This window comes from Paenibacillus sp. 4624 (assembly GCF_050435065.1).
GTDB classification, from domain to species: Bacteria; Bacillota; Bacilli; order Paenibacillales; family Paenibacillaceae; genus Paenibacillus; species Paenibacillus amylolyticus_D.
Genome location: NZ_JBNDJR010000005.1, coordinates 57,672 through 173,014, shown reverse-complemented (window position 1 = coordinate 173,014; position 115,343 = coordinate 57,672). Strand labels below are relative to the sequence as shown.

Here is a 115,343-nt window from a genome sequence, read left to right as displayed (position 1 = left end):
GTTCTTCCAAATACCATACCACCGAGGGTTCCGTTTCCGATTGGCAAGGCTTCTTCCCACCGCTCCGCAGCGTGATCAAACCATAGTTGTTTTGAATTCATCCTACACCTCCGACAAGAAATGCATCGCGTTCGATGCTACAATCGCAATATATCGAGCTGATTCGAATTTGACTTACCATAACAGGTTACATGTTTAGTTTAATCGGTGAGTCGGCCGAGCTAAATGAATAAAACTAACCTAAAGCTTCACAATGTTAACCCGAATTGTAAAGGAATATTTTTATTTATTTCGTTGAATTGACATCATCCCATAGGTCACCAACAAGGCCTTCAATGATAGACCCGCTGGCCCACGGCATTAGACAAAACCAGGTACTTGCCGGCGAACCATCGGCATAAGTCTCTGTGACGAGCCCTTGCGAGTGACAAAAACGCTCGGACATCCATCCTTTTTTGCCAAAGTCATATTCATTATCCATACGATTATAGGTTTGACAGCCCCAAGCGACCGTATCCTTCATTCGTTGATGGATGTAGTCATCCTTACGTTGCTTAACATAATATAAAAGCTCATCGATCAAATTGCTGGACATAGGATGAATGTGCGGATTGGCTACAGAAGTGACACTTCCTCCTGAGCTCGACCATTTCAATGTACTCAGCGGCGGGATCTGCACAGGCGAGTTATAACAAAATTTGAAGCTGAACTCGTATTTGATGGCGTCTTTCATATGATCAAGGAACGTCTCCTCCCCAGTTAGTGCATGCAGGAAACGGAGAGCTTTGATATATGCTAGAATGCCTTCGGAATCCACTGCTTTGTCTGCATCAAGTGGGGCACCGTAACATTCCATCTGTTTCACATAGACATTGTAATAATGTCTTTCACTCCGTCTCATTTCCTCCAAATCGGATGAATCATTGGTCAACCAGCTGTAATAAGCTTTCGCTGCAAGGCACCAGGCACCGCTGAAAGCGTCATATTCTAATCCCGCACCTGTGTGCTCGGACAAAATCGTCGGATACTCGCCATCCGCATTTTTACTATGCTCCAAACGAATTAATACTTGCTTCACATAATCCAACCATTCATTATGGGTGTTCTGTAGAATACGGTACTCATAGTCATAACATTTGAGGATATAAAACATGGCTTGTGCAACGAGATAGGATGAATGCCCCGGTGTACGCATACCGTCGAACCACCAGCCTTTAATACTCCAGATTCCATCCTGATAAGCATCATAAGGAAGTCCTGACTCGGGATTCATCGCATTTTCAATAATGTTTGTAATGCATGATAACGCTTGCTGACGCATAGGCTCATCGTTCTGACGTAATGCTGCAATAAGCATGGGGGCTGCAATAGTCATACCGTTCGTCCAGCTGATGGAAATAATCTTGTTATATCGGTAGCTCCCGCTTTCAGCGTCTTCATATACAAAAGTAGAATAGTGACGGTCTTCTGGAAGCCAGGCATAGTCACGAATGGCTGTGGACAAGTCGGATACGGCTTTCCGGATATCGCTTCCTCTCCGTGGATACTCATGGTATTTTTTATAGATTGACTCTATTGCAGAATTAATGCCCAACGGGGAAGATGATTCATAATCATATAATTCCATTATGAACTCCACCACTTCTCCTGCTGCCAGCTCGAAGACGTTCTCTGCCAAAGGTGCACGTTCATGCACAAGTCTTGACTTGATAAAAAGCAGCGGAGCGTTCTCATACCCTAAAGTGTAACCGACAGTACCTTTTTCTATTGAACAGGTGAAGCCAGCATACTGCAGAAAGTTTCCTTTCTGACCGGGATACCATGGTTTTTTCAGTCCAGTATGCTCGTTATTAAGCCAATATGGGCTTGCGCTAAGTCCGACAATTCGGCCTGTGTCATACACTAGGGCAGCCGGATGGGATAAACGATCACTTCGGACCATCCACCAAGGGGATGAAGGCCGGGAAGGGTGTCCTGTACGAATTCTTGGAAATTCGTTAGGTACATTTTGCGGCGCTTCTCCCCGATTATGTCCATACATAAAAGCAGGCAAGAAAAATCTGGGTTGATGTTTGTCAAAACCTAGTTCGATATGAATCACACCGCTCCATCGCTGATTGCCCTCATTCTCAATTGTAACCTGCACCTGTCTCGGATCTTCGGACTTGTCTTTATCAGCAATCACATTCACCTCAGCCCGAAGTCTGTGCGTATCCAATTCGGTGTACACTGTTCCCTCCTGCCAACTGCTGCGTGCGGTAAAAATCAGCTCCATAGAATCCTCCAATTCTGTTTTCCTTATTCATTTCGAAAACGCTTGCAAATATTAAACCAAAATGTTAGGATGATAACATTTTATAGGTTCAAGTTTGCAATTTCATTGCTTAGATTGTGATATTTATTGCGTGGAACGATAAGGAGGTTCTCTTGATATGGATGAATCACTGGAGTATCAATATGATCCCATTCAGACAGATCTGCTGTATTTGCATCGTGTTACAACCTATAATATGGGTACATTCTACCATCGACATAATGGATATGAACTGTTTATTTTCCTTCGCGGCAATGTGAACTTCTATATTGAGAATCGGTGTTACCATCTTCAACGCGGTGATCTTATTGTACTAAGTCCAGAGGAAATGCATCGATCATTTGCACTAGATCAAGATGAATATGAACGAATCACAATCAATCTTCAAAAATCATATCTTCATCGTTTGTCCACATCATCTACTAACCTGTCCACCTGTTTTCATTATCGTCATAAAGACAACGGCAATATCGCGCATTTGAATGAAAAGGAGCTATCGCAGTTTCTCCATCTTACATCTCAGTTAGAGCAAATCTTGGTCTCCTCAGACTATGGTGCTGATATCATGAGAAATATGCTGGTAACCAAGATTCTTCTCATGACCAATCTGCTTTTTAAACATACGGATTTTGTGCCCACAGACATTATGCCTGATTTAGTTCGTAACACCATGGACTATATTGAAACACATCTGACAGATTCTCTCACACTGCAAGATTTATCAGAAAATCTATTCGCCAACAGCAGTTATATCAGTCGTCAATTCAAAAAGCACACCGGACTTACAATTCGAAACTATATTCTTACTCGCCGGATTGAGCTCGCCAAAAGTTGCCTGACTGAAGGCATGAGTATTACAGAGGTTTGTTATCAGTCTGGATTCGGCGATTATGCCAATTTTATTCGTACCTTTACCAAGCTGGTCGGAACATCGCCCGGTAAGTTTGCACGTAACCCTTCAGATCCAGAACTTAAATGATAGTTAAATAGCGAACATGAGTGTAGATTGAGCAGAGTATCCTAGATTGGAGGAAAGCGATGGATATTTTAAAAGGTACCTATGGTTTTCGATTTGCAGAAGATCGTGAACTTGACCTATGCAAGCTTTATGCAACGGGGAGCGATATCATTACTGATCCGTCGTATTATTGGGATGGCCTGGAGCGAACGGATGGTCCTCTTCTATTATTTCAGTACACCCTTGCAGGAGAAGGTATTTATGAAAGTAAAGACCGTACATACCGTGTGACCTCCGGACAGGCTTTTCTTGCAGAGATCCCGAGCGCTCATCGATATTATTATCATCCAGAGTGTGCTGAGCCATGGCATTTCATCTTCCTACTCTTCCGTCCTGATCTCATTCAAGCTCATTGGCAGAAGTTTGTGCGAGAAGCAGGCGAGGTTGCTACTCTCCCCATGGATTCGGCTCCGATCCGTCTGCTGCGCATGATTGTAACGGATGCCGCGGCTGGACGGATAACGGACCCTTTGATTGCCTCATCCAGTGTGTATCAGTTCATGACAGAGCTTGTTCGCTTACAGACGACTGCACGTCATAATCGGGAGAACTGGCCGGAACATATTCAGCAGGCCACGAAGTATATCGAGACCGATTACGCCAGTATGATCAGCGTGGATCAGCTTGCAGAACGTGTTACTCTATCCAAATATCACTTTATTCGCAGATTCTCGGCAAGCACAGGCCTCACTCCAGGTGCCTATCTTACCCGCGTTCGAATCGAGAAAGCGATGGAATTCCTTCGCGGCACGACACTAAGCATTGAACAGATCGCATTGCAGGTTGGATACTCCAGCGGAAGTTATTTTATCAAGGCTTTTCGAGGTTTAACCGGGCTTACCCCAGGGGAGTTCCGAAGCGGCGGCGAGAGCCTCGTATATCGCAGATTGTTTTTTGACTAACCGCAATAAATTGCTATTGTAGACTTAACATTACTGTAGATTATTGAATCCACCTTCATTATGATGAATGTAACTAGAGCAATAATTTAAACCAAGTTCATCATGTAAAGGAGCCTTTCAATGGATCATACTCTTGTTGCACCAACACCTCCTCTTGGCTGGAACAGCTGGGACTGCTACGGAGCTGCTGTCACTGAAAAGGAAATTCGCGGCAATGCGGAGTACATGGCTACACATCTAAAAGCATATGGCTGGAGCTACATTACCGTTGATATTCAATGGTATGAGCCTCTGGCAAACTCCTCACAATACCGCCCGTTCGCTCCACTGATTATGGATGAGTACTCTCGTCTGATGCCTGCAGAAAATCGCTTCCCTTCTGCTGCGGACGGTCAGGGATTCAAACCACTTGCTGATTATGTTCACAGTTTGGGACTAAAATTCGGCATTCATATAATGCGCGGAATTCCAAGGCAAGCAGTTCATGCGAATACAGCTCTATTGGGGACCAGCTCCACCGCCCGTGAGATCGCTCACACCAACTCCATCTGTCCGTGGAACACGGATATGTATGGCGTAGATCACAACAAAGAAGGCGCGCAAGCCTATTATGATTCACTGTTTGAATTGTATGCTTCATGGGGTGTTGATCTGGTCAAAGTGGATGATATCGCTGCCTCCAGATTATATGACACACATCAGCCTGAGATTGAGATGATCTCGAAGGCGATCAAACGTGCCGGACGTCCCATGGTATTAAGTCTTTCTCCCGGTCCTGCCCCCGTGGAATATGCTGATTTTTTCGCGGAACAGGCTAACATGTGGCGGGTCACCGATGATTTCTGGGATCAATGGCCGCTGCTGCTGGATATGTTCGACCGCTGCCGCACTTGGCAGGCCCTTCCTAAGGAGGGGTGCTGGCCGGATTGTGATATGCTGCCTCTGGGGCATATCGGTATTCGCTCTGTCGATGGAGGCGGAGCTGACCGCTGGACGAGATTCACTAAGGATGAGCAATTGACCATGATGTCTCTGTGGAGTATTTTCCGTTCTCCTCTCATCTTTGGCGGTGAGTTACGGGATAACGATGACTGGACACTGTCCTTGCTGACGAACCGTGAAGTTCTGCGTATGCATCGTGAAAGCCATAGTGCAAGAGAAGTGTTACGTCAAGGCGATCTGATCGTTTGGACGGCTGCTCATGTGGATGGCTCCACTTATGTAGCTGTGTTTAATGTTGGTGAGCAACAAGGGCTCCCGGTGGAACTTAATCTTACAACAGCTGGTTTATCCCCTTCCGTTGCAAGCCAAGGAATTGAATTATGGAGTGGCGATTTGATAGAAGTTAACGGGGATATATTACAAACAAATGTGCCTTCGCACGGTGTGCGCCTGTACCATTTTAAGTGAACCATTTCTCCTGAAACGTTCCACTAAGAAGAGGCCCTGTCGTTGAGGACAGACCTCTTCTTTTCAATTTTTTGAAAATCAACGGATAGTAACCGTTTGGCTTGAGTAAACACGTTCAGCTTTTATCAGAACAATGTAGATGATTCATTCATTTGTCCTTGAGACTTACGATCAAAATGCCATCTATACACAAAAGTCATTACCACAACCAACAAGGCAAGCACAATAAATAGATTACTATATACAAATGCAGACGATAGGCTGATAAAAGGGTTGAAATGCATCTGCTGCGCTCCCCCGTCGATGACCTTGCCAAGAACCGTTGTAGATACAGAAGCTGCGATGAAATTAAACATCGACAGTAATCCCATACCAATGCCAACCTGTTCTTTGGAAAGTGTCTGTGCAATCGTATTAGACAGCGCAATTTGCATATATGATTGACCAAGGACTGCCAAGACTAGACAAGATGAAACGAAAAACAATGACACACCGGCAACAAACGATAGACATATGAAGCCAATCGCGAGCATCGTTGAGGCTGTATAGATCAAATAGACATTGCCTTTCTCATCAGCTAACTTCCCTCCTCGTCTTCCCAGTAATGCTGCAATCAGAGCCGATGGTAACATAATTAGACCTGTCAGAGCCGGATAAGAATCATACACATGGGTCAACAGTTGCGGAATAATAAATGGAATGCTAAATCCGCATGCGACCAACACAAATGAAATAATCATTCCCCATGTGTAGGATCGGTTGCAAAAAACAGCTGGCTGCACAAACGGTGATGCTGCGTGAAGAATACGAAGGATAAACAAAGCTAAAACTACAAACCCCAGTAGCAAATACCACAAATTCATTTGAGTCAGCGCGAGCAAAATGGCTCCAATACTTACTGCGAGCAGTATCCCTCCGAGATAGTCCATCTTTTCATAGACTCTCTTCTCATCATTCAAACATTTTCTATAGAAAGGGAGCGTCAACAGCGAAAGCAGCGGAATGGAAAATAGAAACTTCCAGTTCAGTGCACTGGATACGAATCCGGCAACAATAGGACCTAACGCAGATCCCAAGGCGATTCCGATCGCAGAGGTACCGAGTGCCTGACCACGCTTGTTCGGCGGAAAATATCGAACCGGTATAATCATGGCAAGAGCTGGAATGACGGCAGCCCCTGCGGCCTGAATCAGTCGTGCCAAAATAATCATAAAGAAGGAAGTAGACAGAATCCCCATGGCAGAACCAGCAGCCAATAATAAGAGCCCAAAAGTGATTAAATGCTTAATGCTGTATCGGTCTGTTAGCTTCCCGTAGGTGACTGTACCGACGGCATATACAATTAAATATCCGGTAACGATCCAGCTTGTTTCGGAAGCTGACCGTTCGAATTGATCCCCAATGACGGGTAAAACAACATTAAACATCATTCCGTTCATTACAGAAATGATCAATGTGAAGACAAGCACGCGAAGTAGTACCGTTTCTTTACCGGTTGAAGATGTATCCTGGATTTCTAAACTCTCTGTGTCCTTCATCGTTTCCCTCTTTTCCATACGTTACTTAAAATACAAACAATTGACTGTCAGTACTTACTGTCATTTAACTGACTAAAAAACTAGGGCGTAAGAGCCCTAGTGAACGTCCATACACTTTCGGCAATCACATCTTCTAATGAAAGCCACGGAAAATGTACATGATCCTCCATATGATTAATAAACAAGCCGTAGTTTAATGCCATGAAGGAAAAAGCCTGTAATTCAGCATTGATCTGAATCACCTTACCTTGTTCGTACATCGTTTGTAAATAACGGGTTAACCGTTCAAGTAACTGCTGGGGGGGTCGTATCGTTTGTGTTCTTAAATCCGGCAAATGATTCATTTCCTTCAGACTGATCATAAACAATTTGCGGTTCTTATGCATGATTTCGTGATAGGTTCTGCTCACCAACAATAAATCTGAATGCAGATTCCATACCAGTTTTTCCTCAAAAAGTCGTGTCATTTCTGCGGCATAATGATATTCATCAAATGCGCTCTCAAGCAAATTTTGTTTCGTACCAAAATGGCGAAATAACGTCTTCTCACTTACGCCCGCGGTTAAAGCAATCTCCTGCGTTGTAACGCTTTTATATCCCTTTACCGAGATCAACTCGATCGCCGTTAACATTAACTTCTCTCTTGTGTTCCGTTTACTTGAATTGGACATTAAGCTCTCCTTCTACCCCAATGTCAGTGACCACTGTCATAAAAGAAGACTACCTTTTGAATCACTCTTTGTCAAGTACTTCAGGCTCATTTCTGTTCCATCGCCTGCACAGCAAGTTGAAAAGCTCGAATTCTTCTCTCCAGTAAGGTATATTGGGGTGTTCCAGCTGTAGACTTATCCATCATTTGTTTAAGAGAAGGAAGGAGATTGTTCATCACATGACGTGCCTCGGATATTTCCAAGCTACTATAATGTTGGTCATCTCTCCCATTCCAGGTGTGTTCCAATATATATAAACTGACAATGAGCGCACGAAGTCGTTTCTCTATAACAGTTGTATTTGCTTCTTTCCCCGCCATGTTCTTCAGAGCGTTCTCCGATTTACGAATCACAGACTGAAAGGCTTCAATCGATTGTCGTTGTATCAACTCCGTTACGGGTTCGGTCATAGGATAATACTCCTTTATAAGTATTTTTATTTAGGCAATTATATGGATATTAAAGCTAATATGCCCTGCATTTCACGAAGCTCATTATATCCCTTATGAAATAAATGTACAAAGCAAAAAAGCCGCATATCGCGACTTTTTTTATTGAACCATGATAAAACTGGGATTAGAGCACCTTTTCCAAAAAGCTGATTGTGCGTTCGTGCTGCGGTTTACCGAAGATCTGTTCAGGATTACCTTCCTCAACAATATATCCACCATCCATAAAAATAACCCGATCCGCAACTTCGCGGGCAAAGCCCATCTCATGCGTAACAATGATCATCGTCATACCTTCGCGCGCGAGGTCCTTCATCACACCAAGTACCTCTCCAACCATTTCCGGGTCAAGTGCCGAAGTAGGTTCATCGAATAACATGACGTCAGGATTCATCGCTAACGCACGGGCAATGGCTACACGCTGCTTCTGACCACCGGAGAGCTGGCTTGGGAAACTGCCTGCTTTATCTGACAGACCGACACGGTCAAGCAAGCGAAGAGCCGTTTCTCGTGCCTGTGCTTGATTTAATTTGCCAAGTTCCATAGGCGCGAACATTATATTTTTGAGCACACTGAAGTGTGGAAACAGATTAAAATGCTGGAATACCATACCGATGTTTTCACGGGCTTTATTGATATCGATATCTTTGCTGTTTAAGTCCTGATCATCGACAATAACACGGCCTGCGGTGATATCCTCCAAACAGTTAATACAACGCAGAAATGTACTTTTCCCCGAACCGGAGGGACCGATCACACATACAACCTCTCCTTCGTTCACAGTAACGTCTATTCCTTTCAACACCTGATTGGAACCAAAACTTTTCTTCAGACCTTCTATTCTAATTTTACCCACGACGGATTCTCACCTCCAGATAATCGGCAATTTTAGTCAGTATAATAATAACGATCAAGTACATTATCGCAACCGTTAACCAAATGTCAAACGAGGCCAAGGATCTGGCAATAATGATTTTACCCGACTGTGTAAGCTCAACCAGCCCGATAACGGACAAGATGGACGTATCCTTCAACGTAATAACCATCTGGTTGATAAATGAAGGAATCATCACACGGATCGCCTGAGGAATGACAATTTTCATCATTGCTTTGCGATACGGAAGTCCGAGTGAACGAGCCGCCTCCATCTGCCCCCGATCAATCGATTGAATACCCCCACGGATAATCTCAGTAACGTACGCTCCGGCATTTAAGCTCAGCGTCAGAATCGCTGCAAGGAACAGCGGCATCGTAAAGCCAAATGCCTGAGGAATACCAAAGTAAATGAAGAACGCGAGTACAAGCAACGGAATACCACGGAAAATATCAACGAAAATGGTGGCGATGCCGCGCAAAACTCTGTTACGCCCTACTTTCATAAAGGCGAAGATCAAACCAATAATAAACGCGAAGAACAGAGACATGATTGTGTATAACAGTGTATTCCCCAAACCTTTCAACAGGGCTGGAAGAGACTTGATCACAAGCTCCATTCGTCCCAGGCTTGCAACAGTCTCCGCATTGTCACCTATATACTTATCTACAATACGCTTGTATTCACCGCTTTCCTTGATGTTTGCAAGGCCTGCGTTAAACTTCTGCAGCAACTCCTGGTTTTTACCTTTACTTACAGCAAAGCCGTAAGGCGCACCCTTTTCTGGTTCTGTAACAACTTTCAGTCCGTTTTTTTGATTCTCCCCATATTTCAATACAGGGTAATCATCAAAACATGCTGCAGAATTTCCCGTTTTCACATCTTCATACATTAGCGCCGAATCATCAAAAGGTACAATGGTAAACCCATACTTCGATGCGTTCGCTTCAGCAAAACGATACCCTTCCGTCCCCGTTTTTACTGCTACCTTTTTACCGCGGAGATCTTCATAGCTTTTTATTGTATCATTGCTCGCTTTAATGCCCATAACAACGCCTGATTCAAAATACATATCAGAAAAATCAAATTGGGTTTTACGTTCATCCGTAATACTCATACCTGCAATGACACCATCTACCTGATTGGATTCCAGTGCCTGCACGGCTGCGTTAAAACCTAAGGCTTTGATCTCATATTTGAAATTCTGGTCCTTCGCAATCGCTGCAAGGATATCCATGTCAATGCCGACAAGCTCTCCGTTTATATCCTCAAATTCAAACGGTGCAAAGGTAATGTCGGTACCGATCACATAGCTTTTTACCGATTGCGATTGTGCCTGCACACTTCCCGTCCAACCTGTGAAGCCGGACACCAGAAGCAGCACCATGGTAAGTATAAGTATTGTAATCCTGTTATTCTTCATATGTCCTCCTCGTCTTGACGTCATGCCATACTTATGTTTCCAAACCTGCTTCCATTATTATTCTCAGCACTTGAACAATCAATGCTCTTTCTACCCACCTTCATCTTTTGTTTCCATGGCAATTCTTCATTCCACTTGTAAAACTCCTCTTATACTTACCCTGGAGGTCAGGTTAGCGAAACCCGAATTTAAAATTTGAAACATTAATTTGAAACATTAAAATGAAAAAAAGCCGCAAAGCGCGACTTTTTAGCGATCATATGGATAAGCATGAATTCTCCTTTAAAAAACATTAATGCTCAAGATCAATCAATCGTAATTAAGAAAACATGTCCCTCTCGTCCATAAACAGAGTTCTCCTTTATTTCAACGTAATCTCAAACACAGCTCCCGCTTCACCTGCAAAGACAATGCTGCCTTTCTCCGGGAGTATCATTGTCGTTTGACCGCTAACTACGCTATGATTCAGGCTAACTCCAGACGCATCATACACAACAAAAGAACCATCTGAAGGGACGTTCACTTTCATTTCTTTCCCTCCAGCCGAAGTCGGGATAGAGAACCATCTGGCATAACCATTCGCCTGAATTGTCGTTTTCGATTGGTGACCTGCATAAATCGGTTTCACAATATCCTGGCTGGCATATATATTGCCTCCTTGTGAAACAAACTCTATACCGTCCTGTTTGAAAAATGTAAATTCCATCGTGTCACGTCCGGCTACACCAGGAATTTGTAATCGATTCATAGCTTGATCCGCACCCGTAATCGCGTTGGTGTAAATATAGCCTGGCAGTTCACTCAACAACTGAATAGGGATAAGCGGCATTGCTGTATTATATAATGTCGAGGTATGCTTCTCATTCACGAGCACATATGCTTTATCGGCACGTGACTGCCACGTTGCTTTCGCCTCATCCGACAAAGGGTTCGCTTGAAGCTTCTGTGCCTTGTACTCCGAGGAAGCAAGCTGCCCGAGTCCAGGTGCGGATTGGTACGAACGTGTCCACAGATACGTATTTCCGTTATCTTCCTTAACAAACTTCACTTTCTCCGTACCCGCTTCATTTACAAAAGAGCCCTCAGCAATATATGTGTACTTCTGCTTCGGACTATTGGGAGCCGTTAACATCGAGATCGTGAGTTGGCCACTCTCCTGCACTTCCAGTTTCATTAACATGTTGGCGCCGCCGCCATAGATTCCCGAATGTTTCATCTCTTCTTTTGGCATCTCTGCCTTCACAGGAACCCCATGTGACTTCTCCGCTTTACGCTCCGGAATTAGTTGCTTTTCTTCCAGCGCACTGAGTAACAACTCCGTTGCAATTAATTGATTCGTTGAACTTGAACCTCCAGAAGATGTAACGGCTGCAGCCATGTTATGCTCAGGAAGTACAATCAGAGAGGCGTGATAGGCTATCGTATTACCACCTTTAGTCCATGCCTTGATCCCATATTGATTGAAAGGAAATAAGTTCACACTGTCCCATCCAAGCCCGTAAGCAATAGACGAATCGGCGTCCTCTGGCCACAGTCCCCTTTTGTACTCTTCCTGTCCCGTTGCATTCGCCGATTCTTTGGAAAGAACACCTCTCTTCTCGTTCGTGAACACTTGTGACAGCTTCACCAAATCTTCGGCTGTGGAATAGATGCCGCCTGAAGCAATCATATTGGTTGTCTCCAAAGGCTGCCTTTCCTTCTTGGCGGAGTACGTCGTTGCCATTTGTTTCAAATCGAGCGGATCTTGTGGCGTCTTGGTATGATTCATGCCAAGAGGTGTTGTGATATGACGGTGCATGAATTCCGTAAAACTCAAACCGCTGACTCGCTCCACCAGAATCTCGGCTAATGAAAACCCGTCATTACTATAAACCGAATAGGCACCAGGATCAGCCTTCAGATGCTGTGACGCCAACTGATGCAGTAACGTATCATGTGCATGTGTATCCGGATCTTCAAATAGGATTGCACTATTACTTGATGTGCCAAGAAGTCCTGATGAATGGTTTAACAACATACGTACTGTAATTTGAGTATAGCGCTCGTCCTTCATTCTAAAGTCAGAAATATACTTAACTACCGGATCATCCAGTTTAACTTTCCCCTGATCCACCAGCTTCATGACAGCAGTTGTGAGAAACATTTTACTTGTCGAGCCTATGCCATACATTGTGTCTGACGTGAGGGGCACATTCCCCGCAGGATCATTGATACCTGTCTGCCCGTAAAGAACAATCTGTCCTGCATCGATAAGTGCGTATTGAACACTGGCAACACCGTAACTTTCGGTCAGTGTTTTCGTTTTTGCAGTGACGGCTTTTTGAGTTAGTTCAAAATTTGATTCACTTGGAATCTCGGTTGCATATACAGCCGTGGGAGTTAACATCGCCAGCACCACGGTCATCGCGATTATAGACGTTCTTTTTCTTCTCATCTTCATCTTCTCCTATTCTGCTCTGTGATCATCGTGTTGTGCTGTTTCCTAACGCAGTATAAACGAAGAAAATGAACTGCCAACGTCTTGAATATGAACTGGAGATGAACAGTCAAATCATTATTATAATCTTGATTCATCATTGCAGCTTGAACCGTTGTCATGATAATATTCCATACAATGGAACGTCCGAATTTTCATTATGTTCAAGTAATATACAATCCATAAATTCAACAACAACGGAGTTGTTATGATGTTAAAAGTGAACCGAAATGATGACCGCCCGATCTGGCAGCAACTGCTTGACCAGGCTATTCACAACATTACAACCGGGAACTGGCCTCCAGGTGAGCTGCTGCTTCCGTCACGTGAGTTAGCCGCGCGGATCGGTGTTTCACGGTCTACAATTCAGATCGTTTACGAAGAATTATTCAGCCGGGGTTATACCGTAACCTCACGTCGCGGTGGAACAAGAGTCAGCCATTCGATCCAGGTGCTCCGTTCTTCAGAAGAGGAGCCACCGTCCGGGCCTGTACCTCCCGCACTGCCTTTAGTACACGAATCCATTGCCAAACTGCAGAGCTGGTTTGGAGATCAAGATGCACCGCAGGTGGACATTGATTTCAACCCGCACGAGCCTTATATCGATGAGACGTTCACCCAATCCTGGAGAAAATCATTTTTGCAGGTGTCTGCTGAACCCGACCTTGATATCTGGTCGTATGGCGATGCCAGAGGTTTCCTGCCGCTGCGAGAACAGATCCAGCGTTACCTGTCCCTAGAACGAGGAATTCATATTGAAGTTGATCAGATTTTGTTAACTTCAGGCGCACAACACAGCATTGATTTGATTACTCAGGCACTTCTGACTGAAGGAGACAGAGTGTCCGTGGAGGACCCCGGTTTTCCTGCTGCCTGGACCACCATGAAATACCGCGGTATGCAGATCGATGCCGTACCGGTTGATGAGCAGGGACTGTGTGTAGATCGCATCCACCCAGAATCGAGGCTCGTATTTGTCACACCTTCACACCAATGCGCCACCGGAATCATAATGTCAGAGCCGCGCAGACAGCAATTCATGCAATTGGCCGGAAAACGTGGGATGTGGATTATCGAGGACGATTACGATAGCGAATTCAGATATCGTGGAGACCCGATTCCCACCCTGTTCAGCCAACTGCCTCAGAATACGCTTTATATGATGAGTTTCTCCAAAATGATTGCGCCCGGTATACGTTTATCCGCAATTATAGGACCTCAAGCAGCGGTTGAGCGGCTTACCCAGATTCATGAACTGACTTATCGCCATCTCCCCATAATGGAGCAGCTAACGCTGAATCATTTTATTGAGCGGGGGCAATTTATGCGCCACATGAGAAGAGTTCGTAACATTTATCGCCGCAGACACGAGGTCATGACCAAAGCGATCCATTCTTCCGGCCTTAGTTCGCGTTTTAGGTTAAGTGGAGTAGAAACGGGATTACATATACTTCTTGAAGCAGAAGCGTCATGTGATGAAGCAACAATAACCTCTGCCGCCCGCAGGCAGGGTGTCTGTGTTTATCCGCTAAGCAGATACTGCCTGGAAAGTGACCGTAAGGGGTGGGTATTAGGTTTTGCAAAAGTAGATGAGGAACGTATCGAAGAAGGCATCTCCCGATTTGCCCGCACCGTTTTATAACAATGGAATAGAGCCCGCCAGCAATCCAAAATCGATAAGAAGATTGCAGACGGGCTGTATCTATTTATGAGGTGAACGATGCTCCTGCTTCGTACAGAGGAAATCGTGATGTGATCTCGCGCACACAACCTGATATGTGCTCTTTTACTTTAGTATTCGCTGGATTTTTAAAAGCAAGTGCGATAAGCTCGGCGATTTCTTTCATCTCCCCGGCACCAAGCCCTCTGGTTGTCATGGCAGGAGTTCCAAACCGAATACCGCTTGTAACTAACGGACTTGCTGTATCGTGAGGAATCGAATTTTTGTTTGCCGTGATGCCTGCTTCATCCAGCATCATTTGAGCGTCTTTACCCGTAAGGCCAACGCTGCGCAGATCAACGAGAATAAGATGATTATCGGTACCTCCAGAAACAAGAGAAAGTCCTTCATTTCTTAGCGTTTCCGCCATTACTTTGGCATTATTCAGAACGTTTCTCATATAAACAGTGAAATCAGATTGCATTGCTTCCCCAAAAGCGACTGCTTTTCCCGCAATAATATGCATAAATGGCCCGCCCTGCGTTCCTGGAAAAACAGCTTTATCGATGGCCCGTGCCCAGGATTCTTTACACAAAATAGCACCTCCACGCGGACCTCGCAGCGTCTTATGTGTCGTGGTTGAAACAATATGTGCATGCGGTATGGGGTTAGGGTGTAATCCTGCTGCAACAATGCCCGCGATGTGTGCCATATCTACAAACAGTAAAGCTCCCACTTCGGAAGCAATTTGAGCAAAAAGTTCAAAATCAATACGCCTCGGGTATGCACTTCCGCCTGCAACGATCATTCGCGGACGATGTTTGTGAGCCAGTTTTCGCACTTCGTCAAAGTCAATAAGACCCGTTTCCGGATCGACACCATAGGAAACAAAATGATAAAATCTTCCTGAAAAATTAACAAGACTTCCATGCGTCAGATGACCCCCATGAGCAAGATTCATTCCAAGAATCGTATCACCTATCTCAACTGAGGCAAGATATACAGCCATATTCGCCTGTGAACCGGAATGAGGCTGCACATTCGCATGTTCAGCACCAAATAGTTGTTTCAGGCGATCATTAGCAATATCCTCTACCGTATCAACATGCTCGCATCCACCATAATATCTTCTGCCCGAATAACCCTCTGCATATTTATTGGTTAATACGCTGGCCGTGGCCTCCATTACGGCTTGGCTCACAAAATTCTCTGAAGCAATCAGTTCTATCGTATCCCGCTGTCTTGCAAGCTCGTGACGGGCTGCTGTTGCCACAGTTTTATCTTGGCTCTCTATATGTTTTAACATCCTGATCATCATCCCTTTCTGGTTTCTTAAGCATTTGTCCCAAGTTGTTTTTTGGCAAATTTATGATGAATTAGAAGATGTGCCATGACTCCAGCCACAAGTCCCCAGAATGCACCGCCGATGCCAAACAAAGTTACATTAGCCGCTGTTGCTAAAAATGTAATTAATGCCGTTTCCCGTCCGTTCGGGTCCGCCAGAGCGTTAGCCAGGCTGCCGCCGATCGTTCCAAGTAAAGCGAGCCCTGCTAATGTGGCGATAAATGCCGCTGGAAGAATTAAAAATAATGCGGCTAAGGTCACGCCAAAAATTCCGACAGTTATGTAGAAGACTCCGCAGGCAATGCCCGCAATATAACGCTTGGACGCATCTTCATGCGCATCTTTCCCTGTGCATATAGCTGCGGTAATGGCTGCCACGTTAAATGCATGTGAGCCGAATGGTGCGGCGATAAGTGAACCCAAGCCGGTGACCGTTAATATAGGGTTAGCACTCGTTCGAAAACCATCATTGCGGAGAACCAGCATACCTGGCATGTACTGCCCTGTAAGCGTAATAATAAATAACGGCAGGGCCACACCTAGCAGTGCCTGAATTGAGAATTCGGGAGCTGTGAAAACAGGTAAAGCGACAGCCAGCTGAATGGAGCTGAAATCGGTTTTCCCCATAATTACCAGATAAATCAGGCCGAGAATCAATATACCAACGATTGCATAACGAGATGTAAACCGTTTTAACACGATATAGGCGGTAAACAGCAGAATAACCAGTACAGGTTCGACCTTGGCCCCTTCAAACGCGGAGATACCGAACTGGAGTAAAATTCCTGCAAGTAAACCAGAAGCGATCCCTGGCGGGATTAATCGGACGAACCGTTCAAACAAGCCAGACATGCCCAAAATGACAAAACCAACGGCTGAAATCATATAAGCACCTACGGCTTCTGAATAAGGAGTTACAGCCAGCATGGAGACAAGGAAGGCTGCAGCTGGAGTAGACCACGCAGTAATGATAGGTTCTTTGTAGCGGTAACTAAGCCATATCCCCGTGATCCCTACGCCAATCGAAATGGACCATATCCAGGAAGCGGTCATTTCCGGACTTAGCCCTGCTGCTTTGGCCGCTTGAAACACAAGAATGAAGGTCCCTCCATAATTGACAATTACAGAAATTAAAGCAGCGGTCACTGGCGATATCAAATCGCGTCCGCGAATCTTATTAGATGCTGTTTTCAATGTAAACCCCTGCCCCTCAACTAATCTTCTATCTTTGTATGTTCGTTCCAGTAGTATTCATCGGGTACATAACGTGGGCCAAACACATTCGTTCCCACACGAACGATGGTGGCCCCCTCTTCAATCGCCATACTGAAATCACCGGACATGCCCATGGATAACATTTCCATGTCGACGCGTGGGATGTTTCTCTCTCTGATCTGTATACTGAGCTGTTTCAACAACCGAAAACATTGACGGGTCTCATCCGTTGATGCATGCAGTTTCCCAATCGTCATTAATCCTTTTACATGCAGCGTATCAAATCGAGATAACTGTTCAACGAGTTCCACTGCATCCTCTGGAGAAGCTCCGAATTTACTTTCTTCATAGGACGTATTAATTTGTACAAGAATGTCCATTGTCCGCTGTTCTTTGACAAGCTGGTCATGTAAGACCTGCCCGAGCTTCAGACGATCCACCGAATGGATCATTGTCACATACTTAACAACCTCCTTTACTTTATTCGTCTGCAGATGTCCGATAAAATGCCATTCCACCGCTTTGGACTGCTCCATAAGAGGATATTTATCTCGCAGTTCCTGCACTTTGTTTTCTCCAAACAGCTTTTCACCTGCCTGCACAGCGACCTGTAACTTCTCAAGCGGTACCGTTTTCGTGGCTAAAAGCAACTTTACATCGGTAATATTTCGTCCAGAAGCCTTGCAAGCCAGTGCCATTTGTTTTCTAACCATTTTTAAATTTTCTTCAACAGGATGATCCAAGCTGGATGCCCCTTTCTACTCACCTTTTGAATGACAGTATAACAATCTATGGACTGAATATGTATATCCAAAGTTATTATTTTCGAGCAATCCAAAAGGTTATAATTTGCAATTGAAGTCAGGTATGAGCCTGATTTGAGTTTTTAACCATCTATAATTTCCACGATAAAAAATCCCGTTCCGGCTTTTTCAGCCAGAGCGGGATTCGTGTATTACCTTTTAAATATTGATTATTGATTTACGTTTTCCTTGGTAACCAGCTTTAACTCAGCCGGAATGGATTTCTCCACCTGCTTGCCGCTCAGCACATCGAGTGCGGCTTGCAGTGCAAGCTGTCCAATCAACTCGGGCTGCTGAGCTACGGTTGCAGTCAGTTTACCATCCTGAATCGATTTAATGGCATCATCGTTGCCGTCAAAACCGATCACCGGGATATCTTTACCCGAGCTTTGAATCGCTTCAATGGCACCCAGAGCCATCTCGTCATTGTGAGCAAATACGGCTTGCACTCCCGGATTACCTTGCAACAAGTTCTCCATGACATTCAGACCTTTGGATCGGTCAAAGTCAGCAGATTGTTTGGCAACCACATCCAGCTTCTGATCTGCGATCTCATGGAAACCTTTGCCGCGCTCCCTTGTAGCGGATGCACCTGGGACACCTTCAAGCTCGATCACTTTGGCTCCTTCACCTAATTGCTTAACGATGTATTCGGCAGCCATGCGCCCACCCTTCGCATTATCGGAAGCAACAAGTGCTGCAACTTCACCTTTATCCGCAGAACGATCCAGCGTAATTACTGGAATGCCGACACTATTAGCGGATTGAACCGCTGTAGAGATTGCAGCGGAATCTGCCGGGTTAATGAGCAAGGCATCTACGCCCTGCTGAATGAGATCGTCCACATCGTTCGTTTGCTTCGCAGAATCGTTCTGTGCATCAACTACAACAACTTGAATACCCTGTTTCTGTGCTTCTGCTACGACACCGTCTTTCAGCGAAACGAAGAACGGGTTGTTCAGTGTCGAGATCGACAAGCCGATTTTTTTCTGTTCCTTACCTCCGGCTGACTTTGGTTTCGCCCAGCCTGGCGGCTCCAGCGAACATCCGGCTAGAACAACGATCAGTATCATGCTAACAAGCGTTAGTGTCCATTTTTTCATGTTGTTTTCTCTCCCTTAAGCGGTTTTCTTGCGGTCCAGCAGGACTGCGATAGCAATAACGACACCCTTCACGACCATCTGGTAGAAAGAGTTCACACCGAGCAGGTTCAGACCGTTATTCAATACACCGATAATCAGCACACCAATCAATGTACCTACAATGCGTCCACGACCGCCAGAAAGACTTGTACCGCCCAGCACAACTGCAGCGATGGCATCCAGCTCATAGGATGTACCTGCTGTAGGTTGAGCGGAGTTCAGACGTGATGTCAGAATTGCACCAGCCAGCGCAGCAAGCATACCTGCAAGGGAGTAGATCATAATTTTGACACGGGATACCTTGATACCTGAGATAATCGAAGCTTTTTCATTACCGCCGATGGCGTACGTTTTGCGGCCGAAGGCCGTTTTATGCAAAATCGTCCACAGAATCACAAACGTAATCAGCATTGTAATCGCCGGTACCGGAATACCGAGCAGGTATCCCCGTCCAAACAACTGGAACAGCAGACTGTCGCCCAGGCCTGTGATTGGATTACCGTTGGTATATACCAGCGTCAAACCTCTGAAAATAGTCATCGTTGCAAGGGTTGCGATAAATGGAGCCATGTTACCCTTGGTAATCATCAGTCCATTGACCATACCCATGACGCCGCCAAGCGCAACCCCGATAATGATCGACAGAATCGGATCAAGACCGGATAACATCATGTTGGCTACGAACGCACTGGATAAGGCAAGTATAGAACCAACCGACAGGTCAATCCCGCCTGTGAGAATAACAAACGTCATCCCAAACGCAATCAAGGCATTAATGGAAACCTGGCGAAGCAAGTTCAGAATATTAAGCGGTTCCAAGAAGCTTGGATTGAGCACGGAAACGATAACAATCAGGATGATTAATCCGAGTAATGGACCGAGTTTTTGTGTTACGCTAGACAAGCGGAACCCGCTTTTGGCTGTTTTAGTGTCCTGCATTGTTGTCATGTTACTGTCCCCCTGTAGCTAGTGTCATAATGTGTTCCTGTGTCGCTTGTTCCTTCAGCAGCACGTCGGTGATGTGACCTTCATGCACAACGGCAATACGGTCACTCATTCCGAGCACTTCGGGTAGTTCGGACGAAACCATGATGATCGCTACTCCGCGATCCGTTAGTTCGTTCATGAGCTGATAGATCTCACGCTTCGCTCCAACGTCTACCCCACGTGTAGGCTCGTCAAGAATGAGCACGCTTGGGCCAATGCCCACCCATTTGGCGATAACCACTTTCTGCTGGTTCCCACCGGATAAATTCCGGGCCGCGGTTTCCGAAGATTGGGTTTTGATCTGCAACCGTTTGATCAGGGTGTCCACAAACTCCTGTTCTTTCACATTCGAGATGAAACCTCTGCTGGAAAAACTGAACAGGTTCGTCAGTGCCATATTTTCACGGATCGAAAAGTCGAGTACTAGCCCTTCATCCTTCCGGTCTTCTGTAATAAAACCGATGCCGTGCTTCACCGCATCCGCCGGTTTGCGAATGTTTACTTTTTTTCCGCGGATCTTGATCTCACCGCTATCCAGCCGATCCAGACCGAAGATGGCTCTCATGATCTCCGTACGCCCCGATCCCATCAGTCCAGAGAAACCAAGTATTTCGCCAGCTTTCACATCAAAACTAACATTTTCGAATAATCCTTTTCGGTTAGCTTCTTTCACCTCAAGTACGATTTCGCCATACTTCGGATTTCGAGACGGGTAACGCTCGGTGAGTTCGCGTCCGACCATTTTGCGCACAACCTCATCAAAATTTGTCTCAGGAATTGCTTTGGTATCCACAGTTCGCCCATCACGCATAATCGTAATGCGATCACAGATCGTAAAAATTTCCTCCATTCGGTGAGAGATGTAAACAACGGATACACCATTTTTTTGCACAGAACGAATGACCTCAAACAACTTCTGGATCTCACGTTCGGTCAAGGCCGCTGTAGGCTCGTCCATAATAATGACTTTGGCCTCGGTCATCAGCGCTTTGGCGATCTCAATCATCTGCTGCTGTCCGACAGAGCACTCTCCTGCAGGACGCTCAAGCGGGATATCCACCGATAGTTTGGCAAATTGTTCATTAGCAAGCGCTTTCATTTGTTTTGTGTTAAGCAACCCCATGGAGGACGATATCTCTTTACCGATAAACAGGTTATCCAGCACTGTCATCTCTGGCCAGACATTTAATTCTTGGTGAATAAACGTAAGCCCAAGCTGCTCAGCTTCTTTCGGACTACCGAAGTACGTCTCTTTGCCATCAATCTCAATCGTTCCCTGATCCCGTTGGTGCAGACCGATCAAAATATTCATGAGCGTTGATTTCCCGGCGCCATTCTCACCCATCAGGGCATGAACCTCGCCTTCTTTTAATTCAAAATCCACACCGCTTAACACTTGATTCGTGCCAAACGCTTTATGGATATTATGCATCTGAATGTGCATAGTGCTGCCTCCTTTTAACCGAAATGAACTCCCGATTGTAAAATACAATTGGCATACGGTGTAGCCTCGCCTGTACGAATAACGGCCTTCACTTGCCGGGTTAACGCTTTAAACCGTTCATGGTTCTGGCTATCATCAATGACCTGCGAATCAAATTTTTCATTCAAGTAGGCAAGTGTCTGCGGATTTCCTTCCTGGATTTCACGAGCTACGATCACCTTTTCAATGACCATGTCTTCCGCAATGACGTCCAGTACTTCACGAAAGCTTGGTGTACCGAGTTTGAGTGCCAGATCAATCTTGAGCACACCATCCGGAACGGGCAAGCCCGCATCCGCAATGGCAATCTGATCGGTGTGACCCAGATCAGACAAAATTTTAGAGATGTGACTGTTCAAGATGCCGTTTCTTTTCATATAAAGTTCCCCTTTATTTCATTTGCGGATGCTCATCTATTTCACTATATAAGTTGAACTTATATAGAAGTCTTTGCTCAGCTTCTTTTTATAGACTTTCCTCTACTTGGTCCCTAGTTGGCATGCCTCCCTGTGCACCAAACTTGGTTACGGATAACGATGCCGCCCGATTGGCAAAACGCACACTGTCCTGAATCGATTTACCCTCAGCCAGAGCGACTGCAAAAGCTGCATTAAACGTATCGCCAGCTCCGGTTGTATCTACAGCTTCAACTTTATAGGTTGGCACAAGGACCTCTTCATTACCGTCAAAATATCGAACACCCTTGCTGCCTTCCGTAATGAATAATTTGTTCGGATGTTGACGTAGAGCTTCCGCAGGCTTCATGCCTTTGAACAAAATTTCGGCCTCATGCTCATTCGGTGTAATATACGATGCATTGTCAATTACCTCTTGTGGAACCGCACGGGCAGGAGCCGGATTGAGCAGTAAAGGTGTTTTATATTCGGCACATAATTGGCTGACATGAATCACCGTCTCTTCTGGAATTTCCTGCTGAATCAGAACGATATCCGCGTTACGAATCGCTTCAGCAGCTTCATCCACATAAGCAGGAGTCACTTCGCGATTGGCCGCTTCGACCACTACAATGCTATTATCTCCCTCTGCCAAGATGATATGAGCTGTACCGCTCTCGGAATGTGTAACCGGTTTCACATTGCTTGTATTTACACGATTCGCTTTAAAGTTTTCTAAAATGTCTGTACCGAATGTATCATCTCCAACACGGCCGATCATGACCACTTCAGCTCCCAATCGTGCTGCCGCAACAGCTTGATTGGCCCCTTTCCCGCCGGGTACTGTCTTAAAGCTTTCACCAAGCACGGTTTCTCCCGCGCCCGGTCTTCTGGACGATGTCACAACCAAGTCCATTGAACTGCTTCCAATCACACAAATGTTAGCCATCGTTTCTCACCTTTCTCGTTGTTCCCCGTTCAATGAAGGACACGGGCAACTGTATGTTTTTATTATCCATCTTATTTTGCTCTACTAACTGAATAAGTAATCCTGCTGCTTCTCTGCCCATTTCATATGCCGGCTGACGAATCGTAGATAATGCCGGTGACAACAATCCGCTCATCGGAATATCATCAAACCCAATGACTTGTACATCCTGCGGAACATTCTTCCCGATGCGATAGGCTTCATGTAATACAGCCATTGCAGCGATGTCATTACTGGCAATAACACCATCCGTATCCGGATATTTTTTAAACAGTTCCTCAGCCCATACACCTGCTTCATTAAATGAAAACGAGGTGGTTTGAATGACCTCATGATCCATTCCCGCTTCCCGGATGAATTCAATCGCTCCTTCAAACCGATCTTGAGCCGGCCGAATGTGGGATGGTCCTTGCATAACGGTAATTCGTTTGCTGCCCCGTTTAATGATCTCCTTGGCAGCAAGCCTTCCGCCTTCTCTGCCATCGGCATAGACCGAAGGTCGATCCAGCGAAGTTCTGTCCAGGAAGACGACGGGAATCTTCAGCTTTTCATATATCGAAGAGTGAGGGTAATTGGTGGATGAGATCACACCCACTACGTTATTCTGGATAAACGTCTGGATGTAATCCTGCTCCTTCCGTTCATCCTCATCACTATTTCCAAATATTAAGCGGTAATCCTGCTCTTGCATCCGATCCTCCACACCCCGCGCAAGCTGAGGGAAATAAGGATTCGCAATGTCTGGGAGCAGTAGACCAATCAGTTTTGACTTGCGTGTGTATAGTGAGCGTGCCACTTCATTCGGTGAAAAGTGAAGTGCTTTGACAGCATCTTCAACTTTCTTGCGAGTATCTGCGTGCACATAGCCCCTGTCATTAATCACTCTGGATACCGTGGCTACCGATACACCAGCCAGATTTGCTACGTCTTTAATTGTTGTCATGGAATGTTCTCCTTATGTGTAACCGGTTACAGACATAAATTATCACATTATTTTTCATTTGGCAAGCGCTATCTTACTGGGAATAACATCCACATCCTCTTTTCTAACGTTCTTCTCTGTTATTTTTCTCATTCACAACATATCAAGGATGCCCGAATAACCCTTTTTTCTTCCAACACAAAACCCGGTTTTTATGATATGGTCTATAAGGCATGATTGTTTATTCATACATACAGATGTGCACATCAAGCGAGGAGAAGATTAAGCGTGATCGAAAGAGATTCAACACTCATTAGCCCAAAGTTAACAAAAGAACATAAGCTAAATGAAACTACAGCACAAGGAAACAAAAATCAAGACGCACAGGAACATCGGACCAAATTCAGCGATCCCTTCATTGTCATGCTCGTTGCAGGTCTATGCTGTTTGTTATGGGGGAGTGCCTATCCTTCCATCAAACTCGGATATGTTGCTTTTCATATTTTGCCCGAAGATATCGCATCAAAATACGTTTTTGCCGGGTATCGTTTCAGTTTGGCAGGTATATTGCTGCTACTTCTATATCGCGTTGGTTTTAGACGCAAGCTGAAGCTGAGCGGACGTGAGTGGGCAAGTTTGAGTATACTCGGCGTATTGCAGACAGGACTGCAATATATGTTTTTTTATGTGGGCGTAGCCAACACCACCGGTGTAAAAGGCTCCATCATGAATGCAACAACGACGTTTTTCAGTGTTGTATTGGCGCATTTTATCTATAAAAATGATAAGCTGAGCCGCAACAAAATCATGGGCTGTGTGCTCGGGTTCATTGGTGTCATTATCGTCAACTTTCATGCAGATTTACTTACCTTTTCATTCTCTTTCACAGGAGAAGGGTTTATCATTATGGCTGCCCTTGTATTCTCCATTACAGCCATTTATGCAAAGCGTCTAACTGCGGCTATTGATGTTATGATGATCACAGGCGTCAGTCTGCTGGTTGGCGGATTAGTGCTGACTTTACTCGGCGTGTCACTCGGAGGTCAAGTTACTCATTTTACATGGGAATCTTCCCTGAATCTGGTGTATCTGGCTTTGCTGTCATCCGTGGCCTTTTGCCTGTGGAATCTGCTTCTGAAGTACAACAAGGTGGGTAAAGTATCGGTTTACAACTTCCTGATCCCCATCTTTGGTGCCTTGTTATCTGCACTTTTTCTTGGAGAAACAATCTGGGAACTTAAGAATCTTATTGCGTTAATATTGGTATCTGTTGGCATTTATCTGGTCAACCGTGTAAGCTCACTTCGAATGACAAAAAGCCGCTAATTAGCGGCTTTTGTTTATACTATGACAACATGACCACGTCAGCTCAAATTAGGAAACAAACAAAAACCCTGCTGTTCTCCTCAGCAGGGTTCAAAATGAGTTAATAATATTTACACTAACTTACATGTAAAGAGCTGTTTTATAGGCAGGAATATACGGTATTGCGTAAACGACGATGCACATAATGCTCCTGACTGTTCAACAGATGCTGCGCATACATCACCGTTAGCCCCGAATCCGGGTCTATAATGGCCATACAGCCAGCCGCGCCAGCCCATCCAAATTCACCAACTGGACTCAGTGACCCACTACCTGCTGTGGAGATATGTGTACGAACGCCGAGACCATAGCCGTAACCATACATATGATCCCATGAAAAGTCTGGTCGTGTCATGTCATTCAGATGATCGGCTCTCATGAGCTCCACGGAAGCCCGGGATAAAATTCGCACGCCTTCAGGACTTGTACCGAATCCGGTCAGTGCATTCAAAAACTTGGCGTAATCGTTCACGGTGGATAACAATCCGGCACCGCCACTATCCAGTTCTGTACCTACACGGAAACCGTTGCCGTCCATTCGTACCGCCTTATCTTGCTCCTCATCAAAAAGATATTGCGGAATCAAGCGAGACTGTTGATCTTCGCTCAGATCAAAGGTGGTATCATTCATGCCAAGCGGCTTAATAATCTCATCTTGCAAATACGTGCCGAATCGTTTGCCACTTACGACTTCTACCAGTGCACCAAGCACATCATGACACATGCTGTAATTCCAGTGTGTGCCCGGCTCAAACATCAGCGGTTCTTTCGCCAAAGCTCTCGCAAACTCTCGCGTTGGCAGCGTTCCATTCGTGCGCTCTACCGCTTCCTTGATACTTGGTGCGTGGATATCATATGAAAAACCAGCAGTCATCGTAAATAGATCACGAACCGTAATGGGTCTTGTCGCTTTCTCGTAATACACCTCGCCATTCGGAAGTGCCTTTTTCACCTGCATTTCTGCAAATTCAGGTAAATACTGAGAAAGTGGGTCAAGTAAAAGGAGATCTCCTTTCTCGACCAACTGCAAAGCAGCCACACAAGTCATAATTTTGGTCATGGAGTAGAGATTAAAGATTGCGTTGTCGCGAATTGGGGTCTTCTCCTCCAAATTTTCGAATCCATTGCGATACTGGAAAACGGTTTCGTTTTGATGCATAATAAGCACTTCTGCCCATGGAACTCTCCATGAGGTTAAGCGATCAATTAATGAAGCAACCGGTTTAAAGTCCATTTTTCCCCATCCTTATATGTAAAATTGTTTTGTTCGTGCCACGAAGAGTACTTCGTGAAATATACTTCTCTTCCTTTTCACATATACTACTATACGACCTTTTGAACCTGTTGACTAGTTTGATGAAATGTTAATTTCGTTAGGTGAAGTATTGCAATTCAAATGGCAAAAAGCTGATCCATAACTGGACCAGCTTATAACCTTACCATCATATTTGCAGACTAATTTGGATAAGCTCGTCTATTCTCAACCGATTTCATGCGGTTCTGGTCATCCGTTACGTGATCCTGACTAAATTCCTGCCCTGCTTCCATCTCACCATGACCGGATACGTTGCGGGAGAAATTGGTGAATTGTCTTTTGTGTTCGTCCTGTTCATGCTTTTGCTTCAAAAGTTCCTGCGGGTCCTGCTTGGTCATCACACTAACCTCCATATTGAAATGTCTTGTATGTCTTCGCACTATATAAACCGAACTCAAGAGGGTTTGCAAACCAACCAAGTTCAACTTATATACAAAAGCTTTCCATACAGAGGCCCTACTTATGCAAGTAATCTTAAGTCCGTACAAAGGAAAGGAGATCACTCTAAATATGATGCGCCTTCTCTTGTCTTATCCGTTGGGTGTGAACACGCCGGTATACAAAGACAATCCTCCCGTTGTAATAAAGCAACAATCCAGTATCGCTCAAGGTGATGCATACAACCAGTTTATTGTCTCAAGCCTCAATCATAATGGAACACATATTGATGCCCCGTGGCATTTTAATCCTCAAGGCAAGAAAATCAGTGAAATTCGGATAGATGATTTCATTTTTACACATCCCGTGGTAATTGATATTCCCAAAAGTGATGATGAGTTGATTACCAAAGCTGATCTGGAGCCTTATGAGCATCAGATCGCTGGAGCCGACCTGCTGCTGATTCGCACGGGATTTGGCAAAATCCGATCATCTGATCCCGAGCGGTACGCCAATCATAACCCGGGTTTATCCGGCTCGGCAGCACAGTACTTGATGATTTTTGATTCCTTGCGTGCTATTGGTATCGATATGATATCCGCTGGTGCAGCGAATCATCCCGAGGAAGCCGTTGCTTTTCACCAGATTATACTAGGCAAAGGTCGGGTCGATGGCAAGTACATTCTCGTCATTGAAGATCTGAATCTGAATCAGGAACTTTCCCACATCTCTAGGGTTTACGCGATCCCTCTGTACATCGAAGGTGTCGACAGCAGCTTTGCTACTGTTTTTACGGAAGATTAACGCTGGAGTAAGAAAAAGCGCTGACAAGAGGAATGCTCTTATCAACGCTTGTTCTTAGTGAATGTCTTTCTTCTTGAAATTGCCGCCCTTCACTTCGGCTACATCGTAGACAACAACAAAGGCTGTAGGGTCAATCTCGTTAATAATTTCTTTGATTTTACTCTCTTCCATCCGGTTGATGACACAAGTGATTTCCTTGAACTGCTCGTTGGAGTATCCACCGTACGCATCGGTGTACGTTGCTCCGCGTCCCAATCGATCACGAATAGTTTCCACCATGACTTCCGGTTGTGTCGTAATAATTTTGAATGTTTTCGAACCGCTCAAACCTTCTTCAACAATATGTATCACTTTAGAGGCAATGAAATAAGCGAGTCCTGACAAAATAGCGCCTTGCAAACCAAATACAGTCGAAACAACGATAAATACAAACATATTCAGGAACAAAATCAGGTCACTTGTTCCGAACGGCAGTTTACGTGATAACAATACGGCCAGCATATCAATCCCATCAAGCGCTCCGCCATTACGCAGTGCAAGACCCATACCAAAACCGATGATGATACCACCCACAACCGTAACCAGCAACGTATCACCTTTAATTATCGTTGGCACATGATGCATCAGACTGGCACTGATCGCCAGTGAAGCAATTCCGATGACGGAGTACAGCGCAAAACTTTTACCAATCTGCTTGTAACCAAGCCATACAAACGGTACGTTTAACAGTCCGATCAATAGTCCCAGTGGCAATCCAAACAAATTTGAGCCGACGATACTGAGACCGGTAACCCCGCCATCGGATACCTGGTTTGGAATCAATATGGCCTCCAGACCATAGGCCGTAATGAATCCCCCGATAATGATGAGTAGCACTTTGGAAAGGATTTTGAGCTGGTTAGACTTGTGTGCTTTGTGTTGATGCATTCCATTTCCCCCTTGATAGACGATAAACATGATAAATTTTAACAAACATAAAAAATAGTCTATAACAAAAATCACACATTTGGCAATAGAAGGGCATTTCAAAAGGCAGTTCAGTCTGCCGATCGCATGCAATCTCCGTTACATTATTTCCCGATAAAGGATCGATATGCTGTAATTTTAAGCTCCAGCATTTCATTTGCCGCATGGAGTGTATTCATTTGCTGCTCCACTGACTTCTTGTGGTCCTCCAGCAGCTTCAGCCGCTCAGGGGCGGTATGTTCACCTTCCTGAAATAATGAAGCGTACTGCTTGATTACAGCAATCGGCATCTGTGTTTCCTTTAATTTGATGACAAACTGCAGCCATTTCAGATGGGATTCGTTGTATCGTCTGTCTCCACTGGCATCACGCAGCGGGATGATGATCTGTTCCTTCTCATAATAACGCAGCGTATGTGCGCTAATGCCTAACTTCTCGGCGACTTCTCCGATCGTATGCACTGTTATTTTCACCTCCTTCTCCAGAGTGCTTGACTTAGAGTAAACTCTAATCAGTATAATCAATCCGTGGTCATCCCACAATATAGATTGATTAGGGCGTGTCTGAAAACGCTGAAGAAAGCAGATTTTGCCGAATTTTCGTTCCAAGCAAGGAAGTTTCCCGCAGGCGTGCAGGGGCACGTCAAGGGGAAGTGACGTAGCAGGGGGCGAAAAGGGGGTGAAAGATGCACTTCAGTAGGTTTCAAGACACGCCCTTGATCCCAGGAGGAATTCACATGAAATATACCGTTATTACCGGTGCCAGCTCAGGTATTGGATATGAAGCCGCTTTGGCATTTGCAGCCAGAGGCAAACATCTCATTTTAGCAGCCCGCAGAACAGAAGCTTTGGATATGTTGAAAAATAAAATTGCCGAATTGAACCCGGAACTGGATGTTGTTGTTCGTACAGTGGATCTGTCCATTGCCGCAGATGTACATGCTTTCTATGAAAGCTTGAACGGTTACTCCATTGAAACATGGATCAACAATGCAGGATTTGGCAACTTTGCTTCGGTCGGTGAACAGCATCTGCCCAAAATCGAACAAATGCTTCATCTGAATATTGAAGCACTGACGATTCTCTCCACTCTTTATGTTCGGGATTATGCCAATACTCCGGGCACGCAGATTATCAACATCTCTTCAGGAGGCGGCTACACCATCGTTCCAGATGCGGTGACATATTGCGCCACGAAGTTTTATGTCAGCGCCTTTACCGAAGGGCTCGCACAAGAACTCCAGAGCAAAGGCGCTCCAATGCAATCCAAAGTACTGGCACCTGCTGCCACAGAAACTGAGTTTGCTGAACGTGCCTTTGATCTGGATCAGTTCCAATATGAAGGCCGTGTGCCCAAGTTCCATACAGCCGAGCAAATGGCAGGATTTTTACTCGATCTGTATGACAGCAAACATGTCGTGGGTATTGTGAATGGACTAACATATGAATTCGAACTAAAAGATCCAATCTTCCCCTATGCCGCGAGAGCTGCAAGCAAACCTGTTGATTCAAACGAATAATAGAAGTAGCAAAAAAAGGCTGTCCTCTAGTCACACGAAGTTGTGACCTTGGACAGCCTTTTTACTTGTACTGCACTATGATTATCGCTATTGTACTATCTCTATATTGCTCGGATATATAATAAAGTATTATGCCAAGCGCATTTTGAAATCTTGATATCCGAATTCACGCACAACTTCGCAATCGCCATCTTTGCGTTTAACCGCAATCGCAGGTAGCGGCATGCCGTTAAACGTATTTGTTTTAACCATGGAGTAGATCGCCATGTCTTCAAATACAAGACGGTCGCCCTCCTTCAAAGGCTCATCAAATGAATAGTCGCCAATCACATCACCAGACAGACATGTTTGGCCACCCAGGCGATACAAATGTGCTTTCTCGCCCACTTCACCTGATCCGATCAATGGCGGACGATAAGGCATCTCCAGCACATCGGGCATATGACAAGTTGCGGAAGTGTCCAAAATGGCAATATCCATGCCGTTCTTGTGGAAGTCCAGAACGGAAGTCACGAGATAACCTGCATTGAGGGCAACTGCTTCTCCCGGCTCCAGGTACACTTCCAGACCATAATCATTTTGCATCCGTTTGATGCATGCTTCCAGTCTTGGAATGTCGTAATCTTCACGGGTAATATGGTGTCCTCCACCGAAGTTAATCCATTCCATCTGCGGCAACCACTGTCCGAACTTCTCAACAACTGCATTCAGCGTTGTTTCCAAGTCGTCCGAGTTTTGCTGGCACAGCGTGTGGAAGTGCAGTCCAGATACACCTTCAAGCAACTCTGCACGGAAATCCTCCTGCTTCGCGCCGAAACGTGAACCTGGAGAACACGGATCGTAGATCTCGTGTCCTTCCTGAGTGGAGCATTCCGGATTCACACGCAAACCAACCTTACATCCTGCTTGCAGTGCTTTATCCTTGAATTTCGCCAGTTGTGAAAAGGAATTGAAAATGATGTGATCACAGATCGAAACAATCTCATCCATCTCTTCCTCACGAAAAGCCGGAGCAAAGACATGATTCTCTTTGCCCATCTCTTCGTGACCGAGACGCGCTTCATACAAACCGCTCGCAGTCGCACCGCTCAGATATTCTCCAATAAGCGGATACATCGCCGTCATGGAGAACGCCTTCTGCGCGAGTACAATCTTCGCTCCTGTACGCTGCATTACACCGTTCAGGATTTTCAAGTTTTTCTCAATCAGACCTTCGTCAACAACAAAACAGGGTGTCGGTAATTGCTCGAACCGCATGTTAGCGAACAAGCTCCGATTCTTTAGCTTTGGACTCTTCTGGCAGCTCATCCACGAGAACCGGATTGAAGTCTTCTACCCAAGGAAGTCCCCATTTGTTCAGTTCTTCCATGAATGGATCCGGGTTGAACTCTTCCACGTTGTATACGCCTGGTTTGTTCCATTTGCCTGTCATTACCATAGCTGCACCGATCATTGCTGGAACACCAGTTGTGTAAGAGATCGCTTGGGAACCTACTTCTTTATAACACTCTTGGTGGTCACAGATGTTGTATACATAATATGTTTTGTCTTGACCGTCTTTTTTACCTTTGAAGATACAACCGATGTTCGTTTTACCTACTGTACGAGGTCCAAGGGACGCCGGATCAGGCAGAACAGCTTTCAGGAATTGCAAAGGAATGATTTGTTTGCCTTCGAACTCGATCGGCTCGATGGAAGTCATGCCTACGTTTTCCAGAGCTTTCAGGTGAGTCAGATAGCTTTGACCAAATGTCATGAAGAAACGGATACGTTTCAAGCCAGGGATGTTTTTCGCCAGGGACTCCAGCTCTTCATGGTACAACAGGTACATATCTTTTTCGCCAACTTCTTTGAAGTCGTACACACGTTTGATTTCCATCGGTTTGGTTTCGATCCATTCACCATTCTCCCAGTATCTGCCGTTCGCAGAAACTTCACGGATGTTGATCTCTGGGTTGAAGTTGGTAGCAAATGGGTAACCATGGTCGCCGCCATTGCAGTCGAGAATATCGATATATTCGATTTCGTCAAAATAATGTTTCAATGCGTATGCAGAGAATACGCCAGTTACACCAGGGTCAAATCCGCTGCCCAGCAGTGCAGTGATGCCTGCTTTTTCGAAGCGCTCTTTGTAATCCCATTGCCAGCTATATTCGAATTTTGCCGTATCTTCCGGCTCATAGTTTGCTGTATCCATGTAGTTTGTTTTCGTTGCCAGGCAAGCATCCATGATCGTCAGATCCTGGTATGGCAACGCCAAGTTCATCACGATATCCGGTTGGAACTCGTTAATCAATGCAATCAGCTCTTCTACATTGTCCGCGTCTACTTGAGCTGTTGTAATTTTTGTTTTGCCGCCATCCAATTTTGCTTTCAGATCATCACATTTGGATTTCGTACGGCTTGCGATACAGATTTCTTCAAAAACCTCGCTGTTTTGAACGCATTTGTGTACTGCTACAGAAGCCACGCCGCCGGCTCCGATGATTAGTGCTTTTCCCATTTTCTCATTCTCCTATCCCCATAATTAGGATTTTTAGTTTTTGTTTTTTTCGTAAAATTCCAAGACGTTCGCAGTTGTATTGTTTCATTATGCAACGTCCACCCGCTCCTGATACAATAAAAAAAGCAAGGTGAAAAATGTCGCACTTTTGCGCACACCATCACACTTGCTTGTCGATATACATCATAAAAAAGACGTGAAGACTCCTTGACCAAAAAAGTCCATAAGAACCCCTTCAGCGGAAAGCTTCTTCATGTATATCAATATTGGATCAGAGTCTATATAGCAAATAATTCGCCTTTACCACTCTTATTGACCGTTTCACAAGTTGATGTGCAGATGCACTGGTTGTAAAGTAACCAACTTATAAAATTTGAGCTTTGAACTCAATCAATAAGGCAACATAAGTTGCCAATCGGCATTTGACCCGGCTGTCCGTATGGCCTTAACTCCTTGGTAGAAGTGGTCAAAAATTATCTGCTGGAAAGCTCTAATTCATATTGATAAATCAACTTTCCAAAATCACAGGTATTACACTATCAGACGTTTCCCGAAAAATCAAGCGATATTTCAAAATTTATTTTTTAGTTTTAATTAATCAAGTATGAACTGCTCGTCATAACCTCTAAAATCATCTTCAGCGTTCTTCATTTGAGATCAACGTTTCTGCATAAATATGCCCCCTCATTTATTCAAGTCCACTTCTCACGTAATTAAATTTAAAGTAATGACTGCTGATTTTTAACTTCAACCTCTATCCCACTGTATTGAATTAATCGATACATCTTTCCGTTGTAGCCATACTTTTTCGAAAAAGTGGTTTATCCATTTGTCTTTATAGTTCTCTGACGGTCATTTACGAATAATTTCAACAATTTGCTGGGAAGTAATCCATAGAGTAGCTGAGCCTGCACTGTATCCATAAAGCTCAAATTTTAAAAATGAAATAAGATGTATATTAATAAACTCATATTGGATATTCATTCATGTCAAAAACTTGCACAATGAGTAAATTTGCACAATGGGCAAAATGTTGCTATGATTATTTTCACAAATGAGATACTTGGTTATTTCCTTTAACTCATCTTAAGGAGGCGAACGCATAGGCGGTATAACATTATGAAACGAACGTTGCGACACTTAAAAAAAGAAGCCACGGAGAAAGCACTTGCCGGAGTTGCATTTAATCTGACGCTGGAGCATGGACTTGACGGATTCACGGTAGAAGATATCGTGCAACAGGTTGGATGCTCGCGTAGAACATTTGCCAACTACTTTACATGCAAGGAAGAAGCTGTTGCGCTTGGAGCCCTATCAGTGCCAAATACGGCTGAGCTTGAACATCTGATCACAGAGATTCCGGACCATGCCTCACTGCTGGAAATTATGTATGAACTGGTTAAAATGCAACTCACGTCCGAATTGATTGGCAGACTGCATCAACTTGTCATCTTGTCCCGCACCTATCCCGTACTTGAACCTCACTATTTGGCTGCGATGCACAGGCTGCAAACTCAGGCTCAGGAAACCCTGCTAGACCTGTCGAACGGCCAAAACGACGAGATCTATACGTACTTGCTGATTAGCGCCATTTATGGCACCGTGTTGCCCTTAATCGAAGGAAGACTAAATGTGTTGTTGCCTGGAAAGCAAATCCCTGCCGACTCAAGTTCAGATGCAGTCCCGTTTGAACAGTTTATGGAAACGGTGTTTGATCATTTGCGAAAAGGGTTTTAACCCCCTTCTTTTATCGTTTTTTAATAATAATCCACCATCGTAATCAACATACTTATAATAGAAGGAGTGCAAAAAAGAGCAATGTCTACCTTATTATATAAAATAGGAAAAACCGCTTTTCGCAAACCCGGATATTTTATCATTGGCTGGGTAATTCTTCTGGGGATCGTCATCTCCATGATCAGCATCAATGGCGTGCACATCAGCTCGGAAATGAAAATTGAAGGAACAGAATCACAGAAAGTTTTGGATCAGCTTGCAAAAGAACTGCCTGCCGCCTCCGGCGGTCAAGGAAGCGTTGTGTTCAAAGCGCCGGTCAACGAGCGGCTGGATACACCTGAACGTGCAGCTGCCATTATGAAAGGTGTCAGCGAAGTATATGGACTGGAGAAAGTGATTAATCCAGCCGACTACGCCGCTGCCCAAGCGAATAACTCAGGGGCATCTGCGGACGCAGCTCAAGCGATGAATATGGCTCAGTCGGCAACGGCCTCTCCGCCTCCATACGGGCCCTTCATGGTGAACAATGTTCCCGTGCCAGGTGTGTTGATCTCATCGGATGGCAGCACAGCGTTGTTTCAGTTCCAATTCACGATTGAACAGTCCGCTATTACACAAGATGTGTTTGATTCTGTCATTCAATCGGTCATGAAAGTTGAAGAAGGTACACAGATTAAGGTATTGCCTGGTGAAACGCTTAAATCGGTGTCCATCGGGGTTGGTTCCGCTGAAATTGTGGGGCTGGTTATCGCCGTAATCGTACTGCTCATTACTCTTGGTTCCGTTGTTGCAGCGGGTCTGCCACTGATCACAGCCCTTCTTGGTGTCGCTATTGGGGTTGGGGGAGCATTCTCGATCTCCAAATTTGTTGATATGCCGAGTGTGACATCCGTTCTAGCTCTGATGGTAGGTTTGGCTGTTGGCATCGACTATGCACTTTTCATCGTCAACCGTCAGCGCCGGATGATTATTGACCAACGCCTAAGCGCACAGGAAGCTACCGCACGGGCAATTGGCACATCAGGCAGTGCCGTATTTTTTGCTGGCTTAACCGTCATTATTGCCCTCTGCGGTATGCTCGTCATCGGACTCACTTTCTTGTCCACGATGGCACTCGTCGCAGCGGCCACGGTACTGATCAACGTATTCGTTGCATTAACCTTGCTACCAGCCTTGCTCGGCCTTGTTGGTGAACGAATCTGCTCGAAGAAAGCTCGTGCGAAAGCTACCAACTTATCAGATGCCTCAAGTCATGGCGTGGCCAACAGATGGGTCAAATTCGTCATTAAAAATCGCTGGGCGACCGTTATTGCGATTATTCTTGTTCTTGGTTTTGCTGCTACTCCGATTACAAAAATGGAAATGGGAATTCCAGGTGCTTCGTCAGCAAACCTGGATACGGATGCAAGACAGAGCTATGATGCCATCTCGAAAGGTTTCGGTGAAGGGTTTAACGGACCGCTGATCCTGGTGGCTGAACCACGTAATGCGTCTGCCAAAATGACACCAGAGCTTCTGGGCGGACTCGCCATGGAGCTGCAGGGTCAGAATAACGTAGCTCAAGTCTCACCTTTAGGGATGACGGAGGATCTGGCTATTTTCAGTCTGATTCCCAAGACAGGTCCTAATGATAATGCAACGAAAACGCTAGTCAACGACCTGCGGTCGGCAGACTCTGGCATGGCTAAAACGTATGACGTCAAACTTGGCGTGACCGGACTTACCGCTGTAAATATTGATATGTCTGCCAAGCTGGCTCAGGTTTTCCCGATCTATGTAGGAATCATCATTTTACTTTCATTGATTATCTTGTTGCTTGTGTTCCGTTCGATCATCGTTCCGATCAAAGCAACGATTGGTTTCCTGCTTAGCATTCTAGCTACGTTTGGTATGACAACCGCTGTGTTCCAATGGGGCTGGTTGTACTCCCTCTTTGGTTTCGATACAGGCGGTCCGCTACTTAGCTTCATGCCAATTATCGTAACAGGTATTCTCTATGGTCTTGCCATGGATTATCAGGTATTCTTGGTTAGCTCGATGCGCGAATCCTATGTCCATGGTCACCGCGGAACTGAATCCGTCGTACATGGTTATAATCAGGTTAGTCGTGTCGTTGTTGCCGCAGCGGTTATCATGGTTTCCGTATTCGCTGGTTTTATCTTTACTGATGATGTCATGATTAAACAGATTGGATTCACACTCGCGGTGGGCATTTTGGTTGATGCTTTTATCATTCGCATGGCTCTGGTGCCTGCCATTATGGCGATGTTTGGCGATAAAGCTTGGACTCTTCCGAAATGGCTGGATCGTATCTTGCCTAATCTGGATGTGGAAGGCGAAAAACTAATTGCTAGCCTTAATACCCAAAACGAAGTTAAGTCGAAGTCAGGTTCCGAATCATAACGGATTTTCAATAATATATATTCAACAAAAGACCTCCTCAGTTCACAGTTCATGAGGAGGTCTTTACATTAACCCTATTTTCTAACACAAACAACTCACACCCCTCAATACATGCTATAGCATGTATTGAGGCACTTTAAATTCCTATCTTAAATTCACCTAATCCTCTCGCACATTCATATACAATTTTTCTAATATGGCTTTGAGCTGTTCGAGTTCCTCGGGTTCTATCCCTCGTGTAACATAGTTATGAGCGTCTTTGACTGTTAACAACAAATTTTGTTTCACTTCTTCCCCTTTTGGAGACAAATACAAATGGTGTGAACGTTTATCTTGATCATTAACGATTCGTCGAACCATTCCTTTTCGTTCTAATGAATGAATCATTCGGACGACAGTCGTTTGATCCCGATCGATAGCCTCAGCCAGCTCTTTTTGAGTCGTAGCTTTATCGATATCCATATAAGAAATAATACTCCATTGTTCAGGCGTGACCTCGTAAGGTTTCAATTGTTTGATAAAATAATTCGTAAGCTTGAGATCCGTCCGGTGAATTAAAAAACCAGTCACATTGTATAAGTCCATTGTCGTACCCTCATTCATCATTTTCTTACACCAATTATAGGCGATCTGAACGAATGTTACAAACGACACTCATCAAGGAATGGGCGGCTTTAATGATTGTTATGCATATGCCTAGCTAGGGCGTGTCTTGAAACCTACTGAAGCGCATCTTTTACCCCCTTTTCGCCCCCTGCTTCGTCACTTCCCCTTGACGTGCCCCGGCACGCCTGCGGGAAACTTCCTTGCTTGGAACGAAAATTCGGCAAAATTTGCTTTCTTCAGCGTTTTCAGACACACCCTAATCGATTTCAGATTTATATCCTAAGCCCCATATCGTTTTGATCATTGAGGATGAACCCGCCGAAATGTCATCCAGCTTTTCCCGAATTCGTTTGATGTGGGTATCTACGGTACGATAATCCACACTATAATCGTAATTCCATACATTTTGAAGAATATTCTCTCTCGAAAATAGCTTATCTGGTGATGTGGCTAAATAAAATAACAATTCGTATTCTTTAGGAGTTAAATGAATCTCTTTCCCTTTGGAAGACAATTTGTGATCCTCTTCCACAATAAAATCACGCAATTTCAATCTTCGATGAGAAGTAATGTTCTCGTGATTCACCACTTGCTTTCTCCGAACCACACTTTTAATACGATGAACGACTTCACGAGGACTAAACGGTTTGGTGACATAATCATCCGCGCCTGACTCAAAACCTTGAATAACATCCTTTTCACTATCTTTTGCAGTTAAAATAAGGATAAGGGTTGTCTTTAGAAAAAATAATACTGTGATACAATCAAGCTAAGAACAAACAGAACAATTGCAGGAATGGCCTTTTGAATTGGATCTTTAGCTAGAACAATCAAAGTAAAGGCTCCAGCAAGCATTGTACCTCCCAATAGCAAACCGGCCCAAAATGCAACACCAGGTATCCATATGCCAGCAAGCATACCGATCGCCCCAACAATCTCGAACGATCCGGTCAAAACATTAAAAAATGAGGGCAATCCAAAACGTTTGAATTCATCGGCCATCTTACCCGAAAGAATTTTGCTTCCTGTAACCAGGAAAAAGAGGCCTAACACAACCTGTAAAACCGTAATAAAAATGAACATAACAAACCTTCTTTCAATTGAGTTATACATATAGATTGGATACATGCTATAACATGTATTGGGTTTGTGGATCTGCATATGAAATATCCTTCTTCAGCTCACTAGCATCTCTCACGTTTAACAACACCCCTCAATCTCATTCATCTATATGCTATAGCATATATTTTGTTTTAAATTTAATCTAATGTCAACTCTAAAGTGTAACTTTTAAGAAATATAATCATTCATACACTATCTGTATAAAAAAAGCCAAATCACTTTCAAATGCATGCTATAACATATACTTGAAAGTGATTTTTATGTTCTACCTCCCTATCCATCGAACAAGAATCAAGCCGTAATGTCCTGCACAGAACTGTTAAATCTTGCTGAACTGCAGGCACTGACAAAAGCAGCAAATAGCTTCTGACTGTACTCGTCCACGGCATAACTATACTCCGGATGCCACTGAACCGCGAGTACGAACGAATAGCCCGGCATGACGACAGATTCAACCAATCCATCCTCTGCAATCGCTACAGCCACTAATTGATCGGACAGCGTTTTGATGCCCTGATGGTGATAGCTGTTAACCTGAATCTGATCCGTCTGCAAGATATCATGAAACAGATTATCTTTTTCAATATGTACGGAATGCACGAGATTGGTATACGGAGGTTTTTGCTGATGAATAATCTTCCGATCTGCATTAAATTCTGTGGGGATGTCCTGGTATAACGTTCCCCCTAAGATTGCGTTAAATAGCTGTAATCCACGGCATATGCCGAAGGCTGGTTTACCGAGCGCTATCACTTTTTGAAAAAGAACAACCTCCATCCGGTCCCGCTCTATGCACAGCTCGCCACAGACGCTCTGCAACCTTTCATTGTAGAGTTCCGGATGAACATCATGTCCGCCGGTAAACAGGAATCCGTCAAAGGCGTTCGCCAGCGTTGTGATCATGTCCTCGTCTGTCGTTAATGGCAGCATTATCGGTATGCCCCCTGAATCTTCTATGGCCTTCATATAATCAGGAAGCATCCAGTAACTTTTTTTGTCCGTGTCATACAAAGGCAGTACCCCAATCATCGGTTTGTTCATCTCAAGCTACCTCCTGATTTATATTGGATTCAACGCTTCATTGGTTGTTTATGTCATGTATGTTGCTTTAGATTTATATTCATATGTTTGCTTTATTTTATCAGACTTCCGGTTGAACAAAATGCACAAAATCTTGCATTCCCCTACCCGTTACATCCGTTGTTAGCATTAGGAAAATTAGAGAATAACGCCAAAAAAGCCGCTATCGCAGCGACTTTCTTATGACGTTATTAAAAGCGAAACTCGTTGAATCAACTGTTGCATCTGGACAGCCGCATGTCAGCCGATTTAAATAAATTCGCAGTTGAGGCAGAGATTTATACTATGGAAAAGGTGAACTTAGACATTTTTTACATCATACAAATCTTCAGGTAATGCCTGCACAAAAGGTGACCAGCTTTTCAAAGTATAGAGATGCAACCGATGCATAGCGCGAGTACAAGCCGTGTAGAGCAGTTTACGGTCATATTCTTCCCCAAATCGAGCTGCGGAGGCATCATATACAAGTACTGCATCGAATTCCACACCTTTGGCAAGGTACACGGGAATGACCATCACGCCTTTTTCAAACTGCTCCGTGCCTTTCGTAATCAGCTTTAGTCCCTCTACGCCGATCTCTCGTAAACGTTCATATGCAAGGTAACTCTCGGCTGCCGTTTTGGTTATGATGGCAATCGAACGAAAACCCTCTGTCTGAAGCGCCTCAACGTCAGATTGGATGAACTCATCACGCTGATTCTCTCCTGCCTTTGCCCGGATTAAAGCCGGTTTTTGATCCCTTCTGTCAAAAGCCACAATTTCATCGCCGCCTAGCAGCATTGCTCGGGTAAACTCGACAATTTCGCGAGTCGAGCGATAGCTCTGTACCAGCCGGATAAGCGTCGTTTCTTTGTCTCCATATAGACGGATTAAAGGAGAATCGGTAGCAGCAAGTTCTGTAGCCTGCATATAGATCGCTTGCCCAAAATCACCTAGTACCGTCATGCGGGCACGAGGAAACAGCTTTTTGAGATATTCATATTGGAACGCCGAATAATCCTGACCCTCGTCGACGAACACATGACGGATATCCGTGTTGATTCGCACGCCTTCGATCATTTCTTTTACATATAAATACGGGGTAGCATCTTCATGAAACAGCATGTTCTGACGCAACATGTCTTTGGTTTGTTTGCAGATTTCATCCCAGTGAGGTGGAACTGCCGCTCCATTCGTACGTTCTTGATAAGCTACGGCATCTACAAATAGTTGTTCATAAGCTGACTGAACATTGACGAACTTGAACTTTCGTACACGCTGCCTCAACGGCTTGAACGTCTGTTTCACTATTTTTCGCCGTAGCAATTCTTCTTCTCGTTCCAGAAAATCAAATGAGCCTTCATCCAGATCAGGGTGTTTGCCAGCATTCTCCCGTGCTGCATACTGCTCCGCCACTTCGAACACAGCCTTTTCCTTGTGCAGCTTACCGTATGCATCCGCATAGTCGTCCGTGTCGAGGTAATTTAACTCTTCCTCCACCCAGTCCGCTTGTCGTTCCTGTTGCTCTAGAACAGTCAGCTGTTTCAGTAGCCATTCCTGTAATAACAATATACGGCTTGGTAACGAAAGGTGGATATCATACGTAGAGAATTGTGCCTTCATTTGAGCTGAAGTAATAAACTCCCGTTCACGGAACCGAATGCCGATAAAGTTTAACCCTTCCCGTCCAAGCCATTCCCCATAGTTCTTCAAAGCTTTCATAAATTCCGCGGATGCTTTATAGCGAATGCCTTCCATACGAGCAGCGTAACTTGGTTCCCCACCAGCAGTAAGCACATACTCCATTTGGTCAAGCGGATCTTCCGGTCTCAAACTAGATCCCAGCCAATAATTCAAATACTCCTGAAACGTCGTCTGTTGAATGTTCTCTTCACCTAGCTCAGGCAATACACTCGAGATGTAACTGGCAAACATCGGATTTGGCGAAAAAAGAACCATCTGATCCGCCTTGATCGTCTGGCGATGCTTATATAATAGATAGGCCACTCGCTGAAGCGCGGCGGATGTCTTCCCACTGCCTGCTGCTCCTTGCACAATCAGCATTCGGCTGTGATCATTACGGATAATCGCGTTTTGTTCCTTTTGAATCGTGGCCACGATGCTTTTCATCTGAGCATTCGCACCTTTGGAGAGCACTTCCTGGAGCATGGCATCTCCAATTGTTTCACTCGCATCAAACATACCCAGCAACTGACCATCCTGGATTTGAAACTGACGTTTCAGTTCAACCGTCCCCTCGATTTTTCCCATAGGTGTCTCATAATCTGCCGAACCGGAGCCATAGTCATAATAAAGACTTGCTATCGGCGTACGCCAATCATAGATTAGAAAATCCAAGCCTTCTTTGTCCGTAAAAGAAGACACACCAATGTAAATTTGCTCCGTAAAACCAAGACCCTTTTCCTTAAAATCTATACGTCCGAAGTAAGGTAAAGGCAACAAACGGTTTACATTTTTCCACTGCTGCACTAACAACTTATGTCCACGTTCACGCTCAGCAAGTACTCTCGCTTGCTGATTAATTGTATAAAAGGCTTCTTCAAAATCCGTGTATGAACTCGTATTGATCGTGACTTCTTCCCAGAAACGTTTGCGAATTTCCGTAGCCTGATCTGCAAGACCTTCAACTTGGGGTTCAAGTTCATCAAGTCTCGCCTTCAGTTCATTTCGCACGTAAGCCAATCTTTCTTTTTCCAATTGCCACTCGTTCGTTTCTGCCATATCCGTTAACCACACTCCTCAACCCATTTTTGTGGAGAAAAAAAGCGCGTTGACAAATCGAAGAATTCGATGTATGATTATTTTAGGAGAAATAATGATATACCAATTACATATTCCACGAATTTCAACTGCGCTCATGATTATATCACAGCGTATTTTTGCATTCAATCTTTTTTTATTACGCTCATGAGACCTTTTCCTTTCAAAGGCCCAACATTTTAAATTATAATTCCACTCTCATTAAAGCCTTTTGGTCTATTCCAAGGGGCTTTATTTCATTTGATGCGCTACGTTTCCATACGTAAAGGACTCCTACTTCCCATTTTGATCGGATCAGGCAAACCTTTGATTGAAATATACTACAGTTTCATTAGAGAACCATGACATAATAGAACAGAAAACAGCCATCCTATTAGATATGTGAGATACGTGGCAACTTTGCTTTGAAAGGAAATGTGATCACGATGGAATACGTTAAGCTTGGTAATACAGGACTCGATGTCTCTCGCTTTTGTCTCGGATGTATGGGCTTTGGTGATGCCAGTAAATGGGTTCACGAGTGGGTGCTGAACGAAGAAGACTCCCGATCCGTGATTCGCAAGGCGCTGGATCTAGGTATTAATTTTTTTGATACGGCCAATATCTACTCACTCGGCACAAGTGAAGAATATTTAGGACGAGCTTTAAAGGACTATGCGAGCCGGGATGAAGTTGTGATTGCGACCAAGGTTCATGGGCGAATGCATGAAGGCCCAAACGGCTCCGGGTTGTCCAGGAAAGCCATTTTGAGTGAAATTGACAAAAGTCTGAAACGACTCGAAACCGATTATGTAGATTTGTATATCATTCATCGATGGGACTACAACACGCCTATCGAAGAAACGATGGAAGCACTCCATGATGTGGTGAAGTCCGGTAAAGCCAGATATATCGGTGCTTCGGCTATGTTTGCGTGGCAGTTCCAGAAAGCATTATATACAGCGGAGAAAAATGGCTGGACCAAATTTGTTTCGATGCAAAACCATTTGAACCTGATTTACCGTGAAGAGGAACGGGAGATGCTTCCGCTGTGCAAAGAGGAAAAAATCGGCGTTACGCCATACAGCCCACTCGCATCCGGCAGATTGACAAGAGATTGGTCTGTGACCACACATCGTTCAGAGACGGATGTGATACAGAAAACAAAGTACAATGCCACAAGTGACGCGGATCGCATTGTTGTCGAACGGGTGGCGGCTATTGCCGAGAAGTATGATGTGCCTCGTACACACATTGCTCTGGCATGGCTGTTACAGAAAGAGACTGTGACTGCTCCGATTATCGGCGCAACGAAACATTCACATCTCGATGTTGCGATTGCTGCATTGTCCGTAAAGCTGAATTCAGAGGATGTCGCTTTTCTAGAAGAGCCTTATATACCACATCCTGTCGTGGGCGCACAATAAACATTATAGATGGAGCATCATAAAACATACTTATGATCCGTCAACGATATGACCGTAAGGTGTTAGGGTCTTCAAAATGTTATCGTAAAAACAAATAGCCCCTCCTTTCCTTATGCGGAAATAGGGGCTATTTACTGATGCTCAGTTTTATTTATTCAAAGGCGAAGGCGTTAACTAAACTCTCTTCCCATCTGCTCTTTTAAATGGTGCTTGTATCAATTACAAAGCGATATTTAACATCTGAAGCGAGTACACGCTTGTATGCTTCGTCAATCTGATCTGCCGAAATAACCTCAATGCTAGGTGCAATATCATGCTCGGCGCAGAAATCAAGCATTTCTTGTGTCTCACGTATGCCACCAATCATCGAACCGGCGAATGAACGACGATGTCCGATCAGCGAGAATGCATTGACGGCGAGTGGCTCAGGCGGAGCCCCTACATTAACGAGTGTGCCGTCCAACTTGAGCAGCGAGAAATAAGCATTGATATCAATGCTGGCACTTACTGTATTGATGATCAGGTCTAATGAGCCTGCCAGTTTTTCGAATGTTTCCGGTTCGCTCGTTGCGTAGTAGTGGTCTGCCCCAAACTGCAATCCGTCTTGCTTTTTACTCAGGGATTGAGAAAGAACGGTAACCTCAGCTCCCATCGCATGTGCGATTTTAACCGCCATATGACCGAGGCCACCCATCCCTACGACTGCAACCTTCTTACCCGGACCAGCGCCCCAGTGATGCAACGGAGAATAGGTGGTAATTCCGGCACATAGCAGAGGTGCAGCAGCATCCAGCTCAATATTGTCAGGAATGCGCACTACAAAATCCTCGGTTACCACGATATGTGTGGAATAACCGCCTTGGGTTGGCTCACCGTATTTGTCTACTCCTGCATATGTTGGAATGTTACCTTTCAGGCAGTACTGCTCTTCTCCTTTACGGCAATTCTCACATTCGCCGCAAGAGTCGACCATACATCCAACGCCTACTCGGTCGCCTACTTTATATTTTGTTACACCACTTCCTACTTCGGTCACAATCCCGGCAATTTCGTGACCCGGTACGAGTGGATAATTGACGGGTCCCCACTCCCCATGGGCTGTATGAATATCCGAGTGGCAGATACCAGCAAACTTAATTTCAATTAATACATCCGTGGTATCCAGATCACGGCGGTTAATTTCTGCGGAACGGAAGGCTTGATCGGGTCCATCCACGGCTCTGGCTTTAGCTGTAATCAATATGATAACCTCCTCATGATTTTGGAATCTTCTTTATCTTACGCCCTATAGTTAACTCTAGGTCAAATGTTTTGCTCTACTTTTTTAAAAAAAGTGTTCGTTTTGACATCACTCCTGACCGCATGATAGAATTCACTCGCATCAGCGAAAGCCATGCAGCCTACCGGCTTTAATCTCGATCTGATCTAGAACTGAAAGGAACAACCCTATATGACATATTCCATTAGTGAAGTCGCTAAAAAATTGGATCTGACTGTGTATACATTACGCTATTATGACAAAGAGGGGCTCATGCCCTTCGTCGAACGCAATTCGACCGGAACGAGACAATTCAAGGAGTCCGATATTGATTTTCTGAAAATAATCCAATGTTTGAAAGCTACAGGAATGCCTATCAAGGATATCCGGGAATTCATAGCCTGGTGCTCTGAAGGTGATGCAACCTTGCATCAGAGGTATGACATGTTTACCGAGCGCAAAGCCAGCGTCGAGGCTCAGATGGAGGAACTCCGGAGAACAATGGAAGTTATTGAGCATAAGCGCAGTTATTATCAGCAGGCCATTGAAGCTGGAACGGAGAACATTCATAAAACTGCACTGGCTCCTAACCCTGAGCACGCAGCAAGCTCCTAGAGTAAATGAAAGGATCTTATCCTATGTCTAAGCCATATCAGCAGCAGTTAGTTGAACTTGCCAGACTTATTCATCCGTACACGGTCAATGAAGGTGTCAATTCAACCGAGCTTCCCTCCCTTTCTCTGATTCGTGAATCTGACATCACTGAGCCGATTTTCAGGTTGAACGAAGCTTCTTTTTGTATCGTCGTTCAGGGTCAAAAGGAAATGCTGCTCGGACAAGAACGTTTCCAGTACGGATCTGGCAGCTATATTGTAGCTACGATGGATTTGCCTGTAAGCGGCCAAGTCATAGAGGCTTCGCCCGCCACTCCTTATCTCGCATTAAAGCTTGAATTCACATGCAGTGAAATTCTGGAGATAGTTCAGCATACCCGTCTCTCTCCTATGTCGAACGATGCTACCAGACGAGCCATGTATGTGAGCAAAACCTCTCCAGAACTGCTGAATGCCGTGATCCGATTAGCTCAGTTGCTTGAAGGGGACGCGGAGGATATCTTCATGCTCTTCCCGTTGTTTAAAAAGGAGATTTTGTACAGAATACTAAAAGGACCTCAGGGCAGTGCACTGAAGCAGATGGCACAAGAAGGATCACACACGTATCGTATTCGTAACGTGATCGAACACATGGTGACACATATTAGTCAGCCAGTCCGGATTGAAGAACTGGCGGAGCTGGCGAATATGAGCCAGGCTTCCTTCCATCGACATTTCAAAGCAGTTACTGCGATGAGCCCGCTTCAGTTCATCAAACAACTGCGTTTACAAGAAGCTCGTCGTCTGTTAATGTCTCAAGCTGTGGACGCATCAGAGGCTGCTTATCAGGTTGGATACGAGAGTCCGTCACAATTCAGCCGTGAGTATTCCCGCTTGTTTGGTTGTCCTCCAATGGAGGATATTAAACGATTGAGAGGGAGTATGTACTAACATCTTCCCTTAACATTATCTCGATCCACGCAAAGAGGCTTCCACCTAAACGGTGAGAGCCTCTTCTTTTCCTTGGTTCAATTTGCTCTAAATACAGTCTGCCTGCTGAAACTACTTGGATGCCGAAAGTAAGCTATCCGTAATAAATTTAAGCTGTCCTTCCAACGATACCGGATCATTATAGGTGTCAGACGATGGATCTAGCTGAAATACATGATTGGCTTTCACAGCCGGGAGGTTTTTCCATAACGTATTTTCATATACCTTCTTGGCATCACTTTGATCTCCAGACCACGGGCTGGTGAAAATAATGTCCCCTGCATACTCCGGCACCACCTCCATCGAGATAGAAGCCCAGCCCGTTCCGCTATCAATCGCTTCCGCTTGGGCCTTGGTTGGTGCTTTAAGTCCAAACTCGCCGTAGATGATCTCTCCCCCGCGACCATAGTTATGACCGAACACAAATAACCCTTTTTCATATGGATTCAAAATGGATACGGTACGATTGCCTACAGCAGCTAAGACTTTTGGTTTCAGCTCGTTAATCTGAGCACTCCATTGGGTAACCCACGCTTTGGCCGCATCTTCTCTGTTCGTGAGTTTGCCCATCTCCAGCATCAAATCTTTGTAATTGCGCTTACCGTATTCCATCTGCACAACAGGTGCAATCTGTGACAGCTTGTCGATGCCTTCTGTACCCGTGTACACAAAAATCAGATCAGGTTTCAGAGCAAGTAGCTGCTCTGGCGTAGGCGCCTGTTCACCTAAATCTGTTGTTCCTTGAGCAGCAAGTTGCTCTTTGATGTATTTGTTATTCATCGCGCCTGAATTTGCTCCAACGACAGGAGCATCCAGTGCTACAAAGTATCCTGTAGAGAAGGCCGTCAGATCTACAATCCGTTTAGGATTTTTCGGCACTTTCACTTCACCAGCATCAGACTGGAATAAAACCATCTCATCTTCTGCACCTGCTCCTGTGTCGGTCGAACCATCTGAGTTGCTACTTGTTTTGCCTACGGCATCTGATGATGCAGCAGTGTTCTCTTCTCCATCTTTAGCTGGATTTGTAGCAGACTGACCACATGCGCTCAGGATGAGTATGAACACCAGCGCCATCATCATCCATATTGAACTTCTTTTCGTACTACGCAAAATAACCCCACCTTTAGTGTATTGGATTCTATCAATTAAATGATATTGATAATCGTTATCAACGATATCATGACTCTAGCATTTTGACAATACAAGTTTAATATATTCATTTCTCACTTCGTCTACTCCTTGCAAAACAGCCTCTCCCTTACATTTCTACTGGAAATTTCATTCCAAACTTGCCATCTAGTAAGTTAAAAGGCTATCATCATGAGAGTGGATAGAGAGATTTAACAAAGAGAATGATTTTAGAGTATGGTTTTAGAACATGGTTTTAGAGATTGTAGAGAAATGTTTCAAGGAGGACAAGATGGATCAGATTATACTGTGGTTAAAGTACTTTTTTTTGGGCATTGTTCAAGGTGCAACGGAGCCGATTCCAGTCTCCTCCAGCGGTCATTTAATTATTGCCCAGCGCCTAATGGGACTGAAGCAAAACGGCCTTTCTTTTGAAATTTTGACGAACACCGCCTCATTAATTGCCATTGTTTTTATTTTTCGGGAAGACATCATGAAGCTGATTACCGGTGGATGGGGTTACTTAACAACTCGTAAACCGGAATATCGGGCAGACTTTATGTTTTGCTTATATATCGTTATCGGTACGATTCCTGCTGCCGTTGCTGCTGTGCTGTTCAAAGATCAGATTGAGAGCATCTTCTCATCTGTTTATACGGTCGCAGTGGCCCTGCTAATTACGGGTGTAGCGCTCTGGCTTATTCGTAATCTGCGCGGCCGCAAACAGGACGGTGATTTAAAAACAAAGGATGCTGTGCTGGTTGGACTTGCTCAAGCCGTTGCTCTTATTCCGGGCATCAGCCGTTCGGGTGCTACCGTTATTTCGTCCATTGCAGTCGGCATGAAGCAGGAAACGGCGTTAAAGTTCTCCTTTATGCTCTACATCCCGATCAGTATCGGCGGTTTGATCATGGGCGCTTCAGATATAGCGCATGATCCTAACCGTTCTCAGCTCGCTATTCCTTACCTGATCGCGTTTATTACGACGCTGGTCGTTACCTATTTCTCGATGAGATGGTTTATGGGCATTATGGCCCGAGGCAATCTGAAGTATTTTTCATATTACTGTTTTGCGGCAGGAACATTGTTACTTATCTTTTTATAAAAGAGATTCTCTATACACAGCAAAGGGACAACTATCGCGGTTGTCCCTCTTTTATTAGGATTCATGACAACCGTATCTTTTGGCAGTCCCTATTCGTTTACTTAAGAAATGTAAAGATCTATTGAAACTTGTTATTAGGAGGTTTGATGTTGATGTTAATTTCGAAAGGAATCCAGATGCTTGAACTCGATTTCGAAGGGGTTATGATTCATCCTGTTCTGATATGGGATGAAAAAACAGCCGTGTTAATTGATTCCGGTTTTCCGGGACAATATGACGATTTATGTCTTGCATTAGAGAAGATAGGCGTGCCGATCAGCCAACTAAAAGCAGTGATTTTGACGCATCAGGATGTGGACCATATAGGCTGTCTTCCCAAGATTTTGCAGGAGTGTGGTACGGGGGTCAGGATATATGCACACGAACTGGATAAGCCGTATATTGAGGGACATCTCCCACTTCTCAAAGACGACCACCTGGAACATCCTCCAAAAGGCAAGATTGATGAAACTGTAACGGATGGTCAGGAATTGCCGTTTTGCGGCGGAATTCGCGTTATTCACACGCCTGGGCATACTCCTGGTCATATCAGCCTTTATTTAATGCGTAGCAAAACGCTGATCGCCGGAGATTCCATGTACAGTGTTAACGGCCAGCTTGGAGGTATTCACGTTCCGACTACACTGGATATAGAGGCAGCGCGCTTCTCCTTGAAAAAGTATCTGGCACTAGACATTTCATCCGTAATTTGTTATCACGGTGGTCTCAGTGATATGCATATAAAGGAACAGATCTCACGGCTGATTTAGAATTAAAAATGCAGATTCCAGTTTCTATTTTCATATATTAAGGTTTGGCATACTGTAAAATGGCTGTCGCCGCTCGCACTCGCAGCACTTCTTCTTCGCTTTCCAAGGCTTCTTTCAGCACTTGAAGTGCCGCTTGAATCAAAGCTTCATCCACATTTGCTGTGAGAGTGTTGCTTGTTTCGGCTGCTGCGCTGACTGCAAGCGCGCGATCCAGCTGAGCTTCTGATACAGGATGCTCAAATTTCACGAGGATGGATGGTGTGTTCCACAAAGCTTGGACTTTATCGTTCAATTCTGCGTATGGAATACGTCCTAACCAAGTGATTCCCCGACGGTGACAGATCAATTCATCCTCAGCACCTAAGGAGTCGTCGTAATAATAATCTCCGATATCCCCTACATAGGTCCATTCCTCATCCCTTATTAAGACGTAGTCCCCATCCTGCATTAGGTTAGCAAACATATGTAGTGTTGCAAGTGTATGAGTTAATTCCGTCTCCCCCAGGCTATACCGCTTAGCCAGTTGTTCTTTCCATTGCTCCGGTGGTGTAAGCTCAAGGTTCCCTAGACCAGACCAAGGGATGCCAATGAAGTTATCTTCCAGAAATGATGTTGTCCTGTTGAAGCCTTGCAATATAGTTTGAATGTAATACAGATTCATTGGTGTTCCTTCCTTTCACTCATTCATATGAACATAATTAGTCATTGTAACATCAGCGGTGTCTCTTTCAAACTTACACATTCTTAAACTCATACCAACCTTTTTTTGTTATATCCTAAGGCTATAACTAGATATAATATAAGGGAATTACGTTATAGCCGTGTATTTGTGATAAATTTTTGTTAACACATTGCAGAGGGGTTATGGCAAATGACAAAAAGCAGCGTATTGGGGTATCCACGAATCGGAGCCGATCGGGAATGGAAAAAAGCACTTGAGGCCTTCTGGTCAGGAAAATTAGAAGAAAACGAACTTCACGCGAGATTACAAGAGATTCGTTTAGATCATTTGCGCAAGCAACAAGCGAAAGGCATTGATCTGATTCCAGTGAACGACTTCAGCTATTATGATCATATTCTGGATACAGCCGTAATGTTTGGTATTGTGCCAAAACGCTTCGCTTATACCGGAGGCGCTGTGCCTCTCTCCGTCTATTACGGCATCGCCCGAGGAACGAAAGATGCCGCAGCCAGTGAAATGACCAAATGGTTCAATACGAACTATCACTATATTGTACCTGAACTGAACGATGCTTCGCCGGAATTGACCGAGAACAAACCACTAATCGCATACCTGGAAGCCAAAGAGAAACTGGGCATTGAAGGCAAACCGGTTATCGTTGGACCGCTGACCTTCCTGAAGCTCTCCAAAGGCTATGATGCATCCGAAACGGATGCATGGATCGATCAGCTACTTCCTCTCTACACTCAGGTGCTGCAAGAACTTGCGGATGCTGGCGTGCAGTGGGTACAGATTGATGAGCCGGTTCTCGTAACCAAATTGAATGACGCGGATCTGCAGCGCTTGAACAAAATCTATACTGCTTTTGCATCCGCTGTTCCGGGTTTAAACATCTTGCTGCAAACGTACTTTGAATCCGTTGAAAACTACAACGAAATCATCAGCTTGCCCGTTCAAGGCATCGGTCTTGACTTCGTGCATGGACTTGAAGGTAACTTGCAATCCATTCAAACGAGCGGTTTTCCGGCAGACAAAGTGCTGGGTGCAGGTATCATTGATGGACGCGGCATCTGGAAAGCATCCCTTCAGGACAAGCTGACATTGCTGGGCACCCTTACTTCTCTCGTAACAACTGAAAGGTTAGTTGTGCAATCCTCCTGCAGCTTGCTGCATGTGCCTGTGACAACAGCACGTGAAGCAAAACTTGCTGCTGAACTCAAAGATGCACTTGCATTTGCGGATGAAAAACTGGATGAGATCGTTATTTTGACCAAAGCAATCCGCAGCACCGATGCGGACATCACTGCTAAAATTAAAGACGCCGAGCAGAAACTACAGGCATTACAAAGCTCCGGGGATCGTAACCGCAAAGCCGTGCAGGAAGCCATAGCTTCCATCCGTGTACAAGAGCCCAACCGCTCACGTGCATTTGCAGAACGTCATGTTGCCCAGCAACAGAAATGGCAATTGCCGTTGTTCCCCACAACAACGATTGGCAGTTTCCCGCAATCCACGGAGGTTAGAAAAGCTCGACAACAATGGCGTAAAAACGAACTAAGCAACGAACAATACTCTTCCTTTATCCGCGATCAGATTGACAGCTGGATTAACATTCAAGAAGAGATCGGCATTGATGTACTCGTTCATGGTGAGTTTGAACGCACGGACATGGTTGAATTTTTCGGTGAGAAGCTAGCTGGATTTGCCTTTACGCAATATGGCTGGGTACAGTCCTACGGATCACGCTGCGTGAAACCACCTGTTATTTTCGGAGATGTTGAATTTGTAGGTGAAATGACGGTTGAGGAAACAAAGTACGCACAGTCGAAAACAGACCGCCCTGTTAAAGGTATGTTGACAGGCCCGATCACGATCATGAACTGGTCCTTTGTACGGGATGATATTGAACGGGAAACGATAGCCTATCAATTGGCATACGCACTCAGACAAGAGGTTGAAGCGCTCGAAAAAGCAGGCATCGGCATGATTCAAGTGGATGAACCTGCGGTCCGTGAAGGTCTGCCGCTCAAGGAAAATAAACAAGCCAATTATCTGGATTGGGCAGTCAAAGCATTCCGCATTACGACATGCACCGTACAGGAAACAACCCAAATTCATACCCATATGTGCTATTGCGAATTCCACGATATGATTGATTCTATTGAAGCGATGGATGCCGACGTGATCTCTATTGAGACTTCACGCAGTCATGGTGAGCTGATTCACAGCTTTGAAGAGAATACGTATGAGCTCGGTATTGGACTTGGCGTATACGACATCCACAGCCCGCGTGTGCCAAGCGTCGAAGAAATGAGCAATATGATTGACCGTGCCTTGCGTGTACTCGATCCGAAGCTGTTTTGGATCAATCCGGATTGCGGTCTGAAAACCCGTGGACAGGAAGAAACCGTTGCTTCTCTGAAAAACATGGTGGATGCAACCCGAATTGCACGGGCGAAGTATAATGCTACTCCTGTTCTAAGCTAGATAAGCTGAACTGAACAACTGATGATGTATACGGACGTTTCAATCATTAAAAGCCGGAATCCTGTATCATGCTGGATTCCGGCTTTTTAAAGTTATGACGTTTAAAATCAGTATTACATCCACGTATTAGGTAATTCTTCACCGTTGACTAATCTCTGATTCCTCATTATAATTCGAACATTGAGAGCCCGGCAGACATGATTTCCATGAATGCATGGGAGAGCGATCCGTATAAAATTCAAACTCTAAAGTGAAAGATGTGAAGAGAATATGAGTAAGGAGAAGTTATACTACGGTAAAGATATCGAGGTCATGTTTAATTCGGATGTATGCATTCATTCCGGTATCTGCGTAAAGGGCCTCCCTGCTGTTTTTGATTTGAGCAAGCGTCCTTGGGTTGATCCCGAAGGTGACACTTCGGAGGCTGTTGCCCGGCATATTGATACATGTCCAAGCGGAGCATTGACGTACAAGCTTCTGAACGATAAATTCACAACAAAGAAAGAGGATGAACATGCATAATGTAGAACATGAAGCTGCCAATAAAAGATTTATGATTCAAGATAACGGCAACATTGCTGCGGTGATGACATATGTAATTTCAAGTCCAGAGCTGTACATTATTGATCACACATTGGTCGAAAATGCATACCGGGGACAAGGGCTTGGTGATGAGCTTATCAAAGCTATGGTGGAATACGCGCGGGAAAACGATATTAAGATTTTACCTTTATGTCCTTTTGCCAAGGGTCGTTTCGAACGTATCTCTGAATATGCAGATGTTCTCCATCAATAATACGAATAGTTGCAATTGATTTTTATAAGTGCAGAAAAAAGTACAAAAAGCCTCCCTCGCATGAGTGCTTTTTGTACTTTTAGCATTTGCCCTCATTTCATGTAGCGATAGTCTAGTAGATCCTTCAAGTTTGAGATTTTCCGAAGCAGCTTCTCGCCAACATTGGTTTCTTTCACCAGTTTCCGTTCCAGTTCTTTATCAACCAGTCTTTTTACAGACAATACGTCCGTTCCGTTGCATAACACATCTTCTTTTGAATTGAATTTTTGATGGGCGACGAGCTGCATGCCAAAAGAGTTGTAAAGCAAGGTATATCCGGCAATGCCTGTTGTGGATTGATAGGCTTTGGAAAAACCGCCGTCAATCACGATCATTTTTCCGTTTGCTTTCACAGGGCTCTCTCCACTGATTTCTTTGACTGGGGTGTGGCCGTTAATGACATGTCCATGATCTGGATTCAAATCAAACTCCTGCAAGATTCTCCGACAGATCTCTTCATTTTCACGTAAATGGTAATAAGGATTTTTTTTCTCCTTATGTGCTTCTTTTTCTTGAATAAAATAACGTTCAAAAGTGGTCATTTCTCTCTTGCCAAAGAGTGAGGAACATTCTCCTGTCCAGATGTACCATACCATATCGGTCGCCAGATCTTCTGTCTCTTCCGGATGGGCAAAGGCGTAACGTAAATAATCTTCAAAAACATCAAGCAATTGACGGCCCGCATATGTCTTGTCTTCAATCTGCATTTCTTCCATATTTCCTTCTTCATCCATAGGAATACAGCCGTGGATTAACAAATTTCCGTTGTATTTTAAATAAAGGCTTCCCTTTTTCATGAGGAAATTCATATGTCTAGCCAGCTTTTCGGAATGCTGAACGGAGAACAGCAGTTTCTCCATCACTTGGCGTTCTTCCTCCAGCAATTGTTCAGGCATTTGCGGATTTACGGTTGTAAAACAGGTGTTTTCCAGCTTGTACGTTTTTCCACAGATTTTGATTTCATTTTTGTCGTAATCAATCTGTTCCAGCAAAAGTCTTTCAGACATATTAAAGTATGGGCGTCTCTTGATAATCGGGCTTTCAAGTTTAAACTGGATCATGGCAATGGCTTGGTGAATTTTGGTGATCTGCAAAATTTCCTGCTCTGATACATTATGGCCAGCCTGTAGCTTTGGTCTGAAGGGCAGATTGTCTTCATAGTATTTCTCCGCCAAGTTTAGCAGTGGGCGCAGATTTATTCCATATACATCTTCTATGATGTCCAGATTGTCGTATCTGGCACAGATCCGGATAATATTCGCAAGGCAGACCAGAGAACCCGCGTACGCACCGATCCAGAGGACATCATGGTTCCCCCACTGAATGTCTACAGAATGGTAATTGATTAGTGTATCCATAATTTTATCGGGGTCCGGACCCCGGTCATAAATATCTCCAACCACATGAAGATGGTCAACCACCAGGCGCTGGGTCGTATAAGCAAGGCCAATAATGAGCTTGTCCGCTTGGCCTAGGGATATAATTTGCCGATATATTTCCTCATAATAAGGATCTTTATTGTTGGTCGAATCCGTCTTGTATAGAAGCTCCTCTACAATATATACGTACTGCTCCGGCAGAGCTTTACGCAATTTCGAGCGCGTATACTTGGAAGAGGCATAAGAAATAAGCTTAAGCATGTGTTCAATCGTTTGTCTATACCACTGGTCTAGAGCCGGTTTATTGCTCAGTTCCCCTATAACCAGCTGTATTTTTTCTTCTGGGTAATAAACCAACGCTGCAAAATCATTGATTTCCTGATCCGTCCATACCTCCCGGAATAATTCCTTGATTTTTTCTTTGACGGTACCCGAACCGTTTCGTAGTACATGTTGAAAAGCCTGGTACTCCCCATGCAAATCACTGACAAAATGCTCGGTTCCCTTTGGGAGATTGGAGATCGCTTCAAGGTTGATGATCTCCGTGATGATTTTTTCTTCGGTATCATATTTCTGGGCCAATAAATCTAGAAACTGCTCATCCAAAACAGATGTCCCCCTTCAAAGAAGTTATGTGGTATTGAATCTATAGTAAGTTTCCAAGGGACTTTTACTTATATGGTGATTATCAGCATTGTCCTCCCTAATCATACTCCAGTTCATCAACTATGAACAAATTTCATCGAATGAATTTTGCCAAGAGGAATAAGCTGCCCTGTAGAATCACGAGCCTGTACCATATTCATAATACAAAAAAAGTCGATTTTACGTCATAGAAGACTAATTCCTTTGTTGCTTATTTCAGGAGCGATTGGCGGAGCATTGATTGCCATATTGGATGTAAGGATTTCGACATTTGTATTCAACAGTATTTTTACAATTCCTAATTATACCCCTGCACTTGGATATGTGATTGGAATTGGCTCAGCCTTTTTCGCCGCGACGATATTGGCATTTATCTTTGGAATAAAAGAAAAAGAGAAAGAGAAAGAAAATGCTTCAAACGAAAAAGCTCAGGATAATACAACCACTCCAAAGAAAGATCAGATGGTTTCGAGCGCAGTCGTTGAAATCTTTTCACCTTTGAAAGGTGAAGTCGTACCGCTGGAAAAAATAGATGATCCTGTATTTTCGACGGGCGCAATGGGTAAAGGAATTGGAATTGAACCTACTGAGGGGATCGTATTTTCTCCGTTTGACGGAAAAGTGGTCGATTTATTCCGCACAAACATGCCATTGGTTTAGCAAGTGATGAAGGTATTGAGATACTCATTCATATTGGAATTGACACGGTCAAATTAAAAGGCAAATATTTTGAAGCTCATGTTGAGAGTGGTGCCGTGGTGAAAAAGGGAGACAAATTAGTTACTTTTGATGTTCAAGGAATCAAGGATGCAGGGTTTCAAACCGTTACACCTGTTATTATTGCGAATACCAGTGACTATCTAGATGTACTCCCTGCTGACAGTAAGCAAACAAATGCAGGGGATCAGATACTAACTGTTATAAAATAAGCTGAACTAGGAGGAATAACCATGAATCAAAGAAATAAATCATTTCCAAAAGACTTCCTATGGGGAGGAGCAATTGCAGCAAACCAAACCGAAGGCGCTTATCTTGAAGATGGCAAGGGATTATCCATTGTTGATTTAATGCCAAATGGACTTCTCGCAGACCTTAAAGAGGATAGTACTGACCTTAACCTTTATCATGAAGGGATTGGTTTCTATCATCATTACAAGGAAGACATAGCCATGTTCGCAGAAATGGGATTCAAGGCATTTCGTACATCTATTGCCTGGAGCCGTATCTTTCCTAAAGGAGACGAACAAAGTCCAAATGAAAAGGGCTTGGAGTTCTACGACAATGTATTCGATGAATTACTGAAGTATGGAATCGAACCTGTTGTGACTATTTCTCACTTTGAAACCCCTTGGCATTTAGTCAAGGAATATGGTGGTTGGAAAAATCGTAAGATGATCGATTTCTATATGCGTTATTGTGAAACCATCTTTAATCGCTACAAAGATAAAGTTAAATATTGGATGGGTTTTAACGAAATAAATAATATTTATACAGGCCCCACGGCGGCTGGAGCAATCCTTATAGAAGAACATGAAAATCGTCTCCAAGCCATCTATCAGGCAAGTCACAATTGTTTTGTAGCTAGTGCATTAGCAACGAAATTATGTCACGAAATAATCCCTGGTTCTCAAATGGGTGCTATGTTAGCACTTAGTGCGCTTTATCCGAATACATGTCATCCAAATGATGTGTTTGAAACCTATGAAGTAAGAAGACGTGCCCTATTCTTTGGTGATGTTCTGCTTCGGGGAACGTATCCAAGTTATATTTATCGTATTTGGGATGAACATGATGTTCATATCAAAATGGAAGAAAAGGATTTGGAACTGATCAAACAATATCCCTCCGACTATTTAGGCTTTAGTTATTACCGATCCACTACACACAAAGCAGGAACCCGAATCTTGGGACACACGGGCGGAATAGCTGGAACACCGAATCCATACTTGGAGGCTACTCCCTGGGGTTGGCAGATCGACTCTAAAGGCCTTCGTTATGTATGTAATGAATTATATGACCGTTATCAGAAGCCGCTCTTCATTGTGGAAAACGGTATGGGAACCAATGACGAATTTGAGAATGGTGAAATCAATGACGATTATCGCATTGACTATGTAATAGCCCATATCAAAGAATTGAAAGAAGCCGTTGTGGATGGCGTAGAGCTTATGGGTTATACCTATTGGGGACCGATTGACATTGTCAGTGCCGGAACGGGAGAACTGAAGAAAAGATACGGATTTATTTATGTAGATCGGGATAATGAAGGAAAAGGAACATTGAAGAGAACAAGAAAGAAAAGCTTCAACTGGTATAAGAAAGTAATCGAAACCAATGGAGAGGATTTGGCCTAAACAACAATCCCCAATAAAAAGTGCTAAGTGACTTGGACCAGCGTAGAAGAAATCTATAATTTAAATTCCAGGTTTACTGGTTATTTTCTCCTACTCCTCCAGCATAAACTTCGAAGGAAAACAAAAACAGGATAATTCAGACTGGAATCTCTTTAAGTTTCTCAAGTTCTGAATTACAAAACGAATGAAGTAGCTGGTCTTATGACGCAGCTACTTCATTTTTTCATAATAACAAGATGTGATTTTTAAACTACAGCACATAGAGATCTTTTTACATCAAGTTCTCTATACGCTAGTGAGGTGATGATCTACATAAATTTAAGATACACGTACAAGTATACGTCCGAAAGTTTTAGAATGTAAAACTGTTGATACTGCCTCAGGAACCTCCTGAAGTGAAATTTCACGATCTATTAACTTCTCTAAAGTAGTGGGTTCCATTTCTCCTGCCATTTCTTTCCACAAAATATTTCTTTCTTCTTGTGGACAATAAACCGAATCAATGCCTAACAAATTAACTCCACGTAAGATGAACGGTAGTACTGTTGTTGGAAGGTTGCTGCCTCCAGTCAAGCCACTAACTGCAACCGAACCACCATACATGATCTGGCTTAAAACGGATGCAAGCTGCTGTCCTCCAACAGGATCAACGGCAGCCTGCCAGAGCTGTTTATTTAGTGGTTTATTTCCAGCTTGTACTTCGTCACGAGTAATCACTTCTCTTGCACCAATAAGCTTTAAATATTCTTCAGCTTGAGATTTCCCGGTACTTGCAGTCACATCATAGCCTTTTTTATTGAATATGGCCACTGCCACGCCACCAACACCTCCAGTAGCTCCTGTGACTAGCACCTTTCCATTTTGCGGCAGGACTCCGTTGTCTTCCAGACGTTTAATGGATAAAGCGGCAGTAAATCCAGCGGTTCCATATATCATTGCTTCCTTCAGAGTAAGATTCTCGGGAAGTGGCACCACCCATTCCGCAGGAACACAGGCGTACTCACTTAACCCACCGTAATGTGAGACCCCTAATTCGTAACCTGTCACGATAACCTTCTGTCCTTCATGAAAGCGTGAGTCAGCGGAAGAAACTACATGACCTGATAAATCTATTCCGGGAACAAACGGATAAGACTTTACAATTTTCCCCTCTGAATTGGTTGCTAATGCATCTTTATAGTTAATACTAGAATAAGCAACTTTAATAAGTACATCCCCAGTCGGTAATTGCTCAAACGGGATCGTTTTCACTGAAACTGAAAACTCCTCTAAATTTTTTTCAACCAATAGAGCGTTAAAGTCTTTTATCATAGATTTTCTCTCCTTCTGTTATGTTGAGACGATCTAAAGCTATTTAAACATTTTTATTCTGACCGGTCAACTTTTTTTATACTTCCGTTTTATATGTGATATAATATAAGAAATTTTGTATTCTCACTGTGAAATATATTATGTTTTAATTACGGAGGTTTTATGGCTCGTTATAAAAAAACTGAGGAAAAGAAAAGTCATTTGCTTTATGCCGCTTTTCAAGCATTGTCAGATCTCGGTTATGATGCAGTTACACTACAGATTATTTCGGACTATGCCAAGGTTAGTAAGGGTGTTGCTCACTACTATTTCGAGAATAAAGAGGCAATATTCATTGAATTACTTACATGGCTTACAGACAAAATTTTCAAAAAGGAATCATCAAGCATTGCTCTTGAGGAAAAAGCGATTCCAAAACTACAATCATATATTCGTTCGGTATTCATTTCCCCAGAAGAAAATCGAAAATTCTATCGTGTATACCTGGACTTTTTAGCTAAAGCAAGTAGAAATTCAGTCTACAGAGAAATAAACCAAAGATTTTATGACAATTGTAGTCAAATTGGTTCCGAAATTATCACTATTGGTCAAAAGGAAGGAGTTTTTAATCCCCATTTATCTCCAAAAGAGGCTTCTCGAGAAATTCGGGCTATTATTGATGGATACCTTATTCAGTGGCTAATGATGGATGAAGATCAACTTCATGATATCTATCATGAAGGATGCCTTGCTTCTATTTTAAAAATCTTAAAATAGTTAAATAAAAGTGACATGTTTAGAAACCACCAGTGGTAAAATAAAAAAAAGCCTCTTTCCCAAATATTACTCGTGGGTGATCAGTTTACTCGTGACGTGATGGATATCATCCTGAAGAAGACATCTTTTTGTTGAGATAATATAAAAACCGATGGGCATTTTACATATGTAAAGTTCCATCGGTTTCTTTAATTTTAGGATAGTTTGGTACAGGCCACAAATGCCATGAATCGAAAAAACAAGTCAAAAAATTAGATCAAAAGAAGGGTTGCATGGGTTAGTATGTAGCAAGCCAGAAGCTGTTGCTTACCTTAGGCCGCTGAAGTAATACCACCTATATTCATCTTACGAGTTATATTCATTGTAAGCATCTTCAGTCGTCTGCACGTTCTTCATATACATAATCTTTCCCTCTTCATTTAAACGCATAATATCTATACCTGCTTTGGTGAAAACCGTGCCATCTACTGCTTGACCGCATACCACCCAGTTCGTTCGATAACTGCCGTCGGGCTGAAGAACCCATGCATCCCACATATGTTTAATGTCTTTGTTGTATTCATAAATAGTCTTAACAACTACTTCGAATCCTGTACGACTGCTACCGTTTGAAACAATTTCAGCATCCTGCGTGAACAAGGATAACAAATCCTTCATAGCCCGATCGTCAGTGCGAGATGCATCAAACAAGCGGAAATAGTTATTTAACATCGTGATGTTTGCATCGGTGTTCAGAGAGTTAGTAGTGTTACCAGCTGTTGCTGTATTAGACATAGTATTACCTCCTGTATTTTCTACATTATTTTATGTAGCATAATTTAGTTCGAATATTTTCGAACTGTTTAGCCTGAAAAGAAATATATCATACTTACCACAAAGCTGCAATTAATAATTCGAAAATTTTCGAACAATAATAAGAATGTAGAACAATAGCGCTAAAAAATGATCAAACAATCTGAAATTCCTTACATTAAGGAAACCAGCTTGTTTGATCATTATTTTGAAATGCCCCTTATTTTTAACAATCATATATTAATCGTCAACATTCACATACTTTCCTCCAGCCATTGTTGCAAAGGAATATCCTCAGTCAGTTCACCGAGCAAGATATGGCTGAAATGCCCCCCTTGATCAATAACCATTGTGGCTGGCAGGCCATTGATACGGTACAGCTTGGATACCTTACCCGTTGCGTCAATGATCACCGGAAAATCGAACTGATGACTTTTCATAAACTCGTTAATTGTACCCTTGCTCTCTCCCACGTTAACAAACAGTGTCTCCACGCTGTTTTGGTTTTGCTGCGCAACCTCATGAACCAAGGGCATTTCTCTTACGCATGGCGTGCACCAGGACGCCCAGAAGTTAATCATCACGGCTTTGCCCCGGTAATCAGACAACTGGACTTGCTCCCCTTTGGAATTAACTGCTGTAAAGTCAGGAGCCTTAGCTCCTGCCAGGATCGGATTGCTGTGTTCGGAGCCGGAACTCGATAAATTCGTCAGCACGGCCCATATACCTGTAGTCAATGCTGCCAGTGCAATCAACATCGTAACAATCCGTCTTATTTTCGACCCTTTCTTTCTTTGTCCGTCCTGTTGCTCACTGTTCGTATCCATGCTTTGCGGCTTGTTTTGCATGATCACATCACCTTCACTTTATTCCCAGACTCTGATGAAAAGCAGCATGAAGTGAACCATACTGATTTCGAATATCTTCTACGGTGCCTTCCCCGACATTTGAACCCTGATTCATAAACATCACCTGGTCTGCAATGTCATTCGCCACTTCAAGCTGATGTGTGGAGAACACAACCATATGCCCTTCCTGTTTGATACCTCTCAGCAAATGCACAAACTCCTGCATCCAGAAGGGGTCTAGTCCATTGGTAGGCTCGTCCATGATCAGAAGAGCAGGCTTTGCAAGCATCGCCTGAGCAAACAATATACGTTGCCGCATGCCTTTGGAAAAGGTAGTTACCCGTTTATGTTTTTGCTCGCTGAGTCCCACCATCTCTAACACTTCCTGCACCCGCTCTCGGGGAAGCTTACGGAGCGAAGCCCAAAATAACAAAGCTTCCCCGGCCGTAAGACCTTGGCTGAACTGATAGTCATCCGGCATATATCCGATCTGATTCGCATACCGCTTGCGATCCTGTGACCAGCGTACGTTATTCACCATAATTTCCCCTGACGTTGGACGCAGAATCCCGGCAAGCATACGTAGCAAGGTACTTTTGCCCGCACCGTTCCCGCCGCATATTGCAAATACTTGACCGGAACCAAGTTGAAAGGAGATATCATCTACAATTATTTGACTTTTGATTTGTTTTCCTAGTCCGTTCACAACAACTTCCGATTCATGCACGAGAGCGCCCCCTTTCCCAGATGGCGTAGACAATGAGGATAGAGAAGCTTATCCATAACAGGCATATCCCGATAAATATCGTACTTCCCCATGGCTGTTGAACCCACGTCACCCATTGATAATACTCGGGCCCCAAGATAGAACCGCCGCCGAGTTTGATCACAATAAATAGACGTACCAGCTCAGCCGGGTTCAGAAAGGTCAACACCACCAGCAACGGTTTTATCCAGAGGTACGGCATTAGTCCTAATATCGCAAGCAATAATGTAGGCCAGCCAATAACGGTGAAAAACCAGATCGATACGGAAATCGTTAACGCCTGCCAGCGGTTACGGGACAACGATCCAATCCATAACGCAACACTTAGAAATAGCAGCACAAGTCCACAAGAAAAAGCCAAAAACAGCAGATAGGTCAACAGATCAATCGGATTGCCAAGCAACCCGCTAACCAGCCCCATCAGGCCGTAGCCAAATGTCACGATGAGCAGCAACACGGCGGCTAGTCCAAGATATTTGCCTGTAATGAAGGATAACGTGCCGATGGGATACGTGGAGAGAAGCTGCCAGCTTCCGTCTTCCTTTTCAGCCGTCAACGAGAATGAACCCAGAAATAGCGTCATCAACGGCAAAAGATACAGAATAAGATTCAGCATAGACCCTGTCGTGCCAGAGTATCCTTGTACTGGAGTCTGTGCATTGAGAAGCAGTAAACTTAAGCTAAATGTGCAAAAAAGGATGAGAAACGAATACGACCAAGGGTTACGAAACCCCGTTTTTAACTCTCTTTTAGCAATCTGTAACATATCAGACATCGACTTCACCACTCCCTGTCAGCATCAGTGGCTGCCTGATCCTTCTTTCGACTCACCTTCTTGATGCATATCTTTGCTCATATCTTCACCCATATCATGCTTCGAGCCTTGATCCGTCCCGCCCTCATCGTGACCATGTCCGTGCCCGTCTCCGTCCATATTCATGTTATCCATATTCTGAGTCCAATCATGAGAAGCAAGTTCATCCGCAGTCATAACCTTGCCTACACCCTGCTCGGCTACGAAAGCCTCGGCAGCAGCTTTATCCTTGAAGTTAACAATGCCATAGGCCATGGGTGTTCTGAGTGAAGGGTCATATACATAGGTCGCTTTATTGAATTCGATCCATTCTTTATCGTTATAATCACGTACATAGTCCATGCCAATGTTGTCTGTTCCATTTTCTTTTTTCCATTCATTCATGCAGCCAAGGTCATCGAACTTGAAGTTTTTACCATCCTTCGTTGTAAGCTGTGTTGCAAACGCATCATCCTTCACCTGCATATTACAGATCGCACAGATATCCACATCCTCGTTAATGGGCACAGCCGCATACTTCTGCCCACACGCCGTTAACATCACAGTACCTAACAGCAAAACCATTGCCAAAATCCAACGTTTATTCATTTTCTCCATACCCCCATATAGATCATCGTACTTGCAGACATACCAAGTAGAATTAAACCAATTATCATAACCAGACTTGATTGGGTTTCCACATTTGTTCCATCTGTCTTGAATGTTCCGGATGTTCCTGAAACTTCAGTATCGTTTTTCACAATGCTCATTTGCGGTGATTCATCTGTTGTCCAATTGCTTTTCCCTTCCGAGTGCAACTCACTCAGAAAGACCATACCCGGTGATTGAAAAAACAGTTGATATGCAGCATTTCTGCTTATTAATTGTTCATAGAACGGGTTGATTGCATAGGAAAGCTCGCTGATTCCATCGTGATTCAGGTCGAGTCCCTGAAATGAATCCCAATAGTTTTCTTTCAAAATATTATCCTTGCTGTCCATTGTCGAGGCATCAATAACGTTGGAGATAAATCGATTTTTCGTAAATTGATTTCCCTCAGCAAGCACCATCTGGATTCCAACGAAATTACGGATTAAGCCGTTGTCATCAATTTCATTGCCTGAGGATTCAGCGATATTCATGCCCACACGATTGCCCTCTACTGTATTGCTGTGGATCTTGGACTGATGCACGTCATAGAGCAAGATCCCTTGGGAATGAACATTCGAACTTTGTTTGCGAAAGGTATTGCCTGACACAATCGTATTTTTCACACCCATGATCATGGCACCTGTCATGTTACCTTCTCCTGTGTTATTCGTAACAGATGACCCATCGATATACATGCAATGAATACCGTACCTGGTTTGCATGAAACGATTATCGTTCACCGCCACGTTTCGACTGTTCTCCAGATAGATTCCATCGAGCACGCCCTGAATTTGATTCTCTTCAATCCTACTGTTATGTGAATTGTAGAGTTCTATTCCGTTGCCTTTTTGACTGCTGGATGCTGTGCTTGCACCTGCCCATTGAATTGAATTATTTCGTATTACAGAAGTAGTCGCATCACGTAGAAGCAAACCAGCTCCCTTGGTACGAAGCTTAAGGTCAGATACTTCGTTATTGCTGCCCGTAATCTGCACAGCTGCTGCTGGCTGACGAACGTTATGTTCAATTGTAAACCCTTCCAATTTCACACCTTCCGCCTGAATGGATATCGCACTTTGTTCCTGTTCATTATGGATGGTAACCGAATCATCCCCAATGAGAGTGAGTGCTTTAGAGATGAGAACGGGGCCTGCATATCGACCAGATTCAAGATGAATAACCGCACCGGTATCCGCTTGGTCTATAATGGGCTGAAGCAGGATGGATTCACGATCTCCAGTGACCCCAGTAGCATTCACGGTAGTTTGAAACACTGGAAGGAGCCCCAGTCCGATCACAATGAGGGCAACCAGAAGACGTTTCCCGAGCCTGAATCGTTTATCAATGTTCATATTTTTACTCCTGTATTTTGCATTCATATCATCACCACTTCCCTCCGTTCCTTCTTATTGTTGCCGCAGTAAAGCGTTATCCCAGTCCTTCACACAGTGTATCGAAAATGATAGATTTCCCATATAGCCCCATTAGGCTATAGCTTGCTTTCTTTTGTGTCCAAATTGTGAGTGAATGAAAAAAAGCCGCCAATTTGGCGGCTTTAGTAACTTTGAACTTATGCAAATGGATAGGTCCAGAACCGTTCACGCCCAAAGCGTGCTTGAAGTTCTTCATCGTTTAGCTTGCGGTTACCAAGCAACTCTGCGGCTTGAAACTGCGAGCGGTGGGCACGAATCGAGGCCAGTTTTTGCGCCAGAAATTGGGAGACATCTACGGTTACATCTGGCTTGCCAATATGCTGCTCATGATTATTAGAAAAAGCTACGCAGTGAACGACAGGACGCTCTTCCAGCGGTAGACGGCTAACAGCCCTGATCACCGCGGCTCCTGTCGCATCATGATCGGGGTGAACACTGTATCCAGGATAAAATGTAAAGACCAGTGATGGTTTAATCTCCTCAAGAAGAGCCATAATGCTGCCATCCAGCAATTGAGGATCTTCAAACTCTACCATTTTATCGTGAAAGCCCAGCATTCTTAAATCTTGAATACCAATGGCACTAGCTGCTTCAATAAGCTCCTCTTTGCGGATAGATGGCAAGGTCACGCGGTTCGCAAACGGCGGAATCCCCATGTTACGTCCCATCTCACCCAGCGTTAGACAAGCATATGTAACCTGTGCTCCAGAATCAATGTATTTGGCTAACGTACCCGATACGGAGAATGCTTCGTCGTCTGGATGAGGATAAACCACCAGGATGCGTTGATGCTCATCGTGTGCATTCTTTGTCATATGTTGTTCCTCCACTTCCATTAGAACTTCTCCCGGCTCAGCTGCAGAGCCACAACCAGTTTGCCCTGGGTATCATGGCCGGCCATAATCAATCTATCTTGTTCCTGCTCATCAATATGGGTGAGCCCTTCAGCATAGACCCAGCCATCTGTCGTCTTCAGACCGACACGGTAGGGTCCCTCACCTGAAATAGAGCCCTGTGTATATCGAATGGCCGCATTGGTGATAAAAGCCGAAGCCGGATGCCGTGAACTATCGTAATGTTGAGCGTAAGCGCCCGTTGTCATCTCAAGATGCATATATACATCCTGATTAACAAGGCGATCGAGCCGAAGCTGGATATCTTGTGGTTGTATCAGTTGCATGACGGCCTCCCTGTTTCATGTTAAAGTATGAATTCCATTTTATCATATGCAACAAAGAATATACATTTAAAGCTGCTCCCATGCATAAAATGACAGGGCTTTAGCCTACGTTTACTCACTTTATTCCGTTTTTTCTTTCTATCGATCCCAGACCTAATCTGCACACTTGAACAAAATATGAACTTTCTTCTTCACTTTTTTCTATTTTTCAAATGGTACAATATCGATTAGATTAATATTAAGTAATTATACACTTTCAAATTTACTTGAGATCAGAAGTGTCAAAAAGGAGCTACTTCCTATGAAATCAATCATTCAGTTATTACATTTTGGCTATCATCAGGCCATGAGCTGCATTTTTCCCGTAGCTATTTTTGGTACGCTGGCTCTTTCAACGGTCATTCCATTTCCTTATATCCATCGCTATGATGCAATCCTGCTTATTCTGCTTGCTGTTCAATATTTGATGTTTCGCAGTGGGATAGAGACATTGGATGAAATCAAGGTCATATGTGTGTTCCACTTGATCGGTCTCCTGCTGGAGATTTACAAAGTACATATGGGATCATGGTCTTATCCGGAACCTGCGTATAGTAAAATATTGGGCGTTCCGCTTTACAGCGGATTTATGTACGCCAGTGTAGCCAGCTTCATGTGCCAGATCTGGCGAAGGCTGCGTATGGATATGACCGGCTGGCCGGGCATGGCTCCCTCTATGTTACTTGGCGCAGCGATATATCTTAATTTTTTCACGCATCACTTTATCCCGGATTTTCGCTGGTGGCTGACAGCACTGGTCTTTGTCGTCTTCTGGAAAACGTGGATTATCTACCGCGTACGCCATACAACCTACCGTATGCCTTTATCCCTTGCTTTCATTATCGTAGGGTTCTTTATCTGGCTGGCAGAAAATATCGCTACCTTCTTTAATGGCTGGAAATATCCGGATCAGCATGAGAGTTGGCAACTGGTAAGCTTCAGCAAGATCAGTTCATGGTTTCTGCTGGTCATTATCAGTGTAATCATCGTTGCACAGCTCAAATATGTGAAAGCCAATCGCACAGCGAAATAGCTTCAAAGAGAGCTATGTCCGGATCACATTGACGCTGACCTTTTCCCCAGCGTCACTGATCCGCTATCGTTTACCATTTCATTTTGCTTGCTTCCAACTTGTTTCCCCTCTTCATCATATACTTTAACGGTATATGGTGTACCCTCCGATGAAGGCAGCATCATAAACCAGACATACTCTCCCATATCTGTTTTGATCAATTTGGCTTCCGTTATGGACATGGAGCCGTTCTGCTCTGTTTCAGCAGTTACACGCTGGATACCCGGATGCTCGATTGTACCAAATACCATCGGAAAAGGAGTGTCTATCCCGTCAAGCTTTGGTAAATTCATATAATACAATGCATACTCAGACGGATCTATATCCCCTATTCCATAACCTCCGCCCCACACCCACTTCCACCCAAAACTATTTTTTCGTACGTATTCCAACTGCAAATTACTTGCTGCTTCACTGTTTTTTCTCTGCGTAAACAAGATCATCCCGTCGTCAACAGGCTCCTGATGAACTAAACGGGTATTAGAGGTTGACTCCCTGAATTGTTGAACTGCATCCTCAGGAGTACTGCCGATCGGAATCGACATGGTTTCGTCCAGTCCCATAGCTTTGGACAATGTCCGATCCGCCAGACCACCTGGCTTTTCTTTTATATACATATAGGTGTATCCCGATATCACAGAGATCGCTAAGAGCGCTATCGTTACGACTATAATCTTGAGAATGTTTCCCTTTCCTTTACTCATGCTCGGGCCTCCTTTTAAAAATAGATAATAATTAATTCAACACACAAACCCATCTAATATTACCATAATTATCATAATCGTTCTTTCATTTCTATAATCTACGACAAAAAAGCCGCCAATCGGCGGCTTCATCTCATTAACGGCACATAGTATAGTCATGCTTTAGGCATGGCCTAGTGCTCCATCTTTATATCCTGTCCTGAATTAATATTCTCCAAGGAATATCACTTCAGTTTCTAATTCCACCTGGAACGTATCCCACACCGTTTTCTGAATAAACTGAATCAGATCCTCATAATCCTTGGCAGTGGCGTGATCCACGTTCACGATAAATCCAGCATGTTTGGTTGAAATTTCAGCCCCACCGATGCGGGTGCCTTGCAATTGACAATCCTGAATTAGTTTACCGGCAAAATGTCCTTCCGGACGTTTGAACACACTTCCGCAAGAAGGGTATTCCAAAGGCTGCTTCGATTCTCTCAGGAACGTTAATTCCTTCATCTTGCTGGAGATCTCCTCTTTGTTCCCTTCGCTAAGCGTAAACTCGGCATCCAAAATAATATAATGATCCATCTTGAAGAGACTATTGCGGTAACTCAGCTTCATCTCTTCACGTGGAATAACAACAACGTTGCCTTCACGGGTAATGACCGTAGCCTTTTCAATTACATCCGCGATCTGACCACCGTAAGCACCGGCATTCATATATAGAGCGCCTCCTGTACTACCAGGAATGCCACAGGCGAATTCCATTCCCGTCAGGCTATGTGCCAAAGCTGCTCTAGATACGTCAATAATATCGGAGCCGCTTTGTGCCATGATGCGTGTTCCACTGACTTCGATCTGATCGAAGCGGCTGAGCGAAATCGTGACTCCCCGGATGCCTCCATCCTTAATAATAACGTTAGAGCCTTTGCCAATAACGGTCAGCGGCAACTGATGGCTGTTCGCTATTTCCACCACTTTGGTGATCTCCTCCACCGTGGTCGGATGAACGAGAATATCGGCCTTGCCTCCAATTTGAATAAACGTATGATTTTTTAGCGGTTCATTACATTTCACTTTTTCGTTAGGTATATGATTCTCAAAAATATTCATGATTTTCTCTCCCTGCGTTCTTCAAAAAGAACATGATTCCTACATTGTAAATCGAAACACACTCCGATGACAATCTATCCTCATAATTCCCTGTACATACTGATGAAATTCAACCGTGTACTATAATGATATTCCCCTATTTGCTGAATAGGTACTCAAGTACACGTTAAATTATAAATGAACAACATTTATTAGATCGTCAGGCATAAAAAATAATAGCGCTGCGGATTTATAAACCGCAGCGCTTGAACATTCTACCACATATTCTTAACATTCTCTAGCTTCTGAATAGAAGTCCGCTTCATTCCCGTCCGTTAGCCGGAATGTCCGTCTTCGTCAATTCAGCAGATAACGCCCATAAGCGCTCCGCCTGCTCAGCATCAATGGCGTACGGCTTCACACCGTAAAAACCGCCATCTTCGGGAGCCATCTCACTGATATTGCAATCTTCACAGTACACACCACCCATGCCTTCAAGCTTGGGAGCAGTTGCGGCCCATACCTGGGTTGCTGCACCCTGCTCCGGTGATTTGAACCCCGGATTAGCCACGTTGCCGGATTCATCAATCCAACCGAGAGCAACCATCTCATCTTTGGGCATATGACGCTGTAAGGGAGTCATGATTCCGCCCGGATGTACAGCAAATGCACGAACTCCATGCTGCTTGCCAAGTCTATCGAGTTCTACCGTGAACAAGCTGATCGCTGTTTTGGACTGACCGTATGCCGGGAACTTCTCGTATCCCTGTTCAAAATGAATATCATGCCAGCGGATGGGTGAGAAATGATGCCCTGCGGAGGAAAGCGAAACGACACGGGCTCCACCTTCACTGACCAGCGCAGGCCACAATTGATTGGTTAGCGCGAAATGTCCCAGATGGTTCGTAGCAAACTGTGCTTCCCAGCCCTCACCAATACGGGTCTCTGGGCAGGCCATAATACCTGCGTTCAAGATTAACATATCGATGCTGCGTGCGCTTGCCAGAAAACGTTCCGCAAATGCAGCAACACTGGACAAGTCAGCCAAATCAAGCTCGTCCACTTCCACGTTCTCAAGATCTGCCAAAGCTTCACGCGCAACTTCTGGTCTGCGCGCAGTCACAACAACATTTGCTCCCGCTCGCACCAATGCACGTGTCGTTTCCAGTCCCAGACCGGAATATCCGCCTGTCACTACGGCAAGCTGCCCTGATAGATCCAGTCCGCGTAATACCTCATCCGCTGTACTGCTCTTGTCAAAACCTGAATGTATATTCTGTTGCACTGTTCTTGTCTCTTTGTTCATATTCATTTGATTCAGCTCCTTCATACTCTCACTTATAGCTGCTTATCGTATTAATCCCTGTTGGGACTTCCATAATCAGTCTACACCTTAGAGTAAACTCGAAGTCAAATCAGGCGCGTTAAAACTTACTTTAAAGATGCAGGTAACCTAACTCCTGCGATTTTACCTTCCGAATGTATAATGATCGTATCTCCCGTTTTTAGCGTTTGATTATACATATCTCCCCCCGTTTTCACACGAAAAACGGGTTGGCCTGTGACCATATTAATCGCCACCATTGTGCCATTGCGTTGTGCCCGGTACAACCCTTTTCCATATATATCAATCTGCGAAACAGGAGCATCCCCGTTCCATGAAACATTCTGTCCATTAGCCAGCTTAACTGCAGCAAGTTCTCCATTGGCAGGATTTCTGAATATCAAACGCTGCTGTGCGACACCAAGCATTTCCATATTTTCGCCATAAGGTTTCAAGAATGTGCGTAATGGGGCATCTCCAGACTTATATTGATCAAGCGCATACTCTGCAATTTTGCCGTCCTGTTCCATATACAGCTTGCCTTCGAAGGCCATAATTCCTCCACGACCATTTACATATGGGGCTTGTCCAGACAGATTCCAGCTGTATTCTTGACTTCCTTTTAACGCTCCTGTCTTCAAGTTATATACGTTGATCGTCCATTTTCGAACGGGTGAGGACTCATCATCCTCTAGCATGGGTGAATGATAATCCACCGAATAGACAAGTCCGTTTTTGATCTGAATGGCATCTCCCTGACCGAATTTGCCCCATAGTTTCTTGCCTGTTTTCTGATCATAAGCGTTAAGCTGAATAGAGGTCAGAGCACCCTGCACCATGAAACTTCGAAGGACAACGCCCCCGGATTCTACCAAATACTCTGTTCCATTCCCTTCTCCAGCCGATTCATTAGCTTTCCACTGAAGTTTACCTGACTTCATATTGAATGCATAGGTTTGACTACCGTAAATAACGTATAACATATTGGGGGTCGGGATGACAGCTTTGGTATAAGGATCAGTATCGCTAGCAACCGCTATGTCGGACTGCCACTTCACTTTGCCCGTTTTGGCATTCAAAGCATAAGGCTTGTGACTACCACTAAGTCCGTAGAGAACACCATCCAGATAAGCTATCGTTGGCGTTAATTTACTGCCATAAGTCCATAATACCTTGCCTGTCTTTGCATCCAGCGCGATTAGTTTTGAATCTCTAAACGTAAATATTTTCCCATCTTCTGCAACAGCGTTACTCGCTATAAATGATTCGTTCATGTTCAGATAATTATCGACCTTAGCCGTCCAAGAAGGTTTCAATTCAGGTAAATGCAGGTTTTGTCCGGCATACCAATTACGTGCGGAGATATCTGCTTGCTCAGCATAAACTTGGGAAGGTAAAGCCGCGACAGCGCATTGTAGCATGAGTACTCCAGCGGTCAGTCCAGCGATAACGGGTTTCAGTTTACGTGTCTTGTGAGTTACAGAAGTAGAATGTTTAGTTTTTAATTCCATGGTCGTTATTCCTCCTGACGAAAGTAGATGTATGCCATCACTTATATAACGTAGCACTCATCCAAAATGTACCATTCTGAATGAAGAAAATTCAAATATACAAAAAGCCGCCTTACGGCAGCCCTTTGTAATGAATATTGTACTCAAATCGTTTTTTTATTTTAAACGAATCTGGAAGACATCCCCGGCTTTACCCCCAAATACAATAAATCCTTTTTTCGGAAGTTTGGTTGTCTGTTCGCCAGTCGCGATAGAGAACTGTAGCACCTGACCTTGATCATTATAAACCGCGTAACCACCTTGCTCAGGAGAATCCACCGTTATCGTCTTTTCAGCAGATTTCCCGTCAATCGCATACCAGCGCGCTTGACCATTTGCTGGAATGGTCGCAATTCCTGATTTCCCACTAAAAATAGGACGAATCGCCTTTTCCGAAATGTACTGCTGTCCGTTCTGGGTTAAAATTTCTGCATCCTTTTTCTTCATTAATTCCAGGTCAAAAGCATCTCGGCCATTCATAATCGGGATCTCTGCAACATTAACGGTATGGTTCACATCTTTAATTTGCGTCCCATTCACATAACCGTGCTCTGTGTTGACCTTGAAGTTTTTAATGAGCTGTGATGGAACCAGGTAGAAGAGCGATGTAATTTTTTCGTCCAGCGCAAAATAGTTCAAACCGTTCCGTGCAACCCACTTCTCTTGGGTAACTGCATCCAGCTTGTTAGGCTCCAGCTTTTGGTAATCGTACGTGTTCATCCCCATCTGTCCAAGTCCTGGCAAGCTAAGATATCCTTGAACTTTCACATAGGTCTTGGCGTTGCTTTCTTTCACAAAGCTTACTTTCACACTTCCGTCCTTGCTGGTAAAATACCCGTCACCTGTATACACATACTTTTGTTCAGCAATTAGTCCGCCCAGCATAGCTGGTAATGTGAATGCTCCATTCTTAATATCGATTTCCGTTGTTGCACCAACGGTTCCATACAAACCGGAGTAATCTTGCAGCTCAGCAGGCATCTCGGTCTGAACTGGCGCAGAGAAGGTACGATCCGGTTTGATGTTATCAATGATGCCCTGTTCCTTCAGTACTTCCAGCAACACTTTAGAGGCAAACATCTGGTCAAAAACAGAAGATCCACCTGAGGATAACACAGCCATGGATATGTCGTGCTCTGGAATCGTAATTAATGAAGCGTGATACATGATCGTATCGCCACCCTTGGTCAGTGCTTTAATGCCATACTCACTGAATGGAGCAAGTTCTACAGCATCCCAGCCGAGTCCAAAGTTGAACGAATTGATTTCGTCAGATACCCAGATACCTTTGCGATATTCTGGACTTTGCATCGCTTTAACAGAAGCCTCCGATAGAAGATCCGGGCGATTGCCCATCAGCAACTCCGCAAATTGTGTTAACTCCTCAGCCGTTGAATAAATGCCACCCGTTCCGATGATATTCGCATTTTCAACAGGCATCTTCGGTTTAAATGTTGGCCAATAGGTTGCAGCTAATTTTCCTCTGTCGAAAGAATCCAGTGGTGTCTTCGTAGAATCGAGCTGCAACGGCTTACTTATAAACTGTTCCACATATTTGCTGTAACTTAGTTCACTCACGCGCTCAACTAAAATCTCGAGCAATTGAAAGCCATCATTGCAATAGACCGAGTATTCCCCGGGTTTAGACTTGAGACGTTCGGCCTGAAGTTTGATCAGCAGTTCATCATGATTACGTGTATCGTTATCATTAAACAGTATGCTGTTTCCGTACTGCGAACCATATAAGCCGGATGAATGATTCATTAACATACGCGGTGTGATTTCCTTATAGCGGGGATCTGCCATTTTGAAATCGGTAATATACGTGGTAAGTGGCTGATCCAGGTCAACTTCACCAGAATCGACCAACATCATGACCGCAGTAGTGACTACCATTTTGCTTACGGAGCCTATACCGTACATGGTGTCTTTGTCCACGGCTTTCTGGTTCGCCTTATCATGAAATCCAGCGCCGTCCGATAAAATCATTTCCCCATTTTCCATAATCGCATATTGCAGACTTGTGACGCCGTAATTCTGAACCAGCATGTCAGCGATTTGTTTAGCTTTCGCTTGAATCGCCTGCTTTTCAGTCGCCTCAGCCTTGACTCCAGTTACAGGCATGATAATAAGCATAAACGCACACAAAACCGTAATTATCCTTTTCATTCCATACTTCCTCCTTCAGATCGATATACTTGAATGAATTCATCATATCCGGCAAAGGCATAGCCAGCGGAAAAGAACCCCGAATGGAAAAAAACAACCCCTGAACGACAGTTCAGACGTTGTTTTTGTTGTACGGAAGAACGACCATATTGTTAAAAGACCCTTGTGCTTGCTCAATGGTCATGTGCCCTCCATATTTATTGCATATTCTGGATATATTGGTCAGGCCAAAACCATGAAATTCTGAATCCGTTTTGTCACTGTTGAGATCCGTTGCCGGTTGGGCTGTATGATTCATAATCTGGATTACCAGAGCAGAAGCTGTGGAATAAATAGATACTACGATATAACGATCCTCGGCGACGCGTACTTTCTTGGATGCTTCAACTGCATTATCCAGGATATTTCCGAGCACCACACACAAATCATACCGTTCAATGCCTATATGCTGAGAATGGAGATTGATGCGCGTATCGATTCGAATGCCGTTCGCCTGCCCGACGGTCAGCGTATTCGTAACCAGAGCATCAATGACCAGATTACCGCTATTCACACGTTGGTAAGCATGCTCAATGGTGTTCATAGTAACATGCATATGCTCTGTTGCTGCCGCAAGTTCGTTACGTTTCACACACTCTTCGATATATAGAAACTGCTGATGGATATCGTGGATAATACTTTTAATGCTTTTGAAACTGTGCACGGTCTTTTCGTAGTTGGCATCCTGGTAATCCATCTGCCGCTGCAATTGTTCATTCTCATGAGCGAGATGCGCCTTCTCCACGATATTATCAAACACATATACAATAAATACATTGAGAAAAAGGGAGCCTAGCACCGAAAAAATATAAAAAATATTTTTTTCGCTATATATTGAAATGACATTGATCTGGTACACCGTAATCGCAGTTACGATCAAAAATAAAAGATAAGACCGATGATGCACTCTGAAGCTCCTGCGTTTGGCAATGAGATGAACAATGGGGATCACAACAAACATAATGCTGCATCCTAACAGCATCACTTTGGTGAACAACCATAGAGCTTCTGGTCCATAGAGAGCCTCTTTCAGATAGTCAATTCCATCAATCACACTCAGAATATACACTGAAATGATGTTCACTGTTGTTAGCAGTGCTGCATACATAACCGTAAACATAATCTTCAGTTTTAATTCTACCCGGTAGGATTGTGCCAGAGTAAAGATAAAGATCAATGCAAGCGAAGTCGAAAGAAAAGAAGGTAAACGCGTAGCCAAATAAAAGAAATCGAGCAGGATAAACACAACAAAATAGATCGTTCTGCGGGGTTTACGTCTGGATTTGCCCAGCACAGCATCAAAATAATAATTGGCTTGAAACGTCATGAGCAGGGTCATAACAAAGACGGGTACCAGTTGCAAAATAATCATTTTACTGAACCCTCATGATCATGTATTTGGTATACGTATCCTTGACTTCTTTGATTTTGGAACGACCTATAGGTAAAGAGGTTCCATCCAGCATCGTGACTTGTGCCCCCGTGAACTTGTGTACATGCATTAGATTAATAAGCACAGATCGGTGAATTTGCATAAAACCGTGCTCTGTCAGCGTTGTAGCATAAGCCGATAGAATACCTTTGGTTTCATAAGAGTTATCACGAGTAATCACCTTTAGCTTGTTTTTAACCGTGAGGCTTTTGATCACCTCAATCCATAAAATATCTTCATATTTCAACATCAAATCATCGTAATCTGATTTAATCACCAGATACTTTTTATCCATAGCTTGAAAATATTGATGCAGTTTGATCAGCTTCTCTTCCAGTACAGCCTCTTGAATCGGCTTGATCAAATATTGGAACGTCATGACATCGAAACTCTGAACCATATACTCCGGATAACTGGTCAAAAACATGATTTGCACATCCATGATCTTGAGTTTTCTAATTTCCTGTGCTGTCTGTATACCATTCAACCCACCCATCTCTACGTCCAGAATGAGCAGGTGAAACGTCTCTCTCTGATCTTTATAATGAGCCAGAAGTTGTTCTCCTGAACTGAACATCGTGATATGAAACTCGATATTGGTTTTGAGCGAGAACACTGTCAACATATGCCTCACCAGTTCTCGCTGTTGCTCGTTGTCGTCACATATCGCTACATGATACATCCCATCCCGCCTTCCTCGAACACAAGCCGTTTTATTCATACTAATATACTATCTTATCATGCTTAGAAGGTTAAGTATGGATTGAAAAGCATCTACAGCACCCTGAAATGCAGGCAAACGCAAAAAACACAACACAGTGATGACGCTGCCTTGTTCTATCCTTGGATTGTTTTCGATCTTTCAACTTATGGGGTTGTGAGCACCACCTTAGTCTTGAAAAAAACGACTGACCAGAAGTGGTCAGTCTTGTTATAAGCGCTAATATATGATGAGTATATAAGTTCTTAAACCACCCTATTCGATGAGTGCGGCCTTAATCAATGCATTTACCCTTGAGTTATAGAGCAATCCGATATGAGATACCAGATTAACGGAAATATTGTTTGCCCCGTCCAGTCTGGATAAAAGAGGCGAAACAATGGTGTCGCTGGTTGAATAGATTGAGGTAACTCTAATGCCGCTTGGTGCGCTGTTCGTTGTCAACCGATTCGCCCCGCCCAGCGTAATCAATTTATCCACCTTATCTCTGCCTCCGCGGTTCAATATGTAGTACAGGCTGTTAGCTCCGCCCATGCTATGTGCAACGATATGAACTTTAGAATGCCCCGTTTGGCGAAGCACATCGTCCACAAATCGGCTGATCGCCGCAGAGTTCAACAGCTGATTCCCTGCTTTGCTCGGGAGATCCATGGCAAATAATTCATCACTTGACCATCCTTCACCCCGTAGGTATCTCTCAATTAAAGCAAAATTGCTGTCCGACCCTGTCAATCCATGAACAAAGACAATAGGTGTCCGCGCAGTGGCAGCAGAAGCGGTCGTACTCTGCCCAATTCCAGGTAAAGTAAAAGCAAAGATCGTACTCATCAAAATAATTAGCAGTGGTCTTAACCTTTTCAATCAGATCATCCTCCTGTGAAATGAGATATCCACATTTTACAATTTATTAAATGTAAATAACATGGTATTTTAGTCTCATTTAACCAATCAAGTATGATGTTTACTGCTAATTATTTTGTCGAAATACAGGTGTACTTCTCTTTTGGCTTGCCTCTTCATACTGCCTCGGAGCACTAGACAACTATCCCTCTACAATATCCGCATGCAGTTGCGACGCCGCTTCCATCATAACCGGAACGATGGCTTCGTTCGAAATAGCAACGTACAACTCCCCCATATACAATCGGAATGGGTATTGTTGTCCTTCATGTTCCCACATAAAAAAGTCACCTTCAATGGTCATCGTACTCTCCGCCCCGACGATATTAAGCACTGTGGAGTAGGTAAACTCCGGCTTGGTAGCAAAATATGCTTTGCATTCCTCCACAGAAATATGTTGTTCCGAATTGTTTTCCTGCATCGATCTCGTTATTTTAAAACGCTGGTTCATCTCGTTATGCCTCCAACTTCAAATTATTTATTTTTACTTTATATCATAGAAACGTATTTTCTCATTTCGTTCTTGATGTGTCAAAACATACGTTCAAAAGCGCTTTAATAGTCCATGTAACTTTCCTAATTTGGCTAGTCCTAAGCGCTCGTCCATGCGAATGTGACCTCATTGAATATAGTATTCTATCTGAATGCGAAGGAGGAATATCATATGACCCAACTACTTGATGCAAGGGTATCGTTGAATGCAGCTACATTTAATTCCATTGCCATTCCTATTCCCGTCATTAATACCCCTACATTATTTGCACAGATCGGGTTACTGACTGCAGGGGCAGGCCCTAATCCCAGAGTTTCTCTGAAAGGAACGATTACAGTTCAGCTTCCACTCGCTCTTTTCCAAGTCCGAATCACAATTGTACGTGGTACGGTTGCAACGGATCCTCTCATATATTCAGCGAATCACACGTTTGGTTTGAACGGATTGCTTGTGCCCGAGGTCATCATGTTTTCTGCAAATGACTATAACCCGCCTGTAACTCCACAAATAACGTATACTGCTTTTATCAGCACCAATCTACTTGGCACAGTCCGGGTAGGTCCCGAAAGCTTCGACGGATTTATCGTTTCTGATTAATGTTTTCGATTACGGTCTCGTATGTAATGCCTAACGCCCCATCCCTGTAATCTGCATATGCATTGTAGAAAACAGGTATGGGACGATTATACATAAGATTAATTTCCGAAATAAACATCCAGCTTGCCAGTCGGGGGTGTAGTTGCCATCCACACGGCAGCCAGATTATCCGGAGCATATGTAGCTGCTGTAATATAGTCGCCGATTAGAACGGTTGGCACTGGAGAGACACCATTCGGATTAAATGAGGTCGTTGTTAGGCGGCGATTACTGAAGCTTGCTCCGCCATCAAAGGACTCTGCAACGAATACGTCCAGTAGAAACCCGTCAATTCGATTGCTGTAATAGATTACCCGAATCGTTCCCGCGAATGGAGAAACGGTGATGGCCGGAAAAAAGTTCTGCGTACCTGGCGGTGCGCTAGTAATGCTTATCGGATCTGACCAAAGCAGCCCATCTGGAGATTCACATAGCAAAACATCGGTATACCCCGCGCGAGCGTCATTCCATACAGCATACACGGTGCCGCTGTTCGGTCCAATGGATATGTCAGCTGCCAAACTGAGATTGGTTTGCACTCGAAAATTATAGTTGGGCACAGGCAGAGGCGATGGCGATGGCACAACGGAAGAAATAAACGTTGACTGCCGTTCTATAGGCGGTTGATAATTGATTCCGCCATCATACGATATGCGTAGCAATGCCGAAGGGCTGGCTGGGCCTGTAATGATATAACCTGCATAGACTTCGCCGGAGAAACCAACGGCCAAAGCTGCCCGGTCATGAATTCCACGAGGACTCGATTGTCGATCTGGCGGTTCCCACGAGAGTCCTTGATCAACAGATCTTTGAGTAAAAATAGCAGAAGAAGTTGTTGCAAGCGGTGTATAACCTACATACGCATGGCCTCGATATGGACTGCCAGGAGAGCGATCTACAGCAATGAAAGGTTCATCATTATGCACGATGGTTCCAAATCCCAGTTGCACAATGACTGGAGGCTGAAACGTAGCCCCATCATCAAAGGAAGTATAACTTACAATCGTTCCGTCATTGATTCCGTTAAATAAATGTACTGTGACGATAAACGTGCTCGGAAACGTATAGTCGATGGTCGGTGCTTCCGCCCCTGAATAGCCTGCGGGTTGTGTAAGTACGGTTGTGGACCAGGTCGTTCCACCATCGATGGAGCGATAAAACCCCGTAAGCGTCGGCCCCGTGCTTGTATCGACAGCAACGACACACATAATATTGGGATTCAATGTGTTAACCGCAATGGAAGGTTCGAACTGGTTCCCTCCTAAAGCCCCGGTAATATTCACAACGGCCATTCTTATCACCTCTTTTTCTAAGGGATATTAGTAAATCGGTCAATTAACGTCATTTCAGATTGAAGGACGCGCTGTATAATCTGACCCGTAGAATCAACGCCATAGACATGAATAATGGTACTCGTTGCACTGAAAAAATCACTTTGCACTTCAAAAAAAGCAGCATTAATCAACGGATAAATGAAGGTCCTTGTGGCTTGCGGCAAAATTTCAACTAAATCATGACCAATAGGAACACGTGCTTGTTGTGCCGTGTCCCATCTGAAAACTTCCAGTTCAACATTAACAGGAGCATTAAGTGAGTCGTTAATGCAAGTAACGATAATCTGCGTAGACTGTGTCGGGCCTGAAGCCGGATTGTAGATGAACCCTGTAGAGTTCGGCAAAGAGTCACACTCCTTTAACACCATATACTCCACTATACTTTCCACTAAGCTTGTGTTATGCAGACTCTATGTTTTCTCGTATTGGAACAATATGAAAATTTTGTTATGATAGATTTGCCGAATTTCATTAGTTTGGTAGACTTATTCAAAAACCACAACGCCTGGAGGTACACCTTTTTATGTTCATGCAACGTACTGGAAAAATCGCTGTGGCAGCCGTCATGGTAATATCCATGATAGGCAGTATACCTGCAACTCAATCCCATAAACTCCAAGCAGCCCCTGCGATTTCTGTTCAATTGGATCATGCGCCCTTAACGTTCGATGCAGCACCTCGAATTGATAAAGGGGTAACCTATGTGCCTTTCCGTACAGTCGGAGAAGCTCTCGGCATCGATATTAACTGGAACAACAAAACACAGACCGTAACTGCGGTGAATACATCCAAAGGGAAAACGACGAAAGTCGTACTTCAGGTGGGCAGGAAGACCGCCACTGTAAATGGCACTAAAGTGAACCTTGCTGCTCCACCTTTGCAACACGAAGGCCGTGTCCTCATTCCTCTAAGTTCCTTCAGCAGCCAGTTCGGCGTCCGCACAGGCTGGGATCAGACGACACGAACAGTTTCTATGACTTCACCGCAACGTGAAATGCATCTCCGAGCCTTCTATGCCGTAAAAGCCTACCACGAGATAGATCTGTTACCTTCTATGAACTCGGTTGCTTTTGGCTGGAGCCGCATTGACCGGGATGGTACGTTTACGCTGGAAGGGAAAGAATATCAGGTTCCTGCTGCCGCTGGTGAAGTAACCCCTAAATCCATTGTGGCTGACGCGGCCAGTCAACAAATCCAGCCCAGTTTGATGGTGTATGCCCTGGATGGAAATGGCGAGCTAACTAAAGTTCTGAGTGACAGCAGTTTAAGGCAAAAGTCTATCGAAGGCATTCAAGCAGCCATTCAGGAGTATGGTTTTGGTGGAGTTGTGCTTGATTTTGAAGGACTCGGCTTCAAGCTGGACGCTGTAGAGCAACAACAATTGCTGAATCAGTACGTGAAACAACTGAGGGAATCGCTGCCTCAAGAGATTGCCCTCTCTCTGGCTATTCCTCCGCTCAATAGCGCATACAAAGGGTATGATTACAAAACACTGGCTACGCTGGCAGATGACCTTATCATTATGGCTTACCAATATAATCCTGCAGGAACCAAAGCCCAAGTTGCAGAGCCGAACAGCCTGGTTAATCAGGCTATTGTACTTGCACTCAAGGCAGGAGTGCCCAAAGAAAAGCTTTTGCTTGGCATCAGTATCAATAGTGAGACACCTGCATCTGTCGGGGACAAACTTGGACTTGCCAAGCGATACGATCTGAAGGGTGCAGCCTTCTGGCGACTCGGCTTATTCCGCACGTACAGCGCAGATATGCAATCTGCTGTGCAAGCATCAGTAATCAAGGAATAATAAAGCCATCTTCTTATAGCTATATTGAACTTAAGGATCTGCTTCAAAAGAAGCAAGAAAAAGCACGTTCCTTGTGCAGTCAGTCAAGGAGCGTGCTTTTTTGTGTACTCATTTTTACTGATGCTCTTATATGTGCTTCTCTAACTTATGTTTGTTCTAATCTTATGGATTCAATCCGTAAATCCTCTTTTCATTTCATGACCTTATCTATACTGCCAAACAGCAGCTTAATGATCAAACCCGGTCCCGGCAACCGGGGATCAAATAACAGGATCGTGCCAATAACCGCACTGACAGCGCTGATTCCTGCTGTGATCATCCGGACTTTTTTTTCTTCGCTACGTTTCCATTCCACATAGATGATCGTTCCAGCTAACAACAGAATACCTAGCATTGAAGCAATCTTCATGACTTATCACCTTCTGTCTATCATATCTTGTATCCCTATGAGCAATGCTGTTACTGCCACGGTTAAACGCTCATCTCCCCTGCTCATCCGGGATTCCCTGAGGCCCGGCAGATTTACCTGTACGTACAACCTGCGCATGTATCTGGAGATCTACATCCAGCTCGGAGTAGATCTGCTCCCATCTCTTCTCCTGCTCCTTCCACTGTTTCGGATAATATCTGCGAAACTCCACCGCGAACTTAAACAGATCCGTTCGCATCTCTCGCTGGGATAACCGGAGTGCCGATTCTGCCATTTCTTTCAGTTGAGATGCCCAGGTTTCCTCCAGCTTTTTCAGTACAGCAGGATCTGTAAGATTCCCATCTGTTGTATTTAGCAAGACTTCTCCCCGTGTCTGCACATCCACCTGCATACTCCACTGAGAACCTGAAATATTCGGCTTCAAAATCGTCTTCACTTCTAGCGGCTGGATCGAAAAAGAACCTCTCTCCGGCTCTACATTTACAGGCATGATAATGTTGTTTAATTCATTAGCGAGCATTAAAATGCCGACGGTTAACGGCTCCTGTACACTCCGATTAAACGTATCGCCCTTATATAGACTTAGTCCTTTGATATATGGTGTCGTTGTTAATTTATCCTGCCCCTCGTCAGGTGGAAGAGTCAACATACGGGACAAAATGACAGATTGGTTAGGGCCTTCGATCGATTGAGCGAGTTCCAAAACGGTTATCCGTGTACCCAGTTTCATATTGGCCATCTCACGCAAGGATTCGGCAGAGCTTCGTTCCAATGGGTCCAGCAAGGCAAGAATGTTTTTGGCAGGGTCAGGTGTCGAAAACACGTAAGCATGTTCCCTGATCTGGGGGTATCGAAGGAAAAAATCAATGAATTCGCGTATGCCTTTTTTTCCTGCGTCTTCGCTAATCACAATTACTTCGCAGTGTCCCCAGAACATATTTCTCGGCACTTTCCGTTGCAAGCGATTCAGAGCCTCTGCAATGGTATGGCCTTCAGCCGATCGAGTTAGTGTTACCCCGCTTGGGCTGCCTCCACTGCCCGTACTGTCTCCTCCCCCGGCTTTGCGGGGAATAAATATCTGTGATGTCAGTTCGATCTGATCATTTTTGTAATCCACTCCGGTTGCCAGCACAATGGCGAGATCATTAATCTCAATCCGATCCCAGCATCCCGTGAGTAATGTGCAGCATACACAAACAAGAAGCCACGCCTTGCATACTGGGATCATTCTTTTTTTGATGGGTTTAGGCATCCGTACGTTTTTTTCGCACATAAGCCCACCCCTTTTTCACCCAAGCTATCCCGTAAGTCAACCCCGGAAGAACCAGCAAAACGGCGATCGTATACAAATTGGCTGAAGGACTCACCAAACTGGATAACCCGGAACTGCTGGAAGCTACCCAAAACGAAAAAATCATACAGAGAAGGGAGAGCGGGCTCACTAGCGGTTTGTAATCCTTCAGACCAAACCATTCCGCTGTCGACGTAACAGATATATACAGGAACACGGAAACCTTCACAAACATGCCAAAGATCCACACGGCAATAATAAGGGATTCAATGTGTTGTAAAAAGTCTGCAATCGTAATGTACCGGGCAGCAATCATCACCGGGAAAACAAACGTGTCTGTCAAATCTCCAGTTAAAAAGAGACATACCACATTAATAACAGTCATTACTATTGTTGTTGTAAATAAAGATCCGAGCATCACATGAGCGGTTCTTTTTTGGCGATTTACATACGGCAGGAGAAAGGCAATCACGATATATTCACTAAACCAGGCGGCAGGAGCGAGCGCTCCTTTGACGGCAGGCATTGGCCCATTTTCCATAAAAGGAAACAATTCAGACGGATGCAATTCCCCAATGAGCAGTACAAAAACAAGACCCAGCATAGCCATGACCAGTGTCACAAAAACCTGTGCTGTCCTGCCAACCACTTCAATACCAAGTCTGACATTAATCGCACAAACGAGCATCATGGTGCCCATGATTACAAACATCGGTGTGCGTGGAAGTGCATTATTAGCAATAAACTCGCCATATTCCCTTATAATCAGCCCGGTTAGATGAGGCATGAACAAAATATAAATAAGTCCCACAAGCTTGCCTGGAATGAGACCGGCTACGAGTACACTCGATTGAATGAGGGATTTTCCGGGATACATCCGCGCAAGGCCAAGTGAAACACCAATCGCTGCAAGTCCTATAACCGACCCAATAATGGGAGATAACCACATATCATGTCCGGCATAATGCATTGTGATTCCAGGTACAGACAAGATCGCAGTGGCTATAACAGCTGGGAAGATCATGAAAGCCAGCTGTGTCTCAGATATTCTTCCTTGGTCAGTTAACATGACTCTTCCCGCCCCTCTTCTAAATCATTAAGCGCAATTTAATTCCTATCGTGGCTTGTTCCAAGGTGCTGGACGCCACCACAAATCCTTCAACCCTTTGGCATTCGTCGGTGCAACTGGAGACAGATACGGTGCCCCAAATGAGCGAAGACTGCTCAAATGAATGACGATCAAAATGATACCCAACATAACCCCGATTAAACCCAGCGTTCCAGCCAAAAGCATAATGGGAAAACGAAGCAATCGTGTCGAAATGCTAGCGGAGTAGCGTGGAATCATAAAGGATGCAATCCCTGTGATCGCAACGATGATAATCATCGGAGCGGAGACGATGCCAGCCGTGGTTGCAGCCTGTCCAATAATGAGCGCGCCGACGATGCTGACCGCGGAACCTACCTGTTTGGGCAGGCGAACACCAGCTTCCCGGAGTGCTTCAAAGGCAATTTCCATAATAAGTGCCTCTACAAGTGCGGGAAACGGAATTTCCTCTCTCGCTCTAGCGATACTGAGTAGTAATACTGTAGGAATCATCTCTTGGTGATAGGTCGTGATCGCGACATAAGCCGAGGGCAGCAGCAGTGACAGAACATAAAATACGTATCGCAGCCAGCGGAGAAATACGCTCATAAACACATATTGATAATAATCTTCAGGTGACTGAAGCATCGAAAACAGCGTTACAGGAGCCACCAGTGTGAACGGTGTTCCGTCCACCAGTATCGCAAACCGCCCTTCCATCAGATTGGAGGCCACAACGTCCGGACGTTCAGTAGCAATCATTTGAGGAAAAGGTGAGAATCGCTGATCGATGATATCTTCTTCAATATACTGACTTTCCAGAATGTCGCGGACTCTTAACCGATCAAGTCGCTGCTCTACCTCTTTCACCAAAGAGGCATCTATAATACCCTCCACGTACGCAAGTGCAATGCTGGTATTGGAGCTTTCACCAACGGTGCGTGTTCGGAATTTTAGTGCAGGTGTTTTGAGCCGTTTACGAACCAAAGAAAGATTCATTGTGAGCGATTCGGTGAAGCCATCCCTTGCACCACGAACCGTAGATTCAGCTAGTGGTTCCTCCGTCGAACGATTAGCGGCTTTATAGAGCGGATACGTTGTTGCCACATTGGAGCCTTCCAGAAGTAGAAGCGCTTCTCCTTCCAATATCGCTTCTGCGGCCTGTTTGGACGTTTCCACGGTTTTTACGGAAGATAGAGGAACCTGTGCAGACTCCAAACCAATCTCCTGAACAGGGGCTAACACCTGACGCTCAAGCCGCTCAGTATCACATAAACCCACACAATATACACATAATGCCGAGGTGAAGCCCGCGGTTTCGAATGAATGAAAAATCACATCGGAACAGTCCGTAAATACGGCGCGCAATGTCTCTTCATCAATGGCCAGATCCCCTGTTAAGGGCAAGTCCTGACGCGTTTCTTCTTGTTCTTGATCCGATTGTCCTTCTTGATCCGATTGATCCTTGCCTTTTTTCTCTTTCTTCTCTTTCTTCTTCTCGTTCTCGTTTGAATCCTGATCCGTATTTTTCTCCGCGTTTTGATCGGTATTCTGTGTTGATTTTTCGCCGTTTTCTTTTTCTTTTTCTTGCTGATCTTGTTCTTGTTCTTGTTCTTGTTCTTGTTCTTGTTCTTGTTCTTGTTCTTTCTGTTCTTCTTTTGTATCCTGTTTCATATTTTGCTCGGTTGACTGATCTGTATCTTGCTTCGAATCCTGTTGTTCTGCGGTGCTTGAGTTTGAATTGGTGTCTGTATTATTATTTGTGCTTGATTCGGTATTTGTACTTGAGTTCGTATTCGTGTTTGAGTTTGTGCTTGAGTTAGAATTTGTATTTTGGCTGTTTTGACTCATGGGCTCCACCCCCTTTCCACCGATAAGTCCAAGTATTCTCAGTAAAAGATATCATTTGCTTCCTTCACCAGAAATATGCAGTGGAAACGACGAAAAGAGCCGCTCCGCGAGCGACTCTCTTCTAAACTAACATTAACTTACACTGTGAAGATTGTTCATGTAACTATCCTTTAACAGCACCCAAAGCGACACTTCCGATAATCTGCTTGGAAAATACGGCGAACACAACAATAATCGGCAAAATGGAAATTGCTACTCCCAGATACAACAATCCGTAATCCATACCGTAGTAGCCCTGAACTAGAGCCACCAACACAGGCAGCGGATACTTATCAAGGGAGAAAAAGAGTACGAGTGGTGTCAGGAAGTTATTCCATGACCCGATAAAGGTGAAAATCCCCAGAGCCGAGATCGCTGGCCCAAGGATGGGCAGCACAATCTGATTAAATGTTCTGAACTCATTCGCACCGTCCACGCGGGATGATTCAATGATCTCATCGGGAATACTGCTCTCCATAAACTGTTTGATGAAAAATACGTTAAAGGCATTCGCCGCCGCAGGTAGAATAATCGCTGCATAACTGTCCAGCAGGCCAAGCGTACTGAACAGCCGGTATACCCCAATTAGCGCCAGTTGACCCGGAACCATCATCGTGGCGAGCAGAAACAAGAACAATCCGGTACGGCCTTTAAAATTAAACTTGGCAAAGCCGTAGGCCGTTAAAGCACCGATATACAGGGACAGTACGGTGGAGCTGCCAGCGATAAAAAAACTGTTGGCGAAGCCACGCCAGATGTTAATTTTAGAAGCCATATTCACATAATTGTCTATCAGAAACGTACCCGGAAGAAACGTAAAACTCGAAGCAATCGACGCATTGTTATGTGTAGAATAGATCAGCATCAGGTAAAACGGAATCACACACAAGACAGCGAGGGCGATCAGAAACAGATAAATGAGGATTTTCCCCAATGTCAGCCGCTGACGAAGCGCATGATGCTGAACTACGGCCTCTCGCTGCGCGGCAACCTTAGCAGTTTGCATACAATCTCTCCCTCCCTATGAACGGCTCTTCCGTTTGGTCATGATGAAGGATGCAACCGATAACAGAATGATAATGACGAACAGACAAAATGCAATGGCAGCTCCATAACCAAAACGTGTACTCTGGAACGCCACATTATAGAGGTACATAATGCTGGTCATTGCCGCGCGGTCCGGACCGCCATTACCATTCGTCAAGGTAAACGGCTGATCGAAAATCTGAATGCCGCCAATGATCGATGTAATGATCTGGAATAAAATAATCGGTTTAAGCATCGGCACGATGATATGCATGAAGATATGTTTTTTCTTGGCTCCATCAATCTGGGCGGCTTCCTGCAATGCCGGGTCAATCCCCTGCAGACCGGCCAGATAGATGACCATCGAGTAGCCGAAATATTGAAAGAACAGGATCGATGAGACAATTAATCGCATAAACCAAGGGTCATTTTTCCAATTGATCGGATCTTGTATTAAACCTACCTGCATGAGGAAATGATTCAGTCCGCCTGACTGCCAATCAAAAATCAGACTGACAAGCAAACCGAGCGAAGCCGCGGTGACGATGTTGGGGAAAAAGTATACGGCCCGGAAAATATCCCGACCCTTTAACAGCTTATCGTTTAAAATAAATGCCAGCACGAGGGATACCGTCAATTGCGGTACTACCGACACCCCCCATATAAAGAGCGTATTAAATAACGTTTTGTAGAAAAGCGGGTCCTGAAGCACGGCGACATAGTTACCGATTCCGACGAACTCAGGCGTGGTGATTCCGTCGAAGTTCGTGAAACTGATATATAGCGAGTACAGAATCGGATACAGCCCAAAAATGGCAAACACGATAAAAAAAGGAGCAATAAAGTAGTACCCGTAATGGTCTTTGCGAATTGTTTTGGCAAACATACGCTGTCCCCCAATCATTAATTGACCTAAAGCGAACTACGATGGTTACACAAGCACTTCGATGACAGAAGAGTCTTCCAATCGCTGTTATCCCCGGATTTTCTGATTCCCTTTTTAAAAGGGGAAAATTCGGTGATAAGCGAATGCTTTCGAAGTAGCTTTCTTGCAGAAAGCTTTTAGGCAACCGCTTCGCTTTTCCAGCTTTCTTCTGTCCTCTACGTTGTTTGTGTAAACACTTAGTTAACTTCGTAGGTTCTGGAGTAGTAAACTTACTCTACCTCTAATTCCGGGAACCTTAAGCGTACATCACGCTTAATGCGTTTGACCACGTCCTCCTTGGTCTGGATATCACCGTTCAGATACAGCTGCAGCAGATTTCGATAGATATCCGTGTTGATAATGCCGTCATATTTGGTTCGCTCATACACCGGAACCTTCTTGGCGGCCTCCGAGAAAAATTCAAAATGTTTTTGTCCACCCAGATAGGCCGAGGTGAGCGATTCCGCAAGCTGGTCATTCACGACCATGTTACTCGTAAAGTAATCCTGCTCTTTGGCAAGCCCCTTCAAAAATTCATGGTCAAAGTTGTAAAATTGAATGAATTTCCAGGCGGCATCCTTCTGGTCACTCTTGTTATACATCGCAATGTAAGTCCCTCCTGAACTGAAGGACGAAGGCCCGTGTGCCAGCCCCCATAAGCCTTCGGTATCGGGTGCATTGGCTTTAAACGTAAACTGAAGTCCCCAAGTCGCTGCCGGGTAGAACATCACTTCTCCTTTTTGCATCGAGGCTGCATAACCTGCGCTTCCATCCTCGTACTCAGCAAGTACATGCCGTTCCCGTGCCTCACGCACCAGATCAAGCACTTTCATATAAGTTGGATCAATAACCAGCTTCCCGTCCTTCACCCAAGGAATTCCATCATATGAATTGGCTATGCCATTCCAGTTCGCAAGTGCATGTACCTTGTTGCCACTTTGTTCTTTCACTTTTTCTCCGATAGCAAAAATCTTCTCCCATGTATCAATCTGAGCGCTGACTTTATCTGGATCGTCGGTACCCAGATATTCTTTCGCCAGATCACGGCGATAATAGATGCCACCAGGCGTCCCTTGATATCCAATAGCCCTGACGTTTCCCTCACTATCCTGCTCATTAGCCTGCACAAAAGGGTACTGCTCCTTAATTAACTCGTTTGCGTTGTATGGTGCAGCTGACAAGTTTTCCAAATAGGGTACATCAATGAGTTCCCGAATATTTCCATTCTCAATCATAAACACGTCGGGTGCTTTGGAACTGGTCTGAAGTGCTGATTTGAGCTTGGTCAGGTAAAAGTTGCCTGGAATATTAACGAAATTCACTTTGATATCTGGATACTTCTCTTCGAATTTCTCAATGGCATAGTCTGCTTCATCCGTAAAACTCCAGACCGTAATCTCCTGTTGCTTCGCTGGATTTGATGCACCTGTCTGACAACCCGCGAGCAATAGTACTGAACTTGCAAGCAGCGTGACTGGTACAACTAACCGCTTAAACCATCTCTTCATAAAGTACCCTCCCTAAAAAGGAAACGCTTACAATTTATTTGAGTATAAGAATTTGAGCGGTAGCTTTCTCCACAAATATTGTCAATCATCCTTGATATTTTGTGATATTGGAACGATGACGTTTGCGAAATTCGGACGGCGTGCAGTTATTATATTTTTTAAACAGACGATTATAAGAATTCACATTGTTGAATCCATGACTGATCGCAATCTCCAAAATGGATTCCTGACGAAACAAAAGCGCCCACTCCGACTTAATAATGCGAAAATGATTTAAATATTCCATTAGCGTGATCCCTTTGATTTCTTTGAATAGTTTGCAGATATGGAATTTACTGAACTTCATATGTTCCGCCACCTGTTCCAGCTTAATCGGTTCGGCATAGTGCTCTTCCAGATACTCGCATACGGATTCGAGAAACTCGAACTTCTTGGAAGACACACAAGGCCAGCATGATGGCGTATCCTTATGTGGAGCCGGTGGCGCAGTACGCAGTAGCAGGACGATCAGATCATATAACCGAGATACCATAAGCCAGCGGTAACCGGGTTTCTGATTTTTTATCTCCGTTGCAATTGCATCAATATAAGGACTGGGGTTGAACTGACTGCTGCACGGAATGATGGACGTTTGATTAAAAAGTGTCCCCAGCTCCTGCATCTCCGCTTCACTCGTGAAGCTCCCGGTTAACAATTCAAGCCGAAACAACAGAATCGTCAGCCGTCCGGTGCCTGGCATAAAATAATGCACATCCCCCGGCTTGATCAGAATCATATCTCCTTGGTTCAGTTCGAACATTTGCTCATTTACACCAATTCGCGCATGATTTCCATTCACAACGACAAGTTCAACTTCATCATGCCAATGTGCGGCATAATTGAATTCTGCTCCTGTATAAATTAACCGAATGGGAAAACCGTCGGCCATGTGACCTGTTTCCAGAAAAGTAGGTACGCCCATGCCATTTGCCTCCTCTTTTTTCCATACACATCTGTCTCATGTTTCTATGCTTATGCCTGAATGTACTTCCCCGTTTCTCATATTCTATCTAAAATAGGACCAAACATCCAAATTCGCAGATCTCAACGGTTAGTGAAATTGACTATAAGCATGTTAATATAGGCTAAGGAAATCCAATGAAATCGGAGTGGTCAGACATGAAATTCAGCGATTTTAAAATAGGACAGCGTTATGAAACCGGGTCGGTTCTCTTAACGAAGGAGGACATCCTTCGTTTTGCCGAACTTTACGACCCGCAATATATGCATCTGGATGAGGACAAAGCGAAAAAAGGACGCTTCGGAGGTCTGATTGCATCCGGCATGCAGACCCTGAACGTCACGTTCCGGCTGTGGATCGATGTTGGCGTGTATGGTGAGCATATTATCGCTGGAACAGGTATGAACCACATTCAATTTTTGAAACCTGTCTATCCAGGGGATGAACTTCGCGTTATGGCTGAAGTCACCGAACTTCGTCCGAGACGAACTGGGAATGGCACGGTGACGGTCTTGCTCAGTACTTTTAACCAAAAGGGTCAGAACGTATTTCGAGCGGAGTTGAGTGCGCTGGTGGATAATTGAAAGGCGAGGCTGGTTATGTAATGTCATAATAACGGAGAATTACCGATATCGTTTCTTGTTGGTTATCTACAAAAATATAGAAAAAGAGTCGTCTCGACAGTGGAATGTTTGTATCCTACAAACAACCGAAAAGAGACGACTCTCTGGTCAGCCTGTAGCAATTCCTTTTAGAAGCAAGTTAACCGCTTTGACATGCAGAGCCGCATATTCATCCCCGCTTAGATTTGGCTTAGTTAAGCAGAGTTGAGTTGCTCCAGCCAAGGTTGACATGACCCCAAAGCTCAATGTTTCGATGTCTTCATTAATAAAAATGCCTTGATTAATCCCCGTCTGCAACACCTGCCTAATTGCAGCATAAGCTACTTCTGTGATTTCCTTTAATGTAGTCAATGACTCGGATTCGCTAGAAAGTGTTCTAGAATACTCTTCAAGTGCCTGGATTAATGGACTTTCACAGTCTCTTCCGAATAAATCAGCCATTTCAAGTAACTGTTCGCTGGGAGACGAAGATTGCTCCATCAAACGAAGCCATTTTTGAGACATTTGTTCGGTATGCTGAGTAAGCAGTTGGAGAAATAGTACCTCTTTATTTTTAAAGTGATGGTATAGGTTTCCTTTGCTCATCTGTGTCAATGCACACAAGTCATCCATAGTAGCTCGATCATAACCTTTTTCAATAAATAACAGTTTGGCATGGTTTAAAATAATCGTTTTAGCTTCCTCTGCTGGCAATCTTCTTCTGGTCATGAGTTTCCTCCCGAAACCTTATGAACGGTTCATTTTATGCTTGAAAAATTGAAAAGCACCATATGAGATAACGATAACAAAAATCCCAAACAATGCAAATGGCATATCTAATGTGTGGCGGTATACAATATTTTGCAGACCCATGTTTTCCAAAGTCGACGTTCCATATCCCCAGATGGATGTATTAAACATGTTCGTGGCAAAATGAATACCGATGGGAGCAGCCAGACCATTCGTATGGTAAGCTACGATTCCCAAAAAGAGCGCTGCCAGCATATAATACAGGGGTCCAAAAATCCCGTAATGCAGCATTTCGGGGTTAAACCCATGGAGCAGAGCAAAGATCAGGGAGTGACAAAGATAGACCAGAATGCACCGCCTCTTAATGATCTGAACATACGGTACATATAACCTCTAAACAAAATCTCTTCAGCAGCACTTTGAAACAAAATCAAAGGAGCAGTAACGATGAGTACACCTAACCACGGAAGGGGATCGAAATTAAACGCAAAAGCTTGAGGATGCAGAGCGATATCGACAAGTAAATACAGGATAAGCGCAGTGAAGTACCATGCAAAATAAATAGCAAACTTGCGGAAATCAGGCCTTCTACCTTCAAGAAAAAAATGTTCTAAAAGGGATTTTAAAGAAATACCTGGTGATCATGTAGACGCCGAGAATCAGGAAAGAAAAAGACAAATATAGTGTGATCAATTGGGGTAATCCAGAACGAGTAGCAGGAATCAGAGTATTCAGTAGATTGAACCATAATAAAGTACCGCCCTGCCAAATAATCAAAATAAGTACGAGGCATGCTGCGGATTTTAAACTTGATGGTATCGGCGGTTGAAGGCCATAATTCCTTTCCATGATACACACCCATCTCTTATTGTATTTACCGACTATATAGTCGGTAAATACAATATATATATCCAAATCATTTCTGTCAACGATAATTACTGGCTAAAATGATCACACAAAAAGCCGCCCGAGGGCGGCTTTTTGTATGATCATTCAATGGTTTTACGAAAACGAGTTCCTTAACACTTGTCCAAGAATCTCGACACCTTTAGCAATTTGTTCATCGGATGGTGTTGAGAAATTAAGTCGAATCGCATTGCAAGGGTCTTGCTCATTCACGAGGAAGGCATTTCCTGGTACTACGGCTACACCTTGCGCGGCCGCTGTTTTCGCATAATCCACCATCGGTACATGAGCAGGCAGATCGCACCATAGGAATAGTCCGCCATCTGGACGAGTGTAGCTCACAGCATCGCCTAGATGCTCTTGCAGTTTGTCCATCATCAGTGTCGCCTTTCGGAGGTAAACTTCGCGAATGTGACTGATATGCCCGGCATAATCATACTCCGTCATAAAACGATGAGCCAGAATCTGCGGAAGCATCGCTGTATGTACGTCTTCCCCCTGCTTGGCTACAACCATCTTCTCCACGACTTCATGCGGAGCCTGTACAAAGCCAACTCGCAGTCCGGCCGACAAAATTTTGGAGAATGACCCGACATAGATGACCAAGCCATCTTCGTCCATGGACTTAATCGTCGGTACGTCCTCACCATTAAATCGAAGCTCTCCGTATGGATTATCCTCCAGAATCATAACACCGTACTTCTTAGCCAGTGCATAGATCGCTTGGCGCTTCTCCAGACTGGTGGTTACGCCTGTAGGATTTTGGAAACTAGGAATGACATAGATCATCTTTACATTCGCCTCGGTTTGCAGTGCATGCTCAAGTTTATCAACGTCCATACCGTCCATCTCCATCGGAACCCCTGCCAGCTTCGCACCGGAAGCACGGAAGGAATTCAGTGAACCGATAAAGCTGGGACTTTCACAGATAATCGTATCGCCTTCATTACACAGCACTTTACACGCAAGCTCAATCCCTTGTTGGGCCCCGGACACGATAAAGAGTTGGTCGGACGGCTTACCTGTGTTGAAATTCTGCTCGAGGTGTTGCTGGAGCGCCTCGCGAAGCGGTACATATCCTTCCGTGATGCCATATTGCAACGCGGTAATCGGGTCTTCTTCAAGAATCGACTGGGTGAATGTACGAATCGCTTCAATCGGAAACGTTTCTGGCGCAGGGTTGCCCGCTGAGAATGGAATTACATTTTGACCTGAAGAAGCTTTTAAAATTTCACGAATAATTGATGGTTGCAAAGATGCAATCCGGTTGGAAAAGGTATAATTCATCTTCAATAACATCCTCTCGGCATCTAATCGATCTGAGTTCTAGCTCTAATGATACATTAGACTCTATTATACGAGCATTTTTCATTTTGCCAAAGAGACGATTTCAAAGCGTATCATTTTCTAATTAAAATCATTATTAAAATGGTTATTATATTTCTGGTTAAACTATCTACTCTACGTCAACTGGATGTTGTAATTGATCTTTATAATAGTCGATATATAGTTTGCCATTGCTCCCTATAACAGCATAAAAAACATCGCTAACCTGTTTTTCATTAGACTTGAGTTGTTTCAATAACTGATCCTCAGATACATCATTTAGATTTATATTTTCTTTCAACAACTGGCCATCCATAATCATTTCAATGGGTAAACGTTCTTTTGTATCTTTTTTTTGATTTATATCTTGCATTGTTATCGTTCTGAATTGCTTTTTTTTCATGACTGAAATTTGACCGTTGACCTCAAGTAAAGCGTATTCGACTTCATTGATATCAAAAACCTCTTTTTGTCTAAGTGCTTGGTTAAGAGAATCCAGCGTCATTTTATTCTTGGCTAAATTATCCTCAAGAACTTTGCCACCCTCTATTAATACCGTCGGTGAACCTTCCGCTAGCAAACGCATTTTTCTACTCTTTAAATTCCATTTAGACAATAAATAAGAAGTCCCGGTGAAAACAACAAGCGAAATTAAGAGATGTATCACCTCCATTTTTTCATTAAATGCTAAATTTGCAGCAATCGCTCCCATAATTACAGCGGTGACGAAATCATGAAAGTTCATATTAGATAATGTCTGTTTGCCAAGCATTCTCGTAATGAGGAGTAAGAGTAGAAAAGCAGATATACTTCGAACCAAAATATTAAGATGATCGATCAACTAAATCATCCTTCCATATCAAAATTAGAGTACATTCTCTAAAAGTATTCACATATAAAATTTAAAATATAATACAAGAAATAGAACCCGATTAGAAAATCATGATATGTAGGCTTAAAACAGCAAAAAGCTGCCGCTGGCAGCCCTTATCTTATCTTACTTCATCTCAGACAGTCTCGTCGCTTTCACAACGTAGGTCGCAAGCCAGGGAAACATTCGAGCGAGAGCTGGATAAAAGCGGTTGGTTTTCGCAAAAGCCAGATTCTGAATCATTCTGGCTCTTCGAAGCAACGGTGCGAACTCCCGATTCGCTTCGAGCGTATACTCGCTTTGCCACGTGGTATAGTCTATTTGATCCTTGAGATATGCATCTGTGCAACGCGCGCACAAGATCGAAGAGCGAAGGGCAATGGACATTCCGTCTCCGCACAGGGGGGGAATGACCATCATTGTATCCCCAATATGCGGATAATCGCCCCATGGTTCCGGGACATTAGACAGTTGTAAAGGCGCAACAGACACTTGGGTTCCCTGAATGGCCTCCCCTGCTGCTAAACGAGCTGCCAGATTTGAATTCGTCATCGCGGCTGCCTGCAAAATCTCTGTTACGGACTTGCCGCTCCCTTGTACGGAATCAAGCGTTAACAGCGCTGCAACATTAACCGTGTCGTTTTCAATCGGAGATATACCCACATAACCACCATCACAAAAATATAATTCTACTCTCGCCGGTATGTTAATACCTCTGTAATGAGATTTGACACCGACGTATATGGTCTCGTCTCGAACTCCTTTTTCGCTGCTTGATCCTCTCAGCTTTTTGCTGCCGTGTGCCCCGATAACTGCCTTGGCTTGATAACATCTCTGCTCATTGCCCTGCTTTACTTCGACTTCATAGCTCTGATTCTCAAGCTTCCGGATCGAGGTAATATTCACTTTAGTTAAAATTTCGGCCCCTGCGGCATAAGCCTGCTGATGCAGTAGTTGATCCAGCTCATATCGGCTTATTCCATAGGCGAATCCAGGCAAAGGTGCTTCAATCTCTCCACCATCCGGCATCGTAATTCGGGCATGATCCATTCTGCTGGGGCTCTTATCCTGCTTCAAAAGATGAATGCCAAGGTGCTCCAGCATCTCCCTCGTTTCAGGTGACATGAACTCTCCACATGTTTTATGCCTTGGGAACTGTTGCCGATCCAGCAACATCGTTCGATGACCTTGCCTGGCCAGTTCAATCGCACAGCTACTGCCCGCAATGCCAGCTCCAACAATAATCACATCCGTTGATCTCGTCACGTTAGTACACCCCCCTTTTGAGGAATCACCACAGAATACCGGAATAACGGTTGCCACTCATAGGTCATTGTCTCGTGCTTCAATCGATGTTTGAGTTCCTGCCAATCCTGATCTGTAAATCCCTTGGCTACCGACAACGGCCCGTCATGACGAATATAACGGTTACGTGAGATAAGTCTGGTTGTAATCCATACCGCTTTGTAAGACACCGGATGACGGTGAATATCATTAATAACCACACCATATCTCGAAGCACGAAGCATATGACTGACCATGCCCACAAGCTGTTCTCCTTCAAAATGGTGAATAAACTGTGAGCCTGTCACAATATCGGCTGAAGCATCAGGCAACGCTTTTAGATCGGCACGCTGTACTCGAACACGAGGCTCGCTCTGGAACAACTGTCTTGCTTCTTCACAAGCCTCTTCGGTCAGATCCACTAGCGTAATTTGCATATCTACCCCTTGTTTTTTCGCCCAATGTAATAGCTTCTGATTCACATCACCTGAACCCGCACCAACGTCCAGAAGGGTTAACGTATCCGGCTTACCTATGGATTTCCATAACTTCTCCACACCGGACACGGTGGGACCAGGCGCAGCAAATATTTTGTTCAACCGCCGCAGATGTCGCAGCGCTTCACGCAATTCTTCTCCACCCATCGAAAAGTCATCCATCAATTCGTCTTCCTTGGCACGGCTGCTCAATCTTCTAAAGAAGGACATGATCCTGCTCCTCCATGACCGATGTTAGCGCCGGAACATACGTGAATTTCATTAATTCTGCAGTAAGTCCTGGCCCAAAAGCCATGGCTACGCCTTCCGTAGACGACTGCTCCTGATTTTTCATATCCATGCGCATCGCTTGCATCACAAACAAGATGGTATTCGAAGACAAGTTGCCGTAATCTCTCAAAACATCCCGACTATACTTTGTCTGTTCTGACTTCAAATTCATAACTTCCTGAACAGAATCTACGATTCCTCGTCCGCCCGGATGTATTGCCCATAGTTCGGGAAGATGTTCACTTTGCAGCAAAAGACCCAATTCTTCTTGCAAATGGTTGCCAAGCAATTTCGGAATACGGGGCGACAGATGCAAATCATAACCATAATCGGCCACTTTCCAAGTCATGTCCTCCGTCGAATCGGGTAGCAACACCGAATAGCCAGTTCCCAGACCCAGGTAGTCTCTGTGCTTCGCTTCAGGCGTACCTACGATAGATGCAGAAGCAGCGTCTCCAAAGAACGATGCAGCAAACAGTGCCTCTCGATCCTGCACCGGCTGGAAATGGAGTGTGCACAATTCAACGCAAACGATCAACACCACCGAACCTGGAGCACCCTGCACGACGTCGCGAGCCATCTGGATTGCTTTTAACCCTGCTGCGCAGCCCTGAAAAATGAGCGGTAATCGGTTCACCCGAGCAGAAAGTCCAAAGTGTTGAATCAATTGCACATCAAGTCCTGGCAGATACTGCCCGGTGCAGCTAACCGTTATCATGTGAGTTATCGCTTCGGAAGAGATCTGCGCGTCTTGCATCGCTTCTTCCGCTGCTCTGATCGCCAGAGGGAGCGCCTCCCGCTGGTATGTATCCATTCGTTCCCGTGTCGTTGGAATATCTGGCTGTTCACCTGAGGGGATATAACGGCATTCTTCCAATATGCCAAGATAACTCGGTTCCACGGTATACCGTGTCTCTACACCGCAGGATCTGAAAATGCGCTTGCCAAACCTCGCCAAATCCGGTCGATCAACCAGTGAAGAAGCGATAAGCTCCGCAATGTCTGGCTGAGCTACCTTGTGTACAGGGAGAGCCGTTCCCATGCCAAGAATGGCGATATCACTCAAAGGGTTATTTGGATTCATATGAACCTCCTGATTTTGGTTATGATTACCTGCAATTAACACCTCTTACCCTTTATGAAAAAGTTGTAATCCCCAAAATGATATTGATCCACATAAAATTGGTGCTAAAATGTATTGAAGCCATAACATGACATCACTATTTCCAGGCGACGTGTTCTCTGCTCGGATTATATATTTTATTATGATGATTACTTACTCAGAAGCCCCGTTTGACGAACTTCAACAATTTATAGAAAAAAAACACCTCCTAAGGGATGAATCTTTCCGCTACTTACAGGCGGCTTTCATCCTTAGAAGGCGTTATATCTATTTTTGTTCTATATTATATCTCGTTGGCTGCTTGTATGTTTCCTCATCTCCACATTAGATCAATCAACGATTTTTAATTCTTTCCAATCTTCAGCAGCTTGCGGATTGGATTCGACCAGCAATTTTAACGATACCCCGGTCAGGATTTCTCTCAAAGGATAATAGATCCGATTCTTCCACATGATTTGTTTAGCCGGATTTAGAGTGAAGGACTTGTCTTGATATTTCACGATGATCTCATCCTTACTGCGATTTACATTGCCATCAATTAATTTTACTAATTCGTCTACAGGAGTGTAGATTGTAGAGTCCATCGCTCTGAATGTTCCTTGACCCTGGAATTGCATATATTCCCCTTTGTATTTAACTGGCACAGGATCATTAATGGTTAAATAATTGGCCAGGTCAAATGTATAAAAGTACTCTCTCTGACTTGAAGCGTTAATGACATTTCCGCTTCTGGAAGGTGTCATCAGATTAGAGCCAATGACTCGTAATGCACCTTTATTTAACAATCCAGATTGCATAATGTGATCCGTATTATTATTATTCACCCAACCCAGTCCGAAGTCAATCGCAGAAGATCCACCTGTCGTATTAATAGGGATCGTTTGGATTAATTTCGCGGATGAGGTGTCAAATATACGGTATTCTTCCTTGCCAGGAACGCGGCGGCCATTCTCCGTATAGTTAACCCAGAGTACAACATATTTCCCGTTAGGACTAAACTGCGCAACACCGAATGTGTAATTCGCCTTAGCTGAATTGGATTCGAGTAATGTATGTGCCTTGCCGTTAATAATCAATTCGTGTTTGAACATTCTTTTTTGCTTCGTTTGCTTATACATTGTAGATGAAGTTAACATTTTCTTGTAGACGTAATCATCCGTGTTTTTTTTTCTATAGGAACCTAGTCTGCGCTCGCTCCCATCTGGCCTGATCTCGTAAGAATATTCACCGGGATTGTCCACATAACCTCGACCAGAAACGTAATTTTTTCCTGGCGTAACATATAACGAACCTTTAGTTGGTTCTGGATCGAAATCATTATGAAATAACAAATTTGTTACATAAAGACTCGTGTGTTCGGAAGGTCTTTCTTTAGTTCTATGTATTAGCTTATTCGTTGATAACGAATATACGAGATACTCACGTGGTCCTTTTTCGACAACATACATGTTCGCATCGGGATAAATTTCATCTATCGTACCCGTAGATTTACTTACATTTCCGATTACAGATACCTTGTTGGATCGACTATCATACTTCAAAATTTGCTGGTTAGATGCCGTGTATAATGTACTGTACCTGATCCAAGGGCTCTTTGTATTCGATCCATATGCTTCTGTAAAAGAATAGTCCTTTGATGTGTCTATAAAATCAATTACCGTATCTTCATGACGAAACAGACCTGTCGAATAATCTACCATCGTCTTTCGAATAACAGGCTCTTTCGTTTCGTTTTGCTTGTAAGTATGATACATCCATTGAAAATATATCTTTTGCTTTACTCCAGCTCCTTCCCCACTAGCCATATCTGCTTTCCCCGGAAAAGTACAAATTAACAAAAATAACATAATTAGAAATGATGCTGTAAAATGAAGTTTTCTCATCCCAATCTCCTATCTTAAATGTAATCAATAGACTTTCAGGACTATTATAAATGTGAGAGATATTAGCCTACAAGGATTATAAATCCAGTTCATCTTTTGAACTTTGACGGTCATAAGAAGGAAACTTGTTTTCACACAAAAAAAGCCGCTCGCAGGCGGCTTCAATATCATTGTTCTTTGTTAACTTCTGCCCGGCTAAAAACATCCCTCAACTTGTCACTCATCAAGTACCAAGCATCTTCAGCCATTTCAATATCGCCATGATGTGTAAAACCGTGTATTGCTCCTGCGTACTCTTTGTGGGTCACCTTTACACCGTCTGCTTCCAGCTTCGCTGCGTATGTACGTGCCTCCTGGGCTAAAGAATCTCTCTCTGCAGTAAGAATCAAAGCCTCAGGCAAATTAGAGAGCGATTCGGCAAGCACGGGAGAAGCAAACGGGTTCGCGGCATCCTCTGGTTTCGTTAAATACATCGCATTAAACGTCCTAGCCACATGGGCCGGAATAGCTTCCGGAAAATCAGGTTTCTCCCCCGGATCTGTAGCCAAATCCAGCACAGCGTAATCCATGATTTGGAGCAAAATTTGGAATTCGTCCCCACGTTCCCTATTTAACAAACATACCGATGTAGCCAGATTACCTCCCGCACTATGGCCGCCAATAGCAAACATAGCCGCATTAGCGGAGAACTGATCTGCATTGGAATGCATCCACTTCACGACGTCATAGCACTCATGGACAGCAGTGGGAAATTTATGTTCAGGTGCTAACTTGTAATCAATGTTCACGACGAGACATGCTGCACGATCTGCAATCAAACGGCACCATGGGTCGTCCCCGTCGGCCTGACCCAGCACAAACCCGCCTCCATGCATGTTAAAGAACACGGGCCAAGTTACGACTTGTTCGTTCTTCTTTCGGTTCGGCACATACACCAGCACCCGGGTTTCTCCGGCGGAGGTAGGAATCATGTATTCTTTTACAGTAACGTCATATGTAAGACTTGGTTGGAGACTCTGATCATTTCCCGAGCTATGCTGACGCATTTGTTGAACCATGGCGATCTGCTGCTGTTGATCCATTCACATTCACTCCTTCATCATCTTTGTGTATAGCGAAAACTGCTACAAGCACATCTAGCTTCATTTAAATCTATTCGCTCAGTGTCTCCTGAATCCTCTTTGGAAGCTTCTGCACGATCAAGTCATAGGAGTGATCAATCATAGCATAAATGTCCTCGTTCGGTAAGGAACCATCAAGTTTAACGGTATTCCAGTGCTTTTTATTCATATGGTAACCGGGAATAACAGCCTCATGCTGCTCTCTCAGGTTCTCCGCAATCATCGGATCACATTTCAGATTCAAACGGCTATTCTCTCCATTGCCTTCAAACAGAAGTGCAAACATTTTGTCTGCTACCTTAATTACGGCCGCCTCAGGCCCGAATGGAAATTCCTTCACAGCACCTTTTTTGCCAAGACAATAATCCAGGATGCCATCCGTCACAATACTTCCTCCTCTAAACTCAACTCGTTTACCTTCCATTTTAATCGAATGTATGTTTGGTTGTAAATGAAGTTTACTAGCCATCCACAAAGAAAACCTTCTCCTATATATCGGAGAAGGCTTGGTTCTGTTGGCTGTTAATTGACCTTATCACGGCGCGTTTTGTTCCGGCGCTCTTGACCTTGATAGGAAGAACGGCTGTTAGTTTGGCTATGCTCTGCTTTATCCCGTTTGGTAAACCATTCGGACTTTGGCTTACGCGCCGGATTGGTTTTGGATTTCCCCGGTTTATCCGCAGCAGCGCGATTAAATCCAGATCTACTATCAGCTGTTCTGGAACTTTGTTTCGTTCGTTTACCTTGACTCGTTTGATTCATTGGGGCAAAAACGGGCAGATTCGTCATCGGGTAAGGATGATCCTTCACTTCGGGAATCGATTTCTTGATGACTTTCTCGATATCTTTCAGGAAAGGAAGCTCATCCTTCTCACAGAACGAGATCGCCATCCCGCTTTTCCCAGCTCGGCCTGTCCGTCCAATGCGGTGAACATAAGTCTCAGGGATGTTCGGCAGATTGAAGTTGATGACATGAGTCAACTCTTCCACATCGATACCTCTCGCCGCAATGTCGGTTGCGACCAGCACACGAGTTGCACCACTTTTAAAATTGCTCAGCGCACGTTGCCGTTCATTCTGTGACTTGTTACCGTGAATGGCCTGCGCCGTCACGTTTATTTTGGCCAAATCTCGCGTAACCCGATCAGCTCCGCGTTTGGTCCGAGTGAATACCAGTGCAGTAGCAATGGATTTATCCTGCAAAATATGATTTAACATGTTCTGCTTCTTGCCTTGCTCCAGCAAATATACAGACTGTTGAATACGATCTACCGTTGAAGATACCGGGGTAATCTCCACTTTGACGGGGTTCACCAGCAGTGTTTGCACCATCTTCACAATCTCTGGCGGCATGGTTGCTGAGAAGAATAAAGTCTGTTTTTTGTTTGGCATCTTGGCAATGATGCGTTTCACATCGTGGATAAAACCCATATCGAGCATGCGGTCAGCTTCATCCAGTACAAGAATTTCCACTTTGCTCAGATCAATCTGCTTCTGATTCACCAGATCCATCAAGCGTCCAGGTGTAGCAATGATAATGTCTGCTCCCTGTTGCAGTGCGCGCTCCTGCACTCTTTGAGATACGCCCCCCACAATCGCCACGGAGCGAATGTCGGTGTATCTGCTGTACATTTTAACATTATCGGATATTTGAATGGCTAGCTCCCTTGTTGGGGACAAGATCAGTGAGCGAATCGCACGGACGGATTTTGCTTTTGGATCTGACTGTTTACCGGGAGTCCCTTGTTTCTGCTTGCTGCCTTGGCTCAGTAACTGGATAATGGGCACCGAAAATGCTGCTGTCTTACCTGTTCCCGTCTGCGCACAACCAAGTAAATCTCTGCCCGCAAGCACGGCTGGTATGGATTGCTCCTGAATCGGAGTAGGTTTACTGTAATTTGCTTTTTTCAATCCTTCCAAAATCGGAGGGATAATGTTTAATTCCTGAAATGTCATGTTATCTCCTTCATCTACGCACATCTCTACATAAAACGAATCTTTATGTCACACGTAACGGTTAAGGATAACACTAAATCACGATTCTGTATATCTTTTTGAACTTTATTTGATGATTAGTCCCATTAATCCGGCAAATGTTGCTGCTTGATGCGGCGCGATCGCACACCCGGCCAGATCCTCCAGCGTAAGAATAAGAGCATCAAATTCACTATCACTGAGGTCCAACCCTTTCATTGGTGTTCCGGTAAACGTGACCTGATCCAGTCTACATGCACCATATGCGATCTTTTGTAATTTTAAATAGGCAAAGTCCGCACCAATCAAGCTACACTCGGTGTACTCAACCTGTTTGAGATGGGCAAAACGAAAATTGCTATAGTCACATATACTCTGGCCGATGCTGACGTTCTGCCACCTGCTACCGGAAAAGTCCGTGCCGACCAGTTTACAATTGGCCCACTCCGTGCGATGCATAAACGTATTTTGCAGATTCACATTGGAAAAGTCACAGTGCTCGAACCGCACATCCGTAAATTCACAATGTTCAAGTGATGACTCCAGAATGGTTACATGCCGGAACACCACGTTCTCGAATGATACTTTGCTCACCTCCAGCATGTCCAGTGTCATATGTTCAAACAGTCTGTCCTTGTATTCTGTTTTCGAATCCAAAGTATAGATCGGTTCAGATTCAAGCAACTGTTCGGTCAGCTTTGGTTTCTCTATTTTCATGCAATCCTCCTTTGATCTTGGTCGGGTTTATGCCAGCCTGGCTATTCTCGTTCGCTAACCTTTTACAGCCACAACTCGCATTCTGGCAATATCCAGATTCCACTGCCCTTCATGATAAAGCACCGGTTCTACTTTCTTTTCGACAATCTCCATTATCATCTCCTGCTCCGCTGCTTCAATATCGTGGAACAGATACGATGCAAAGCTGCTGAGCCATGGACGGACTCCCTGTTTCAGCGGCCTCATCGTGTCGGAATGTTGTATGAATAACACTCGGAATCCATGTTGCTCCAGCAAACTTGAAAACTCCCCTACGGTAGGGTGATACCACGGATTCCGTCCTTCCCATGTATATCCTCGTGTGAGCAACTCGTCCCGAACCGCATGAAGAAGGATCGCCGTATTTCCACTTCCTGCAAACTCAGTAACAAGACGCCCTCCTTCCTTTAACGCCAATTGCACGGTTTTCACAACAGCAGTAGCATCCGCCATCCAATGGAATGCAGCATGAGAAAATACAGCGTCATAACGTTCATTCGTCCGATATTCACAAGCATCCGCGATCTGAAAATCCAGTTCGGGATGTTTCTCCATAGCCTGTGCAATATTCTCTTTCGAAAAATCAATGCCTGTGGTGATCGCTCCGGTTGCCGCAATTTTAGCCGTCAGCACGCCATTCCCACATCCCAAATCCAGAATGCGTTCTCCGGGGGATGGCTGTAACATCGTTAGAAGAGGCATGGATTGTATGGGAAGCTTCGCTTGTAGAGCTTGGATCGCTGGAGTCGATTCATTTATTGAAAAAGTAGACTGTTTTCCAGCCAGTGAAGTATTCGTTGAAAAGGATTGCCCTTCCGGTATCATAACATCTCTCCTTCATATTATAGATTAGAGATATAAAGTGTCTATAATAGCTTAATTCAATCAGAGAAAGATGTCAATCTAATCTAACAACTAAGGTCTTAACCACTAAGATTTAACAATCACGGTCTAACAATGGAGGTCTAATGTTTCTACCTCCTGCTAAACTAACCCTTAATAAACTCACATCTAGTAAACTAATTTCTAATAAACTCACATCTAGTAAACTAATTTCTACTAATATTTAGCATGCACATAAAATCCGGATTGCATCATTTTCATATAAAATAAAAAGAAGTGCCCTACAGGTTACAGCTAACCTGCAAGACACCCCCAAATTCTATTCCAGGCACATCTCATCCCTATAATTAGCTCTCTATCCTTGGATGATTGTATGTGGCACTAATTTATGAAAACAGTAGACCACTCCTGGCCAGTTAGAAATTTCTAACGATCACCAGAAACGCTATTTGGCTCGAATCAGGCAATTCTAAATTCTAACGATCACCAGGAAGCTTATTTTATAATAAATCAGCATTTCATCCTGAAAAAGCGCGATTCTTATTCGAATAACGTCTGTGGTGATCGTTAGAAAAATTCAATCGCTAAAATGCCCCAAATAAGCTCTGTCATGATCGTTAGCGTTTGAAACCTCACTCAGTTCTCTTCCATACCTTTGATAAAGGTGCTCTACTTCAGAGACAGCATGTTTATATTCGGATGGCCCACTTCATTCTACTGCACCTCTAGAGCAATCCAAGTGCTGTTCAACCACACTTCAACGGCACTTCAGCTACAGTCGAGATGGACTTCAACGGCACTCAATTGCAATTCAAATGCAGTATAAATCAGTCCTATTACTTTTTTTCAGTATCCACGTTTCTCTGCTTATTGGGGCACCTCGTAACTCTATCTGCGATGTTATTTACGCATTCAATTACACCAATTCAATTACACCATTACCGCTGTCTCTATCACTGCAACCGCTTCAGCGAATTCAGCTTGACCTTCATCCTTCTGCAACAGTGATGCAATATCACGTGCTAGTGCTTCTACGTTTTCTGGGCGAGTGGCCCAACTGGTACAGAAGCGAACTGCACTGCGGGAGTGGTCAACCTTTTCCCAAAATGTAAATGTGTAGTCTTCGCTCAATTGTGCCAGCAAGGAATCCGGCAGAATCGGGAACTGCTGATTCGTGGGAGAATCATACAAGAACTTCACACCATGTTGCTTAAGGGTATCATGAATTTTCAAAGCCATATCTACGGCATGACGGGAAATTTCCAGATACAGACCATCTTCAAACAATGTTTCAAACTGGATACCGAGCAATCTACCTTTGGCCAGCAGACCGCCTTTTTGCTTGATAATATAACGGAAATCCCGCTTCAACGCATCATTGAGAATAACAACCGCCTCACCCATCAATGCACCAATTTTGGTTCCGCCAATATAAAATACATCGCATAGTCGAGCAAGATCGGCCATCGTCATATCACAATCTTTGGATGCAAGAGCATAACCGAGACGTGCTCCATCCACAAAAAATGGAAGACCGCACGCCTTGCTTACCGCATACAGCGCTTCAAGTTCAGCTTTGCTATACATGGTGCCATACTCGGTCGGTTGGGATATGTATACCATGCCCGGTTGCACACTGTGCTCTGGTGACGATTCCTGTGCATGTGCATCATAGACAGCTTTTACTTGCGCAGCCGTGATTTTGCCATCCAGACTCGGAACCGTCAGCACCTTGTGTCCTGTCGCCTCAATCGCACCTGTCTCATGAACAGCAATATGGCCAGATACCGCTGCAATGACGCCTTGATGTGGACGAAGAATAGATGCAATTACCGTTGTGTTGGTCTGTGTACCTCCAACGAGAAAATGTACATCTGCCTCTTCATTGCCACAGACATCCCGAATCAGCATACGTGCGCGCTCACAATGATCATCTGTGCCATAACCACTCGTTTGCTCCATATTGGTTTCCATTAATCGCTGCAAAATGCGTTCGTGCGCACCTTCGTTATAATCACATTCAAATCGTATCATCGTGCTCTCTCTCCTGCCTTCTTGTTCAGCTTCTCTTGGATGTTCATCATAGAGGCATATACCTCTTGAATCTCTTCTTCATTCAGGTTTTGCATTAATTTCATAATCTGCTGATCGGATCGGTCATTCAGCTCATTAAACAACACTTGCCCTTTTTCCGTCAGGCGAATGAGGCTAACCCGGCTGTCCTCTGTGGAATCCACCTTAATAAGCAGCCCTTCCTTTGTCAGCTTGTTCACGATCCGGCTCATATAGCTGCGATCAATGGTGAGTGTATCGACCAGGTTGTTCGCAATGCTTTCCCCACGCATGCCAATCTCAATAATGACCCGGACTTCGGCAAAAGAATATCCCGTCCCGAGAATATGCTTATCAAGCACCCCGAGAATATTAGTATAAAAACGGTTAAACCGCCGCATGTCTGCGAGAACTTCCGGTTGAATATGTTGAGAGTTCATCACGAAACCTCCCTTTTAGTGGACATTGTCAACATTATATTAATCAGGATTGTGGACACTGTCAACAATATTCTTCCATATCAACATCTCCAGACATCGGATATGTAAAAAAACACAAAAAAGCCGCGCATTGCGCGGCAACTTTAATGAATTTTAAAGAACTTGGTGAAATACCTGCCTACGAGTGATTGTGTTGAACTTGATGCAGGCGGCTGTAGATACCTCCGGCAGCAACCAGCTCTTCGTGATTGCCTTGTTCAGCGATGCCTTCGGTGTTCACCACGATAATGCGGTCTGCATTCTTGATAGTGGTCAGTCGGTGAGCAATCACCAGCGTTGTTCTGCCTACCGACAATTCGGCAAGAGATTGCTGAATGAGTGCTTCCGTTTCCGTATCCAGGGCAGATGTCGCTTCATCCAAAATAAGAATGGGCGGATTTTTGAGGAACATGCGGGCGATGGACAAACGTTGTTTTTGCCCTCCAGACAGCTTTACTCCTCGTTCTCCAATAATTGTGTCCATGCCGTCCGGCAAGCTTAGAATCAGTTCTTCCAGTGAAGCACGGCGAGCCGCTTCCCAGATCTGATCCTCGGTTGCGGTCAGATCGCCATATGCAATATTTTCCTTGATCGTACCCGAGAACAGAAATACATCCTGCTGTACGATCCCGATCTGTTTGCGCAAGGATTGCAGCTTAATGTCTCGAATATCCATCCCATCCACCGTAATTCGGCCTTCTTCTACCTCATAAAAGCGTGGAAGCAAGCTACAGATCGTCGTTTTCCCTGCGCCTGAAGGGCCGACAAAAGCAATCGTTTCCCCTGGACGAACCGACAAGCTAATCTGATTCAAGATGCGCCGGCTGGGCTCATAACCAAACGACACATTTTCGAAGCGGATATCTCCCTTCACCTCATGCAGCTCAACCGCCTCTTTGCGATCCGCAATCTCAGGCTCCGTGTCAATGATCTCCAGATAACGTTTGAACCCTGCAATACCCTTCGGGTAACTCTCAATTACGGCATTAATCTTCTCAATCGGGCGGAAGAAAATATTCGACAATAGCAGGAACGCCATGAAATCGCCCATGTTGATTCGGCCATCGATGTAAAACCACGCGCCGCTGATCATGACAAAAACGGTCACCAGACGCATCATCATATAACTCACCGAGATGCTTTTTGCCATCGTTTTGTAAGCAAGTAGTTTGGTTAGACGGAAATTGGCGTTATCTACAGCAAACAGCTTTTTCTCATGCTCTTCATTGGCAAAAGATTGAACGACACGCATCCCGCCTACGTTGTCTTCAATACGTGCATTAAAGTTACCCACGTCACCGAAGAGTCTCCGGTACGTTTTGGTCATCCGACCGCCAAATACAATGATCACCCACGCCATAATCGGAATGATGATAAATGTCAGCAGAGCCAGCTCCAGATTGATATTGGCCATCAGCCAGAATGAGCCGATCAGTGTCATTACAGCGATGAACACATCCTCTGGTCCGTGGTGAGCCACTTCACCAATATCATTAAGGTCATTCGTCAGATGACCGATCAAATGCCCCGTTTTACGATTATCAAAGAACCGGAAAGAAAGCTTCTGCAGGTGGGCGAACATTTTTTCCCGCATATTCGTTTCAATGTTAATCCCAAGCATATGTCCCCAGTATGTAACGACATAGTTTAACACCGTATTCAATGCATAGATCGATAACAGCACGATACAGGCCAGTAAAATCAGCGGCCAGTCCTGTCCTGGCAGCAGTTCATTGATGAACTTACTTACGGCGAGAGGAAATGCCAGCTCTAACAATCCCGCAAATACAGCACAGCCAAAATCGATTAAAAACAGTTTTTTATACGGTCGGTAATACGAAAAAAAGCGACGAAGCATTTCGATTCACACTCACTCTCCACATTCATATTCGATTTGTACAGTGTATACCATTCTATACAGTCTTCCAAAACATGTAAACCTATTCTCGTTGATCTATAGCTAAAAAGCCTTCTCCATATCATAGAGAAGACTTTTTGCATGTTCATTCTGCAAATACGTGCGAATACGATCAAACGAGAAATATGATTGAATGATGAACTTTACTTTCTATTTTTTTAATGAAACTTCAAATCGAGAACCTGCCTCACCCGCAAACGCAATACGCCCGTTTTCGGGTAGGACAACCTCGTTATTGCCACTAATTACCGTGTGATTTATACAAACACCCGCCTGGTCAAATACTGCAACAGCCCCTTTTGCAGGCATCTTCACGGTCATGATCTTACCTTTGGCTGCTGCGGGTACCGAGAACCATCGGGCATTAGCATTCGGCTGAATCGTTATCTTGGATTGCTTGCCTGCATAAAGTGCTTGAACAATCTCTTCACTTGCATATTCATAGCCTGTAAAATGAACATACTCTATACCATTTTTCCTGGAAAAGTAGATATCCCTCGCATCCCTGCCAGCCATGCCGGGAATCTGGAGTTGGTTCACTGCATGGTCGGCTCCAACCATTTTGTGGTTGATCATATAACCGGGAACGCCATTCACTGTATCCAATGGAATGATGGATGAAGCATGAAGATATGCCGTGGAGCTATATTTTTCATTCATCAAATAATACCTCTGCCCATCACGCTGATCCCATGCCGCCTGAATATCCTTAGGCAATTCATTGTTCTCCAGCTTTTGTGCCGTATATTCCGAGAAAGCAAGTTGTCCTAACCCAGGTACAGACAGATAGGATCGAGACCACAAGTAGACATGACCGTTTGACTCTTCAACAAACTTCAATTTTTCTGTGCCTTCCTTATTTACAAATGTTCCATCCGACGTATAGATGTATTGATCCGAAGGACTATTCGGAACCATTTGGGGAGTAATCAACAGTTCTCCAGCAGTGTTCACATCCACTTTCAATACGGTATTATTTCCTCCATAAAATCCTGCATACGCAGACATCTCTTTCGACATATCCGCCTTTACAGGTAAGCCAAACGATTTCTCAGGCTTGCGTTCTTGAATGATATCTTTGGCTTCGAGTGCGCTAAGTAACAGTTCGCTCGCTATCAATTGATCAATTGCACTCGATCCTCCTGAAGAAGTAACGGCTGCAGCCATATTATGCTCTGGAAGTACGACCAGGGATGAATGATACGATATGGTATCCCCACCTTTCGTGACCGCCTTAATACCGTAGTCACTGAATGGGAACAAGTCCACACTATCCCACCCTAATCCGTAAGAAATGGAAGAATCACTCTCTTCTGGCCACATGCCTCGTTGGTACTCCTTTTGTTCCATGGCTTTTACCGACTTCTCGGAAAGAATACCTTCAACCTCACCTGTGAAGATTTGTGAAAATTTCACAAGATCCTTAGCGGTGGAATACATGCCTCCGGTAGCGATGATATTATAATTCTCTTGAGGGAGCTGCACCTTAGACAAAGGAGAATAAATAGCCGCCATTTCTGCCGTGTTAACCACATCCTGCGGTGTTTTGGTGTGCTCCATGTTCAGAGGTTCTGTAAAATATTTGTGTATATATGCCGTAAAGCTCAACCCACTGACTCTCTCAACCAGATGTTCAGCTAATGTAAATGCATCGTTAGAATATACTGAATACGAACCTGGTTCTGCCTTTAGATTCTGCGTTGCGAGTTGATCCAAGAAAGTATCATGTGAGAGCGTAACATTATCCCCGTACAATGTTGCATTGTGACTTGAAGTGCCTAGAAGACCCGCCGAATGATTCAACAGCATACGTGGTGTAATCTGTTTATACCGCTGATCTTTCATCTTAAATTCTGGAATATAACTCGTCACTGGTTGATCCAGATTTACCTTGCCTTCATCAACAAGCTTCATCACAGATGCTGTAAGAAACATTTTACTAGTCGACCCTATGCCATAAACGGTATTGGATGAGAGTGGAACTTCCCCTTTTGAGTCATTTTTACCTGTCTGCCCGGAAACAACAATCTCTCCTTGATCCATAAGTGCATATTGCACACTGGTTACCCCGTATGTTTCAGTAAGTAGGCTAGCCTTCTCCATCACTGTTTTCTTGGTGGTTCCATACATCAGGTCATTGCTTTTAGTGACAGATGGTGCAGCCATAACAGTCCATGGTGTTAACATGATTATCACCAGACTCAAGGCAGCAATTGAAGTCCGTCTCTTGACTATTGTTTTGATCATGCCCTTGTTGATGTTCTTTATATCTTGGGTTATCATTCACATCTCCTCCTGATCTGTCATCAGACAGCCTTCGTTACAGTTCCCTCGGTTCTATGAATTTCACCTCAGGATATCTGTCGTTTGGTCCTTGGATCAGGTTTCCACCTGTTCCTTTCAAATGTTTATTGAAAAAATCAAGTACATACTGGTTTACAATCAATGATCCTCTGCTACCATTGATATCTCCCGTGATGCCTGTCAGTTTAATCAACGGAGAATAAAATTGCAGATCCGCAAAATTGAAATGCTGAGTTCCTTCTATATAAATCACATTTCCTTGATGATGGATTACATTTTTCATAATTTGAAGCTCATCCGAAAGCTGTTTAATCACTTCGTTATCTGGATCTGTATTGTTTTTAAACTCTTCCAACCATGCCTTGAAAACCCCTGATCTGATGAACATAAACGGCTTATTAATAACGTCTCGATTCTCCACTTCATACAGTGACCCATCCATATTAATTCCGGCCTTAATTCTGTTATCTAAATAAGTGGTATTAAACGCTGTAGCCCCCCCAAACGAATGACCCATTGCGCCCATATGATTTAAATCTATCTTTCCTTGGAATTGACTCTCGATTGCGCCTGAATTCAGCTTTTCTATCTGATCAATTACAAACTCCACGTCTTGTGTCCATATTTTCCCGATCTTTCTACGCTCGTCAACGGTTTTCATCTTGGTTCTATAATCCGTTACACTTCCATCTGGAAAAATAGTAGCAAAGGTACTATACGTATGATCGATGGTTACCACGATATAACCATGACTTGCTAGATTCTCGGCCTGTGATGCATGTAAAAACCTGCTGGTTCCCATGCCATGGGATAACAGTACCACCGGATAAGGACTTGTTGAAGGTAATATTTCCACATTTTCATAGGAGTTGGTTTTACTATACTTCCAGTAATCAAACACAAAATCAGGCAGGTTTAAAGAATTAGAGTATGTTTGAATGTACTTCTTGAACATCTCTTTATCTTTAGGGAAAAGAAATTCACTCTTGTTGTTATCTCTATTTTCAGTAGGATACCAAATCTGAACCATGAGCTCCCTCTTGCCACTCTGTTCCTCCGTTAGGACTTCATCTCTACTTGAATCCGTAAAGTGAAAGGTTTGAGTCCCCACTTTCTCTGCTCCATCAGGTTTAGGCAGATGAAAGACAGGCAAGTACACCATCAAGCAGACAGATAACGCTAATAAAATAACAATGAAAGAGGCTATACTGTATCTGAGCGGTTTCCCTATTTTAATTGCCATCCTCTTTTTAGCATGCTTAAAGAGAATGATGAGTATGAACAGACCCGTTAAGCCATATATCAAAAGCATCTGCCACCTGTATCCCTCCACTGCCAACTGAACCACAAACAAAATACTGCTTCCAATGCCAAGAGCCATATCTGTTTTCTTTGCATTTCTTGTAACAAACAATAAATCGATTAACAAAACGAAACAAGATAACGTTAAAAGTAATTCAAATAACCTCATTCAGAATCCCCACTTTTCTCAATAGATCTCACTTCATCGAGTGTTTGATCTGTGTATTATTCGGTCTCCTAGAAAATAATACTTACTAATCGTGTACTGCTCATGACATCCATATGAACAGAACATGAACAAACTAAAAAAAGCTACGTCACATACAAGGAATCTTGTACATGAACGTAGCAAAGATAGATTTGGAGCATTGAATGATCTTATGAGGAATCAACAACCATACAAAAAGAAGTTGACTATCCTGCCGTCGGTGGACTAATTGGCAAGGTTACTATAAATGTTGTTCCTTGACCCATTTTACTCTCCACCGTGATATCCCCTTTATGTAATGAAATAATTTGTTTCACGATCGCAAGCCCCATCCCGCTGCCATCATATTTCCGACTGTGGGAACGATCAGCCTTGAAGAAGCGCTCAAATATACGTTTTTGATCCTCAAGAGGAATACCAATTCCCTGATCTGATATCTGCACCGTTACATTTCGCACATCTCGTTCCATCCTGACGTGAATTACGCCGTTATTCTCTGAAAACTTAATCGCATTACTCAGAATGTTCGTCCATACCTGATTCAATTGATCGTGATCTGCGATAACTTGAACCTTCTGCAAGTCCAGCTCAAAGCGAATATTCCGATCAGACCATTGAGGCTGCAATGCAACGATAACCCGTCTGATCTGTTCATCCTGATCACGCGTGGCGAGTTGCAGCTGATGGGATTGTGATTCCAGCATACTGAGCTTAAGCAAGCTATCACTCATTTTAGACATGCGTTTCGCCTCTGAGATGATAATGTCGAGATAGCGTCCTCGTTCCTGATCCGGTAACTCTACATTCTTCAAAGCTTGGGCATACCCTGATATGGAAGTAAGCGGTGATTGTACCTCGTGTGAGACGTTGGCTACAAACTCTCTTCTCATCTGCTCCAGCTGCTTTAGATCCTTCATCATATCTTCGAAACTACGAGCGAGTGTGCCCAGTTCACTAGATTGCTTAATATTCAGCTTTACATTGAAGTCACCCGCTGCAATACGTTTGGTTGCCTGGGTTAATGTTTTGATTGGTCTGACCAAAAACATGGAAGCAATCAGAATGATCAGACTTCCGGCGGCCAGAGATGAGGTAGCAAAGATCGTCCCCCATTGGATCACTGCAGCAGCAGCGGGGGGTGACAGAGTCTCCAGAAACATGGCTCGAGTCCCGTTAACAGTCCGGACTGGCAATCCCAGTAGAACTGTACCAAGACCATTCGGTGTCGCCTCCACTACGGCTCCTTCAAGTACCTTCTGAACCTGCTCCTTCGTCACTGAAATCGGTTTATGATCTATAGTCTTCCCGAACGTATGAACCTGCCCAGACGGCTCAATCATTCGAATATAGTATAAATCGAGTTGCTTCATCTTGTTGACAAATGTGTCCGCCTCGGATAGCGGCAGCGTTTTGTATATCTCTACAACATCCTGACCAAAGTTACGTATGTTAATATGTGCATTCTCATTGAGCTGATCTTCAAAAATCCAGGTGGATAAGAGAAAAGCAATCACAGTCCCGGCAATCACAGAGACCAGAAAAGTCACAACCACGCGGATATACAAAGACTTAATCATGCTTGACCTCAAGCCGATACCCCAGACCACG

General features: G+C 44.1%; 102 protein-coding genes and 3 pseudogenes (2 of these 105 cut by a window edge). 24 read left to right on the top strand and 81 right to left on the bottom strand.

What is annotated here, in order from left to right:
* Positions 1 to 101, bottom strand: the 5' portion of a protein-coding gene (locus tag ABIE27_RS13610; RefSeq protein ID WP_429350707.1) for a glycoside hydrolase family 95 protein. Its footprint begins 2,221 nt before the window's first position; 101 of the gene's 2,322 nt are visible here — the first part of the coding sequence; the start codon lies at positions 99 to 101; the stop codon falls past the left edge of the window.
* A gap of 185 nt (positions 102 to 286) precedes the next feature.
* Positions 287 to 2,275, bottom strand: a complete 1,989-nt coding sequence (locus ABIE27_RS13605) for a hypothetical protein (RefSeq protein ID WP_429350706.1) — start codon at positions 2,273 to 2,275, stop codon at positions 287 to 289.
* Between the two features lie 157 nt (positions 2,276 to 2,432).
* Here ABIE27_RS13605 and ABIE27_RS13600 point away from each other — a divergent pair, with 157 nt between their 5' ends.
* The 3 genes from ABIE27_RS13600 (at position 2,433) to ABIE27_RS13590 (ending at position 5,644) form a co-directional block, all read left to right on the top strand.
* Entirely contained in the window at positions 2,433 to 3,293 is an 861-nt protein-coding gene (locus tag ABIE27_RS13600) for an AraC family transcriptional regulator (protein ID WP_123063497.1), read from the top strand.
* 59 nt (positions 3,294 to 3,352) lie between these two features.
* A complete protein-coding gene (locus ABIE27_RS13595; RefSeq protein WP_123063498.1) occupies positions 3,353 to 4,234 on the top strand; it encodes a helix-turn-helix domain-containing protein in 882 nt (293 codons plus the stop codon).
* A gap of 120 nt (positions 4,235 to 4,354) precedes the next feature.
* Positions 4,355 to 5,644: a glycoside hydrolase family 27 protein gene (locus ABIE27_RS13590; protein WP_429350705.1), complete on the top strand. Its 1,290-nt coding sequence runs from the start codon at positions 4,355 to 4,357 to the stop codon at positions 5,642 to 5,644.
* 125 nt (positions 5,645 to 5,769) lie between these two features.
* On the opposite strand, the gene ABIE27_RS13585 is transcribed toward ABIE27_RS13590, so the two are convergent.
* The 6 genes from ABIE27_RS13585 to ABIE27_RS13560 all read right to left on the bottom strand — a co-directional run bounded on the left by ABIE27_RS13585 (position 5,770) and on the right by ABIE27_RS13560 (position 13,072).
* On the bottom strand, positions 5,770 to 7,182 hold the full coding sequence (locus ABIE27_RS13585) for an MFS transporter (RefSeq protein WP_429350704.1): 1,413 nt from the start codon (positions 7,180 to 7,182) through the stop codon (positions 5,770 to 5,772).
* An 80-nt stretch (positions 7,183 to 7,262) separates the two neighbouring features.
* Entirely contained in the window at positions 7,263 to 7,853 is a 591-nt protein-coding gene (locus tag ABIE27_RS13580; RefSeq protein ID WP_429350703.1) for a TetR/AcrR family transcriptional regulator, read from the bottom strand.
* An 86-nt stretch (positions 7,854 to 7,939) separates the two neighbouring features.
* Positions 7,940 to 8,302: a hypothetical protein gene (locus tag ABIE27_RS13575; RefSeq protein WP_123063502.1), complete on the bottom strand. Its 363-nt coding sequence runs from the start codon at positions 8,300 to 8,302 to the stop codon at positions 7,940 to 7,942.
* A gap of 166 nt (positions 8,303 to 8,468) precedes the next feature.
* Positions 8,469 to 9,197 (bottom strand): amino acid ABC transporter ATP-binding protein, encoded by a 729-nt coding sequence (locus tag ABIE27_RS13570; protein WP_429350702.1) that lies wholly within the window; start codon positions 9,195 to 9,197, stop codon positions 8,469 to 8,471.
* Positions 9,190 to 10,638 carry an amino acid ABC transporter substrate-binding protein/permease gene (locus ABIE27_RS13565; protein ID WP_429350701.1) on the bottom strand — a complete coding sequence of 483 codons (1,449 nt, stop codon included), beginning with the start codon at positions 10,636 to 10,638 and terminating at the stop codon, positions 9,190 to 9,192. The genes ABIE27_RS13570 and ABIE27_RS13565 overlap by 8 nt, the downstream gene beginning before the upstream one ends.
* A gap of 361 nt (positions 10,639 to 10,999) precedes the next feature.
* Entirely contained in the window at positions 11,000 to 13,072 is a 2,073-nt protein-coding gene (locus tag ABIE27_RS13560) for a serine hydrolase domain-containing protein (RefSeq protein ID WP_429350700.1), read from the bottom strand.
* 253 nt (positions 13,073 to 13,325) lie between these two features.
* On the opposite strand from ABIE27_RS13560, the gene ABIE27_RS13555 reads away from it, so the two are divergent.
* Positions 13,326 to 14,756, top strand: coding sequence for a PLP-dependent aminotransferase family protein (locus ABIE27_RS13555; RefSeq protein WP_123063506.1), 1,431 nt, complete (start codon positions 13,326 to 13,328; stop codon positions 14,754 to 14,756).
* A 64-nt stretch (positions 14,757 to 14,820) separates the two neighbouring features.
* On the opposite strand, the gene glyA is transcribed toward ABIE27_RS13555, so the two are convergent.
* The 9 genes from glyA to ABIE27_RS13510 form a co-directional block, all read right to left on the bottom strand.
* On the bottom strand, positions 14,821 to 16,080 hold the full coding sequence (glyA, locus tag ABIE27_RS13550) for a serine hydroxymethyltransferase (RefSeq protein ID WP_429350699.1): 1,260 nt from the start codon (positions 16,078 to 16,080) through the stop codon (positions 14,821 to 14,823).
* A gap of 26 nt (positions 16,081 to 16,106) precedes the next feature.
* The gene (locus ABIE27_RS13545) at positions 16,107 to 17,312 is read right to left on the bottom strand and encodes a benzoate/H(+) symporter BenE family transporter (RefSeq protein WP_123063508.1); all 1,206 of its coding nucleotides are present in this window, start codon (positions 17,310 to 17,312) and stop codon (positions 16,107 to 16,109) included.
* A 20-nt stretch (positions 17,313 to 17,332) separates the two neighbouring features.
* Entirely contained in the window at positions 17,333 to 18,076 is a 744-nt protein-coding gene (locus ABIE27_RS13540; RefSeq protein WP_123063509.1) for a YggS family pyridoxal phosphate-dependent enzyme, read from the bottom strand.
* A gap of 230 nt (positions 18,077 to 18,306) precedes the next feature.
* Entirely contained in the window at positions 18,307 to 19,239 is a 933-nt protein-coding gene (rbsB, locus tag ABIE27_RS13535; protein WP_090915885.1) for a ribose ABC transporter substrate-binding protein RbsB, read from the bottom strand.
* A gap of 15 nt (positions 19,240 to 19,254) precedes the next feature.
* A complete protein-coding gene (locus ABIE27_RS13530) occupies positions 19,255 to 20,226 on the bottom strand; it encodes an ABC transporter permease subunit (protein ID WP_090915883.1) in 972 nt (323 codons plus the stop codon).
* Position 20,227: 1 nt separating this feature from the next.
* Complete coding sequence (locus ABIE27_RS13525; protein ID WP_429350698.1) at positions 20,228 to 21,709, bottom strand: sugar ABC transporter ATP-binding protein; 1,482 nt, start codon at positions 21,707 to 21,709, stop codon at positions 20,228 to 20,230.
* Between the two features lie 14 nt (positions 21,710 to 21,723).
* Positions 21,724 to 22,125, bottom strand: coding sequence for a D-ribose pyranase (gene rbsD / locus ABIE27_RS13520; protein WP_123063512.1), 402 nt, complete (start codon positions 22,123 to 22,125; stop codon positions 21,724 to 21,726).
* An 88-nt stretch (positions 22,126 to 22,213) separates the two neighbouring features.
* Entirely contained in the window at positions 22,214 to 23,092 is an 879-nt protein-coding gene (gene rbsK / locus ABIE27_RS13515) for a ribokinase (RefSeq protein ID WP_123063513.1), read from the bottom strand.
* Positions 23,085 to 24,074 carry a LacI family DNA-binding transcriptional regulator gene (locus tag ABIE27_RS13510; protein WP_429350697.1) on the bottom strand — a complete coding sequence of 330 codons (990 nt, stop codon included), beginning with the start codon at positions 24,072 to 24,074 and terminating at the stop codon, positions 23,085 to 23,087. The genes rbsK and ABIE27_RS13510 overlap by 8 nt, the downstream gene beginning before the upstream one ends.
* Positions 24,075 to 24,341: 267 nt before the next feature.
* Here ABIE27_RS13510 and ABIE27_RS13505 point away from each other — a divergent pair, with 267 nt between their 5' ends.
* The gene (locus ABIE27_RS13505) at positions 24,342 to 25,379 is read left to right on the top strand and encodes a DMT family transporter (protein ID WP_429350696.1); all 1,038 of its coding nucleotides are present in this window, start codon (positions 24,342 to 24,344) and stop codon (positions 25,377 to 25,379) included.
* Between the two features lie 139 nt (positions 25,380 to 25,518).
* On the opposite strand, the gene ABIE27_RS13500 is transcribed toward ABIE27_RS13505, so the two are convergent.
* Together ABIE27_RS13500 and ABIE27_RS13495 are read right to left on the bottom strand one after the other, a co-directional pair.
* Positions 25,519 to 26,652: a serine hydrolase domain-containing protein gene (locus ABIE27_RS13500; RefSeq protein ID WP_123063515.1), complete on the bottom strand. Its 1,134-nt coding sequence runs from the start codon at positions 26,650 to 26,652 to the stop codon at positions 25,519 to 25,521.
* A gap of 221 nt (positions 26,653 to 26,873) precedes the next feature.
* Positions 26,874 to 27,071 (bottom strand): hypothetical protein, encoded by a 198-nt coding sequence (locus ABIE27_RS13495; RefSeq protein WP_240036701.1) that lies wholly within the window; start codon positions 27,069 to 27,071, stop codon positions 26,874 to 26,876.
* 172 nt (positions 27,072 to 27,243) lie between these two features.
* Between ABIE27_RS13495 and ABIE27_RS13490 the strand changes: the two genes are divergently transcribed.
* Entirely contained in the window at positions 27,244 to 27,915 is a 672-nt protein-coding gene (locus ABIE27_RS13490; RefSeq protein WP_123063517.1) for a cyclase family protein, read from the top strand.
* Positions 27,916 to 27,969: 54 nt separating this feature from the next.
* Here ABIE27_RS13490 and ABIE27_RS13485 read toward each other — a convergent pair whose 3' ends face one another.
* Positions 27,970 to 28,842, bottom strand: a complete 873-nt coding sequence (locus tag ABIE27_RS13485; protein ID WP_429350695.1) for a YitT family protein — start codon at positions 28,840 to 28,842, stop codon at positions 27,970 to 27,972.
* Positions 28,843 to 28,985: 143 nt separating this feature from the next.
* Positions 28,986 to 29,342, bottom strand: coding sequence for a MerR family transcriptional regulator (locus tag ABIE27_RS13480; protein WP_429350694.1), 357 nt, complete (start codon positions 29,340 to 29,342; stop codon positions 28,986 to 28,988).
* A gap of 275 nt (positions 29,343 to 29,617) precedes the next feature.
* Here ABIE27_RS13480 and ABIE27_RS13475 point away from each other — a divergent pair, with 275 nt between their 5' ends.
* Positions 29,618 to 30,400, top strand: a complete 783-nt coding sequence (locus tag ABIE27_RS13475) for an SDR family NAD(P)-dependent oxidoreductase (protein WP_123063519.1) — start codon at positions 29,618 to 29,620, stop codon at positions 30,398 to 30,400.
* A gap of 129 nt (positions 30,401 to 30,529) precedes the next feature.
* On the opposite strand, the gene nspC is transcribed toward ABIE27_RS13475, so the two are convergent.
* Complete coding sequence (gene nspC, locus ABIE27_RS13470) at positions 30,530 to 31,657, bottom strand: carboxynorspermidine decarboxylase (RefSeq protein WP_429350693.1); 1,128 nt, start codon at positions 31,655 to 31,657, stop codon at positions 30,530 to 30,532.
* A gap of 1 nt (position 31,658) precedes the next feature.
* A complete protein-coding gene (locus ABIE27_RS13465; RefSeq protein ID WP_090915856.1) occupies positions 31,659 to 32,903 on the bottom strand; it encodes a saccharopine dehydrogenase family protein in 1,245 nt (414 codons plus the stop codon).
* A 1,119-nt stretch (positions 32,904 to 34,022) separates the two neighbouring features.
* Between ABIE27_RS13465 and ABIE27_RS13460 the strand changes: the two genes are divergently transcribed.
* Positions 34,023 to 34,640, top strand: coding sequence for a TetR/AcrR family transcriptional regulator (locus ABIE27_RS13460; RefSeq protein ID WP_429350692.1), 618 nt, complete (start codon positions 34,023 to 34,025; stop codon positions 34,638 to 34,640).
* 81 nt (positions 34,641 to 34,721) lie between these two features.
* Positions 34,722 to 37,043 (top strand): MMPL family transporter, encoded by a 2,322-nt coding sequence (locus ABIE27_RS13455; protein ID WP_429350691.1) that lies wholly within the window; start codon positions 34,722 to 34,724, stop codon positions 37,041 to 37,043.
* Between the two features lie 159 nt (positions 37,044 to 37,202).
* Here the strand turns inward: ABIE27_RS13455 and ABIE27_RS13450 are convergent, their stop codons facing one another.
* From ABIE27_RS13450 to helD, 6 genes and pseudogenes are all read right to left on the bottom strand, one after another.
* Positions 37,203 to 37,628, bottom strand: coding sequence for a MarR family winged helix-turn-helix transcriptional regulator (locus tag ABIE27_RS13450; protein WP_123063523.1), 426 nt, complete (start codon positions 37,626 to 37,628; stop codon positions 37,203 to 37,205).
* 277 nt (positions 37,629 to 37,905) lie between these two features.
* A complete protein-coding gene (locus ABIE27_RS13445; RefSeq protein ID WP_429350690.1) occupies positions 37,906 to 38,202 on the bottom strand; it encodes a winged helix-turn-helix domain-containing protein in 297 nt (98 codons plus the stop codon).
* A gap of 69 nt (positions 38,203 to 38,271) precedes the next feature.
* Positions 38,272 to 38,376, bottom strand: a pseudogene (locus ABIE27_RS13440) (response regulator transcription factor); the annotation flags it as partial.
* A gap of 11 nt (positions 38,377 to 38,387) precedes the next feature.
* Entirely contained in the window at positions 38,388 to 38,732 is a 345-nt protein-coding gene (locus ABIE27_RS13435; protein WP_123063789.1) for a DoxX family protein, read from the bottom strand.
* A gap of 330 nt (positions 38,733 to 39,062) precedes the next feature.
* Complete coding sequence (locus ABIE27_RS13430; RefSeq protein ID WP_123063525.1) at positions 39,063 to 39,812, bottom strand: gamma-glutamyl-gamma-aminobutyrate hydrolase family protein; 750 nt, start codon at positions 39,810 to 39,812, stop codon at positions 39,063 to 39,065.
* Between the two features lie 339 nt (positions 39,813 to 40,151).
* Complete coding sequence (gene helD / locus ABIE27_RS13425) at positions 40,152 to 42,572, bottom strand: RNA polymerase recycling motor HelD (RefSeq protein WP_429350689.1); 2,421 nt, start codon at positions 42,570 to 42,572, stop codon at positions 40,152 to 40,154.
* Between the two features lie 464 nt (positions 42,573 to 43,036).
* On the opposite strand from helD, the gene ABIE27_RS13420 reads away from it, so the two are divergent.
* Positions 43,037 to 44,017, top strand: coding sequence for an aldo/keto reductase (locus tag ABIE27_RS13420; RefSeq protein ID WP_429350688.1), 981 nt, complete (start codon positions 43,037 to 43,039; stop codon positions 44,015 to 44,017).
* Between the two features lie 199 nt (positions 44,018 to 44,216).
* On the opposite strand, the gene ABIE27_RS13415 is transcribed toward ABIE27_RS13420, so the two are convergent.
* Positions 44,217 to 45,257, bottom strand: a complete 1,041-nt coding sequence (locus ABIE27_RS13415; protein WP_429350687.1) for an NAD(P)-dependent alcohol dehydrogenase — start codon at positions 45,255 to 45,257, stop codon at positions 44,217 to 44,219.
* A 210-nt stretch (positions 45,258 to 45,467) separates the two neighbouring features.
* On the opposite strand from ABIE27_RS13415, the gene ABIE27_RS13410 reads away from it, so the two are divergent.
* Entirely contained in the window at positions 45,468 to 45,890 is a 423-nt protein-coding gene (locus tag ABIE27_RS13410) for a MerR family transcriptional regulator (protein ID WP_429350686.1), read from the top strand.
* A 23-nt stretch (positions 45,891 to 45,913) separates the two neighbouring features.
* Positions 45,914 to 46,819, top strand: a complete 906-nt coding sequence (locus ABIE27_RS13405) for an AraC family transcriptional regulator (protein ID WP_123063530.1) — start codon at positions 45,914 to 45,916, stop codon at positions 46,817 to 46,819.
* A 111-nt stretch (positions 46,820 to 46,930) separates the two neighbouring features.
* Here the strand turns inward: ABIE27_RS13405 and ABIE27_RS13400 are convergent, their stop codons facing one another.
* Positions 46,931 to 47,971, bottom strand: coding sequence for an ABC transporter substrate-binding protein (locus ABIE27_RS13400; RefSeq protein WP_429350685.1), 1,041 nt, complete (start codon positions 47,969 to 47,971; stop codon positions 46,931 to 46,933).
* Between the two features lie 310 nt (positions 47,972 to 48,281).
* On the opposite strand from ABIE27_RS13400, the gene ABIE27_RS13395 reads away from it, so the two are divergent.
* Positions 48,282 to 49,094 carry an undecaprenyl-diphosphate phosphatase gene (locus ABIE27_RS13395; protein WP_429350684.1) on the top strand — a complete coding sequence of 271 codons (813 nt, stop codon included), beginning with the start codon at positions 48,282 to 48,284 and terminating at the stop codon, positions 49,092 to 49,094.
* Positions 49,095 to 49,246: 152 nt separating this feature from the next.
* Positions 49,247 to 49,903, top strand: coding sequence for an MBL fold metallo-hydrolase (locus ABIE27_RS13390; protein WP_429350683.1), 657 nt, complete (start codon positions 49,247 to 49,249; stop codon positions 49,901 to 49,903).
* 37 nt (positions 49,904 to 49,940) lie between these two features.
* Here the strand turns inward: ABIE27_RS13390 and ABIE27_RS13385 are convergent, their stop codons facing one another.
* Entirely contained in the window at positions 49,941 to 50,564 is a 624-nt protein-coding gene (locus ABIE27_RS13385) for a hypothetical protein (RefSeq protein ID WP_429350682.1), read from the bottom strand.
* A gap of 210 nt (positions 50,565 to 50,774) precedes the next feature.
* Between ABIE27_RS13385 and metE the strand changes: the two genes are divergently transcribed.
* The 3 genes from metE to ABIE27_RS13370 all read left to right on the top strand — a co-directional run bounded on the left by metE (position 50,775) and on the right by ABIE27_RS13370 (position 53,868).
* The gene (gene metE / locus ABIE27_RS13380) at positions 50,775 to 53,072 is read left to right on the top strand and encodes a 5-methyltetrahydropteroyltriglutamate--homocysteine S-methyltransferase (RefSeq protein WP_123063535.1); all 2,298 of its coding nucleotides are present in this window, start codon (positions 50,775 to 50,777) and stop codon (positions 53,070 to 53,072) included.
* 270 nt (positions 53,073 to 53,342) lie between these two features.
* Positions 53,343 to 53,594 carry a (4Fe-4S)-binding protein gene (locus tag ABIE27_RS13375; RefSeq protein ID WP_429350681.1) on the top strand — a complete coding sequence of 84 codons (252 nt, stop codon included), beginning with the start codon at positions 53,343 to 53,345 and terminating at the stop codon, positions 53,592 to 53,594.
* Entirely contained in the window at positions 53,587 to 53,868 is a 282-nt protein-coding gene (locus ABIE27_RS13370) for a GNAT family N-acetyltransferase (RefSeq protein WP_123063536.1), read from the top strand. The genes ABIE27_RS13375 and ABIE27_RS13370 overlap by 8 nt, the downstream gene beginning before the upstream one ends.
* A 92-nt stretch (positions 53,869 to 53,960) precedes the next feature.
* Here the strand turns inward: ABIE27_RS13370 and ABIE27_RS13365 are convergent, their stop codons facing one another.
* The gene (locus tag ABIE27_RS13365) at positions 53,961 to 55,892 is read right to left on the bottom strand and encodes a fructose-1,6-bisphosphatase (protein ID WP_429350680.1); all 1,932 of its coding nucleotides are present in this window, start codon (positions 55,890 to 55,892) and stop codon (positions 53,961 to 53,963) included.
* A 501-nt stretch (positions 55,893 to 56,393) separates the two neighbouring features.
* On the opposite strand from ABIE27_RS13365, the pseudogene ABIE27_RS13360 reads away from it, so the two are divergent.
* Together ABIE27_RS13360 and ABIE27_RS13355 are read left to right on the top strand one after the other, a co-directional pair.
* A pseudogene (locus ABIE27_RS13360) lies at positions 56,394 to 56,860 on the top strand (PTS sugar transporter subunit IIA).
* A gap of 21 nt (positions 56,861 to 56,881) precedes the next feature.
* Positions 56,882 to 58,285: a glycoside hydrolase family 1 protein gene (locus tag ABIE27_RS13355; protein WP_429350679.1), complete on the top strand. Its 1,404-nt coding sequence runs from the start codon at positions 56,882 to 56,884 to the stop codon at positions 58,283 to 58,285.
* A gap of 318 nt (positions 58,286 to 58,603) precedes the next feature.
* Here the strand turns inward: ABIE27_RS13355 and ABIE27_RS13350 are convergent, their stop codons facing one another.
* On the bottom strand, positions 58,604 to 59,596 hold the full coding sequence (locus ABIE27_RS13350; RefSeq protein ID WP_429350678.1) for an acryloyl-CoA reductase: 993 nt from the start codon (positions 59,594 to 59,596) through the stop codon (positions 58,604 to 58,606).
* A gap of 162 nt (positions 59,597 to 59,758) precedes the next feature.
* Here ABIE27_RS13350 and ABIE27_RS13345 point away from each other — a divergent pair, with 162 nt between their 5' ends.
* Positions 59,759 to 60,352, top strand: coding sequence for a TetR/AcrR family transcriptional regulator (locus tag ABIE27_RS13345; protein ID WP_123063540.1), 594 nt, complete (start codon positions 59,759 to 59,761; stop codon positions 60,350 to 60,352).
* A 345-nt stretch (positions 60,353 to 60,697) separates the two neighbouring features.
* Here the strand turns inward: ABIE27_RS13345 and ABIE27_RS13340 are convergent, their stop codons facing one another.
* From ABIE27_RS13340 to ABIE27_RS13305, 8 genes are all read right to left on the bottom strand, one after another.
* Entirely contained in the window at positions 60,698 to 61,126 is a 429-nt protein-coding gene (locus ABIE27_RS13340; protein ID WP_240036705.1) for a nuclear transport factor 2 family protein, read from the bottom strand.
* 272 nt (positions 61,127 to 61,398) lie between these two features.
* Complete coding sequence (locus tag ABIE27_RS13335; protein WP_429350677.1) at positions 61,399 to 61,992, bottom strand: TlpA family protein disulfide reductase; 594 nt, start codon at positions 61,990 to 61,992, stop codon at positions 61,399 to 61,401.
* A gap of 13 nt (positions 61,993 to 62,005) precedes the next feature.
* Positions 62,006 to 62,719, bottom strand: a complete 714-nt coding sequence (locus tag ABIE27_RS13330) for an ABC transporter ATP-binding protein (RefSeq protein WP_429350676.1) — start codon at positions 62,717 to 62,719, stop codon at positions 62,006 to 62,008.
* Positions 62,712 to 63,533 carry an ABC transporter permease gene (locus ABIE27_RS13325; RefSeq protein WP_123063542.1) on the bottom strand — a complete coding sequence of 274 codons (822 nt, stop codon included), beginning with the start codon at positions 63,531 to 63,533 and terminating at the stop codon, positions 62,712 to 62,714. The genes ABIE27_RS13330 and ABIE27_RS13325 overlap by 8 nt, the downstream gene beginning before the upstream one ends.
* A 24-nt stretch (positions 63,534 to 63,557) precedes the next feature.
* The gene (locus tag ABIE27_RS13320; RefSeq protein WP_240036707.1) at positions 63,558 to 64,160 is read right to left on the bottom strand and encodes a nitrous oxide reductase accessory protein NosL; all 603 of its coding nucleotides are present in this window, start codon (positions 64,158 to 64,160) and stop codon (positions 63,558 to 63,560) included.
* Complete coding sequence (locus ABIE27_RS13315) at positions 64,157 to 65,554, bottom strand: right-handed parallel beta-helix repeat-containing protein (protein WP_429350675.1); 1,398 nt, start codon at positions 65,552 to 65,554, stop codon at positions 64,157 to 64,159. The genes ABIE27_RS13320 and ABIE27_RS13315 overlap by 4 nt, the downstream gene beginning before the upstream one ends.
* A 218-nt stretch (positions 65,555 to 65,772) precedes the next feature.
* Complete coding sequence (gene bshB2 / locus ABIE27_RS13310) at positions 65,773 to 66,450, bottom strand: bacillithiol biosynthesis deacetylase BshB2 (protein ID WP_123063792.1); 678 nt, start codon at positions 66,448 to 66,450, stop codon at positions 65,773 to 65,775.
* 20 nt (positions 66,451 to 66,470) lie between these two features.
* Complete coding sequence (locus ABIE27_RS13305) at positions 66,471 to 66,815, bottom strand: YojF family protein (RefSeq protein ID WP_123063545.1); 345 nt, start codon at positions 66,813 to 66,815, stop codon at positions 66,471 to 66,473.
* 301 nt (positions 66,816 to 67,116) lie between these two features.
* On the opposite strand from ABIE27_RS13305, the gene ABIE27_RS13300 reads away from it, so the two are divergent.
* Complete coding sequence (locus ABIE27_RS13300) at positions 67,117 to 67,887, top strand: DUF817 domain-containing protein (RefSeq protein WP_123063546.1); 771 nt, start codon at positions 67,117 to 67,119, stop codon at positions 67,885 to 67,887.
* Between the two features lie 23 nt (positions 67,888 to 67,910).
* Here ABIE27_RS13300 and ABIE27_RS13295 read toward each other — a convergent pair whose 3' ends face one another.
* The 9 genes from ABIE27_RS13295 to ABIE27_RS13255 form a co-directional block, all read right to left on the bottom strand.
* Positions 67,911 to 68,630, bottom strand: coding sequence for a hypothetical protein (locus tag ABIE27_RS13295; protein ID WP_123063547.1), 720 nt, complete (start codon positions 68,628 to 68,630; stop codon positions 67,911 to 67,913).
* A 204-nt stretch (positions 68,631 to 68,834) separates the two neighbouring features.
* Positions 68,835 to 69,728 carry a UDP-N-acetylmuramate dehydrogenase gene (gene murB, locus ABIE27_RS13290; protein ID WP_429350674.1) on the bottom strand — a complete coding sequence of 298 codons (894 nt, stop codon included), beginning with the start codon at positions 69,726 to 69,728 and terminating at the stop codon, positions 68,835 to 68,837.
* 301 nt (positions 69,729 to 70,029) lie between these two features.
* Positions 70,030 to 71,019, bottom strand: coding sequence for an SDR family NAD(P)-dependent oxidoreductase (locus tag ABIE27_RS13285; RefSeq protein WP_205127917.1), 990 nt, complete (start codon positions 71,017 to 71,019; stop codon positions 70,030 to 70,032).
* A gap of 119 nt (positions 71,020 to 71,138) precedes the next feature.
* Positions 71,139 to 72,542 carry a PQQ-binding-like beta-propeller repeat protein gene (locus tag ABIE27_RS13280; protein WP_123063549.1) on the bottom strand — a complete coding sequence of 468 codons (1,404 nt, stop codon included), beginning with the start codon at positions 72,540 to 72,542 and terminating at the stop codon, positions 71,139 to 71,141.
* 156 nt (positions 72,543 to 72,698) lie between these two features.
* Complete coding sequence (locus tag ABIE27_RS13275; protein ID WP_123063550.1) at positions 72,699 to 74,750, bottom strand: serine hydrolase domain-containing protein; 2,052 nt, start codon at positions 74,748 to 74,750, stop codon at positions 72,699 to 72,701.
* A 112-nt stretch (positions 74,751 to 74,862) separates the two neighbouring features.
* Positions 74,863 to 76,161 carry a sensor histidine kinase gene (locus ABIE27_RS13270; RefSeq protein WP_123063551.1) on the bottom strand — a complete coding sequence of 433 codons (1,299 nt, stop codon included), beginning with the start codon at positions 76,159 to 76,161 and terminating at the stop codon, positions 74,863 to 74,865.
* A 1-nt stretch (position 76,162) separates the two neighbouring features.
* Positions 76,163 to 76,903: a LytR/AlgR family response regulator transcription factor gene (locus ABIE27_RS13265; protein ID WP_123063552.1), complete on the bottom strand. Its 741-nt coding sequence runs from the start codon at positions 76,901 to 76,903 to the stop codon at positions 76,163 to 76,165.
* Positions 76,904 to 77,197: 294 nt separating this feature from the next.
* Complete coding sequence (locus ABIE27_RS13260; protein WP_429350822.1) at positions 77,198 to 77,770, bottom strand: esterase/lipase family protein; 573 nt, start codon at positions 77,768 to 77,770, stop codon at positions 77,198 to 77,200.
* Between the two features lie 214 nt (positions 77,771 to 77,984).
* On the bottom strand, positions 77,985 to 78,293 hold the full coding sequence (locus ABIE27_RS13255) for a hypothetical protein (protein ID WP_123063554.1): 309 nt from the start codon (positions 78,291 to 78,293) through the stop codon (positions 77,985 to 77,987).
* Between the two features lie 213 nt (positions 78,294 to 78,506).
* Between ABIE27_RS13255 and ABIE27_RS13250 the strand changes: the two genes are divergently transcribed.
* Entirely contained in the window at positions 78,507 to 78,932 is a 426-nt protein-coding gene (locus ABIE27_RS13250) for a hypothetical protein (RefSeq protein ID WP_123063555.1), read from the top strand.
* A gap of 98 nt (positions 78,933 to 79,030) precedes the next feature.
* Here ABIE27_RS13250 and ABIE27_RS13245 read toward each other — a convergent pair whose 3' ends face one another.
* Positions 79,031 to 80,263 (bottom strand): exo-alpha-sialidase, encoded by a 1,233-nt coding sequence (locus tag ABIE27_RS13245; protein ID WP_123063556.1) that lies wholly within the window; start codon positions 80,261 to 80,263, stop codon positions 79,031 to 79,033.
* A gap of 17 nt (positions 80,264 to 80,280) precedes the next feature.
* Positions 80,281 to 80,649, bottom strand: coding sequence for a hypothetical protein (locus ABIE27_RS13240; RefSeq protein ID WP_123063557.1), 369 nt, complete (start codon positions 80,647 to 80,649; stop codon positions 80,281 to 80,283).
* 179 nt (positions 80,650 to 80,828) lie between these two features.
* Between ABIE27_RS13240 and ABIE27_RS13235 the strand changes: the two genes are divergently transcribed.
* Positions 80,829 to 82,109 carry a stalk domain-containing protein gene (locus tag ABIE27_RS13235; RefSeq protein WP_123063558.1) on the top strand — a complete coding sequence of 427 codons (1,281 nt, stop codon included), beginning with the start codon at positions 80,829 to 80,831 and terminating at the stop codon, positions 82,107 to 82,109.
* A gap of 190 nt (positions 82,110 to 82,299) precedes the next feature.
* Here ABIE27_RS13235 and ABIE27_RS13230 read toward each other — a convergent pair whose 3' ends face one another.
* The 8 genes from ABIE27_RS13230 to ABIE27_RS13195 all read right to left on the bottom strand — a co-directional run bounded on the left by ABIE27_RS13230 (position 82,300) and on the right by ABIE27_RS13195 (position 91,227).
* The gene (locus tag ABIE27_RS13230; protein WP_123063559.1) at positions 82,300 to 82,518 is read right to left on the bottom strand and encodes a hypothetical protein; all 219 of its coding nucleotides are present in this window, start codon (positions 82,516 to 82,518) and stop codon (positions 82,300 to 82,302) included.
* Between the two features lie 70 nt (positions 82,519 to 82,588).
* The gene (locus ABIE27_RS13225) at positions 82,589 to 83,791 is read right to left on the bottom strand and encodes a Ger(x)C family spore germination protein (protein ID WP_161556878.1); all 1,203 of its coding nucleotides are present in this window, start codon (positions 83,789 to 83,791) and stop codon (positions 82,589 to 82,591) included.
* Entirely contained in the window at positions 83,784 to 84,899 is a 1,116-nt protein-coding gene (locus tag ABIE27_RS13220) for a GerAB/ArcD/ProY family transporter (protein ID WP_123063561.1), read from the bottom strand. The genes ABIE27_RS13225 and ABIE27_RS13220 overlap by 8 nt, the downstream gene beginning before the upstream one ends.
* A gap of 45 nt (positions 84,900 to 84,944) precedes the next feature.
* Positions 84,945 to 86,768 (bottom strand): spore germination protein, encoded by a 1,824-nt coding sequence (locus ABIE27_RS13215; RefSeq protein ID WP_429350673.1) that lies wholly within the window; start codon positions 86,766 to 86,768, stop codon positions 84,945 to 84,947.
* A gap of 163 nt (positions 86,769 to 86,931) precedes the next feature.
* Entirely contained in the window at positions 86,932 to 87,813 is an 882-nt protein-coding gene (locus tag ABIE27_RS13210; RefSeq protein WP_123063562.1) for a carbohydrate ABC transporter permease, read from the bottom strand.
* Between the two features lie 15 nt (positions 87,814 to 87,828).
* The gene (locus tag ABIE27_RS13205) at positions 87,829 to 88,719 is read right to left on the bottom strand and encodes a carbohydrate ABC transporter permease (protein ID WP_123063563.1); all 891 of its coding nucleotides are present in this window, start codon (positions 88,717 to 88,719) and stop codon (positions 87,829 to 87,831) included.
* Between the two features lie 269 nt (positions 88,720 to 88,988).
* The gene (locus ABIE27_RS13200) at positions 88,989 to 90,266 is read right to left on the bottom strand and encodes an ABC transporter substrate-binding protein (protein WP_429350672.1); all 1,278 of its coding nucleotides are present in this window, start codon (positions 90,264 to 90,266) and stop codon (positions 88,989 to 88,991) included.
* A gap of 85 nt (positions 90,267 to 90,351) precedes the next feature.
* Positions 90,352 to 91,227, bottom strand: coding sequence for an AraC family transcriptional regulator (locus ABIE27_RS13195; RefSeq protein ID WP_123063565.1), 876 nt, complete (start codon positions 91,225 to 91,227; stop codon positions 90,352 to 90,354).
* A gap of 197 nt (positions 91,228 to 91,424) precedes the next feature.
* Between ABIE27_RS13195 and ABIE27_RS13190 the strand changes: the two genes are divergently transcribed.
* The gene (locus ABIE27_RS13190) at positions 91,425 to 91,850 is read left to right on the top strand and encodes a MaoC family dehydratase (RefSeq protein ID WP_123063566.1); all 426 of its coding nucleotides are present in this window, start codon (positions 91,425 to 91,427) and stop codon (positions 91,848 to 91,850) included.
* A gap of 147 nt (positions 91,851 to 91,997) precedes the next feature.
* Here the strand turns inward: ABIE27_RS13190 and ABIE27_RS13185 are convergent, their stop codons facing one another.
* The 20 genes and pseudogenes from ABIE27_RS13185 to ABIE27_RS13090 form a co-directional block, all read right to left on the bottom strand.
* Positions 91,998 to 92,597: a TetR/AcrR family transcriptional regulator gene (locus ABIE27_RS13185; RefSeq protein ID WP_123063567.1), complete on the bottom strand. Its 600-nt coding sequence runs from the start codon at positions 92,595 to 92,597 to the stop codon at positions 91,998 to 92,000.
* An 18-nt stretch (positions 92,598 to 92,615) separates the two neighbouring features.
* Positions 92,616 to 93,019: pseudogene (locus ABIE27_RS13180) on the bottom strand (CPBP family intramembrane glutamic endopeptidase).
* A gap of 601 nt (positions 93,020 to 93,620) precedes the next feature.
* On the bottom strand, positions 93,621 to 94,811 hold the full coding sequence (locus ABIE27_RS13175; RefSeq protein ID WP_429350671.1) for a PLP-dependent aminotransferase family protein: 1,191 nt from the start codon (positions 94,809 to 94,811) through the stop codon (positions 93,621 to 93,623).
* Positions 94,812 to 94,980: 169 nt separating this feature from the next.
* Positions 94,981 to 95,670, bottom strand: a complete 690-nt coding sequence (locus tag ABIE27_RS13170; RefSeq protein WP_429350821.1) for a DUF421 domain-containing protein — start codon at positions 95,668 to 95,670, stop codon at positions 94,981 to 94,983.
* A gap of 177 nt (positions 95,671 to 95,847) precedes the next feature.
* Complete coding sequence (locus ABIE27_RS13165; protein WP_429350670.1) at positions 95,848 to 96,987, bottom strand: NAD(P)/FAD-dependent oxidoreductase; 1,140 nt, start codon at positions 96,985 to 96,987, stop codon at positions 95,848 to 95,850.
* The gene (locus ABIE27_RS13160) at positions 96,984 to 97,712 is read right to left on the bottom strand and encodes an SAM-dependent methyltransferase (protein ID WP_123063571.1); all 729 of its coding nucleotides are present in this window, start codon (positions 97,710 to 97,712) and stop codon (positions 96,984 to 96,986) included. The genes ABIE27_RS13165 and ABIE27_RS13160 overlap by 4 nt, the downstream gene beginning before the upstream one ends.
* Positions 97,699 to 98,856, bottom strand: coding sequence for a type III polyketide synthase (locus ABIE27_RS13155; protein WP_429350669.1), 1,158 nt, complete (start codon positions 98,854 to 98,856; stop codon positions 97,699 to 97,701). The genes ABIE27_RS13160 and ABIE27_RS13155 overlap by 14 nt, the downstream gene beginning before the upstream one ends.
* A gap of 368 nt (positions 98,857 to 99,224) precedes the next feature.
* Complete coding sequence (locus tag ABIE27_RS13150; RefSeq protein WP_429350668.1) at positions 99,225 to 100,778, bottom strand: hypothetical protein; 1,554 nt, start codon at positions 100,776 to 100,778, stop codon at positions 99,225 to 99,227.
* 167 nt (positions 100,779 to 100,945) lie between these two features.
* A complete protein-coding gene (locus ABIE27_RS13145) occupies positions 100,946 to 101,860 on the bottom strand; it encodes an alpha/beta hydrolase (RefSeq protein ID WP_123063574.1) in 915 nt (304 codons plus the stop codon).
* A gap of 70 nt (positions 101,861 to 101,930) precedes the next feature.
* Positions 101,931 to 102,284 (bottom strand): MmcQ/YjbR family DNA-binding protein, encoded by a 354-nt coding sequence (locus tag ABIE27_RS13140; RefSeq protein WP_123063575.1) that lies wholly within the window; start codon positions 102,282 to 102,284, stop codon positions 101,931 to 101,933.
* 137 nt (positions 102,285 to 102,421) lie between these two features.
* Positions 102,422 to 103,855, bottom strand: a complete 1,434-nt coding sequence (locus ABIE27_RS13135; RefSeq protein WP_429350667.1) for a DEAD/DEAH box helicase — start codon at positions 103,853 to 103,855, stop codon at positions 102,422 to 102,424.
* Between the two features lie 105 nt (positions 103,856 to 103,960).
* Complete coding sequence (locus ABIE27_RS13130; RefSeq protein ID WP_123063577.1) at positions 103,961 to 104,590, bottom strand: pentapeptide repeat-containing protein; 630 nt, start codon at positions 104,588 to 104,590, stop codon at positions 103,961 to 103,963.
* A gap of 54 nt (positions 104,591 to 104,644) precedes the next feature.
* The gene (locus ABIE27_RS13125) at positions 104,645 to 105,454 is read right to left on the bottom strand and encodes a class I SAM-dependent methyltransferase (RefSeq protein WP_429350666.1); all 810 of its coding nucleotides are present in this window, start codon (positions 105,452 to 105,454) and stop codon (positions 104,645 to 104,647) included.
* A gap of 948 nt (positions 105,455 to 106,402) precedes the next feature.
* On the bottom strand, positions 106,403 to 107,506 hold the full coding sequence (locus ABIE27_RS13120) for a threonine aldolase family protein (protein WP_123063578.1): 1,104 nt from the start codon (positions 107,504 to 107,506) through the stop codon (positions 106,403 to 106,405).
* Positions 107,503 to 107,964, bottom strand: a complete 462-nt coding sequence (locus tag ABIE27_RS13115; protein WP_240036711.1) for a MarR family winged helix-turn-helix transcriptional regulator — start codon at positions 107,962 to 107,964, stop codon at positions 107,503 to 107,505. The genes ABIE27_RS13120 and ABIE27_RS13115 overlap by 4 nt, the downstream gene beginning before the upstream one ends.
* 178 nt (positions 107,965 to 108,142) lie before the next feature.
* Positions 108,143 to 109,861 carry an ABC transporter ATP-binding protein gene (locus ABIE27_RS13110; protein ID WP_123063579.1) on the bottom strand — a complete coding sequence of 573 codons (1,719 nt, stop codon included), beginning with the start codon at positions 109,859 to 109,861 and terminating at the stop codon, positions 108,143 to 108,145.
* A gap of 210 nt (positions 109,862 to 110,071) precedes the next feature.
* On the bottom strand, positions 110,072 to 112,204 hold the full coding sequence (locus tag ABIE27_RS13105) for a serine hydrolase domain-containing protein (protein ID WP_429350665.1): 2,133 nt from the start codon (positions 112,202 to 112,204) through the stop codon (positions 110,072 to 110,074).
* Positions 112,205 to 112,241: 37 nt separating this feature from the next.
* On the bottom strand, positions 112,242 to 113,696 hold the full coding sequence (locus ABIE27_RS13100; RefSeq protein WP_429350664.1) for an alpha/beta hydrolase family protein: 1,455 nt from the start codon (positions 113,694 to 113,696) through the stop codon (positions 112,242 to 112,244).
* A 245-nt stretch (positions 113,697 to 113,941) separates the two neighbouring features.
* Positions 113,942 to 115,312, bottom strand: a complete 1,371-nt coding sequence (locus ABIE27_RS13095) for a sensor histidine kinase (protein ID WP_123063582.1) — start codon at positions 115,310 to 115,312, stop codon at positions 113,942 to 113,944.
* On the bottom strand, positions 115,305 to 115,343 hold the 3' end of the coding sequence (locus tag ABIE27_RS13090; protein ID WP_429350663.1) for a response regulator transcription factor. The gene runs 639 nt beyond the window's last position; the window shows 39 of its 678 coding nt (coding positions 640-678); the start codon falls outside the window, past its right edge; it ends in the stop codon at positions 115,305 to 115,307. The genes ABIE27_RS13095 and ABIE27_RS13090 overlap by 8 nt, the downstream gene beginning before the upstream one ends.

Excerpts from the sequence above, each read along its gene's own strand:
- ABIE27_RS13605 (WP_429350706.1), bottom strand. The coding sequence starts at position 2,275 with ATGGAGCTGATTTTTACCGCACGCAGCAGTTGGCAGGAGGGAACAGTG.
- ABIE27_RS13600 (WP_123063497.1), top strand. The coding sequence starts at position 2,433 with ATGGATGAATCACTGGAGTATCAATATGATCCCATTCAGACAGATCTG.
- ABIE27_RS13595 (WP_123063498.1), top strand. The coding sequence starts at position 3,353 with ATGGATATTTTAAAAGGTACCTATGGTTTTCGATTTGCAGAAGATCGT.
- ABIE27_RS13590 (WP_429350705.1), top strand. The coding sequence starts at position 4,355 with ATGGATCATACTCTTGTTGCACCAACACCTCCTCTTGGCTGGAACAGC.
- ABIE27_RS13585 (WP_429350704.1), bottom strand. The coding sequence starts at position 7,182 with ATGAAGGACACAGAGAGTTTAGAAATCCAGGATACATCTTCAACCGGT.
- ABIE27_RS13580 (WP_429350703.1), bottom strand. The coding sequence starts at position 7,853 with ATGTCCAATTCAAGTAAACGGAACACAAGAGAGAAGTTAATGTTAACG.
- ABIE27_RS13575 (WP_123063502.1), bottom strand. The coding sequence starts at position 8,302 with ATGACCGAACCCGTAACGGAGTTGATACAACGACAATCGATTGAAGCC.
- ABIE27_RS13565 (WP_429350701.1), bottom strand. The coding sequence starts at position 10,638 with ATGAAGAATAACAGGATTACAATACTTATACTTACCATGGTGCTGCTT.
- ABIE27_RS13560 (WP_429350700.1), bottom strand. The coding sequence starts at position 13,072 with ATGAGAAGAAAAAGAACGTCTATAATCGCGATGACCGTGGTGCTGGCG.
- ABIE27_RS13555 (WP_123063506.1), top strand. The coding sequence starts at position 13,326 with ATGTTAAAAGTGAACCGAAATGATGACCGCCCGATCTGGCAGCAACTG.
- glyA (WP_429350699.1), bottom strand. The coding sequence starts at position 16,080 with ATGTTAAAACATATAGAGAGCCAAGATAAAACTGTGGCAACAGCAGCC.
- rbsB (WP_090915885.1), bottom strand. The coding sequence starts at position 19,239 with ATGAAAAAATGGACACTAACGCTTGTTAGCATGATACTGATCGTTGTT.
- ABIE27_RS13530 (WP_090915883.1), bottom strand. The coding sequence starts at position 20,226 with ATGACAACAATGCAGGACACTAAAACAGCCAAAAGCGGGTTCCGCTTG.
- ABIE27_RS13525 (WP_429350698.1), bottom strand. The coding sequence starts at position 21,709 with ATGCACATTCAGATGCATAATATCCATAAAGCGTTTGGCACGAATCAA.
- rbsD (WP_123063512.1), bottom strand. The coding sequence starts at position 22,125 with ATGAAAAGAAACGGCATCTTGAACAGTCACATCTCTAAAATTTTGTCT.
- rbsK (WP_123063513.1), bottom strand. The coding sequence starts at position 23,092 with ATGGCTAACATTTGTGTGATTGGAAGCAGTTCAATGGACTTGGTTGTG.
- ABIE27_RS13510 (WP_429350697.1), bottom strand. The coding sequence starts at position 24,074 with ATGACAACAATTAAAGACGTAGCAAATCTGGCTGGTGTATCGGTAGCC.
- ABIE27_RS13500 (WP_123063515.1), bottom strand. The coding sequence starts at position 26,652 with ATGGACTTTAAACCGGTTGCTTCATTAATTGATCGCTTAACCTCATGG.
- ABIE27_RS13495 (WP_240036701.1), bottom strand. The coding sequence starts at position 27,071 with ATGACCAAGCAGGACCCGCAGGAACTTTTGAAGCAAAAGCATGAACAG.
- ABIE27_RS13490 (WP_123063517.1), top strand. The coding sequence starts at position 27,244 with ATGATGCGCCTTCTCTTGTCTTATCCGTTGGGTGTGAACACGCCGGTA.
- ABIE27_RS13485 (WP_429350695.1), bottom strand. The coding sequence starts at position 28,842 with ATGCATCAACACAAAGCACACAAGTCTAACCAGCTCAAAATCCTTTCC.
- ABIE27_RS13475 (WP_123063519.1), top strand. The coding sequence starts at position 29,618 with ATGAAATATACCGTTATTACCGGTGCCAGCTCAGGTATTGGATATGAA.
- nspC (WP_429350693.1), bottom strand. The coding sequence starts at position 31,657 with ATGCGGTTCGAGCAATTACCGACACCCTGTTTTGTTGTTGACGAAGGT.
- ABIE27_RS13465 (WP_090915856.1), bottom strand. The coding sequence starts at position 32,903 with ATGGGAAAAGCACTAATCATCGGAGCCGGCGGCGTGGCTTCTGTAGCA.
- ABIE27_RS13460 (WP_429350692.1), top strand. The coding sequence starts at position 34,023 with ATGAAACGAACGTTGCGACACTTAAAAAAAGAAGCCACGGAGAAAGCA.
- ABIE27_RS13455 (WP_429350691.1), top strand. The coding sequence starts at position 34,722 with ATGTCTACCTTATTATATAAAATAGGAAAAACCGCTTTTCGCAAACCC.
- ABIE27_RS13450 (WP_123063523.1), bottom strand. The coding sequence starts at position 37,628 with ATGGACTTATACAATGTGACTGGTTTTTTAATTCACCGGACGGATCTC.
- ABIE27_RS13435 (WP_123063789.1), bottom strand. The coding sequence starts at position 38,732 with ATGTTCATTTTTATTACGGTTTTACAGGTTGTGTTAGGCCTCTTTTTC.
- ABIE27_RS13430 (WP_123063525.1), bottom strand. The coding sequence starts at position 39,812 with ATGAACAAACCGATGATTGGGGTACTGCCTTTGTATGACACGGACAAA.
- helD (WP_429350689.1), bottom strand. The coding sequence starts at position 42,572 with ATGGCAGAAACGAACGAGTGGCAATTGGAAAAAGAAAGATTGGCTTAC.
- ABIE27_RS13420 (WP_429350688.1), top strand. The coding sequence starts at position 43,037 with ATGGAATACGTTAAGCTTGGTAATACAGGACTCGATGTCTCTCGCTTT.
- ABIE27_RS13410 (WP_429350686.1), top strand. The coding sequence starts at position 45,468 with ATGACATATTCCATTAGTGAAGTCGCTAAAAAATTGGATCTGACTGTG.
- ABIE27_RS13405 (WP_123063530.1), top strand. The coding sequence starts at position 45,914 with ATGTCTAAGCCATATCAGCAGCAGTTAGTTGAACTTGCCAGACTTATT.
- ABIE27_RS13395 (WP_429350684.1), top strand. The coding sequence starts at position 48,282 with ATGGATCAGATTATACTGTGGTTAAAGTACTTTTTTTTGGGCATTGTT.
- ABIE27_RS13390 (WP_429350683.1), top strand. The coding sequence starts at position 49,247 with ATGTTAATTTCGAAAGGAATCCAGATGCTTGAACTCGATTTCGAAGGG.
- ABIE27_RS13385 (WP_429350682.1), bottom strand. The coding sequence starts at position 50,564 with ATGAATCTGTATTACATTCAAACTATATTGCAAGGCTTCAACAGGACA.
- metE (WP_123063535.1), top strand. The coding sequence starts at position 50,775 with ATGACAAAAAGCAGCGTATTGGGGTATCCACGAATCGGAGCCGATCGG.
- ABIE27_RS13375 (WP_429350681.1), top strand. The coding sequence starts at position 53,343 with ATGAGTAAGGAGAAGTTATACTACGGTAAAGATATCGAGGTCATGTTT.
- ABIE27_RS13370 (WP_123063536.1), top strand. The coding sequence starts at position 53,587 with ATGCATAATGTAGAACATGAAGCTGCCAATAAAAGATTTATGATTCAA.
- ABIE27_RS13355 (WP_429350679.1), top strand. The coding sequence starts at position 56,882 with ATGAATCAAAGAAATAAATCATTTCCAAAAGACTTCCTATGGGGAGGA.
- ABIE27_RS13350 (WP_429350678.1), bottom strand. The coding sequence starts at position 59,596 with ATGATAAAAGACTTTAACGCTCTATTGGTTGAAAAAAATTTAGAGGAG.
- ABIE27_RS13345 (WP_123063540.1), top strand. The coding sequence starts at position 59,759 with ATGGCTCGTTATAAAAAAACTGAGGAAAAGAAAAGTCATTTGCTTTAT.
- ABIE27_RS13340 (WP_240036705.1), bottom strand. The coding sequence starts at position 61,126 with ATGTCTAATACAGCAACAGCTGGTAACACTACTAACTCTCTGAACACC.
- ABIE27_RS13335 (WP_429350677.1), bottom strand. The coding sequence starts at position 61,992 with ATGCAAAACAAGCCGCAAAGCATGGATACGAACAGTGAGCAACAGGAC.
- ABIE27_RS13325 (WP_123063542.1), bottom strand. The coding sequence starts at position 63,533 with ATGTCTGATATGTTACAGATTGCTAAAAGAGAGTTAAAAACGGGGTTT.
- ABIE27_RS13320 (WP_240036707.1), bottom strand. The coding sequence starts at position 64,160 with ATGAATAAACGTTGGATTTTGGCAATGGTTTTGCTGTTAGGTACTGTG.
- ABIE27_RS13315 (WP_429350675.1), bottom strand. The coding sequence starts at position 65,554 with ATGAACATTGATAAACGATTCAGGCTCGGGAAACGTCTTCTGGTTGCC.
- bshB2 (WP_123063792.1), bottom strand. The coding sequence starts at position 66,450 with ATGACAAAGAATGCACACGATGAGCATCAACGCATCCTGGTGGTTTAT.
- ABIE27_RS13305 (WP_123063545.1), bottom strand. The coding sequence starts at position 66,815 with ATGCAACTGATACAACCACAAGATATCCAGCTTCGGCTCGATCGCCTT.
- ABIE27_RS13300 (WP_123063546.1), top strand. The coding sequence starts at position 67,117 with ATGAAATCAATCATTCAGTTATTACATTTTGGCTATCATCAGGCCATG.
- ABIE27_RS13295 (WP_123063547.1), bottom strand. The coding sequence starts at position 68,630 with ATGAGTAAAGGAAAGGGAAACATTCTCAAGATTATAGTCGTAACGATA.
- murB (WP_429350674.1), bottom strand. The coding sequence starts at position 69,728 with ATGAATATTTTTGAGAATCATATACCTAACGAAAAAGTGAAATGTAAT.
- ABIE27_RS13285 (WP_205127917.1), bottom strand. The coding sequence starts at position 71,019 with ATGAATATGAACAAAGAGACAAGAACAGTGCAACAGAATATACATTCA.
- ABIE27_RS13280 (WP_123063549.1), bottom strand. The coding sequence starts at position 72,542 with ATGGAATTAAAAACTAAACATTCTACTTCTGTAACTCACAAGACACGT.
- ABIE27_RS13275 (WP_123063550.1), bottom strand. The coding sequence starts at position 74,750 with ATGAAAAGGATAATTACGGTTTTGTGTGCGTTTATGCTTATTATCATG.
- ABIE27_RS13270 (WP_123063551.1), bottom strand. The coding sequence starts at position 76,161 with ATGATTATTTTGCAACTGGTACCCGTCTTTGTTATGACCCTGCTCATG.
- ABIE27_RS13265 (WP_123063552.1), bottom strand. The coding sequence starts at position 76,903 with ATGTATCATGTAGCGATATGTGACGACAACGAGCAACAGCGAGAACTG.
- ABIE27_RS13260 (WP_429350822.1), bottom strand. The coding sequence starts at position 77,770 with ATGAGTACGATCTTTGCTTTTACTTTACCTGGAATTGGGCAGAGTACG.
- ABIE27_RS13255 (WP_123063554.1), bottom strand. The coding sequence starts at position 78,293 with ATGAACCAGCGTTTTAAAATAACGAGATCGATGCAGGAAAACAATTCG.
- ABIE27_RS13250 (WP_123063555.1), top strand. The coding sequence starts at position 78,507 with ATGACCCAACTACTTGATGCAAGGGTATCGTTGAATGCAGCTACATTT.
- ABIE27_RS13245 (WP_123063556.1), bottom strand. The coding sequence starts at position 80,263 with ATGGCCGTTGTGAATATTACCGGGGCTTTAGGAGGGAACCAGTTCGAA.
- ABIE27_RS13235 (WP_123063558.1), top strand. The coding sequence starts at position 80,829 with ATGTTCATGCAACGTACTGGAAAAATCGCTGTGGCAGCCGTCATGGTA.
- ABIE27_RS13230 (WP_123063559.1), bottom strand. The coding sequence starts at position 82,518 with ATGAAGATTGCTTCAATGCTAGGTATTCTGTTGTTAGCTGGAACGATC.
- ABIE27_RS13225 (WP_161556878.1), bottom strand. The coding sequence starts at position 83,791 with ATGCCTAAACCCATCAAAAAAAGAATGATCCCAGTATGCAAGGCGTGG.
- ABIE27_RS13220 (WP_123063561.1), bottom strand. The coding sequence starts at position 84,899 with ATGTTAACTGACCAAGGAAGAATATCTGAGACACAGCTGGCTTTCATG.
- ABIE27_RS13215 (WP_429350673.1), bottom strand. The coding sequence starts at position 86,768 with ATGAGTCAAAACAGCCAAAATACAAATTCTAACTCAAGCACAAACTCA.
- ABIE27_RS13210 (WP_123063562.1), bottom strand. The coding sequence starts at position 87,813 with ATGCAAACTGCTAAGGTTGCCGCGCAGCGAGAGGCCGTAGTTCAGCAT.
- ABIE27_RS13205 (WP_123063563.1), bottom strand. The coding sequence starts at position 88,719 with ATGTTTGCCAAAACAATTCGCAAAGACCATTACGGGTACTACTTTATT.
- ABIE27_RS13200 (WP_429350672.1), bottom strand. The coding sequence starts at position 90,266 with ATGAAGAGATGGTTTAAGCGGTTAGTTGTACCAGTCACGCTGCTTGCA.
- ABIE27_RS13195 (WP_123063565.1), bottom strand. The coding sequence starts at position 91,227 with ATGGGCGTACCTACTTTTCTGGAAACAGGTCACATGGCCGACGGTTTT.
- ABIE27_RS13190 (WP_123063566.1), top strand. The coding sequence starts at position 91,425 with ATGAAATTCAGCGATTTTAAAATAGGACAGCGTTATGAAACCGGGTCG.
- ABIE27_RS13185 (WP_123063567.1), bottom strand. The coding sequence starts at position 92,597 with ATGACCAGAAGAAGATTGCCAGCAGAGGAAGCTAAAACGATTATTTTA.
- ABIE27_RS13175 (WP_429350671.1), bottom strand. The coding sequence starts at position 94,811 with ATGAATTATACCTTTTCCAACCGGATTGCATCTTTGCAACCATCAATT.
- ABIE27_RS13160 (WP_123063571.1), bottom strand. The coding sequence starts at position 97,712 with ATGTCCTTCTTTAGAAGATTGAGCAGCCGTGCCAAGGAAGACGAATTG.
- ABIE27_RS13155 (WP_429350669.1), bottom strand. The coding sequence starts at position 98,856 with ATGAATCCAAATAACCCTTTGAGTGATATCGCCATTCTTGGCATGGGA.
- ABIE27_RS13150 (WP_429350668.1), bottom strand. The coding sequence starts at position 100,778 with ATGAGAAAACTTCATTTTACAGCATCATTTCTAATTATGTTATTTTTG.
- ABIE27_RS13145 (WP_123063574.1), bottom strand. The coding sequence starts at position 101,860 with ATGGATCAACAGCAGCAGATCGCCATGGTTCAACAAATGCGTCAGCAT.
- ABIE27_RS13135 (WP_429350667.1), bottom strand. The coding sequence starts at position 103,855 with ATGACATTTCAGGAATTAAACATTATCCCTCCGATTTTGGAAGGATTG.
- ABIE27_RS13130 (WP_123063577.1), bottom strand. The coding sequence starts at position 104,590 with ATGAAAATAGAGAAACCAAAGCTGACCGAACAGTTGCTTGAATCTGAA.
- ABIE27_RS13125 (WP_429350666.1), bottom strand. The coding sequence starts at position 105,454 with ATGATACCGGAAGGGCAATCCTTTTCAACGAATACTTCACTGGCTGGA.
- ABIE27_RS13120 (WP_123063578.1), bottom strand. The coding sequence starts at position 107,506 with ATGATACGATTTGAATGTGATTATAACGAAGGTGCGCACGAACGCATT.
- ABIE27_RS13115 (WP_240036711.1), bottom strand. The coding sequence starts at position 107,964 with ATGAACTCTCAACATATTCAACCGGAAGTTCTCGCAGACATGCGGCGG.
- ABIE27_RS13110 (WP_123063579.1), bottom strand. The coding sequence starts at position 109,861 with ATGCTTCGTCGCTTTTTTTCGTATTACCGACCGTATAAAAAACTGTTT.
- ABIE27_RS13105 (WP_429350665.1), bottom strand. The coding sequence starts at position 112,204 with ATGATAACCCAAGATATAAAGAACATCAACAAGGGCATGATCAAAACA.
- ABIE27_RS13100 (WP_429350664.1), bottom strand. The coding sequence starts at position 113,696 with ATGAGGTTATTTGAATTACTTTTAACGTTATCTTGTTTCGTTTTGTTA.
- ABIE27_RS13095 (WP_123063582.1), bottom strand. The coding sequence starts at position 115,312 with ATGATTAAGTCTTTGTATATCCGCGTGGTTGTGACTTTTCTGGTCTCT.